General features: G+C 39.6%; 100 protein-coding genes, 1 tRNA gene, 2 rRNA genes and 1 pseudogene (1 of these 104 running past the window's edge). 43 read left to right on the top strand and 61 right to left on the bottom strand.

The annotated features are described in order from the left end of the window. Both WD048_05620 and rrf read left to right on the top strand, forming a co-directional pair. Positions 1–344: ribosomal RNA gene (locus WD048_05620) — 23S ribosomal RNA — on the top strand; the annotation flags it as partial. A 35-nt stretch (positions 345–379) separates the two neighbouring features. Further along, a 5S ribosomal RNA gene (rrf, locus tag WD048_05625) occupies positions 380–487 on the top strand. A gap of 69 nt (positions 488–556) precedes the next feature. On the opposite strand, the gene WD048_05630 is transcribed toward rrf, so the two are convergent. Together WD048_05630 and WD048_05635 are read right to left on the bottom strand one after the other, a co-directional pair. Continuing rightward, on the bottom strand, positions 557–3,406 hold the full coding sequence (locus tag WD048_05630) for a PKD domain-containing protein (GenBank protein ID MEX0811676.1): 2,850 nt from the start codon (positions 3,404–3,406) through the stop codon (positions 557–559). After that, positions 3,403–4,197: an alpha/beta hydrolase gene (locus WD048_05635; protein ID MEX0811677.1), complete on the bottom strand. Its 795-nt coding sequence runs from the start codon at positions 4,195–4,197 to the stop codon at positions 3,403–3,405. The genes WD048_05630 and WD048_05635 overlap by 4 nt, the downstream gene beginning before the upstream one ends. A 46-nt stretch (positions 4,198–4,243) precedes the next feature. Here WD048_05635 and WD048_05640 point away from each other — a divergent pair, with 46 nt between their 5' ends. From WD048_05640 to WD048_05665, 6 genes are all read left to right on the top strand, one after another. Then, the gene (locus WD048_05640) at positions 4,244–7,255 is read left to right on the top strand and encodes an amidohydrolase family protein (GenBank protein MEX0811678.1); all 3,012 of its coding nucleotides are present in this window, start codon (positions 4,244–4,246) and stop codon (positions 7,253–7,255) included. A 38-nt stretch (positions 7,256–7,293) separates the two neighbouring features. Beyond that, on the top strand, positions 7,294–8,586 hold the full coding sequence (locus WD048_05645; protein MEX0811679.1) for an amidohydrolase: 1,293 nt from the start codon (positions 7,294–7,296) through the stop codon (positions 8,584–8,586). A gap of 2 nt (positions 8,587–8,588) precedes the next feature. After that, a complete protein-coding gene (locus WD048_05650) occupies positions 8,589–9,140 on the top strand; it encodes a DinB family protein (protein MEX0811680.1) in 552 nt (183 codons plus the stop codon). 792 nt (positions 9,141–9,932) lie between these two features. Beyond that, a complete protein-coding gene (locus tag WD048_05655; GenBank protein ID MEX0811681.1) occupies positions 9,933–10,169 on the top strand; it encodes a hypothetical protein in 237 nt (78 codons plus the stop codon). A 406-nt stretch (positions 10,170–10,575) separates the two neighbouring features. After that, on the top strand, positions 10,576–11,187 hold the full coding sequence (locus WD048_05660) for a hypothetical protein (GenBank protein ID MEX0811682.1): 612 nt from the start codon (positions 10,576–10,578) through the stop codon (positions 11,185–11,187). Beyond that, on the top strand, positions 11,180–11,959 hold the full coding sequence (locus WD048_05665) for a nucleotidyl transferase AbiEii/AbiGii toxin family protein (protein MEX0811683.1): 780 nt from the start codon (positions 11,180–11,182) through the stop codon (positions 11,957–11,959). The genes WD048_05660 and WD048_05665 overlap by 8 nt, the downstream gene beginning before the upstream one ends. A 97-nt stretch (positions 11,960–12,056) precedes the next feature. On the opposite strand, the gene WD048_05670 is transcribed toward WD048_05665, so the two are convergent. Together WD048_05670 and WD048_05675 are read right to left on the bottom strand one after the other, a co-directional pair. Next, on the bottom strand, positions 12,057–13,790 hold the full coding sequence (locus WD048_05670; GenBank protein MEX0811684.1) for a M3 family oligoendopeptidase: 1,734 nt from the start codon (positions 13,788–13,790) through the stop codon (positions 12,057–12,059). A gap of 9 nt (positions 13,791–13,799) precedes the next feature. Further along, positions 13,800–14,468: a DUF5606 domain-containing protein gene (locus WD048_05675; GenBank protein ID MEX0811685.1), complete on the bottom strand. Its 669-nt coding sequence runs from the start codon at positions 14,466–14,468 to the stop codon at positions 13,800–13,802. A gap of 338 nt (positions 14,469–14,806) precedes the next feature. On the opposite strand from WD048_05675, the gene uvrB reads away from it, so the two are divergent. Genes uvrB through WD048_05695 form a run of 4 tightly spaced genes read left to right on the top strand, consistent with a single transcriptional unit; the run spans position 14,807 to position 20,742 of the window. Further along, positions 14,807–16,852 carry an excinuclease ABC subunit UvrB gene (uvrB, locus tag WD048_05680; GenBank protein MEX0811686.1) on the top strand — a complete coding sequence of 682 codons (2,046 nt, stop codon included), beginning with the start codon at positions 14,807–14,809 and terminating at the stop codon, positions 16,850–16,852. Further along, on the top strand, positions 16,842–18,761 hold the full coding sequence (locus tag WD048_05685; GenBank protein MEX0811687.1) for a T9SS type A sorting domain-containing protein: 1,920 nt from the start codon (positions 16,842–16,844) through the stop codon (positions 18,759–18,761). Before uvrB ends, WD048_05685 begins: the two co-directional genes overlap by 11 nt. Before the next feature lie 6 nt (positions 18,762–18,767). Next, on the top strand, positions 18,768–19,964 hold the full coding sequence (locus WD048_05690) for a hypothetical protein (protein ID MEX0811688.1): 1,197 nt from the start codon (positions 18,768–18,770) through the stop codon (positions 19,962–19,964). A gap of 16 nt (positions 19,965–19,980) precedes the next feature. Then, on the top strand, positions 19,981–20,742 hold the full coding sequence (locus WD048_05695; protein ID MEX0811689.1) for a 3-oxo-5-alpha-steroid 4-dehydrogenase: 762 nt from the start codon (positions 19,981–19,983) through the stop codon (positions 20,740–20,742). 86 nt (positions 20,743–20,828) lie between these two features. Here WD048_05695 and WD048_05700 read toward each other — a convergent pair whose 3' ends face one another. The 5 genes from WD048_05700 to gcvT form a co-directional block, all read right to left on the bottom strand. Further along, positions 20,829–21,062, bottom strand: a complete 234-nt coding sequence (locus tag WD048_05700; protein ID MEX0811690.1) for a hypothetical protein — start codon at positions 21,060–21,062, stop codon at positions 20,829–20,831. Next, entirely contained in the window at positions 21,063–21,200 is a 138-nt protein-coding gene (locus WD048_05705) for a hypothetical protein (protein MEX0811691.1), read from the bottom strand. Further along, positions 21,178–21,762 carry a hypothetical protein gene (locus WD048_05710; GenBank protein ID MEX0811692.1) on the bottom strand — a complete coding sequence of 195 codons (585 nt, stop codon included), beginning with the start codon at positions 21,760–21,762 and terminating at the stop codon, positions 21,178–21,180. The genes WD048_05705 and WD048_05710 overlap by 23 nt, the downstream gene beginning before the upstream one ends. Next, positions 21,756–22,382 carry a hypothetical protein gene (locus WD048_05715; protein ID MEX0811693.1) on the bottom strand — a complete coding sequence of 209 codons (627 nt, stop codon included), beginning with the start codon at positions 22,380–22,382 and terminating at the stop codon, positions 21,756–21,758. Before WD048_05715 ends, WD048_05710 begins: the two co-directional genes overlap by 7 nt. Positions 22,383–22,537: 155 nt before the next feature. Continuing rightward, positions 22,538–23,623 carry a glycine cleavage system aminomethyltransferase GcvT gene (gcvT, locus tag WD048_05720; GenBank protein ID MEX0811694.1) on the bottom strand — a complete coding sequence of 362 codons (1,086 nt, stop codon included), beginning with the start codon at positions 23,621–23,623 and terminating at the stop codon, positions 22,538–22,540. A 60-nt stretch (positions 23,624–23,683) separates the two neighbouring features. Between gcvT and WD048_05725 the strand changes: the two genes are divergently transcribed. The 3 genes from WD048_05725 (at position 23,684) to WD048_05735 (ending at position 26,047) form a co-directional block, all read left to right on the top strand. Next, a complete protein-coding gene (locus WD048_05725; protein ID MEX0811695.1) occupies positions 23,684–24,628 on the top strand; it encodes a UDP-3-O-(3-hydroxymyristoyl)glucosamine N-acyltransferase in 945 nt (314 codons plus the stop codon). 46 nt (positions 24,629–24,674) lie between these two features. Further along, positions 24,675–25,076, top strand: coding sequence for a MerC domain-containing protein (locus tag WD048_05730; GenBank protein MEX0811696.1), 402 nt, complete (start codon positions 24,675–24,677; stop codon positions 25,074–25,076). Between the two features lie 122 nt (positions 25,077–25,198). Then, entirely contained in the window at positions 25,199–26,047 is an 849-nt protein-coding gene (locus WD048_05735; protein MEX0811697.1) for a DUF2911 domain-containing protein, read from the top strand. Positions 26,048–26,134: 87 nt separating this feature from the next. Here the strand turns inward: WD048_05735 and WD048_05740 are convergent, their stop codons facing one another. Both WD048_05740 and WD048_05745 read right to left on the bottom strand, forming a co-directional pair. After that, positions 26,135–26,713, bottom strand: a complete 579-nt coding sequence (locus WD048_05740) for a hypothetical protein (protein MEX0811698.1) — start codon at positions 26,711–26,713, stop codon at positions 26,135–26,137. Between the two features lie 206 nt (positions 26,714–26,919). After that, a complete protein-coding gene (locus WD048_05745) occupies positions 26,920–28,368 on the bottom strand; it encodes an oligosaccharide flippase family protein (protein MEX0811699.1) in 1,449 nt (482 codons plus the stop codon). Positions 28,369–28,440: 72 nt separating this feature from the next. Between WD048_05745 and WD048_05750 the strand changes: the two genes are divergently transcribed. Further along, on the top strand, positions 28,441–29,550 hold the full coding sequence (locus WD048_05750) for a glycosyltransferase family 1 protein (GenBank protein MEX0811700.1): 1,110 nt from the start codon (positions 28,441–28,443) through the stop codon (positions 29,548–29,550). Here the strand turns inward: WD048_05750 and WD048_05755 are convergent. Next, positions 29,547–30,137, bottom strand: a complete 591-nt coding sequence (locus WD048_05755) for a hypothetical protein (GenBank protein MEX0811701.1) — start codon at positions 30,135–30,137, stop codon at positions 29,547–29,549. The two genes, WD048_05750 and WD048_05755, sit on opposite strands and share 4 nt — an antisense overlap. Before the next feature lie 62 nt (positions 30,138–30,199). Here WD048_05755 and WD048_05760 point away from each other — a divergent pair, with 62 nt between their 5' ends. Together WD048_05760 and WD048_05765 are read left to right on the top strand one after the other, a co-directional pair. Further along, positions 30,200–31,099, top strand: a complete 900-nt coding sequence (locus WD048_05760; protein ID MEX0811702.1) for an ATP-binding cassette domain-containing protein — start codon at positions 30,200–30,202, stop codon at positions 31,097–31,099. A gap of 7 nt (positions 31,100–31,106) precedes the next feature. Continuing rightward, positions 31,107–32,411 carry an ABC transporter permease gene (locus WD048_05765; protein MEX0811703.1) on the top strand — a complete coding sequence of 435 codons (1,305 nt, stop codon included), beginning with the start codon at positions 31,107–31,109 and terminating at the stop codon, positions 32,409–32,411. Positions 32,412–32,424: 13 nt separating this feature from the next. On the opposite strand, the gene WD048_05770 is transcribed toward WD048_05765, so the two are convergent. Further along, entirely contained in the window at positions 32,425–33,207 is a 783-nt protein-coding gene (locus WD048_05770; GenBank protein ID MEX0811704.1) for a cyclase family protein, read from the bottom strand. A gap of 55 nt (positions 33,208–33,262) precedes the next feature. Here WD048_05770 and WD048_05775 point away from each other — a divergent pair, with 55 nt between their 5' ends. The 3 genes from WD048_05775 to WD048_05785 all read left to right on the top strand — a co-directional run bounded on the left by WD048_05775 (position 33,263) and on the right by WD048_05785 (position 35,854). Next, positions 33,263–35,155: a S9 family peptidase gene (locus tag WD048_05775; GenBank protein ID MEX0811705.1), complete on the top strand. Its 1,893-nt coding sequence runs from the start codon at positions 33,263–33,265 to the stop codon at positions 35,153–35,155. A 103-nt stretch (positions 35,156–35,258) separates the two neighbouring features. Beyond that, positions 35,259–35,564 carry a DUF4160 domain-containing protein gene (locus tag WD048_05780; GenBank protein MEX0811706.1) on the top strand — a complete coding sequence of 102 codons (306 nt, stop codon included), beginning with the start codon at positions 35,259–35,261 and terminating at the stop codon, positions 35,562–35,564. Beyond that, positions 35,561–35,854, top strand: coding sequence for a DUF2442 domain-containing protein (locus WD048_05785; GenBank protein MEX0811707.1), 294 nt, complete (start codon positions 35,561–35,563; stop codon positions 35,852–35,854). The genes WD048_05780 and WD048_05785 overlap by 4 nt, the downstream gene beginning before the upstream one ends. Positions 35,855–35,910: 56 nt before the next feature. Here WD048_05785 and WD048_05790 read toward each other — a convergent pair whose 3' ends face one another. The 32 genes from WD048_05790 to WD048_05945 all read right to left on the bottom strand — a co-directional run bounded on the left by WD048_05790 (position 35,911) and on the right by WD048_05945 (position 72,630). After that, positions 35,911–36,951 (bottom strand): DUF4340 domain-containing protein, encoded by a 1,041-nt coding sequence (locus WD048_05790; protein ID MEX0811708.1) that lies wholly within the window; start codon positions 36,949–36,951, stop codon positions 35,911–35,913. A 39-nt stretch (positions 36,952–36,990) separates the two neighbouring features. Further along, positions 36,991–38,703, bottom strand: a complete 1,713-nt coding sequence (gene gldG, locus WD048_05795) for a gliding motility-associated ABC transporter substrate-binding protein GldG (protein ID MEX0811709.1) — start codon at positions 38,701–38,703, stop codon at positions 36,991–36,993. Then, the gene (gene gldF / locus WD048_05800; GenBank protein MEX0811710.1) at positions 38,697–39,428 is read right to left on the bottom strand and encodes a gliding motility-associated ABC transporter permease subunit GldF; all 732 of its coding nucleotides are present in this window, start codon (positions 39,426–39,428) and stop codon (positions 38,697–38,699) included. Before gldF ends, gldG begins: the two co-directional genes overlap by 7 nt. Positions 39,429–39,432: 4 nt before the next feature. Beyond that, on the bottom strand, positions 39,433–40,341 hold the full coding sequence (gene gldA / locus WD048_05805; protein ID MEX0811711.1) for a gliding motility-associated ABC transporter ATP-binding subunit GldA: 909 nt from the start codon (positions 40,339–40,341) through the stop codon (positions 39,433–39,435). Positions 40,342–40,448: 107 nt separating this feature from the next. Continuing rightward, positions 40,449–40,979, bottom strand: coding sequence for a hypothetical protein (locus WD048_05810; GenBank protein ID MEX0811712.1), 531 nt, complete (start codon positions 40,977–40,979; stop codon positions 40,449–40,451). Positions 40,980–41,055: 76 nt separating this feature from the next. Next, positions 41,056–41,562 (bottom strand): T9SS type A sorting domain-containing protein, encoded by a 507-nt coding sequence (locus WD048_05815; GenBank protein MEX0811713.1) that lies wholly within the window; start codon positions 41,560–41,562, stop codon positions 41,056–41,058. 2 nt (positions 41,563–41,564) lie between these two features. Then, the gene (locus WD048_05820; GenBank protein MEX0811714.1) at positions 41,565–42,569 is read right to left on the bottom strand and encodes a tail fiber domain-containing protein; all 1,005 of its coding nucleotides are present in this window, start codon (positions 42,567–42,569) and stop codon (positions 41,565–41,567) included. 209 nt (positions 42,570–42,778) lie between these two features. Then, positions 42,779–43,285 carry a T9SS type A sorting domain-containing protein gene (locus WD048_05825; GenBank protein ID MEX0811715.1) on the bottom strand — a complete coding sequence of 169 codons (507 nt, stop codon included), beginning with the start codon at positions 43,283–43,285 and terminating at the stop codon, positions 42,779–42,781. A 2-nt stretch (positions 43,286–43,287) separates the two neighbouring features. After that, entirely contained in the window at positions 43,288–44,637 is a 1,350-nt protein-coding gene (locus tag WD048_05830) for a tail fiber domain-containing protein (GenBank protein ID MEX0811716.1), read from the bottom strand. Between the two features lie 76 nt (positions 44,638–44,713). Further along, positions 44,714–46,897, bottom strand: a complete 2,184-nt coding sequence (locus WD048_05835; GenBank protein MEX0811717.1) for a tail fiber domain-containing protein — start codon at positions 46,895–46,897, stop codon at positions 44,714–44,716. Positions 46,898–47,230: 333 nt separating this feature from the next. Then, the gene (gene serA / locus WD048_05840; protein ID MEX0811718.1) at positions 47,231–48,466 is read right to left on the bottom strand and encodes a phosphoglycerate dehydrogenase; all 1,236 of its coding nucleotides are present in this window, start codon (positions 48,464–48,466) and stop codon (positions 47,231–47,233) included. A gap of 46 nt (positions 48,467–48,512) precedes the next feature. Continuing rightward, complete coding sequence (gene ruvX / locus WD048_05845; GenBank protein ID MEX0811719.1) at positions 48,513–48,926, bottom strand: Holliday junction resolvase RuvX; 414 nt, start codon at positions 48,924–48,926, stop codon at positions 48,513–48,515. A gap of 26 nt (positions 48,927–48,952) precedes the next feature. Further along, positions 48,953–49,567: a Uma2 family endonuclease gene (locus WD048_05850; GenBank protein ID MEX0811720.1), complete on the bottom strand. Its 615-nt coding sequence runs from the start codon at positions 49,565–49,567 to the stop codon at positions 48,953–48,955. Between the two features lie 2 nt (positions 49,568–49,569). After that, entirely contained in the window at positions 49,570–50,187 is a 618-nt protein-coding gene (locus WD048_05855; protein ID MEX0811721.1) for a Uma2 family endonuclease, read from the bottom strand. A gap of 6 nt (positions 50,188–50,193) precedes the next feature. Then, positions 50,194–50,817: a Uma2 family endonuclease gene (locus tag WD048_05860; protein MEX0811722.1), complete on the bottom strand. Its 624-nt coding sequence runs from the start codon at positions 50,815–50,817 to the stop codon at positions 50,194–50,196. 2 nt (positions 50,818–50,819) lie between these two features. After that, a complete protein-coding gene (locus WD048_05865) occupies positions 50,820–51,434 on the bottom strand; it encodes a Uma2 family endonuclease (protein MEX0811723.1) in 615 nt (204 codons plus the stop codon). Positions 51,435–51,519: 85 nt separating this feature from the next. Beyond that, entirely contained in the window at positions 51,520–53,319 is a 1,800-nt protein-coding gene (locus WD048_05870; protein MEX0811724.1) for an acyl-CoA dehydrogenase family protein, read from the bottom strand. Positions 53,320–53,484: 165 nt separating this feature from the next. Beyond that, complete coding sequence (locus tag WD048_05875; GenBank protein MEX0811725.1) at positions 53,485–55,281, bottom strand: acyl-CoA dehydrogenase family protein; 1,797 nt, start codon at positions 55,279–55,281, stop codon at positions 53,485–53,487. A 207-nt stretch (positions 55,282–55,488) separates the two neighbouring features. After that, on the bottom strand, positions 55,489–56,664 hold the full coding sequence (locus tag WD048_05880) for an acetyl-CoA C-acyltransferase (protein MEX0811726.1): 1,176 nt from the start codon (positions 56,662–56,664) through the stop codon (positions 55,489–55,491). A gap of 26 nt (positions 56,665–56,690) precedes the next feature. Then, complete coding sequence (locus WD048_05885) at positions 56,691–59,117, bottom strand: 3-hydroxyacyl-CoA dehydrogenase NAD-binding domain-containing protein (protein MEX0811727.1); 2,427 nt, start codon at positions 59,115–59,117, stop codon at positions 56,691–56,693. Between the two features lie 81 nt (positions 59,118–59,198). Further along, positions 59,199–59,756, bottom strand: a complete 558-nt coding sequence (locus tag WD048_05890) for a TetR/AcrR family transcriptional regulator (GenBank protein MEX0811728.1) — start codon at positions 59,754–59,756, stop codon at positions 59,199–59,201. Between the two features lie 125 nt (positions 59,757–59,881). After that, on the bottom strand, positions 59,882–60,844 hold the full coding sequence (locus WD048_05895; protein MEX0811729.1) for a YpdA family putative bacillithiol disulfide reductase: 963 nt from the start codon (positions 60,842–60,844) through the stop codon (positions 59,882–59,884). A gap of 115 nt (positions 60,845–60,959) precedes the next feature. Further along, a complete protein-coding gene (locus tag WD048_05900) occupies positions 60,960–62,729 on the bottom strand; it encodes a long-chain fatty acid--CoA ligase (GenBank protein MEX0811730.1) in 1,770 nt (589 codons plus the stop codon). 152 nt (positions 62,730–62,881) lie between these two features. Beyond that, the gene (locus tag WD048_05905; GenBank protein MEX0811731.1) at positions 62,882–64,813 is read right to left on the bottom strand and encodes a T9SS type A sorting domain-containing protein; all 1,932 of its coding nucleotides are present in this window, start codon (positions 64,811–64,813) and stop codon (positions 62,882–62,884) included. 96 nt (positions 64,814–64,909) lie between these two features. After that, positions 64,910–67,240: a PKD domain-containing protein gene (locus WD048_05910; GenBank protein ID MEX0811732.1), complete on the bottom strand. Its 2,331-nt coding sequence runs from the start codon at positions 67,238–67,240 to the stop codon at positions 64,910–64,912. Positions 67,241–67,438: 198 nt separating this feature from the next. Continuing rightward, positions 67,439–67,573 carry a T9SS type A sorting domain-containing protein gene (locus tag WD048_05915; GenBank protein MEX0811733.1) on the bottom strand — a complete coding sequence of 45 codons (135 nt, stop codon included), beginning with the start codon at positions 67,571–67,573 and terminating at the stop codon, positions 67,439–67,441. A 411-nt stretch (positions 67,574–67,984) separates the two neighbouring features. Beyond that, positions 67,985–69,277, bottom strand: coding sequence for a PKD domain-containing protein (locus tag WD048_05920; protein MEX0811734.1), 1,293 nt, complete (start codon positions 69,275–69,277; stop codon positions 67,985–67,987). Between the two features lie 65 nt (positions 69,278–69,342). Further along, positions 69,343–70,728 (bottom strand): class II fumarate hydratase, encoded by a 1,386-nt coding sequence (fumC, locus tag WD048_05925; protein MEX0811735.1) that lies wholly within the window; start codon positions 70,726–70,728, stop codon positions 69,343–69,345. Positions 70,729–70,895: 167 nt separating this feature from the next. Next, positions 70,896–71,039, bottom strand: coding sequence for a hypothetical protein (locus WD048_05930; GenBank protein MEX0811736.1), 144 nt, complete (start codon positions 71,037–71,039; stop codon positions 70,896–70,898). A gap of 59 nt (positions 71,040–71,098) precedes the next feature. Beyond that, the gene (locus tag WD048_05935; GenBank protein ID MEX0811737.1) at positions 71,099–71,275 is read right to left on the bottom strand and encodes a hypothetical protein; all 177 of its coding nucleotides are present in this window, start codon (positions 71,273–71,275) and stop codon (positions 71,099–71,101) included. Then, positions 71,262–71,726, bottom strand: coding sequence for a PIN domain-containing protein (locus WD048_05940; protein ID MEX0811738.1), 465 nt, complete (start codon positions 71,724–71,726; stop codon positions 71,262–71,264). Before WD048_05940 ends, WD048_05935 begins: the two co-directional genes overlap by 14 nt. Positions 71,727–71,850: 124 nt before the next feature. Further along, positions 71,851–72,630: an enoyl-CoA hydratase-related protein gene (locus WD048_05945; GenBank protein MEX0811739.1), complete on the bottom strand. Its 780-nt coding sequence runs from the start codon at positions 72,628–72,630 to the stop codon at positions 71,851–71,853. Between the two features lie 163 nt (positions 72,631–72,793). On the opposite strand from WD048_05945, the gene WD048_05950 reads away from it, so the two are divergent. From WD048_05950 to WD048_05960, 3 genes are read left to right on the top strand one after another with little or no spacing between them, the layout of a single operon-like run. Then, positions 72,794–74,911, top strand: a complete 2,118-nt coding sequence (locus WD048_05950) for a M43 family zinc metalloprotease (protein MEX0811740.1) — start codon at positions 72,794–72,796, stop codon at positions 74,909–74,911. A gap of 40 nt (positions 74,912–74,951) precedes the next feature. Continuing rightward, positions 74,952–75,728: a peroxide stress protein YaaA gene (gene yaaA / locus WD048_05955; GenBank protein ID MEX0811741.1), complete on the top strand. Its 777-nt coding sequence runs from the start codon at positions 74,952–74,954 to the stop codon at positions 75,726–75,728. A gap of 21 nt (positions 75,729–75,749) precedes the next feature. Further along, positions 75,750–76,322: a uracil-DNA glycosylase family protein gene (locus WD048_05960; GenBank protein ID MEX0811742.1), complete on the top strand. Its 573-nt coding sequence runs from the start codon at positions 75,750–75,752 to the stop codon at positions 76,320–76,322. An 819-nt stretch (positions 76,323–77,141) separates the two neighbouring features. Here the strand turns inward: WD048_05960 and WD048_05965 are convergent. Further along, on the bottom strand, positions 77,142–78,938 hold the full coding sequence (locus WD048_05965) for an alkaline phosphatase D family protein (protein ID MEX0811743.1): 1,797 nt from the start codon (positions 78,936–78,938) through the stop codon (positions 77,142–77,144). A gap of 200 nt (positions 78,939–79,138) precedes the next feature. Here WD048_05965 and WD048_05970 point away from each other — a divergent pair, with 200 nt between their 5' ends. Then, positions 79,139–80,326: an AAA family ATPase gene (locus tag WD048_05970; GenBank protein ID MEX0811744.1), complete on the top strand. Its 1,188-nt coding sequence runs from the start codon at positions 79,139–79,141 to the stop codon at positions 80,324–80,326. Positions 80,327–80,347: 21 nt separating this feature from the next. Here the strand turns inward: WD048_05970 and WD048_05975 are convergent, their stop codons facing one another. From WD048_05975 to WD048_05990, 4 genes are all read right to left on the bottom strand, one after another. Next, a complete protein-coding gene (locus WD048_05975; protein MEX0811745.1) occupies positions 80,348–83,560 on the bottom strand; it encodes an ATP-dependent DNA helicase in 3,213 nt (1,070 codons plus the stop codon). Positions 83,561–83,653: 93 nt separating this feature from the next. After that, positions 83,654–87,043: a transcription-repair coupling factor gene (gene mfd, locus WD048_05980; GenBank protein ID MEX0811746.1), complete on the bottom strand. Its 3,390-nt coding sequence runs from the start codon at positions 87,041–87,043 to the stop codon at positions 83,654–83,656. A gap of 173 nt (positions 87,044–87,216) precedes the next feature. Next, positions 87,217–88,443 carry a pyridoxal phosphate-dependent aminotransferase gene (locus tag WD048_05985; GenBank protein ID MEX0811747.1) on the bottom strand — a complete coding sequence of 409 codons (1,227 nt, stop codon included), beginning with the start codon at positions 88,441–88,443 and terminating at the stop codon, positions 87,217–87,219. Positions 88,444–88,608: 165 nt separating this feature from the next. Then, positions 88,609–89,043: a DUF1573 domain-containing protein gene (locus tag WD048_05990; GenBank protein ID MEX0811748.1), complete on the bottom strand. Its 435-nt coding sequence runs from the start codon at positions 89,041–89,043 to the stop codon at positions 88,609–88,611. Between the two features lie 208 nt (positions 89,044–89,251). Between WD048_05990 and WD048_05995 the strand changes: the two genes are divergently transcribed. Next, a complete protein-coding gene (locus WD048_05995) occupies positions 89,252–91,675 on the top strand; it encodes a thiamine pyrophosphate-dependent enzyme (GenBank protein MEX0811749.1) in 2,424 nt (807 codons plus the stop codon). A 43-nt stretch (positions 91,676–91,718) separates the two neighbouring features. Here WD048_05995 and WD048_06000 read toward each other — a convergent pair whose 3' ends face one another. Continuing rightward, the gene (locus WD048_06000; GenBank protein MEX0811750.1) at positions 91,719–92,798 is read right to left on the bottom strand and encodes an LptF/LptG family permease; all 1,080 of its coding nucleotides are present in this window, start codon (positions 92,796–92,798) and stop codon (positions 91,719–91,721) included. A gap of 1 nt (position 92,799) precedes the next feature. Then, a complete protein-coding gene (gene tgt / locus WD048_06005; GenBank protein MEX0811751.1) occupies positions 92,800–93,930 on the bottom strand; it encodes a tRNA guanosine(34) transglycosylase Tgt in 1,131 nt (376 codons plus the stop codon). Positions 93,931–93,966: 36 nt separating this feature from the next. Between tgt and WD048_06010 the strand changes: the two genes are divergently transcribed. From WD048_06010 to rsmG, 3 genes are read left to right on the top strand one after another with little or no spacing between them, the layout of a single operon-like run. Next, entirely contained in the window at positions 93,967–95,073 is a 1,107-nt protein-coding gene (locus WD048_06010) for a glycosyltransferase (protein ID MEX0811752.1), read from the top strand. Further along, positions 95,067–95,675: a sigma-70 family RNA polymerase sigma factor gene (locus WD048_06015; GenBank protein ID MEX0811753.1), complete on the top strand. Its 609-nt coding sequence runs from the start codon at positions 95,067–95,069 to the stop codon at positions 95,673–95,675. The genes WD048_06010 and WD048_06015 overlap by 7 nt, the downstream gene beginning before the upstream one ends. Then, a complete protein-coding gene (gene rsmG / locus WD048_06020; protein MEX0811754.1) occupies positions 95,676–96,302 on the top strand; it encodes a 16S rRNA (guanine(527)-N(7))-methyltransferase RsmG in 627 nt (208 codons plus the stop codon). Between the two features lie 152 nt (positions 96,303–96,454). Here the strand turns inward: rsmG and WD048_06025 are convergent. Beyond that, a tRNA-Leu gene (locus WD048_06025) sits at positions 96,455–96,538 on the bottom strand. A 123-nt stretch (positions 96,539–96,661) separates the two neighbouring features. Between WD048_06025 and WD048_06030 the strand changes: the two genes are divergently transcribed. After that, on the top strand, positions 96,662–96,787 hold the full coding sequence (locus WD048_06030) for a DUF3800 domain-containing protein (protein MEX0811755.1): 126 nt from the start codon (positions 96,662–96,664) through the stop codon (positions 96,785–96,787). A 110-nt stretch (positions 96,788–96,897) separates the two neighbouring features. Here the strand turns inward: WD048_06030 and WD048_06035 are convergent, their stop codons facing one another. The 3 genes from WD048_06035 to WD048_06045 all read right to left on the bottom strand — a co-directional run bounded on the left by WD048_06035 (position 96,898) and on the right by WD048_06045 (position 100,662). Beyond that, entirely contained in the window at positions 96,898–97,704 is an 807-nt protein-coding gene (locus WD048_06035; protein MEX0811756.1) for a hypothetical protein, read from the bottom strand. An 11-nt stretch (positions 97,705–97,715) separates the two neighbouring features. Beyond that, positions 97,716–99,032, bottom strand: a complete 1,317-nt coding sequence (rseP, locus tag WD048_06040; protein MEX0811757.1) for an RIP metalloprotease RseP — start codon at positions 99,030–99,032, stop codon at positions 97,716–97,718. 136 nt (positions 99,033–99,168) lie between these two features. Next, entirely contained in the window at positions 99,169–100,662 is a 1,494-nt protein-coding gene (locus WD048_06045; GenBank protein MEX0811758.1) for a GH3 auxin-responsive promoter family protein, read from the bottom strand. A gap of 167 nt (positions 100,663–100,829) precedes the next feature. Between WD048_06045 and rplU the strand changes: the two genes are divergently transcribed. The 5 genes and pseudogenes from rplU to WD048_06070 all read left to right on the top strand — a co-directional run bounded on the left by rplU (position 100,830) and on the right by WD048_06070 (position 106,184). Next, positions 100,830–101,138, top strand: a complete 309-nt coding sequence (gene rplU, locus WD048_06050; GenBank protein ID MEX0811759.1) for a 50S ribosomal protein L21 — start codon at positions 100,830–100,832, stop codon at positions 101,136–101,138. Positions 101,139–101,165: 27 nt separating this feature from the next. Further along, positions 101,166–101,411 (top strand): annotated as a pseudogene (rpmA, locus tag WD048_06055) (50S ribosomal protein L27). A 751-nt stretch (positions 101,412–102,162) separates the two neighbouring features. Next, positions 102,163–103,071, top strand: coding sequence for a WYL domain-containing protein (locus WD048_06060; protein ID MEX0811760.1), 909 nt, complete (start codon positions 102,163–102,165; stop codon positions 103,069–103,071). Positions 103,072–103,392: 321 nt separating this feature from the next. Then, positions 103,393–105,417 carry a hypothetical protein gene (locus WD048_06065; GenBank protein ID MEX0811761.1) on the top strand — a complete coding sequence of 675 codons (2,025 nt, stop codon included), beginning with the start codon at positions 103,393–103,395 and terminating at the stop codon, positions 105,415–105,417. A 41-nt stretch (positions 105,418–105,458) separates the two neighbouring features. Further along, the gene (locus WD048_06070; protein ID MEX0811762.1) at positions 105,459–106,184 is read left to right on the top strand and encodes a hypothetical protein; all 726 of its coding nucleotides are present in this window, start codon (positions 105,459–105,461) and stop codon (positions 106,182–106,184) included. 56 nt (positions 106,185–106,240) lie between these two features. Here the strand turns inward: WD048_06070 and WD048_06075 are convergent, their stop codons facing one another. Further along, entirely contained in the window at positions 106,241–106,717 is a 477-nt protein-coding gene (locus WD048_06075; GenBank protein MEX0811763.1) for a hypothetical protein, read from the bottom strand. Positions 106,718–106,823: 106 nt separating this feature from the next. Further along, positions 106,824–107,276, bottom strand: a complete 453-nt coding sequence (locus WD048_06080; GenBank protein ID MEX0811764.1) for a hypothetical protein — start codon at positions 107,274–107,276, stop codon at positions 106,824–106,826. Positions 107,277–107,514: 238 nt separating this feature from the next. On the opposite strand from WD048_06080, the gene WD048_06085 reads away from it, so the two are divergent. From WD048_06085 to WD048_06105, 5 genes are all read left to right on the top strand, one after another. Beyond that, positions 107,515–108,312, top strand: a complete 798-nt coding sequence (locus tag WD048_06085; protein MEX0811765.1) for a hypothetical protein — start codon at positions 107,515–107,517, stop codon at positions 108,310–108,312. A gap of 151 nt (positions 108,313–108,463) precedes the next feature. Beyond that, the gene (locus WD048_06090; GenBank protein MEX0811766.1) at positions 108,464–109,975 is read left to right on the top strand and encodes a DUF2779 domain-containing protein; all 1,512 of its coding nucleotides are present in this window, start codon (positions 108,464–108,466) and stop codon (positions 109,973–109,975) included. Between the two features lie 97 nt (positions 109,976–110,072). After that, a complete protein-coding gene (locus WD048_06095; GenBank protein ID MEX0811767.1) occupies positions 110,073–110,291 on the top strand; it encodes a hypothetical protein in 219 nt (72 codons plus the stop codon). Further along, on the top strand, positions 110,281–110,628 hold the full coding sequence (locus tag WD048_06100; protein MEX0811768.1) for an addiction module toxin RelE: 348 nt from the start codon (positions 110,281–110,283) through the stop codon (positions 110,626–110,628). The genes WD048_06095 and WD048_06100 overlap by 11 nt, the downstream gene beginning before the upstream one ends. A 45-nt stretch (positions 110,629–110,673) precedes the next feature. Further along, positions 110,674–111,363 (top strand): hypothetical protein, encoded by a 690-nt coding sequence (locus tag WD048_06105; protein MEX0811769.1) that lies wholly within the window; start codon positions 110,674–110,676, stop codon positions 111,361–111,363. Between the two features lie 107 nt (positions 111,364–111,470). Here WD048_06105 and WD048_06110 read toward each other — a convergent pair whose 3' ends face one another. Both WD048_06110 and WD048_06115 read right to left on the bottom strand, forming a co-directional pair. Further along, positions 111,471–111,902, bottom strand: coding sequence for a DUF429 domain-containing protein (locus WD048_06110; protein ID MEX0811770.1), 432 nt, complete (start codon positions 111,900–111,902; stop codon positions 111,471–111,473). Between the two features lie 80 nt (positions 111,903–111,982). Further along, complete coding sequence (locus WD048_06115) at positions 111,983–112,207, bottom strand: hypothetical protein (protein ID MEX0811771.1); 225 nt, start codon at positions 112,205–112,207, stop codon at positions 111,983–111,985. Between the two features lie 248 nt (positions 112,208–112,455). Between WD048_06115 and WD048_06120 the strand changes: the two genes are divergently transcribed. Together WD048_06120 and WD048_06125 are read left to right on the top strand one after the other, a co-directional pair. Then, the gene (locus tag WD048_06120) at positions 112,456–112,740 is read left to right on the top strand and encodes a hypothetical protein (protein MEX0811772.1); all 285 of its coding nucleotides are present in this window, start codon (positions 112,456–112,458) and stop codon (positions 112,738–112,740) included. A 66-nt stretch (positions 112,741–112,806) separates the two neighbouring features. Beyond that, on the top strand, positions 112,807–112,977 hold the full coding sequence (locus WD048_06125; protein MEX0811773.1) for a hypothetical protein: 171 nt from the start codon (positions 112,807–112,809) through the stop codon (positions 112,975–112,977). A 53-nt stretch (positions 112,978–113,030) separates the two neighbouring features. On the opposite strand, the gene WD048_06130 is transcribed toward WD048_06125, so the two are convergent. After that, positions 113,031–114,656 (bottom strand): hypothetical protein, encoded by a 1,626-nt coding sequence (locus WD048_06130; GenBank protein MEX0811774.1) that lies wholly within the window; start codon positions 114,654–114,656, stop codon positions 113,031–113,033. 350 nt (positions 114,657–115,006) lie between these two features. Here WD048_06130 and WD048_06135 point away from each other — a divergent pair, with 350 nt between their 5' ends. Next, on the top strand, positions 115,007–115,343 hold the 5' portion of the coding sequence (locus tag WD048_06135) for an NUDIX domain-containing protein (GenBank protein ID MEX0811775.1). The gene runs 134 nt beyond the window's last position; 337 of the gene's 471 nt are visible here — the first part of the coding sequence; its start codon is at positions 115,007–115,009; the stop codon falls past the right edge of the window.

Consider the following 115,343-nt stretch of genomic DNA (forward strand, 5'->3'; position numbering starts at 1 on the left):
AGGGTTGGGCTGTTCGCCCATTAAAGTGGCACGCGAGCTGGGTTCAGAACGTCGCAAGACAGTTCGGTCTCTATCTGTTGTGGGCGTTAGAAATTTGAGAGGAGCTGACTCTAGTACGAGAGGACCGAGTTGGACGAACCTCTAGTGTACCTGTTGTGGTGCCAACTGCATCGCAGGGTAGCTATGTTCGGAAGGGATAAGCGCTGAAAGCATCTAAGCACGAAGCCCCCCTCAAGATGAGATTTCTTTTAAGGGTCGTTAAAGACTATGACGTTGATAGGTCACAGGTGTATAGTCAGAGATGACAAAGCCGAGTGATACTAATTACCCGTAGCTTTCATTTTAAAACTTACAGTATGTCTAATATTATTTAAGATTTTGTGGTGACTATAGCAGGAAGGTCCACCTCTGCCCATTCCGAACAGAGAAGTTAAGCTTCCTAGCGCCAATGGTACTGGTTTTCCGGGAGAGTAGGTCGTTGCCACATTAATATTTTAAGGGTCAACTGAATTTAAATTCAGTTGACCTTTTTTATTTCGGTAGTATATATCTGATATTATCGTATTAAGGTTAGGTTTCCTTTTTCCACTATCTTATCTCCATCTTTAGTAGTTGCTGCTATCTTATATACATAAACACCTAAATCCTGTAATTCTCCTTTAAAGAATCCGTCCCAACCAACATTTTCAGTGTTAGAGAAAAATACTCTTTGCCCCCATCGATTAAATATTTCAAATGCATCTATAGACTGGATATTGAGTGTTCTTATTATTCTAAAAATATCATTCAGACCATCATTATTTGGGGTAAAAGCACTTGGGACAACAATAAGGTTTTTTACTTCAACAAATATGAAAGTGGAGTCTGATGCTTTGCAACCATTTTGATCGGTACCTTCCACTGTGTAGAGGGTGGAATTGAATGGGCTTACTTCTATACTTGAGTTATTATTGCTTGTAATACCGGCTTCAGGAGTCCAGGAATATTCGTATGCTCCCTCGGCTGTTATCGATGTAAATTCATCCCTGAAAATACTGTCTTTTGGTGGTCTTGTCACCACTTCAGGCAATGGATTAACTTGAATGTAAAACTCAAAACTATCGCGAAAACAATCGTTTGACATTTTGAGTAATACAGAAGTACTTTCTGTTCCGTTAAAAAAGGTATTGCTTGAATTAGGGTCGTTAAATGCTTCTTCTGACTCCCAGCTAATGTATTTTTCTTCAGGAATATTAAAAAACAAGGTGTCTCCCAGACAGATACTTTTATCGCCAATGTCTTGTGGTTTTTCAATTGGTTTTTGTACTTCAAGGTATATTTGATCTGTGTTTTTACAACCTTTGTCACTGAGCGATTCAAGATTGAGGTATTGGGAACTGTCCGGTGAAATTGTTGGATTGATTTCATTAGGGTCATTAAACAAAATAGCCGGTGACCATGTAAATGAAACGCCTCCACTTGCATGTAGGGTAATGGAATCCCCTAAGCAAACAAAAGTATCAACTCCTGCACTGGTATTTGGTTTGGGAAATACAGTGATAAATGTTGTTGCAGAGCTCGTGCATTCATTTATATCTGTAACAAGCACTGTGTATTCTGTGCTGATTAATGGCTGTGCAATTGGATTCTGAATCCCGGCATCTGAGAGCCCTGTAGCGGGAGACCAGGAATAATCAGTGCCTCCGCTTGCATTCAATACAACTTTATCATCTTCACAAATGGAAGTATCATTACTGATGGAAATGGTTGGAAGAGGGTGTACAGTGAAAGTTCTGAGTAGTGAATCTTTACAACCCGAGTTGCTTTCGGCAATTAGTAAAACAGACTGGTTACCGAGGGAATTATAAGTTTGTGTGGTATTGTTTTGTGTAGAATTTTGCCCATTGCTGAATATCCATTCGTAAGAGCTAATGGAGCCTGAACTTATAGTAGTTGTATTGTTAAAATTAATTGGCTCATCGATACATGTGGGGCTAATTTCAAAATCAGTATTGGGAGTATTTAATACAGTTAATTCTTGTTCTTTTTCATCTCTACAGCCTTTGCTATTTTCAGAGATTAATCTTACAGTATAAGTGCCGTCACTGGAGTATTGATGTGTTGGATTTGGAATATTTGATGTGTTGCCGTCACCAAAATCCCACTCCCAGTTGTTAATTGTTCCATAACTGGATTGGGTTAAATCTTCAAATTCGGCCGCTTCATTTCTACAGATATCCACAAAAGAAAAATCGGTAGTAAATATGGGATAAATTCTAACCACAACATCTGTAGTGTCTGCACAAGGAAATCCCTGATTTACTATTAGCCTGACTATATAAGCCCCTGTATCTGGATAAGTATAAGAGGGTTCGAAATCTGAAGATTGATCCTGAGTGGTTCCAGAAACACCAAAATCCCAGTCGTATGTGGTGCCGTTACTGCTGTTGTTGATGAAATTCACAGTAAAGTCCTGACATTCGTAGACAAAAACTCCCTCTGTACCTAGAGAAGCAACAGGATCATTATCAATAGTGGGAACAGAGGCTTCCACATTTGAAGTGCAATCGGTTACATTAAACTGAAAATCTCTTCTTGTTTCACCTATTAATGTGCCATTCCTATATTCTTTAGCACAAACTCCAACAACATATTGCCCAATGGAAGTTGGAGTACCGGTAAGAATTCCTGTATTAGGATCAATACTAAGTGGTGGTGCAGCTATAAGTGGTGCGGCAGCTGAAAATCCAGCGCTGTATTGAACATTGTTATAAGGAGGTCCCGGAGGACTGGGTCGTGGATCAACTTGGCTGCCCCCATCAATAGGCGCACAAAGTTCATAAACAATATTATCTCCATCCGGATCTGTAGCCGAATGGTCAAAAACCAGCGGATCATTAGCACAGATAGCTATTGGAGGAAATTCGTTGAATCTAGGGCTGCTATTGCAGGTAACTAAATTTGATGGTGGAATATCAATTGAAAATGTAGCCCCCTGATCGCTGGGCTGATTCAAGTTTACAATAGTTTGATTGCGACAACATCTTTGATAGACCAACTTATAGCCGGTATTACTGTTGGGTAGATTGATAATAAACTCGTAGGTACCTTCTTCAACACAAACATCGGGGGGGGCTTGCAGACAAGGATTATTAATTATAGCCGGTATTTTTGTCGTATCGTCCAGAAAAATATATTCGGTGGAAATGTGATTGCTGCCTTCATAAACTCCAATAAAAGCAGGATCGTCAAAATCTGCAACATTCGGCCCTAACGCATTACAATCTTTATAAACATTTAAAGTGAAGCGGTATTGATTGTTCCCCAGGCAATCGTAATAAAAATCCCCCCCCACCAAATGGCTTGCCTTTCCTACCTGAAAAAGGATTAAAACTTGAAATAAAAGCAGGTATATGAAATATTTCATAAATCAAGCATTGTGAAGCTCTGAATGTACTCAACTAATTTAGCGGAATTTTCTATCATAGATAAATGCCCGGTATTTGCAAGTATTTGAACATCAGAAATTGGAGCCAAGTAAGTTTGTGATATACTTTTTTCCAACTCAATTAAGCGGTCATCCTCACCAATAATGAATTGAAGCGGAATAGCACTGTTTGCAAGTGTAAGTCTGTGGTCTTTTCTCATAATCATAGCGAGATTTGATTGAACAATAGTTTCTGTTTTAAGGTCGGAAATGATTTCATTGAATTTGTGCTCATGATCAGATAATCGATTTGCTGGGGCAAAAAGTTTTTTATACAACTCTTTAACAAATAAATGATGCCCGTGTTTTTCAATTAGTCTATTTGCCTTTTTTCTTTCTGCTATTTTTTCAGAATCATCAGCATAGGGGTGAGCGTGAACAATAATCCCTTTTTTTATACTCCGATTTTTTCTTGATAGTAATTCACACAAAACGTATCCGCCCATAGAATGCCCTGCAATACATATATTGCTGTGTGCTTCATTCGAAATGATGGCTTCAATCGCATCGGCAAATAATTCAACTGTAAGGCTTTCATTTGGGAGCGGTGATTTGTCATACCCGGGTAAATCCGGAAGAACTAATGTAAAATTTTCGCTCAATTGAACAAGTGGTTCATTCCATATTCTACTATCTGCACAGAAGCCATGAATTAAATAAAGCAGAGGTCCTTTTCCCAAAATTTTATAAAAAACATCATCTCCATTGTTATAAGTTGTTTTATGTATCATTTGACCGCCTTATTATTCTTATTTTAGCCCGAATAAACTATATACAATGAGGCTTTTACTTTTTGGATTAATTATTTTTATATTTTCAATATTCAGCACAGCTCAAGTCACTACATTTCCTGAAAATGGTGCCCCTGACCAAAGACCTGAATATTATGCGGTGAAAGCATCTAATATACAAATTGCACCCGACAGAAAAGTTGAAGATGCCTGGCTCTTGTTCAGAAAGGGGAAAGTCGAAAAAATTGTAAGCGGTTCAGATTTACCTAAAGCTGCTGTGCAAATTGATCTTGGAGAATATTTTATTTACCCTTCATTTATTGATGCATATAGTAATTATGGTTTGCCAGAGCCTGAAAAGAAAAAAGGGGAATGGAAAGGGCCGCAATTTGTTTCTGAAAAAGACGGTGCTTTCGCCTGGAATGAAGCGCTTAAACCAGAAACAGCAGCAGATGATTTATTTAAATACAAAGGTAAGGAGGCTGAAAAATACAGGAAAGCGGGGTTTGGAACTGCCATCAGTCATGTGCATGATGGAATAGCCCGAGGCACAGGTTCAGCAGTTTTATTGTCAGAAGATCAGGAGCACAATTTAATTTTAAAAGAGAAAGCTGCCGCGTTTTATTCTTTTAGTAAAGGCACGTCTCCCCAAGATTATCCCGGTTCGTTAATGGGGAGTATTGCGCTTTTGCGCCAGACCTATCTCGATGGGCAATGGTATGCCGCGCGAAAGAATGATGAAGTTAATTTATCATTGCGGGCATGGAATGAAAATCTAAAATTGCCTGCTGTGTTTGAGGCAGGTGATGTATTAAATGTTTTGCGAGCAGATAAAGTTGGAGATGAATTTGGTGTTCAATATATCATAAAGGAAGATGGCACAGCCTATCAGAAATTAGACGAAATTAAAGCAAGTGGTGCTTCACTAATTGTTCCGCTTGATTTTCCAGAGCCTTATGATGTTTCAGACCCATTTGATGCAATAAATGTCAGTTTACAGGAAATGAAGCATTGGGAACTGGCTCCTTCAAACGCAAAATTTCTCGATGAAAAAGGAATCCCTTTTGTATTTACTGCTGAAGGATTGAAAGATAAAAATGAGTTTTTGCAAAGGGTTAAAAAGGCTGTAAAAGCAGGTTTGTCAGAAACTGCAGCATTAAAAGCAATGACTACATTGCCTGCCGAGTTGTTTGGAATAGATCAAAAGACAGGTACTTTAGAAACCGGAAAGCTTGCCAATTTTATTGTGACAGATAAGCCACTCTTCCATAAAGATTCCAGGATCATTCAAAATTGGGTAAATGGCAAGCAATACATCATTGAAGAAGCAAATGAAGCAATACAATTTGGCAAATATCAGCTCAATATTGATGAGGATATAGAATATACGCTTAAAATATCAGGCACTCCATTTAAGATAAAAGCAAAATTGCAGATAGATGACAGTACTAAAGCGGATGTAAAAGTAACACTGAGTAAATCGCTTATAAGTCTTGAATTTTCAGATGAGGAGCGCTATCAGTTGAGCGGCTCAATTTCCGGAGAAAAATGGAAGGGAAAAGGGCAATTTGCCAATGGGGAATGGTTTAATTGGGAAGCAGTGAAAACTGACTCACTCAGTAAAGAAGATAAAGAAGAAGAGAAACCGGAAAGCGAAATATTTACTACTGAAAAAATTTATTACCCATTTTTGGCCTATGGTTCCAATGAGCAACCTGAAACAGAAGAATTAATCGTAAAAAATGCTACTGTCTGGACCAATGAGTCCGATGGGATTCTTGAAAATGCTGATGTGTGGATCAAGAAAGGTAAAATCGAAAAAGTTGGAAGCAATTTAGCTGCGAATGGAATAAAAACCATTGATGCCAATGGAAAACATTTAACAAGTGGAATTATTGATGAACACTCGCATATCGCCATCAGTAAAGGTGTAAATGAATGGACACAAGCCAGCTCTGCAGAAGTTAGAATTGGCGATGTAGTCAATTCAGAAGATGTGAATATTTACAGGCAACTGTCTGGCGGGGTGACTGCTGCCCAATTGCTTCACGGATCGGCCAACCCGATTGGTGGGCAATCTGCTTTGATCAAAATGCGCTGGGGCAAAAATCCTGAAGCAATGAAAATAGAGGGAGCCGATGGATTTATAAAATTTGCACTGGGTGAAAATGTAAAACAATCGAACTGGGGCGAAAAAAATACAGTGCGTTTTCCGCAGACGAGGATGGGGGTTGAGCAGGTTTTTGTCGATTATTTTTCGCGGGCAAAAGCTTATGAGCAAAAACAAAAGGAGTATCAAAATTTATCAAATAAAGAAAGGCGAAATACCGAAGCCCCCAGAAAAGACCTCGATTTAGAAGCTGTGTTGGAGGTTGTTAATGGGGAGCGATTTGTGACCTGTCATTCCTATGTGCAATCAGAAATAAATATGCTGATGAAAGTAGCTGAAGATTTTGGTTTCAGGATCAACACATTTACCCATGTGCTGGAAGGCTATAAAATTGCCGATAAGCTGAAAGCCCATGGTGCAGCAGCTTCTACTTTTTCCGATTGGTGGGCCTATAAATATGAAGTAATAGATGCAATTCCGCAAAATGCCAGTATTTTAAATGAACAAGGAGTATTGACATCAATCAATTCTGATGATGCAGAAATGGGACGCAGGTTGAACCAGGAAGCTGCAAAATCAATAAAATACGGAGGAATGAGTAGAGAAGATACCTGGAAAATGATCACCTTGAATCCAGCGAAAATGCTGCATTTAGATCACAGAATGGGCAGCATAAAAGCTGGAAAAGATGCCGATTTGGTATTGTGGTCGGGCGATCCGCTTTCGATATACAGCAAGGTAGAAAAAACAATTATCGATGGCATTTGCTACTATGATTTTGAAACCGATAAAGAAAAACGCGAAGCTATAAAGCAGGAACGTGCCCGTCTTATTCAAAAAATGCTGGATGAAAAGTCCAATGGCAAAAAGACACAAAAGCCGGTTAAAAAAGAAGATAAAATTTATCATTGCCTCAGTATTGATGAGTTTGAAACACATGACCATTGAGCATTGTGAATGAAATTGAAACACTAAGACAAAAACATATGGATAGATTTACAATAATAATTTCAATACTTTTCTTATCATTTATTTGCCAGGCTCAAAGCGGCAGTGTAAATGCCATAGCTTTTAATGGAGGAACAGCGCATCTGGGTAATGGAGAAAAAATTGAAGATGCTCAAATCGTTATTCACAGGGGAAGTATATTGTTTGTAGGCAAAAATGGCAGTTTTGATGTAGAGCGGGAGAACAAACTGAACGATTCTTTTTTTGCAGAAACAATCAACACAGAAGGCAAGCACATTTACCCGGGATTTATAGGACTGAATACAATTGCCGGCTTGAATGAAATTGATGCGCTGCGACAAACCCGTGATTATAATGAGGTGGGTTCGCTCAACCCACATGTTCGATCTTGTATTGCTTATAATACCGATAGTGAAATTCTCCCCACACTTTCCGCTAATGGTATTTTGAGTGTTGAAGCAAGTCCCCGTGGTGGAAGAATTTCAGGCAAATCATCTTTAATGCGTACAAAGGCCTGGAATTGGGAAGATGCTTTGATAGCAGAAGATATAGGCATTCATATGAACTGGCCAAATCAGTTCAATCAAAAAGGTTGGTGGGCCAATCCTGGAGGAATTGAAGCCAATGAGAAGTATGATGAACAGGTAAATGAAATTTATAAATATTTTAAGGAAGCCCGGGCCTATGTCCAGTTAAAGCAACCTGAAACTGAAAACCTGAGATTTGAAGCTATGCGTCCGCTTTTCGAGGGTGAACATAAATTGTTTGTACATGTTAATTCGGCACGAACAATTCTTGAAGTATTAGAATTTAAAAAAGAATTTAAATTAAATTTGGTTTTAGTAGAAGCAAAAGAAGCCTGGCGCATCGCTGATCTGATAGCAGAAAGTGCGACCCCCGTTGTTTTGGGCAATCTTCACAGTTTGCCCGAATACAGGTCAGATGATGTGGACCAGGTTTATCGCAATGCAACAATTTTGCAGGATGCCGGAGTGTTTTTTGCACTTTCGCTTGCGGGGAGCTGGGAGGTGAGAAACCTACCATTTATTGCTGGCACTGCGGTGGCCTATGGTTTGGATTATGAATCGGCAATTGCAGCAATAAGTGGAAATGCAGCAAAAATATCTGGTGTGGATAATCTCGGTATTCTTGCACAGGGCAACAGGGCAACTTTGCTAATCAGTAATGGAGATGTACTGGAAATGAAGGAGAGTACTATTGAAATGGCATTTATTGATGGTGAAAAAATTGATTTGGAAAACAGGCATACCGCTTTATCAAAAAAATTCAGGACTAAGTATAAAAAATAACTATGATCATTAAATTAGAATCTGCATTCAAAAAAATAGAGCGGCAACGCAAAAGATTAATAGAAGAACTCAATCAATACAATAAATCACAATTGGATTTCCACCCTAAGGCAGGTTCCTGGAATATGAAGCAGGTTTGTCTGCACTTGATTGTAGCAGAAGAAAATTCATTGGCATATATGCGCAAAAAAATCAATGCGCTGGAGGAATTGGACAATGCCGGTTTATGGTCCAAGTTGCGTTTGGCATTTTTAAATTCTGTGGTTTCTACAAAAATCAAATTCAAGGCCCCAAAAATTGTTCAGCTAAAAGAAGGTGATGCCGATAATTTAGATTATGAGCAACTCAAAGAGCGTTGGGACAAGGTAAGGAGGGAACTGCATAATTTTGCGGATAAATTAGACCACAAGGCTTCTGAAAAGTTGTTGTTCAAACATCCATTTGCCGGCAGGTTTAATATTTATCAGCTTTTTTCATTTGTTGAGAAACATGTACAGCACCATTTTTACCAGATAGATAGAATCAAAAACAGCCCCGGTTTTCCTCAAAAATAGTTTTTGTTTTTTGTTGATATATTTATAAAAATCACTATTTTTAGCCAAACAAAATTTCAAAAAATATGAGAAAATTAGTCCTGTTAATTGGTGTAGTTATATTTTCAGTAGCCAGTATGTTTGCCCAAAAAGTAACGAAAAAGTAGAGGTAGATTACAATGGCAGTTGGTATGAAGCCACAATTTTAAAAGTAGATGAAGCCAAACAGCAATACTACATTACTTACGATGGCTGGGATGATTCCTGGGATGAGTGAGTTGGAATAGAACGCATTAAAGGCTTTGAGGAAAAAGCACCCTTAGGTAAATTCAAAGTAGGAGACCGGGTAGAAGCTGAATACGGCATGATTCCCGAGCCTGCTACAATAATTGAAGTGGGCGAAAACAAGTACCATGTTGAGTATGACAATAAATTGTTTAAAACAAAATGGGTGGTAGAATCAAAGATTAAGAAGTTGTAAAGCCACTGAAGTTTAGATTTAAAAGCCGGTTCATTGATTTGGGCCGGTTTTTTTGTGGGAAATCAAGTGTCATCTTATAGAAAAAAGGGGATTACTCAATAGACTGAGTAAATTTACTCAATCCATTGAGTAAAATTAAATAAGCAGATAGAAGCCAATTATACCAAAGCTTTCAAAAACAATAGTTAGGTAAATTCTCAAATCTGGCGTGTATTTGTAGCTGGGCGAATACGCATCTATATGGAACAAATCAACCCATCTTAGGTATTATCATTTTTGATCAATGGAATTAAAAAGGGAATTTCTTTATTTTAGTTCTAAAGTCTGCTAAAATGGATCTGCAATCAAGAAAAATAGAATTTGTACAGGAGTTTTTAAAGCTTGAAAATGAAGCACTGGTTTCACATTTTGAGCAATTGCTACGGAACATAAAAAAAGAAAGCACAACAGAGGAAGTAAAAGCCTTAAGCGTTGAAGAACTTAACAAAAGAATAAAGCAGTCTGAATTGGATTTTGAAGAAGGAAAATTTAAATCCAGCACCGAACTCTTATCGAAGTACAAACAATGAGCTGGAAAGTAATTTGGTCAAACTTTGATACCCGGCAGAATCCCACTAAAATTTCGAGAGAAAAGTGATTTGAAAATCAAAAATAAATTTACTCCGAAAACTTAAACTATGATGTATAGCGGTCAGACAGATTTTCTAATAGACTGTAAACCATGTCCAATAATATTCATAGCTTTAAAAAGTGAGCTGTCAGACCGCTGGGGTCAAAAACCAATCTTCAAAGCAAAACACTTCTAATTTCCCTGCACTTCCTCATAAGCATTTTGCAGAAAATCCACCAGCTCTTTTACATAATGTGATAAGAAATGGAAGCGGATGCGCCCAAAAGCGCACAATGATCTTTATTTCATTCCAGCTATTTATTTTGTCTTAATTAATTGTTATTTTTAACAACTTATTAAGATAAATGAAGTATCTCACTTTTGAAAAAGCGATGCAGACCTTTCCTGTATTTTCAATAAAGGATATTGAAAAACAATTTCCCGGTTTTGACCGCAGGCGCCTGGTAGAATGGCAGGAAAAAGGCTATTTGACTAAGATCAGAAGAGGTTTTTACTACCTGAGTGTTAAAAGGAAAGACCAGGATTTGCTCTACTTTGCCGCCAATAAAATCTATTCTCCTTCCTATATATCGCTGGAAAGCGGCTTGGCATTTTATGGGTTAATTCCGGAAGCTGTATTTAGTACTATTTCCGTATCTACAAGAAACACGGCAAGTTTTGATACTCCTGTTGGACATTTTAAATACAGGCATATTAAACCAACTTTATTCTTTGGATACAAGCTGATCAAAACGGAGGGTGTTGCCCCAAAAATTGCAGAAGCCGAAAAGGTAATCCTGGACTATTTATACCTGAACAAGGTCAATTCCTTTGATGAAATGGAGGCGCTTCGATGGAATAAAGCGCAAATTATTGAGATCATTGATTTTCAAAAGCTCAACCGGTATTTGAAAGTATTTGATTCACTTGTGCTGAACAAAAGAATAAATCTGTTCAAAAAAATAATGCATGCTTAGTTTAGAAGAAATAAAACCGTACTACCCTCAAAAACTGCAGCAATTCGATCGCTTTATTTTGCGGGAATACCTGCAATATAAAATTCTGGAGATCATATTTGATAGTCCTTTTGCGAGTAAATTGTCTTTTTTAGGCGGCACCTGCTTACGCATTGTGCATGGAAACAAGCGCTTTTCTGAAGACCTGGATTTCGACAATTTCAATCTTTCCATGAAAGATTTTAAAGAGATTACAGCTATCGTTCAAAAAGAATTGGAACAACTTGGCTATGGTGTAGAAATGCGCAATATAGAAAAAGGAGCTTATCATTGCTACATCCGTTTTCCGGGAATACTGTATGCCGAAGGCCTGAGCAATCACCGGGAAGAGAAAATATTGATTCAGCTTGATACAGAGCCGCATCATTACAAATACCAACCCGAACAACCAATGCTCAATAAGTTTGATGTATTTACCCAAATCAATGCAACACCTGTAAATATTTTGCTGGCTCAAAAGTTTTATGCCGTTATCAACCGAAAAAGAAACAAAGGAAGGGACTTCTTTGACATTGTCTTTTTACTGGGACTTGGTGCTACCTCTGATTACGAATACCTTTCAGCTAAATTAGAAATTGACAATGCAGATGCTTTGCGACAAAGAATTTTAGACAAATGTGCACAAATTGACATGAAAGCAATGGCTTCGGATGTTGAGCCCTTTTTATTTGAACCTAAAGATGAAAAGAAAGTGCTTTTGTTTCCTGAATATATGGAGCAGGTTAAGCTGTAAAAGATGCATACATCTCCATCCCAACTACTAAAGAATAAATAAAAAAAGCCCAGCTCATCACGAATTGGGCTTTGTTATTTAGAAAGGAAATGGAGTGTTAACCCTGCACCTCTTCATAAGCATTTTGCAGAAAATCCACCAGCTCTTCTACATAATTGGAAGAAAAATCGAAGCGGATGCCCGCTCTTTCATAAATCTCTCCAATGCTTTTGGTGTAGCCAAGTTTTAGCGCTTCGTTGTAATTGTCCAGTGCTTGTTGCTCGTTTTCTTCAAACTGTCGCCACATGGCTACTGCACCCAATTGCGCCATGCCGTATTCAATGTAATAGAAAGGCACTTCAAAAATATGCAACTGCTTTTTCCAGTTGTGTCTCTTTTCGTATTCCAACCCAGAGTAATCCAGGGTGCCGGGCGTAAACTCATCAAAAATTTCCACCCAGGCATTGTTGCGTTCCTCGGCAGTGTGCCCTTTGTGGGTGTATATCCAATGCTGGAATTTATCAATAGTAGCCACCCAGGGTAGGATTTTAATAATGCCTTTTAGTTGGTTGAGTTTTGAAAGTTTCAGCGCTTCTTCATCGTCATAGAAAGCATCCCAGTGTTTCATGCTGAAAAGTTCCATCGACATGGAAGCCAGCTCGGCCACTTCAGAAGGAAATGATTTAAAACCGTTAAGCTCCAGCGGATGGCTCAAAAAACTGTGCACTGCATGACCTGCTTCATGCACCATTGTTTTTACATCGCGATCTGTTCCGGCAGCATTCATAAAAATAAAAGGCACGCCAATTTCGGGCATTCCCATATTGTAGCCACCGGGTGCTTTGCCTTTTCGCGAATCAAGGTCGAGATGTCCCATCTTGTTCATGATCACCAGCTTTTCCCCATAAAAAGGAGCAATTTGGTTTAGGCAACTTATACTTTTACCGATCAATTCATCGGAGTCCTCAAATGGTTCTAATTGTGGTTTTCCGGGTGCATTGGCTTCCAAATCCCAGGGACGAAGTTTCTCCAGTCCGAGTTCGCTGCTTTGCTCTTCCAAAAGCTTTTTATATAGCGGCACTACATGCTCACGAATGGCCTTGTGAAAAGCATAACAATCTTCCGGGGTATAATCAAAGCGTCCCATAGAACGAAACTTATAGTCTCTGAAATTGTCAAAACCTGCATTTTCGGCAATTTTTTGACGCAACTCCAATTGTTCATCAAACAGTTTGTCAAGCTTTTCTACATCCTGGTTTCTTCTTTCCTGAATCAGTTTGTAGGCTTTTTCCCTAACAGCACGGTCTTCATTCTTTAGCAATTTGGCGGCTTGTTGCATGGTGAGTTCCTTGCCTCCCCATTCAATGGACATTGCACCCGTTATTCGGGAATATTCATTGCCCTTCAATGTCAATTCCTTCATCAGCGGAATATTTTCATCGCGGTGGAGTTCTGTCTGGTTTTTTATCTCACGCAGGAATATTCTATATTTTTCCTCGTCTAATTCTTTGGTAAAAGGATTGTTGAGCAATTTTTTGTTCAGTCGGAAATTGGCTTTTTTCAATTCCGGTTCAACTTCTTTCTGAAAATATTCCAGGGATTCCCTGGCTTCTGTATCATCGGTATTGCAGGTCATCTTCACGTAGCGCCAGCGCATGTCTTCGCCAATCACGCTTTCAAGTTCGCTGAAGTCTTTGAGCCATTGTTCCAATTCAGAAACTGAATTTATTTCACGGTTCTCCAACTTTTCAAACCAATTGCTCAATTGTTCCCATGATTGTACTTTGAAATCCTGGGGGAGGAAATTTCTTTTGGGTTTTTTGGGGATTTGCACGATTGCTGTTTCTGACATAGCTTATTTCTATTTTTTCACTTTTGATTTAGTAGCTGGTTTTTTTGCTGCTGTGGATTTTGGCTTAGCAGTTTCTTTTTTGCTACCAGCTTTTTTTGGGGGTGTTTTTTTCGCCTCTTTCTTTGGAGCTTCTTTTTCTTCTTTAGGGGTATCAGTTTTAACTACCAGGCCTTCTTTGTCCAAAATTTCAAACCATTTCACCAGCTTTTTGATATCGCTGACATATACCCGATCTTCATCATAATCCGGTACTATTGATCTAAAATAGCTTTTCAGTTCTTCCGGCTTGGATTTTTTTGCATCGGGAATGGGATTGCTTTCTTTTAATTCTTTCATTTTCAGAAAAATATCTGCCAGTTCTTCATTGTCGGTTTGGGTATAAACCGTAATTCCTTCCAACGGAGTGAATACGTGTTTTCTGCTCGAAAGGAATTTTGATTTGTCTTCATCAAATCCCTGTACAATTAATCCATCGGATCTGTTGGCCTGGATTTTAAACAGTCCGCCCAAACCACTTACAGCTACTATTTCTTTTAAATTCATATTCTTGATTTGAAGCACAAAAGTACGAATAATTGATGGATTCTCATTTATTGATGGAAAATCTGTGATGTTGTATGTTTGCTTGAAATTTGCAGGAAAAACCATACAATCAAAACGCGCGAGACACGCACTCAAACATAGTGGATTTGCCATCACTATATACGTGGGAATTAATTAAATTCCAACTAACAAACAGTGCTTAGAAGAATTGGTTTATTTGCATTAATGTGTTTTTTCTTTGAGGGATTAGTTTTCCGATATACGTAAGAAAACCTTAAAAATAACGTGAATTTTGTGGGTCAATCAGCAAAATTAGCGTGAATTTTGCGGGTTAGTCAGTAAAATTTCGGTTTTATCGCATTAAAGCATCAACACAAATCACCTCAAAATCAAAACTAATGCCTTAAGCTCTTTATTAACTCAACAACTCTTTTATTCGTTTAAACCCTTCTGCTTTGCTAATTTTATAGTTTATGGATTTTAAGTTAGTTTCTTCATATAAACCCACAGGCGATCAGCCCAATGCAATCAGTCAACTGGTAGAGGCGATGAGCTCAGGCGATAAGGCGCAAACCCTGCTTGGTGTTACTGGTTCCGGTAAAACTTTCACCGTAGCGAATGTAATACAGGAAGTACAAAAACCCACGCTGGTACTGAGTCATAACAAGACTCTTGTTGCGCAGCTTTACGGAGAACTGAAACAATTTTTTCCCGACAATGCTGTTGAATATTTTGTTTCCTATTATGATTATTACCAGCCTGAGGCCTATATTGCCAGCAGAGACACATATATTGAAAAGGACCTTTCTATCAATGCTGAGGTAGAAAAATTGCGCCTGAAAACCACTTCCAGTTTACTATCCGGTCGAAGAGACATTATTGTTGTGGCTTCGGTTTCCTGCATTTACGGCATGGGCAATCCTGTAGAATATAAAGACCGAGTAATAAGGCTTTCCAGGGGCGATACAATCAGCAGAAATGCATTGCTCTATCAATTGGTGGATGGGCTGTACTCAAGAAGTGAGGGAGAGTTTAATCGGGGCAATTTCAGGGTAAAAGGTGATATTGTAGATATCTTTTTGCCTTATGCAGATTATGCTTATCGGCTGATATTTTTTGGTGATGAAATTGAAGAAATAGAACAATTTGATCCGGAGACCGGAGATACCATGCAGGAAATGGATGATATCGCTATTTTTCCAGCCAATCTTTATATCGGGCCAAAGGACAGAATGGGGCAGGTTTTGGATGAGATTATGCTGGAAAAGCAGGCACAAGTGGATTATTTCAGGGATATAGGAAAACCGCTGGAGGCCAAACGACTGGAAGAAAGGGTGAATTTTGATGTGGAAATGATCAAAGAGCTGGGCTATTGTTCAGGCATTGAAAATTATTCACGTTTTTTAGATCAAAGACATAGAGGCGATCGTCCCTTTTGTTTGCTGGATTATTTCCCGGATGATTATTTGATGGTTGTAGATGAAAGCCATGTAACGATTCCACAGATTGGTGCTATGTACGGGGGAGACCGGGCCAGAAAGATGAACCTGGTAGAATACGGTTTCAGATTGCCTTCTGCGCTGGACAACCGACCCTTGAATTTTGAGGAATTTGAGACGATGATCAATCAGGTGATTTATGTGAGTGCAACACCTGCCGACTATGAATTGAATGACTCCGGAGGTGTAATTGTTGAACAGGTGGTTCGTCCCACAGGTTTGCTTGATCCTCCAATTGAAGTTCGTCCGAGTTTGAATCAAATTGATGACCTGCTGGATGAAATTGATGAAACCATTAAAAAAGGTTTTCGCGTATTGACTACTACTTTGACCAAACGCATGGCAGAAGAGCTGACAAAATACCTCAGCAATATTAGGGTCAAAACACGATACATCCACTCAGAGGTAGATACCATGGAGCGTGTGGAAATATTGCGCGATTTGCGTTTGGGTGTTTTTGATGTATTGGTTGGCGTGAATTTACTCAGGGAAGGATTGGATTTACCTGAAGTGGCCCTGGTTGCAATTCTCGATGCCGATAAGGAAGGATTTTTGAGATCTGAACGTTCATTAACCCAGATTGCCGGACGTGCTGCAAGAAACTCTGAAGGGAAGGTAATTATGTATGCCGACAGAATTACAAAATCAATGCAACGCACTATCGATGAGACAAACAGGCGCAGGGAAAAACAATTGAAATACAATGAAGAACACAATATTACTCCAATAACAGTGAGTAAAACCCGAGAGGAGATTTACAAACAATCGGCTATTTTAGATATTAGAAAACAAAAAGATGAGGGCTATGCGGTTCCTGAAACAGATCACCCCAATATAGCAGCAGATCCTGTGGTTCAGTATATGAATGAGGAAAAGTTGAAAAAACTAATTGAAAATACACGTAAAAAAATGCTCAAGGCCTCTAAAAAAATGGAATTTCTCGAAGCAGCCCAGTTGCGGGATGAGATGTATCAGTTGCAATTACTTTACAAAGAAAAATTCGAAACAAATGAAGCATAAATTTCTAATGACTGTTGCCATAGTTATGGCACTGTTTAGCTTTACGCCATTGGCTGCACAGGATTTTGAATACAAAACCCAAAGAGTTACCATTCCCAAAGGAACGGCAGTTCAGCCCAAATTGATCAAAAAGGATTTTCAGCCCAAGCTGGAAGAAGTCGCTCCTCCTCCGGGGGGAAAAGCTCTGCAGCAATGGCTGATTGAGCAGAAAAAATTGATCCCACAGCAAGAGCGGAAAAAGAACAATAATTCAAAGAAAAACAGTGAAGGACGCAGCAGTGGAAATGTGGCACAACCTATTTTGCATTTTTCAGCAGAAGGAAATTTTGAAAATTTTGGAATCCCTTGCGACAATGACATTGCCATTTCCAATAATGGGATTTTACTTTCTGTGATCAATTCCAATATTATGGCCTATGATTCGGAAGATGATACTTTGCTTTTTTCGGTTTCATTGGAAGCATTTGCCGATACGCTTGGGCTTACCGCAAATATGTACGACCCCAAAGCCATTTACGATCCCCTTGAAGATCGTTTTATTATGGTTTGGCTTAGCGGCACCACCGACAGCACCAGCAATATTGTGGTGGCCTTTTCTACAGATGCTGATCCGCGCGAGCCCTGGCATTTATATGCATTGCCAGGTGATCCGGTTCAGGATGGCACCTGGTCTGATTTTCCTTCCGTAGCCATTACTGAAAATGAGTTGTTTATCAGTATCAATGCACTAATTAATGATACATTTTCCACTAGTCAAATTGACAGATGGAAATTTCTTTTTAAAGAAACCGGGCTTTGGCAAATCAACAAAGCAAGTGGCTACACAGGTCAAAATTTAGACTCTCGCTACTGGAATGATTTTTATTTCGACAACAAGGCCATCAGAAATCTTTACCCGGTAAAAGGCGGTGTTGAAATCAAAGGACCTGATATTTTCTTTTTGTCCAATCGCAGTTTTGAGTTGGAGAATGACACGATTTACCTGGCTTATCTCAATGCGGAATTGGACAACCCCGGAGTTTCACTAAGTTTGGAAGTGCTCAAAGCCAATCCGGCTTATGGTTTGCCACCCGATGCAGTGCAGTACAACGGCCGATTTTTACAAACTAATGATGCACGGGTTTTAGGGGGATTTATGGAAAATGGGAAAATCCATTATGTGCAAAACACAGTGCATCCTGATTCCGGAACCGCAACAGTTTATCACGGAATCGTTCATGACATTTACAGCAATAACCCCACCATTGAAGGGCATATTTTCAAGGAAGGCAGCATGGAATTTGGCTATCCCAATATCAGTTTTACGGGTTTGAATACATATGATGAACAGGCAATAATCAGTTTCAATCATGTTTCAAGGGACACTTTTGCCGGATTCTCTGCTTTGTTTTACAAAGCCGGTGTTGGCTATTCTGATCGCCTGAGTATAAAAACGGGTAGCGGAAGTATTGGTGCTCTTTCTGATACCTATTCTCGTTGGGGAGACTATACCGGTTCTCAGCGAAAATTCGATGAACCCGGGAAAGTATGGCTTGCAGGCTATTATGCACTGAGTGGTGCTTTGGGAGGGAGAAATCGCGCCTGGATTGCCGGTGTACAAAGTCCCGATTCCTCATTCAATGTTGGGGTAAATGAAGCGATTGAAAACAAACCCTTTGTAAAGGTATTTCCCAATCCTGTAAGTGAGCGATTCAATGTTGAGTTTGAACTCAATAAATCACAAAAAATACAAATTGCGCTGTTTGATATTCAGGGAAAATTGATGCACATTTTCTGGGAAGATGGGGTGAAACAGGGCAAACACAATTTTTCTTTTTCCTTAAGAGACCTGTCATCAGGTCAATACATTATTCAGGCAAAGGGCTCAGATGGGCGACAAATATTTTCCGAAAAGATCATTCATTACTAAGTGCTGATGGATTTCAGCTGGTCAATATGGCTTATTCCTTTTATCGCTGCTCTGGTAGGATGGGGAACCAATTGGCTGGCATTGAAAATGACTTTTTATCCCTTGGAATTCAAAGGTTGGTGGATTTTTGGCTGGCAGGGTGTCATTCCTTCACAGGCGCCTAAACTGGCGCATAATGTGATGCAGTTGATTACCGAAAAACTCATGGATCTCGAAGCCATTTTTTCTCAATTGGATCCGAAACAGATTGCCCGGGAAATGGAACCACAGCTTGATGAACTGGCACGGAATACAGTTGACCAGGCTATGGACAAGCAGATGCCGATCATATGGACAATGATTTCGCAGAAGAAAAAAGAAGAAATTTACGCGAATGCCCGCAGGCAATTTCCCGGAATGATTGAGTCGCTTTTTGCCCAACTCAGAAAAAACATTCACCAGATACTGGACATTGAAAAAATGCTGAAAGAGGAATTATTAAGAGATAAGACCTTGCTCAACAGGGTATTTCTAACTTGTGGAGCAAAGGAGTTGAAATTCATAGAACGCTCCGGTATTTATTTTGGCTTTTTGTTTGGCTGCATTCAAATGTTGATCTGGAATCAATTTGATCATTGGTGGATATTGCCATTGGGTGGCTTGATTGTTGGTTTTGCGACCAACTGGCTGGCTTTAAAACTGATTTTTCGCCCGCTGAAACCCTACAAGTTCGGGCCATTTGTTTTGCAGGGCATGTTTATCAAAAGACAGCCCGAGGTTTCTGAAGTTTATTCTGAGATTTTTGCAAAGGAAATATTAACTCCTGGAAATATTTTCGATCACGTCTTAAAAAACCAGGGAGCAGATCGCTTGATTGCAATTACACAGCAACATTTAAAGGAAGGCTTTGACGAAATAGCCGGTACTACCGATCGCATAGTTTTAAAGCTTGTTGCCGGTACCGAAAAATATGCCAGTGTGCGAAATATGGTGGTTTCAGAATTTATTGAGGTATTGCCCTTGTCGGTAAAAGATATGTTGGAAAGGGATCTGATCAGTATTGATATCCAAAGTAATCTGGAGCTAAACATGAAAGCATTGACAGCTGTGGAATTTGAAGGTGCCCTGCATCCTATTTTCCAGGAAGAGGAGTGGCTGTTGATTTTAATTGGGGCAATGCTAGGGCTTGGCGCTGGTTTTTTGCAGTTGGTTTTTTTGGTGTAAATAATCATTTAAAAATATGCTCAACTTTTTATACCAACATTTCCACACCATTGTTTACATCTGGATTGGCCTGGCTATAATCGTATTTCCTATAGCCCTAAAAGTAACCGCTCCCTATGGACGGCACACAAAGAAGATCAGTCTGATGTTGCCCGCCAAATGGGGCTGGGTTTTGATGGAGCTGCCTTCCCCTTTGATCTTTAGTTATTTTGTGTTTACGGGAGAAAACTCCCTTTTTTCAGTAGTGGGCGTTTTCTTTTTGTTGTTCAATTTACATTATGTCCACCGCACCTTCATTTGGCCATTTATGATGCGCGGCAAGGGAAAGGAAATGCCATTGTTGATAGCCATATCTGCATTGGGATTCAATATTATGAATGGAACTGTAAACGGATATTTTCTGGGCTATTTGGCAGAATATTCCCAGGCCTGGATTACAGATCCGAGATTTCTGATCGGGTTGGGCTTGTTTCTTTTGGGCGCATTTATCAATATTTGGCACGATTACCATCTGATCTCACTTCGCAAGGATGGCAGCACCGGGTATAAAATCCCAAATGGCGGACTTTTTCGCTATGTTTCTTCTCCCAATTTATTTGGCGAAATAATAGAATGGACAGGCTGGGCATTGATGACCTGGAGCATGCCCACGCTTTCCTTTGCCATTTGGACTTGGGCAAACCTTTTGCCCCGAGCACTCGACCATCACCGCTGGTATAATTCCTATTTTAAGGAATATCCAAAAGAACGGAAGGCAGTGATTCCTTTTGTACTATAATACCACTTTAACCCAAAAGGTCAGACGGCATTATGCAGCTATTTATAGCCGTCAGACCTTTATTCGCTGGTTGACTTGACACAAGCTTAGCTTTTAGAAGGCTTGGAATTATTGGAATACGGAGCTTTAGGTTCTTTCAAAACAGCTTGTTTTTCCCTATTGTAAAATTCTTTTCCTACCTGATCAATATGTTTCAAAAGATCGGGATTGTCAATTTGGTGTAAAGTTGACAGATCGATTTTCCAGGGCAAAAGCAGATATTCAAGTTTGGTTTCAAGCCAAAGCAATTCTGAAGACGAAAGATTGCCTTTGATTAGCAATTACGAAGCAGCTCTTTCTGATTTCGATTCCAAAAGTAATTTCATGGATTTGTAATCCATTTCAAAAACCGTAGTATGAAAACTCAATGGAAATTTGTCCCACACCCACAGGTTCTTACCTTCTATTTCTTCTGCCAAAATTAAAGCCCAGTCCAAAAGAACCATTGATCTCGCTCATGGAAACTGCTTCAGGCGCATCGGACATGTGCCGGCCATACATATAGCGCACTACCGCAAAGAAATGGATCACTTTTCCCACATAAAGGTTTACACCCGCTATTGGGCTGATCAACGGACTTATGGCCATGTCGGAAGTGGTATTATTTCCTTCGGGAGAGGTGTAATTCACACTGGAAATTGCTATTCCCGGCTGAATGCCCACAAATGGATCGATGCGTTTATGGGGGAAATGGTACATCGCCCCGAAAAAACTCATAATTTTTTGGTCAAAGATTGCCGGCTTCTGCTGGCTGCCAAGAAAAATATAAGAATCGGCACGAATGGATATCTTATCTTCTACATAGTATTCCAAATCCCCGTGCAAGTAAAAGTTGGTCACTTTCAAGCCCGGCTGGTAAGCGGGAGCCAAAGTTCCCTGCATACGCAAGAGTCCTTTTCCTGCATAAGGTTCCTGTGCAAAAGCAATTCCTGCACAAAGCAATATTACAATTCCTGTCAATAAACTTTTTCGAACTACCATAACTCTGCGATTTTATAATTCAAACTCAATGTAAATAGAAAATGTCCTTCCAAACTATTGCCACCGTGCTGATCTACTTCAAATTCACCCTCGTGAATATGCACATGCAAATCATCCCCCAGGTGAAACATATATTGCCCCACTACACTCAGGTCAAAGCGCTCTGTAAGATTGATGTGTGTTCCCACGCCAGTTTGAATGGCCGCGCTCCAACGGTCGTGTTTTGGTGCACCGGCTTTTAATTCCTTGTAGCTAGTATAATCAAAGCAATGGCCCGTTACCAGGTAAGGCTTAAAAAGCGGTGTGAAATCAGGTTGATCCAAAAAGTAGAACATTACCGACCAACCCACATGCGCATCATTTCGCTGCGCTATATCTCCCACCGATGAAGTGAGGTAATCTGCATACCACTCTGTATTGATCCTGGGATGAAAGAACAATCTGAACTGCGCACCATAACCCAGTCCGGGTGATTCTATATCCATATGATTAAATGCACTGATGGTGCTGCGCATGCCCAGGGAAAACATACCGTTTTGGGGTGTTTTTTTAACGCGCTGTGCTTCGGTTTCAGAAATGAGACCAAAGCAAATAATAAGTAAAAAGAGTGAACGGATCATAGCTTTAATTTTTGGTGTTGCTTCTCTAACGGTCGTTATTTCTCAAATATTACCGATGTAATAATATATTTTTAAGTGCGTTCAAGTAGCTGCTCCCTTCATTGAAGAAATGCTTGATATTTTATAAATAAGGTTTTTAGAAACTTACTTTCAGGTCATTTTACAAAAGGAAGTTTCACAATCTTAGCTGCGATTTGTCTGTTGCGAATAGCAATTTTAATTTCCGTATCCAGTTCGGAAAATTCAGTTTTCACATAACCCAGACCAATTGCTTTGCCCAGAGTAGGAGATTGTGTGCCACTGGTAACTTTTCCTATTTCATTTCCTTCGCTATCCAATATCGGGTAGTCTTTTCGGGGAATACCTCTTTCGGTCATTTCAAAGGCAACAAGCTTACGATTTATCCCTTCGGCCTTTTGCTTTTTCAAGAAATCCTTATCGATAAAATCAGCTTCCTTTTTCAGTTTGGTTATCCAGCCCAGGCCGGCTTCAAGTGGACTGGTAGTATCATCAATATCATTGCCATAAAGACAAAATCCTTTTTCCAGCCGCAGTGTATCTCTGGCTCCAAGACCAATGGGTTTTATGCCAAATTCTTTGCCTGCTTCAAAAACTGCATCCCAAACTTTTTCGGCAGCAGCATTGGGAATATACAATTCAAAACCTCCGGCACCTGTATAGCCCGTTGCTGAGATAATTACATCATCTACTCCGGTAAATTTGCCTACCGTGAAATTATAATAAGGAATGTCGCCCAAATTGATATCGGTTAATTTTTGGAGTGTTTCGGTCGCTTTTGGCCCCTGAACAGCCAGCAAAGTGGTTTCATCCGAGAGGTTTTTCATTTCAACCCCCATATCATTTTGTGAGCTGATCCAGTTCCAGTCTTTTTCAATATTGGAAGCATTTACAACGAGGTAATATTTGTTTTCATCGATCATATAAGTGAGAAAATCATCCACTATTCCACCTTTTCCGTTGGGCAAACAGGAGTATTGTGCTTTTCCAGGTGTCATTTTAGAAGCATCATTGCTGCTGATTTTTTGCAGCAAATCGAGTGCTTTTTCTCCAGTGATTAAAAATTCACCCATGTGGCTGACATCAAAAACACCCACAGCATTGCGTACTGTATTGTGTTCTTCATTAATGCTGCTGTAGATTACGGGCATGGAGTAGCCTGCAAATTCTACCATCTTAGCTCCGAGATCGATGTGTTTTTGGGTGAGTGCTGTCTTTTTCATGGATATTTTTTCTGCTCCCGCAAAACTATCAAATAAAGGACAAAGTTCTACATTTGTAGGATGCAGATAAAAAAGCCCATTTCATTAAAAGCACTGGCCGAAATACTTGATCTCAAATATATAGGTTCGGAAAAACATATGATCACCGGTATCAATGAAATTCACAAAGTAGAGCGAGGTGACCTTACTTTTGTAGATGTAGAAAAATATTACAGCAAGGCGCTCAATTCGGCTGCCACTACGATTTTAATCAATAAAGAAGTAGAATGTCCTGAAGGAAAGGCACTGCTTATTTCCCCCAATCCTTTTAGTGATTACAATCGCCTGGTGCAACATTTCAGTCCTTTTGAGCCTGCATCGCAAATGATAGCTGAAAGTGCTACAATTGGAATGAATACGATTGTCCAGCCCGGTGTTTTTATTGGCAATCATGTGAAAATCGGCAAGAACTGTCTGATTCATGCCAATGTCACGATCAACGACTATTCAGAAATTGGCGACAATGTGATTATTCAGCCCAATACGGTAATCGGTGGTGATGCTTTTTATTACAAAACCCGGAAAGCTGAAAACGGGTATTTTGAAAAGCTGGAATCTTGTGGAAAAGTTGTCATTGAAGATAATGTGGAAATTGGTTCGGGCTGCACCATTGACAGAGGCGTAAGTGGAATAACACGAATCGGAACAGGCTCTAAATTGGACAACATGGTACATATTGCACATGGAGTAGTGCTTGGAAAAAATTGCCTGCTCGCTGCACAGGTGGGTATTGCAGGAAAGACCATAATTGGCGATGAAGCAATAATCTGGGGGCAGGTAGGTATTTCCAAAGATCTGAAAATAGGCAACAAAGTTACTATATTGGCAACCTCTGCGGTGTCAAAAAACCTGGAAGGAGGCAAAACTTATTTTGGTGCTCCTGCGGAAGAGGCAAGAAATGTATGGCGCAGAATGGCTGCACTCAGAAAATTGCCCGATTTGATAGATGAATGGCGCAAACAATAGTTTTTCTCAATAATTCCTTTTATTTTTGCAACACTATTGCATTAATATGGAAAAAGGAAATCGCAAAAACATACTTGATATACTTGGCATATCCACTTCTGTGATTTGCGCTGTGCATTGTATATTACCTCCTGTAATGCTCAGTTACACTGCGTTAGGCACTTTCCCTTTTATAGACAACATCGGATTTGAAATTTTGATTTTAGCTTCAGCAGCAATATTTGCTGCTTGGTCATTGATTCCATCAGTGAAATTGCATCATCAAAAAGGACCTCTGCTGCTTGCTTTTTTCGGCTTTTCACTTATTGCTCTTGCACACCTGAGCCACGGAAATCTAATCGAAATATTCATGTTATTGCTTGGTGGCATAATGCTTTCAGGCGCTCACCTTTGGAACTGGAAACTTAAGAACAGTTTTCAAGCTTGCAGTGTTTCCTCTGCATCTTAACATAGCTTAATACAAGTTATTTATTAATCATTGATTCAATTGACTATTTTTAGGCTATTGATCAATTAATTTTTACATTTCGGCTTTGACCGATAAACATTTTAAACCAAAACAAACAGATTATGAAACGATTAAACATCTTTATGTCAATTGTATTTATTTCAATGACATTTTTTGCTACCGCACAAATCAGTACCCCAAAACCCAGTCCACTTGCTAAAACCTCACAGGCATTCGGATTGAATGAAGTTACGGTAGAGTACTCTCGTCCCGGTGTTAAGGAACGTGTGATTTTCGGTGAATTGGTACCTTATAACGAATTGTGGCGTACAGGAGCAAATGCTGCAACAAAAATTACTTTTGAAGATGATGTAAAGATAAACGGAAATGACCTTGCTGCAGGTGAATATTCCTTGTTTACTGTACCTGCTGAAAATGTATGGAAAGTTTATTTCAACAGAGATGCCAATGCGAGTACAGGCACATTTAATGCTGCTGATAATGCACTTGAAATTGATGTGAAACCTTCAAGTACTTGCGAAAAAGTTGAAAGATTTGCTATTTCATTTAATGACATTACAGATGAAAGCCTTGTAACTCGACTTTCATGGGATAAAACAAAGGTTGAATTTAAAGTTGAGACCGAAGTAGAAGCACTGGTAATGGATGCTATCAAAACAGCAATGGCAGGAGTGAGTTCAAGAACTTATTACGATGCAGCTATGTACTATTACAACAATGACAAAGATTTAAAACAAGCTTTAGAATGGGTAAATAAAGCTGTAGCAATGGAAGAAGAACCCAAGTTCTGGATGCTGCACAATAAAGCTAAAATTCAGGCTGCAATTGGTGATTATAAAGGGGCTATAAAAACTGCAAATCAATCACTTGATCTTGCAAAAGCAGCAGAGTATGGACATTATATCCATTTAAACGAGCAAGCCATAAAAGAGTGGAGTGCTAAAAAATAATGCCCTTAAGCAATTAACTAACACAAATAAAAAAGGCCGCATATCAATTAAGCTATGCGGCTTTTTAATTGTTATAATGTTACTTTTCTAATTCTTTCTTCCCAATCTAAAGGCAACTCCTAAATTGATGAATGACAATACATTTCGACCAACCTCGGCATATACTCCAAATACGGAAGTAGGATAGTATCTAATGCCAACCATACCGCCACCAAAAAAGCGGCCTCTGGAATTGACCTCATGGGAATAAAGGTTTTGTTCATAGCCCATAAGTACGCCTACATAAATATCCAATTTGTCAGTAAAGAGGTCAGCTCCGGTCAAATCCTCGATCATATTGTAGAAGTGGAAAGTACCTCTGGCACCCGTGCTTAGGGTAGTTGCCCTGCGCGTTCTGCTATTGTACCTTCTGGTAGCAACTCCGAAATATCCGCCCACGCCTACATAATCGTGCACACCGCCTTCTATTCCGAAAACTACGGGAATGGTAAAGCCTCTTCTTACTGCCACTCCGGGATAATATCCGTAGCCACCAAGTCCGATACCTAATTGGGGCACTACTTTTCCTTTATTAAACCCTCTGATTTCATCTTGGGCATTTACATTTTCTGTTGTGAAAATGATGCATAAACTTAAAACTGCTGAAATTAATATTCCCTTCTTCATAACGTGTAATTTTTAATGATTGAATAAATAGTATAGTAAGCATTAAAACAAACTCACAATAGTTCTGTCCTGATTAAAGTTGTAAAGTTATTCCGGTATATCAAAAACTTAGAATCATTATTGTGATAAATTACGTTAAAAATCCATTAAGACAAGATTTAACAAGGCTTAACAATAATCATTTTCGGACAATTAAAATTAAAAACTCAGTATTTATTGCGTTCACTCCAAAGCAATTTTAATTTGCCAATACTGGGGAAGAAAGTCGTGAAAAATGCCAGTGGCAAAGATGCAGCCAACCATATCAGCAGACTTATTATCCAGTGCATATCAAATGTTTGCAAAAGCATAGCAAGTAAAACCAAAGCTGTTGTAAATGTGAAAATCTGAACTAAGTAGTTTAATCTAAAAGGAATAGAAAAATTTATCCATACACTAATAATTTGCGCTGCACCTACCAATACCTGGGTCATTAATGTTGCAGCCGCAGCACCATATGCCCCGTATTCGGGAATTAATAAGTAATTGAGCAAAATATTCAGGAATGCCCCTGTGAGTGCAATGCTGTTGAGCAATTTTAGTTTCTTGCCGGCTAAAAGCAAGGTGCCGAAAACATATACCATAGCTGTTCCAAAAAAGGAACTGATCAGCAAAACAAAAACTTCAGAATAATACAAATCAGCTGCGGGATATAGCAAAAACATCAATTCCTTCCCATAGAAATAGCTCCCCAGGCAAAGCAACAAAGCTGCCCCGCCCAGCAAGCGCGCACCCAACCCGAGCAGTGCCACTATAGATTCTCCTTTGGACAACATTCTGGAAAACATTGGCAGCAATAAAGACGCAAACAAATAAGCAAACATATTTACTGCATCGAGCAAGCGAAATGAAGCAGCATATATACCCGCTTCCTCAGCTCCCTGATCACCCAGCATACGCTCAATCATCACCCCATCTATGCGGCTGTAAATTGACATTAACAACCCTACAAAAGCAAAAGGGGCAGTAGCGCTGAGCAGTGGAAGAATGGATTTACTTTCCCAATTCCAGCTGACTTCACCGGCTTTGCGCAAAAGCCAAGCAAAGGCAAAAATAGCTGTAAGGCCCCAGGAGAGTGTTTGCAGGTATATAAAATATTGAATTTCAAAGGCATCTGAAAGTGAAATTAATAGGCTGCCGACCAGGAGAATCATCAGTACTCTGTCGCTGACCGAAAGCCAGGCATCTTCTCGAAAAGCCTGAAGGCCAGCCATCCCCGATCTGAAAAACAGCAGGAAAGAAAGAAAGACTTGCCCCATACACAGAATTAAAAGCCAGTACAATTGTTGTCCTTCAAAACCCACCAGGTATGCTGCTAAAAGTGTAAGTGCCAGATAAAAAAAACTCAGGAACATTTTAAGTAAAAACAAAGTGCCGAGGTTTTCCATCAGGCTGCCTTCATTAGAAGATACTTCCCTGTTGTTGAAGTTGCTAATGCCAAAATCGAGCAATACATACAACAATACAGAAAAGTTATACAGCGAAAAATAGTTGCCATACTCGGCTGCACCTACCTGGTTTTGCACCACCCTGTCAATTCCAAAAATCCAGAATGGTTTGACAAGCAAATTGACAAACAGCAGAAACCCAAGATGAGAGACAAATTTTCGTGTCATTTCTCTAATTAAGCCTTAAAAATAAATATTATTGCAGTGAGCAACCGTAAATTGAAATTTTAATCCCGCTATATGAAAATTGCTGTGAACACCCGTTTTTTACTTTCAGGACAATTGGAGGGCATCGGGTGGTTCACTCATGAGACTTTGAAACGCATTACACGCAATCATCCCGAGCACGAATTCATCTTCTTTTTTGACCGTCCCTACTCACAGGAGTTTATTTTTTCCGATAATATAACACCAATAGTCCTTTATCCACCGGCACGCCATCCCTTGCTATTTTATGTTTGGTTCGAGTGGTCAGTGAAAAATGCATTAAAAAAACACAAAGCTGATGCTTTTATTTCCAGTGATGGGTTTATGAGCCTCTCTACAGATGTTCCTACATTATTGGTGATTCACGACCTGGCTTTTGAGCATTTCCCCGAACATATCAATTGGTGGGATAGAAAATACTACCGCTACTTTATGCCCAAATTTGCAAAAGCTGCAAAGCGCATAGCCACTGTTTCTAATTATTCAAAACAAGATATCGTAAAACATTACGGAGTTTCTGAAAATAAAATTGATGTGGTTTACAATGGTGTAAATGACAAATTCAAAACAGATAATGCTTCAAATCATTCTACAAAAATTGAGCAGTCTTATTTTCTTTTTGCAGGAGCCATTCAACCGCGCAAGAATCTGGGAAATATTCTCAGGGCATTTGACAGCTTTAAAGCAAAAACCAATACCCCTGTTCAACTAATAGTAGCCGGAAGAAAAGCCTGGAGATATGAGCAAGATCTGTTGGTCTGGGAAAATATGCAGTTCAAAGATGATGTGCAGTTTATTGACCATCAGACTCCTCAGCAATTGTCCGTATTGATGCAAAATGCACTAGCACTGGTTTATGTTTCTTTATTCGAAGGTTTTGGCATTCCAATTATTGAAGCCATGCGCTGTAAAACTCCGGTAATTACTTCCAAAACAAGTTCTATGCCCGAAGTAGCAGGAGATGCGGGCTTGCTATGCAACCCTAACAAACCTGCTGAAATTGCAGATGCTATGACCCGGATATATGAAAATCCAGAACTGCGAAAAGCACTGATTGAAAAATCTGAAGAACAACAAATGAAATTCTCATGGGACAAAACAGCTGATAAACTATGGGCTGCTTTTGAGAAGATGATGAGTTAAAACTTAACAAGGCTCCTTTTCATCAACTCATCCTGCTTTTTATTCCTGGAAGCATAAATGCCATACATCACGGCATCATACGTGAGCAAATAAATGCCTTGCAACATTACAGAATAACCAAATCCCTTGATCATCTCTGCTCTTTCTGGCTTAGCAATGCGTTTTGAGCGTTCATACATCCACAAACCGGAAAGCGTATAACCAACATCCAGTCCGGCATTGAGCAAATAAACCGTTTTGCTGCTTCTGAAACTTTTAGAAATTTGAAGCGGATCAGTTTCCACTTCTTTCTTTTTCATATAAGAAATTAAACTAGGCAAGGCAATTGCAAAATTCACTGCTCCCCAGCTCAGGTTCATCAAGTGAAAATTTCGCTGTGCACCTTCAGTAATCGGTGCAGCAATACTACCCGACACCATATTTGCCAAGCCCCAGCTTCCCAGGCTGATCATTCCTCTTTTGCTGATTTGTTTGTTTCTTTGTTCAAAAGCCTTCCAGTCTTCTGCCAAGTTGCTTTCCTGAGCCAAAGCAGGCATTAAAATCAAGTGAATCATTCCCACAACAAATATCAATCGAATGCTTTTCATAAGCGGTTTTTTATCATTTTCAAAACAGTATCTTTGCGCCATCATTTAGATACATAATACAAATGAAAGAAATTTTAGTTTTAGAATCTGTCAATAAAACTTATGGAGATTATAAAGCAAATGATGCCATAAGCTTTTCAGTTCCTGCCAATACAATATTTGGGCTACTGGGACCAAATGGTGCAGGAAAAACAACATTGATCCGCATCATCACCAATATTTTAAAAGCCGATTCGGGAAAGATATACATTGATGGCGAACTATTAAAGCTCAAACACAGAGAAGTGATTGGGTATATGCCTGAAGAACGCGGACTTTACCGACAAATGAGAGTTGGCGAACACCTGATGTACCTGGCACAGCTCAAAGGTCTTTCAAAAAAAGTAGCCCGGCAAAAAATAGATGAATGGCTGGAAAAATTTGGCGTAGTAGATTGGTGGAATAAAAAAATAGAAGAGCTTTCGAAAGGCATGCAGCAAAAAATCCAGTTTATCGCTACTGTTATCCACGAACCCAAATTGTTGATTTTAGACGAGCCATTTTCCGGTCTGGATCCAGTAAATGCCAACCTGATCAAAAAAGAGATTTACGAATTAAAGAGCAAAGGCACAAGCATTATATTTTCAACCCACAATATGGAATCGGTTGAGGAAATTTGCGAGGAGATTGTGCTGATAAATCAGGGGAAAAATATATTAAGTGGAAAAGTAGCGGAAATCAAACAGCGCTATAAGCAAAATCGATTTGAAATTGAATACTATGGTGCTTTACCTGACACAATTACAAAAAATTACAATATTGTAGAACAGCAAGAACAATCGCTTATTCTGCAAGCTGAAGAAAATATTTCTTCTACGAATGCTTTGCTTAAAGATTTGCTGGCAAGTGGCATAGAAATTAAAAGCTTTAATGAAGTGCTGCCTCGAATCAATGAAATTTTCATTAGAGAGGTTTCAAAATAATTGAACAATGAAAAAAACCTGGCTCATCATACAGCGCGAATACATTACCAGAGTGCGCAAAAAATCATTTATCATTATCACATTGCTGGCACCTTTTGGCTTTGCTTTGTTTTTTCTGGCGGCCATTTTGATTTCGGGCTACAGCGATTCCAAAAAGCGAGTGGCAGTTATTGACAATAGTGGTTTGTTTGAAAAGGGTTTTAAAGACAGTCAAACGCTCTATTTCTTCAAGGAAAACAAAGAACTGGAAGCGTATCGAGACAATTTTCAGGAGGACAACTACGATGGTATTCTCTTTATTCCGCCTATTAAGAATATGGACAATCCACGAGGTATAATGTATATCTCCAACAAACAACTCGGACTGCGTTCCCTCAGCTATATTGAAGCCCAGATCAAGGAAAACCTGAAAAATATTAAAATTGAACAGGCCAATCTGGACAAGGATTTTCTAAGGCAACTGGAAAATATTGATGTGCGGATTGAATCGAAAGTTTTTGGGGCAGAAGGCGAAGAAAAATCAGGAAGCACTGCACTTGCTACGGTAATGGGGTATGTGATGGGCTTTATTATTTACATAGCCCTTTTTATTTATGGCTCAATGGTGATGAAAGGGGTGATGGAAGAAAAAACCAACCGTGTGGTAGAGGTAATGTCCTCTTCCGTGAAACCCATTCAGTTGATGCTTGGGAAAATCATTGGTGTAGGTGGAGTTGGGCTCACACAATTTTTGCTATGGGGTGTTTTGATCATAATCACTCAATTTGGATTAACGCTTATGTTTAGCGATAAACTGATGGAAATGTCAAAAACACAGGCAGATACCGCAGCTATGGGCGGCATGGATCCCGAGGAAGTAGCTCGCATTCTCGAAAGCCTACAGGGTGTAGATTTTGGAGCCATGTTTCTTTATTTTATTTTCTTTTTTGTTTTTGGCTATCTGATCTATGGGGCTTTGTTTGCAGCTATTGGCGCAGCTTCCAACGATGATGGTGATATGCAGTCCCTGAATTTTATTGTGTCCATTCCGATTATCGCATCCATTTTTATTATGACATCGGTAATTCAGGAGCCCGAAAGCGGATTGGCATTTTGGGGCTCTATTATTCCATTCACTTCTCCCATTGTAATGATGGCGCGCCTGCCTTTTGGCCCTGCTACCTGGGAGATACTGCTCTCCATGCTTTGCTTGGTGCTTGGTTTCCTCGGTACGGTATGGATCGCAGGGAGAATATACCGAACGGGAATTTTGCTCTACGGAAAAAAAGTCAGCCTGCTCGAATTGGGCAAATGGATATTTTCTAATGAATGATCTGTTAATAATCTCATACCCCATCCCCAATAATCTTATACAAAACCGGCTTGCTTGGAGAAGCGTCCAATTCCAGCGGGCAGATTTGCAGGTTGAGCAAATAATTACCGTCAGAAATGGAATCGGGTACATAAATCAGTTCGGTAATTGTAGCTGATTTCCGGGTGTAAAAGGGATATTGCCAAAAAGCCTTGTGTGCGGCCAGTGCTCCACCATCCTCTTCTTTATCCACCGAGGGCAGATCCACCAGTAGATGCTGAATATTTTCCTCTGCAAGATATGCCAGTGCCTCAGGCTCAAAATAAGGCGGGTTTTTACCGGAATATTTGGCCACCAATTTCAAACGGTCATTGGGTAGTGTTCTAACTATCAGTGCTTCAGCATCTGAGTCTTTTAATGCTTTTGTCAATTGCGAAGTGGTAATCATTAAATCACCATTGCTCATTTCTACCGGCTTAATACTAATCAATTTGGCAAGGGCGAAAAACTTCTTCAAATTTTCATTAATAGAGTAAAATTCCTTTGCGATGTGTCCCACACATTCTGTATGTGTACCATTGCCATGTGGGTTGATGTGTACATTGTAAAAATTTACTGGACCTCCTTCTTGAGTACTGCCCACAAAATCTCCTGCGCGAACCGGCTCTGCTTCAGGCATAGGTGCAAAAAAAGCATTTACACAGTTTTTGTTCGGATGCAACGGAATGGAAATATCCAGCGGCTTGTCCAAATTCACTTTGAACATTTGGTCATTATGTGAGATTTTCGCCAGCATTGCTTCAGAGAATTTAGTCATTGAAATGAATAAGCTTAAATTTATGCAATTAAGCGTTTTGATAAAAACTAAAATTATGAATGACACTCCCACAGCAGCAGAACTTATTGATGAAAGATTGATAGAACAGTTGATAGAAGCAGACAAAGGCGGAAGACCGGTCGAAGATTTCTTTCAAAACCCGGAAAAGGCTCAATTCAGGATTTCTCCCGATGGCAAATGGATTGCCTGGCTCGCACCCTGGGAAAAGCGCATGAATATTTTTGTGAAAGAATACAGCTCAGATAAAATCAAACGCATCACATCACAGAAAGAACGCGATATCCCGGGCTATACCTGGGTCAATAACAATCAGCTGGTTTATATGATGGACGATGGTGGCGATGAAAACCACCACCTTTTTGTAACAGACAAAGCAGGGAAAAGCGAAAAAGACCTCACTCCTTTTGAAGGGGTAAAAGTAGAATTGATCGATGATCTGGAAGATAGAGATGAAGAACTGATCATTGGCATGAACAAAAACAACCCGCAATTATTTGAGCCCTACTTGATCAATATCAGCACCGGTAAACTGAAACAACTGGCAGAGAACAACAATCCCGAATTGCCTATAATGGGCTGGCTGCCCGATCACAATGGAGAAATAAGGGTAGCGCTGAGTATGAGTGATGGCGTCAACAGCAATATTCTTTACAGAGCAAATACTGCCGATGATTTTCATACAATTATTACTACCAATTTTAAAGAAACAGTGCAACCGCTGTTTTTCACATTTGACAATAAAGCGCTTTATGCTTTGTCAAACCTGGGCAGAGACAAAACTGCCGTAATCAAACTGAATCCTGATGATGGAAAAGAAATGGAAGTACTGGGCGAAAATCCCGATTACGATTTAGACGGACTGCACTATTCCGAAAAGCGAAAAGTACTCACCGCTATTTCTTATACAGGAGAAAAACGTGAACGTATATTCTTAGACAATGAGACTAAAGCTATTTTTAGTTTTCTAAGAAAAGAACTGGGCAATTATGAAATTGTAATTGCAGATTCAGACAAGGCAGAGGAAAAATTTATCGTTCGCACATACAGCGACCGTTCACTTGGAGATTATTATCTACTTGACTGGCCGGAAAAAAAGCTCATACATCTTTCAGAAGTCAATCCGCTTTTGAAAGAAGAGGAAATGGCTGAAATGAAGCCAATAACTTATAAAAGCCGCGATGGTTTGAGCATTCACGGCTATCTTACTTTGCCCAAAAACACTAAAGCTGAAAACCTTCCTGTTGTGATCAATCCGCATGGCGGCCCCTGGCACAGAGATGTTTGGGGATTTAACCCGGAAGTGCAACTTTTGGCCGACCGAGGCTATGCAGTATTGCAGATGAATTTTAGAGGCTCAATCGGATATGGGCGAAAATTCTGGGAAAGCAGCTTTAAACAATGGGGCATGAAAATGCAGGATGATATCAGTGATGGTGTGCAGTGGCTGATTGATGAAGGCATTGCAGATCCCGAAAGAATTGCCATTTACGGAGGCAGTTATGGCGGTTATGCTACGCTGGCAGGAATTGCCTTTACGCCTCAACTTTATACCTGTGCCATTGATTATGTGGGCGTTTCAAATCTGTTCACATTTATGGAAACCTTTCCGCCCTACTGGAAACCCTACAAGGAAATGATGTATGAAATGGTGGGCAATCCCAATGACGAAACAGATAAGGAAATGATGCATGCTGCTTCGCCTGTTTTTCACATCGATAAAATACAATGTCCACTATTTGTGGTGCAAGGTGCAAAAGACCCGAGGGTAAATATTGAGGAATCCAATCAAATTGTAAAATCCCTAAAGGAAAAAAACATTGAAGTGCCTTACCTGGTGAAAGAAAATGAGGGGCATGGTTTTAGAAATGAAGAAAACCGCTTTGAATTCTACCGTGCACTTTGTGGATTTTTGAAATTGTATTTGTAGGGATATAGCTGTCTTTCCAAATTGCTGATTAAGGCTGCTGACTCTTTCCGCGGTATAATTGAAACTTTAATAGGTCTTATTATATTTGGATAAAAGTAAGCACATGCCTAAAATTTTTGAGTATTTAGGGGTTTTGATATTTTTTTATTCAAATGAACACGACCCTATTCATGTTCATGCTAGAAAAGGGGAGTTTGAAAGCAAAGCAGAGTTTTATATAGTGGATGGTAAAATTCATGAAATAAAAATTAAAAATGTAAAAGGAGCAAAACCATTATCAGGAAAAGACTTAAAGAATTTTCAAATCTTCTTGTCAAAATTTGCAGATGAGGTAGTAAAAAAGTGGGTAGATTATTTTGTTTACCATAAAAATGTAGATTTTGAAAAAATATCAAAAAAACTAAAATGAAAATATCAGTTGATTACACAAAACAAGATGAATTGGTGCTGAAGATTGTATCGGCTAAGTATTTGGCTGATTATGTGATCCGCATTCAGTTCAATGATGGTACGGAAAAAATAATTGATTTCAAGCCTTTCTTAAAAAATGCAGTGCATCCTTCCATTAAGAAATACTTGGATGAATCGGTTTTTGCAAAATTTGATATAGTTGATGGAAATTTAAACTGGAATGATTATGATTTGATTTTTCCCATTTGGGATTTGTACAACAATAATATTCTGAAGGATTTAGATTAGCTTTCAGAAGTCATACTGCCATTACATAAATAGGGCTGCTAAATCATCATTTTCTGTTACTGAACTGGCCTAACAAAAAACTGCTCATACCTTTTAAAGGTCTTTCCAAAAACAAAATCCTGTATGGTGAAAAAAGCTTCTCCATTGTAAAGTGCATAATAATTCTCCAGGTCTCTGTTTATATCTTTTCCTGAAGGAGTGTATTGCATAGAGGAGCGTTTGTTTAGCGGCATATAGAAAACCTTTAGTTTATCACTGCGGCCACCTTTTCCCTTAGCTTCAAGAATTGCTATGGGTTCATTGGAAAGAATGGAATCTTTCTTTTCGTAATTTTCTGCAAAACCCTCGGCATTTAATTTTTTGAAAAAGCTGAGATATTCAGTTATCAATGCAGCATTGACTTCCCCTTTTATTTCAGGCAAGGTATCGTTGTAGGGCATTAGCACGACCTGTTCTTCATTTTGTCTAATGCGAAATGAGGCCGCTGGATCTTTGGGATAATAGAGGCTTACTTCTTTGATGTCGCCCAGTTGATAACGAAAAATATTCAAGTCACGCCAGTCCAGCTCATCAGTAAAATAGCGACTTTTCAACTCGGCAACGTAGCCGGGAATATGACAAACATAAGGCCTCTTAGCAGTTCTGCCATCTACCTGCATAATCATAAAAGCACCATGACTATTTGCGGGTGCACGTCCTACAAAATAGGTTTTGAAAGGGTGGCTCTTTTCTTTGTACAATTCTACTTTTACTGCATTTGTAGCAAGATCCTTCACTACCATATCCCACTGCGAGTCAGGCACAGGATAATTGACCTGAACATTTTTGAGTGTGCTTATCAACACATCAATCTTTTCAGGCATTGCGCGGTATTTTTTATTCAATAGCCATGAGCTATTTTCTTGTTTTTCAAGTAAAATTGTATTTCCGCTACTTTTATCTGCCAGAAAAATCTTTACGAGCTCATCCGGGTTTTCAACAGCAAAGTCTTTTTCATCAGGTACTTGATTTTTCTGTTTTTGTTCCCACAGAATATAGATACTCAAAGCTGCAATGAGTATAAAAACCAGTATAAAGAATATGTTTTTTACTTTCAAGTTTTCAAATTTCAAGTTCAAATGAAGACAACTGCTGAATCAGGCTGCATATTTCCTTTTTCGCCTGAAAAAATAAATCACTGCAAAGATGAGCATAATAATAATGGGTAAAACCAAATTCAGTACCTGCCAGTATGCTTTTTCAGATTTAACCTTTTGTGGATCGAGCAGGCGCAGACGTACTTCTTTATTGCGGGTATCAATCAATTGATTTTCATCCAAAAGATATTCAATGCAATTGAGTAAAAAATCTTTATTGGCAAATGTCCTTTCGGTATAAACATCAAATCCGAGTGGATACACATTGCCCCTACTACCAATCTGGCTTTGAATGATATCACCATCCCCTATCACAATCATTTTGTTGAAATCCGATTTTTCTTTGAATTCAACACCCTCAATACTGTCGATCAATGTCTGGGTTTTCTCAGTAAGCCTGTTCTTAAAAACCGATTCAAATTCTCCTTCGAGCAATACAGCCAGGGGTAAATGCGATTGAGGAAATGCCCTGGGCTCAGGTTGTAATTTTACTTGGGAAAAATGCACACGTACTGGAGCCATCAGTGCTTTGCTGTACTTTGAGCTATTGAGTAATATTTTCTTGCGAATGTTTTCATTTTTCAAAGTATCAATAGTGCTGGCAAATTCAAAAAGCACGGCATCCAAATTACGGGAAATAGGATGAAGGTTTTCACCCGTTACCAGTGTTTTATAATACCAGGGAAACATTTGTGTTTGAGGGGCATCTCCTACAGAACCAACTACTAAAGGTATTTTTCCGCAGCGCATATCCTGTAGCAAATCATTGTTCAGGCGTACTCCATAACGAAACAATTGATCCTCAAGATTTAAATTTCTCGGTTTTGCAAAATAGGCATTTTTATTTCTCAGGCTATCCATGTGGGCAACCATAGGATCAATCAACCATAGCACGCTCCCTCCGTGCATTATAAACTGGTCGATCTTGTATTTTTCAATCTCATCAAAACGCTCTTTTGGCTGCGCTATAATCAATACATTGAATTTTTCAACAAGCGAAAGCTGTTGGGTAACATCTACCATTTCTACCTGGTAGCGCTGTTCCTGCAAGGTTTTAATCATATCGGACAGGCGTGTTTCCCCTGCTTCTCCATGTCCAGCAGTAAAACCAATTTTAGGACTCCTTCTCTGTATTAGTTTTTTGATCTGATTGGCAAATTTGTACTCCAATAATTCTATGCTGTTGTTGAGTACCTGTTCGGGGCCATAACCTATCTGGTTTTCCAATAGCTGAACAGCTGCTGCTTTTCCCCGGTAGCTGATCAATGCGCCCGGAAAAATAACTTTTTGGGAAAATTGCTCATCGCCCTTTACCTGGAGATTGGTGGGCTTTATACCGGATTCCACCAGAAAGTCATAAGCTTTTTTGCGTTCTTCCATATCCTCAATGGCAGTGGGGTCAATAAACTGGTATTCTATTCGCGCACCTGATACTGCTTTGAATTCATCCAAAAGTTCACGAGTAGCTCTTTGCAGACGTTTAAAGCCAGCAGGAAACTCACCTTCAAGATAAATTTTGACATAAACATGGTCTTCTAATCCACCCAAAAGAGATTTTGTAGAAGAGGATAAGGTATATCTTTTTTCAGAAGTAAGGTCAAATCTTTTGTAGAAATGTTGTGCTACAAAATTGAGCATAAAAAGGAATAGCAGGACAACTATCAGTCTTGCAAAAGCTTTGTTTCTATTATTTGAAATAATGCGCTTTACCATTTTCTGCTCTCAAAGGATATTTTAGTCAAATAGAGAAATAAAGCAATTAGGCTTAGGAAATAAACAATATCTCGGGAGTCTATTACACCTCGTGAAATACTGTTGTAGTGATAATTAATCCCCATCCATTGCAGTGCACTGTCGATTCCCCCATAGAACAAATCAAGTTCACTAATAAAGTCGAAAGCCATATAAAAAACAAAACAAAGGAACACGGCAAGCACAAATGCTACAATTTGATTTTTGCTTAAAGTAGAGGCAAAAAGACCGATGGCCACAAAAACTGCTGCAAGAAAAAACAGACCGATATAGGCACCTGTAATGCCTCCACTGTCGAGGTTTCCAGGAGGAAAGCCCAATTGGTGCACAGCGTAATAATACACCAATGTAGGCAGCAGACTGAATAAAACAAGCGTCAATGCAGCTAAGTATTTTCCAAAAATAATCTTGTTTTCGCTCAGGGGCTTGGTTACCAGCATTTCTATTGTACCGGTGCTGAATTCTTCAGAAAAACTGCGCATGGTAACAGCCGGTATTAAAAACATAAATACCCAGGGTGCAATCAAAAACAAAGGATCAAGTGTGGCGTAACCATATTCCAGGATTGCAGTATCTGGAAAAACCCAAACAAAGAGCCCGGTAGCAACAAGAAACACTGTAATTGAAATATAGGCTATCAGTGAGCTGAAAAAGGCATTGATCTCTTTGAAGTAGATGCTCCACATAATTTTAGCCTTTTGACTTTGTCATATCCTGAAATACATCTTCCATATTCACCTGCTTTTGGTCCAGTGTCAGAAGTGTGTAGCCTTTGTCGGTGGCAAATTTAAAAAGTGCTTCGCGGATGTCTTTTCCTGCAATAATGTTGAAATTTTCTCCATCAACGCTTACACTTTTAACATCGGGCAGTGCTTCAAGCTCTGAAGCCGATACTTTGTCTTTGAATACCAGGCGAATTTCAAAAGCACCCTTGTCTCTTTTTTGCAGGTTTTCTGTGGTGTCATCGGCTACAATCTTTCCATTGTTTATAATCAGTACCCTGTCGCAGAGTGCTTGCACTTCTTGCATGATATGGGTGGAAAGAATCACGGTTTTTTCTTTGCCAAAATCACGGATCAGGGCGCGAATTTCAGTAAGCTGATTGGGATCGAGGCCTGAGGTCGGCTCGTCCAGAATTAATACTTCAGGATTGTGCAGCATGGCCTGTGCCAACCCTACACGTTGCTTGTAGCCTTTTGACAATTGCCCTATTTTCTTTTTGCGCTCGGGCACAAGTCCTGTCAGCTCTATCATTTCCTCGATCCTGTTTTTTGAATTGCTTCCCAATTGATAAAGTCCGGCAATAAATTCAAGATATTCGCGCACATACATGTCGAAATAGAGCGGGTTGCTTTCTGGTAGATAGCCGATTTTTTTGCGCACTTCCATGGGTTCTTCCGCAGTATCAAAACCACAGACTTTGGCAGTGCCGCTGCTTTGGGGCAAATAGCAGCTCAGTATTTTCATGGTAGTGGATTTTCCCGCACCATTTGGACCTAAAAAACCGAGTATTTCCCCTTTGGAAATCTCAAAACTTACATTGTCAACAGCATGCTGCTGAGCATAAATTTTACTGAGATTAGAAACTGAAACTGACATGGGGAAATAAATTAGCCGTGCAAATTTAAAGAATGCATTGATCAGAGGCTTTAGGGCTGCTGTTATATTCTGTTAACCCCCTACCCTGATAAAAATTCTGAATGTGGTCAAAAATCCCGCAGCATTCTTTCCATTTCAATTTCCTTACAAATTTCATCGGTACTGCTCACGGGGATCAGTAAATCTGTTTTTCTACTATCGAGTACAATTCCGGCCGTGGCTTCTGCCCAACCAGGTGCCTGATCGTAGCAGAGCACTTTTTTACCAAATTGCCATGCAATTGCCAGTTCAGAAAGTGTGCCTGCACCTCCACCTGCTGCTACAATAATGTCCCCTGAATTTATTAAAATGGCATTTCTTGTATGCCCCATTCCGGTGGGAATAACAATATCGCAATAAGGATTGGCTTTGTCTTTATTGAAATAGGGTGAAATTCCAGTGCAAACAGTTTTTCTGTCTTTTACTGAGGAAAAGCCTTTAAAGACAGCTTCCATAAACCCATTCAGAGCCCCGGAAAAAAGATGTACTTCTATTTTAGCAAGCTTTTCACCCAATTCTTCTCCAAAATTATAGAGCTTATCATTACAAAGCGTTCCACTTGAACCTATAATTGTTACCTGAAAAGATGGTTTGGACATTTTTCCAATATACAAAAAAAAGACCCAAAACAAAATATGTGTTTTAGGCCTTTTAAAAATTTAAATATTAGTATTACTAATCTATTTTTTGAACTTTAATAGATTCTTTATGAGTACCTCTTCTATCACTCAGGTGAATGATGTACTGCCCTGATGAATAAGTGCTAAGATCAATTTCATGTAAGCTTCTGCCCAACACTGTTAGCTGGTCTGCACTTCCGGTATTAAGTTTTCGGCCACTGATATCGAACAATTCTATTAAAATCTCCAACTCTTTATCAGAACTCAATTCCAATATTACTTTTTGGGAAGTAGGGTTTGGGTAGGCAGTGATATTCATATTCTGCACAACGCGCTCAATACCCACATTGAGTTCTTCCGGTGCGGGCTGTTGAAAGCCCTGGGTTAAAATGATATCGGCTCCTGTAAGCGTTGATGTTGCCACTTCGCCCACTGTTGAGGAAAGTGAGAGACCGCCCGTTTCAGCATATGCACCATAGCTTGAAACTACTTGTCTTTCAATGCTTTGCCCATAGGCTAAAGTGATTCCAAGACATAGAATTGTTGTGAATATCCGTTTCATGACTATTTGTTTTTAAGGTTTTCAAATTCTGCTTTCAATGCATCAAGTTCATCCTGTAGCAAATCAATTGCTTTTTGTTGCTGGCCAATCACTTCCTGCTGCTCCTGAATGGCTTTAATGGCCAATACACCAAATCCGGAATAGTTCATGTGATAAATAAATTCACTTTGATTTTCATCGGTATAATCTTTTGAAACAATTTCGGGAAAATAGCGCTCCACATCCTGAGCGATAAAACCGATATGTAGCTTTTGATTTTCATCTTCTTTGTAGTTATATGTTTTGGGGTTGAGGTGTAGTACTTTGTTCAAAACAGAAGATATAGGCTGGATATTAGCTTTTAGATTTCTGTCTGATGTAGCACTGTATGCCCCAGTAGTTGCATTAAAATTACCGCGTTCTACCCCGCCATTTATTAAAGCCAGCCTGCTATTTCCAACATCACTAAAACCGTATATCTGCCAGTCAGAAGTTGAAAACTCATGGTCGATGGTCAGTCCGCCACCGGCAGCAAAACCTTCACTGTATTTGAGGTGCAATTTGGTTTGAGGTGTATCAGTGCCGACTCCCACTCTTCCTTCTGTATAAAACACATTGGCTGTGTCAGATTTCCAGGGACCGGAGGCATACATGGCGTAAGGTACACTGAGCAATTCATTGCTGCCCAAATTTTCAAATCCATTCCCAGCATCTACTTCTACCTGCAATTCTTTGCTACCTCTGCTCCAGTCTATAGCTGAAAAACCGAGTGTGTCTATAGTACCGATTTTTAGATTGATTAAGCCGAACGCATTGCTTATTACGCCCGAATGTGTTTCTTCAAACTCAATATTGCCATTACTTAAAATTGTAAAATGCAAATCCACAGTATCGTTGGCCAGAATTTCAACACTGTCGCTTCGCAATACAGCCTGGTAATTGAATGCCTGAGGTGCTTGAGCCATAGCTGATTGCACTATTAGGCAAGTCATTACTAATAGAATAAAAATGCTGTTTTGAATATTCATGCTTAATAGGGTTTATAGATAAGAATACGAATAGTAATGATTTTTTGAAGAATTATACAAATTAAGCCATAAAAAACATTTTTCAAAACACAAAAAACCCCGAAACACAAAAAAGTATTCCGGGGTTAAACTTGTTTTATGCAATATTTTTCTTATTTCATAGAAATCATTGCATACTGCAGATTAAAGAATTCTGGGCTCAGCTCATACTATTCTATCTTTTGCACCTTGATAGATTCCGCAGTGCCTTTTTCTTTCTCGCTCAAATGGATAATGTAATGTCCAGAAGCATAGGCACTTAAATCAATTTCATGAACACTATGGCCAAGAACGGTTACCTGATCGGCATTTCCATGTCTCAACTGTTTTCCATTGATATCGAACAAGCGCACAAATATTTCCATTTCCTTGTTTGAGTTCAATTCCAGAATGACTTTCTGTGTAGTAGGATTTGGAAATGCACTTATGTTCAAATCATTGATTACGCGTTCAATTCCAACGGTGTCATCTATATCGCTGGGCTGTTGGAAGCCCTGGGTCAGAATAATATCGGCTTGCTCTAATGTAGCGGTAGCAACTTCTCCCACAGTGGAAGAAAGAGCCAAAGCACCGCTTTCTTCATAAGAGCCGTATGGCGATACCACTTGCCTTTCGATGCTTTGACCGAAAAGCAGTGTTACGCTAAAACTTAGAATAATACTGTATATCGATTTCATAATTACTTGTTTTTGAGGTTTTGAATTTCCGCTTTCATAGCGTTTAGTTCACTTTCTAAATCCTGTATAGTTGCTTGTTGTTCTTGCATACCTTTAATCAATAAAGGAACAAATTCACCATAGCTGATACCCAGTACTTCTACATCCTGTTTTTCAACTTTACCGGTTTCTTGATTGTAATCCCAGTCATACTGGTTCACAGCTTCAGGATATACTTTCAGTACTTCCTGAGCAATGAGGCCATTTTTGACTTCATCTCCTGGTGAATCCTTGTAAATGTAACTTACAGGGTTTAATTGCATGATATCATTCAATCCGTAGTTCAATGCATTGATATTCTTTTTAACATTTTTGTCGGAAAAGGTTACAAAATCGGTTGCTACAACTTCATCCCATCTATCATCCATATTGTTATTTCCAATGTCAAAATTGTTGACACCGGATTCTTCAACAATATCAGCACCAACTGCTAAACTATAGGAACCTGTTCCTTTTCTAAATAGTGTTGGTCCGTCAGCGAATTCTACAGAATCTAAAATGGCCCATCCATTTACGTCTAATCTGCCAGCTGGTGAAGATGTCCCGATACCAACATTGCCAGTTCCATTTTCAATGGTAAACACATCGGTACCATCATCCCGAATGGTCAAGTTTTCAGATGAAGACATATATAAATACCAGTCTTCATTGGTTCCTTGAGATGAGGTCATTCGAATTCCATCATTTAAGCCAGTTCCAGTTGCCAGAATATGGAGAGGAGCATTAGGAGCGCTGGTACCAATACCAACATTTCCACTGTCGTAATAAATATCAGAACCACTTGTGCTCCAATTGCTTCCGCCACCAGCACCGGCCGCAGGCACCCAATCTGTCCCATCAAATTGTAAGAAATCTCCATTGCTTGCTCCTGATGCATCTACATCATCAAGGTCGTTAAGCTCCATGCTCATTGCAGGGGCTGTTCCGGCTCGCAATGCATAAGGCACACTTAAGAGTTCGCTGGTGCCCAGATTTTTAAAGCCATCACCATCTAGGGCATCTACTTCTACCTGCAATTCTTTACTGCCAGTACTCCAATCGATGGCGGAAAAGTCACCGGGGTTTTGCGTACCAATTTGTAGATTGATCATGCCAAAAGCATTGGTAGTGACACCCGAATGGGTTTCGTCAAATTCTGCTGTACCGCTGCTTAATACGGTAAAGCGTACATCCACTGTTTCATTGGCTTGGATATCTCCGTTGCCATCCCGCAGCACACCTTGATAGTTCATGGCATCGGGAACTTGTGCCATAGCCATGGGCAGGCTTAAAATAATAATTAAAAAATTCAGAATAATCTTTTGAGTTTTCATAGTTGTATTGTTTGTTTTTAGGTTAAAAAATTCTATTAACAAATCTTAATTTAAAAAAATATTGCAGACTTCAAAATTATCTGCGCTTTTTTAATTGATTTACTTCGTCAATTAAGCTGTTTACCTGTGCTTTTAACTCATTTATAGACTCATCTTGTTTTTGAATAATTTCTTGTTGTTCTTGGATACCTGAAACCAGAACTGGAATGAATTCTGAATAGGAAACAGTAAGCAGATTTTCAGTTTCACCCCCATCATTGCCGTTAACTGTCACCACCTCTGGTAGTACATCCATGAGTTCTTGAGCGATAAAACCATAATATTTTTTTCCTGGCTCACTTTTATACTCATAGGTTTTTGCTTCTATACGAGTAAGCTTTTCTAAGCTGTTCTTATTTTCAAGTGCAGCGATATTCATTTTCAACCTCTCATCAGAACTTGCACTGTAATTCCCTGAAGTATTGTCAAAATTCCCTCTTAAACCACCATTGAAGTACAAACTTAGGTCACTTGTGCTCTGGGAAGAGTATAAAACCCATTGTGCATTATTGGATTCATTTTCTATTGCCAAACCTCCTCCACTTGCACCTGTAAATTGATTATGAGTTAAATGAAGGTTATAATCAATGTCGCTTGTTCCTATACCAACACGTCCATCCTCATCAATGCGCATGCGTTCATGTAAGCTATTTGAGCCCGAGAAGTTTACTCCTCTTGTAAGAAAGACTAGGTTGCCACTTGTACTTCCAGAGGTGTGGTTCATCTGTTGGCCGACAATCTTACCTGTAGAAGATACAGCGTTATTGCTTATTTTAGTTGCAAATGTTAAGCTTGTATAGGTTCCATCTGTTGTATTATTGTTCTGTATTACTAGGTTAACATCTGGATTATCAAAAGGACTTCCTGCTATATTCGTGCTAGATTCATTGCCTCTAAGGTGAAGTTTGGTGCTTGCAATATTACCAATTCCCACGTAACCACCATCATAATAAATATCAGAACCACTTTCTTCCCATTGTAAAATGTTACTGGGGGCAGTCCATTCTATACTGGAACCATTGCTGGTCAAGATATCATCACTACTGCCACTGACTCCACCAGTCAATAAATTTCCAGTGATATCAATGTCATCAGTTTCAAGACCGTCTTCAATTAATACGCCATCACCTCCGTGAAAATATCCACTGCGACCACTTCCACTATAGACCCAACCTTCAATGGCATCGCCTCCATTATCCGTTTGTGCTAAAACAGCAGTTTCATCTTCACTACTTGCAAATATTCCCTGATTACCAAGAGCTGCATCTATATATAGACCTGTTGGTGTTGTAGGCGTAGCAAACGAACTTTGACCTACGCCAATTCCAATTGCAGAACCATTTGTATTGGTTACCTCTACTGTCATTTCACTTGAAGAGGAGGCCGATTGAACAGATATAGCTGTTTGGCTTCCTCCATCTACTTCAAGAACATAGTTGGGAGAGGTAGTGCCAATGCCGACATTACCAGTGTTGTAATAAATATCAGAACCACTTTCTTGCCAATTACTAAAACCAGATGCACCGATAGTGGTCCAGTTGCTGCCGTCCCACTGCAAAACATCTCCATTGGTGGCGCCCATTTGATCCAATTTATTGGCTGTAATGGCCGCATCAGCTATGTTTGAAGTTTCAATTGCGTTGTTTCCGATATCGGGATCGGGATAAGTACCTGTTAAATCCCCACCGGCTGGCCCTGAAGGCGTTCCGCCACCTGCTCCGGAAGCTGGTGCCCAATTAGAACCATTCCATTGTAAATAATCTCCGCTTGTAGCTACTGAACTGCTAACATTGTTTAATTCCTCTAATGAAATATCAGCAGAAGCTGCTGTGCCAGCTCTTAATGCATAAGGTACACTCACTAAATTTCTGCTGCCTAAGTTTTCAAAGCCATTTCCGGCATCTACTTCTACCTGCAATTCCTTGTTGCCGATACTCCAGTCGATGGTAGAAAAATCACTTGTGTTTTGTGTACCAATTTGCAAATTGATCAATCCAAAAGCATTGGTGCTTACGCCTGAATGTGTTTCGGTAAATTCAGTAGTTCCGCTGCTTAAAATGCTAAAGCGCACATCTACCGTTTCATTGGCTTGAATGTCGCCATTGTCATCCCGCAGCACGCCCTGATAGTTCATGGCTTCGGGAACTTGTGCAAAAGAAGGGTTGAAAAATAAAAATAAGCAAGCAGTAATAACTGCATAAATAATATCACGCGTTTTCATAATGCTGTTTTTTGGTTTCAAAAGCAGCTTTATAATCACAAAAATTTCGCAGGGCACAAAATTAGAGCTTTAAAATATGTTAAGATTTGGATGGTTTAACCCGTAATATGCATTAGGAAATCCCTGCTTGCAACAGGCAAGTATTGCAGCATGAAATCACTTCAAAATCAGCATCTATTTTCAATTTCACCATCCCGATTGTTCGAGATGCTAAAATTTCCAAACAGCCTAATTTTACCTGACTGCCGACCGAGGCAGTTTGTGCTTTCAAGCTTCCTGCCCGACTAAAGTCATTCAGTCGGGCATGACAAAGTCCCAATGCATAAAACGGGTTTAATACAAAAACCTGGCGCGAATAGTGTGTTCAATATTGCGCAGTTCCTGTAGTAATTCAGATGATTGATCTCCCTGAAAATCGATTACCACATAGCCAATGGATTCGTTGGTTTTTAAATACTGACCTGCAATATTCACTTTATATTTGCTGAATACTTTGTTGATGGCAGAAAGTACGCCTGTTCTGTTTTTGTGTATGTGAAGAAGACGGGTTGTGTCTTTCTGAACGGGCAGGTTCAATTCAGGCACAGAATGGGAACCAACTGTAGAACCATTGTCCAGCAGATTGATCAGTTTATTGGAAACATCAAAACCGATATTGATCTGCGCCTCAATGGTAGAGCCACCAATATGCGGGGTGAGAATTACATTGGGCAGTTTTTGCAGTGGAGATACAAATGGATCGTAATTCGAACGGGGTTCCTCCGGAAACACATCAATTGCCGCACCTTTAATATGACCGGATTCCAGCAGCTCTTTCAGTGCATCAAGATCAACTACATTGCCGCGGCTCAGGTTTATAAATACTGCGTCTTTTTTGATTTTTTGCAGCAGTGGGGCGGTAACCATATCTTTTGTTTCCTCGGTTTGAGGTACATGTAAGGTCACAATATCTGATTGTTCAAAAAGGGTTTCAATTTCTTTAACCGGATCGGCATTGCCAAGTGGCAGCTTTGGCTCAATATCATAGTAAATCACATTCAAACCAAGCGATTCGGCCAGCACAGAAACTTGAGAGCCAATATGGCCGTAGCCAACAATACCAATGGTTTTTCCACGAAGTTCATAGCTTCTTTGGTTGTCTTTCATCCATTTACCGAGATGTGCGGCATGGTTGCGCTCAGGAATTCTCCTGATGAGCATAATGGACTCTGCAATAACCAACTCTGCAACGGAACGGGTATTGGAATAAGGACTATTGAAAACAGTAATTCCCAGTTCAGCAGCGGTGTCCAGATCAACCTGGTTGGTGCCAATGCAAAAACATCCTACGGCCAGCAGTTTATCCGCTTTTTCAAGTACTTCTTTAGTCACTTGGGTTTTAGAGCGAATTCCGAGAATATGAACGCCCTGAAGTTTGTCTATCAACTCCTCATCCTGTAGTGCTTTTTTGAGCAGTTCCACATTTTCATAGCTGGCAGCATTGAATTGTTCAACAGCTTTTGGATTAATGTTTTCCAGTAAAAGGATATTGATTTTTTCTTTAGGGTAAGAGAGTTGTTGTTCGGACATGTTGTATTGAATTAAGGCGGCAAATTTAACCTTAATTCAGCAAAGTTTACCCATCTCTGTTCAGAAAACGGTTTAGAATAATGACTGCACTCATCATGTCCAATCTACCTTTGTCCTGTCTTTTTTTTCTTTTTACCCCGGCTCTCAATAATTCCCGGGCTGCTTCTTTTGAGGAATAACTTTCATCTTGCAAATGCACCGGAATTTCTGGAAATACTTTTTTCAGGCGATTGACAAATGCTTCTACAAGTGGAGTGGCATCAGTTGCTGTTTCATCTAATGAGAGTGGATATCCAATTACAAATGCTTCTATCTCTTCATTTTTCAAATATTTCTGTAAATAAGCTTCAACATCTTTGGAATGTAGGGCGCACAGAGGGGTGACAATTATTTTTAAAGGGTCGGTAGTTGCTATACCAACCCTTTTGCTACCGTAATCAAATGCTACTATTCTTCCCATTTTTCTTTGTGTAGATAGAAATGAATTTAAGATTTCACATCCTTAAAGACCTCTTTCAGCTCAACTTTCAAATCAGGGAATATCACAGATTGAAGTGTTTCTGATTCTATTCGAGGTCGGTAGATTTTGTATTTTCCGTCTTCCAGTACATTGAGGATTACTGAGCGGTTTTCTGGCGAAACGATCCAATATTCACGCACGCCATATTCCTCATACAACTCAAACTTATCTTTTTGATCCCTGCCCTGTGTAGAAGGTGAAAGAATTTCCACTACTAGATCAGGAGCACCTACACAGCCGAAATCTTTTAATTTACTTTCATCGCATACCACGCAAAGGTCTGGCTCTACAATATTCTTTGTTTTCTTGTAATGTTGCCCGGGCTTTACCAGGTAAACATCAACAGGTGCAAAGAATAGTTCGCAAGGAGTATTTGTAAAAAAAACTTCTAAGTTCATCAAAAATTTCTTTGCTATTCTTTGATGATTAATTGTAGGTGCAGGACTCATCTTGAAAATCTTGCCGCGAATTAATTCTGCAAATTCCTCCATTTTCCATTGCAAATAATCTGCAGCGGTATAGGTGCCACTCAGGTCGGGTTCGTTGACGGTGTCGGGTGTGTGTTCTTTATATTCTTTCATGCCTATTCAAACATTACATTTTTGAAAACCTCTTTCAATTCAACTTTCAATTCAGGAAAAATAACGGATTGAAGTGTTTCGGGCTCTGTGCAGGGGCGTAAGGGTCTGTATTTTCCATTATCTAGCACGCTCAGGATTACCGAGCGGTTTTCTGGCGAAACGATCCAATACTCCCTTACGCCATACTCCTCGTAGAGTTCAAATTTATCCTTTTGATCCCTGTTACGGGTCGAGGGAGAAAGGATTTCCACTATAAGATCGGGCGCCCCCACGCAGCCAATCTTTCTGATTTTTTGTTCATTGCATATTACACAGAAATCAGGTTCAACAATGTTTTTGGACTTTTTGTAATCTTGATTGGGTTTTACCAAATAGACATCAAAGGGGGCAGAAAAAAACCTACAATCTTTTTTTTCAAAATAATTACCCATTCGTAAAGTCAGTTTTGAAGAAACTTCCTGATGATCACTGGAAGGTGCAGGGCTCATCTTAAAAATATTACCTCGGATCAGCTCCGCAAATTCCTCCATTTTCCATTGCAGGTAATCCGCAGCAGTGTAAGTACCGCTCAGGTCGGGTTCGTTGACGGTGTCGGGCGTATGTTCTTTATATTCTTTCATACTGAGTTACTTATATTTCACATCCTTAAAAACCTCTTTCAGCTCAACTTTCAAATCAGGGAATATCACAGATTGAAGTGTTTCTGATTCTATTCGCGGCCGTAAGGTTTTGTATTTTCCATCTTCCAATACATTGAGGATCACCGAACGGTTTTCTGGCGAAACGATCCAGTATTCACGCACGCCATATTCCTCATACAACTCAAATTTATCTTTTTGGTCCCTGCCCTGTGTAGAAGGGGAAAGAATTTCAACTACCAGATCGGGAGCGCCTACACAACCGAAATCTTTCAGTTTGCTATCATCACATACCACGCAAAGATCTGGCTCAACTATGTTCTTTGTTTTCTTGTAATGTTGCTCTGTTTTCACAAGATACACATCGAAAGGAGGATGAAACAATTCACACTTTTTAGAAAAATAGGGCAAGAATACTCTCAAAATCTCCCTTGAAATATTTTGGTGATACCTTGAAGGAGCAGGACTCATCTTAAAAATCTTACCGCGGATCAGCTCTGCAAATTCCTCCATTTTCCATTGCAGGTAATCAGCAGCGGTATAGGTGCCACTCAGGTCGGGTTCGTTTACCGTATCGGGTCTGTTGTCTTTATGTGCTTTATAATTTTTCATACCTATTCAAACATTACATTTTTGAAAACCTCTTTCAATTCAACTTTCAATTCAGGAAAAATAACGGATTGAAGTGTTTCGGATTCTACTCGGGGTCGTAAGGTTTTGTACTTTCCATTTTCCAAAACATTTAAAATTACAGAACGTGCTGTGATTGATACAATCCAATATTCTCTAACTCCATATTCCTCATAGAGTTCAAACTTGTCCTTTTGATCCTTAATATTAGTGTGAGGGGATAAAATTTCAATTATCAAATCGGGACTGCCAACGCAACCGAAGTTTTTTATTTTATCAGGATTGCACGTTATTGTAAGATCTGGTTCAACTATGTTTTGGGTTTCTTTGTAATCCTGTCCAGCTTTCACAAGATATATGTCTAAAGGACCGTGAAAGAATTCATATTTATTAATTTTAGCAAAATCATACAGATTAAGCAACAACTGGCCTAATACAGCTTGATGGTCGGTTGAAGGATTAGGCTTCATTTTATATACCTTTCCACGGATTAACTCGACCATATACCCCAAATCCCATTGCAGGTAATCCGCAGCGGTATAGGGGCCGCTCAGGTCGGGTTCGTTTACAGTATCGGGGCTGTGTTCTTTATCGGACATACACTAAATATAATAAAAATAGCATTATCAAAAAAGCCCGCTCTCAATCGAAAGCGGGCTTTTGAAAAAATTATAGAATCAAATCTTACAAACTGTAAGCATTGTCGTCAATCAATTTTGCGGCAATTTCCCTGCGCAAGGCTTTGGTATTTACAAATTCATATTTGGTGAATCTTTTGATACCCATCAACATCATCCGCAATTCATCGCCTTCTGCAAATGCTGTCAAAGCGTGTTTACCTGAAAGATTAATGCGCTCCAGTGCATCGCTGAAATAAACTTTAACAGCAGCAATCTGAGCAGAAACGGCTTCTTCTCCTTTGAGATTTGCCAATTTCTCAGTGCGCAACATGGCAGATTCGCAAGCATACAATTCTGTCAGCATATCGGCAATGTTCATCACTACTTCCTGCTCGTGCTTCATTTTTTGTTGCAGTTTCTGGAATGCAGCTCCGGCTGTCATCAAAATTGCTTTTCGAACATTCTCCAAAGCTTTTTTCTCAGCAGCAAAAAGTCCACTGTCATCATCTCCACCGAAATCTGGCACTGACATCAATTCTTTTTGCACAGCCATAGCAGGTGTCATAATATCCAGTTTTCCGTTCATGGCCCTACGAACGAGCATGTCAACGGTCAACATTCTGTTGATTTCGTTGGTACCTTCAAAAATACGATTGATACGCGCATCGCGGTAAGCCCTTGCTACAGGAGCTTCTTCTGAAAAGCCCATTCCGCCATAAATCTGAAGTGCTTCATCCACTACATAATCCAAAGTCTCAGAGCCGTAGAATTTAAGCATGGCACATTCAATAGCATATTCCTCGGCAGCTCCAAGAATTGAGTCTTCGTAGCTTTTTCCTTTTGCCAACAATTGTTCTTCTTTCTGCTGAATCAAATCACTGGTTCTATAGGTAATGGAATCCGTAACGTAAATTTTAATGGCCATTTCTGCCAATTTGTGCTTAATGGCGCCAAAATTGGAAATGGATTTGCCAAATTGCTCGCGCTCATTGCTGTAGTTAACAGCTACATCGAAAGCTTTTTTAGAACCACCCAATACACCGGCACACAATTTAAAGCGGCCAATATTCAGGATGTTAAAGGCAATTTTATGTCCTTTTCCAATTTCTCCCAAAACATTTTCCTTGGGCACTTTTACATTGTTGAAGAAAATCTGTCGGGTTGAAGATCCTTTGATCCCCATTTTATCCTCTTCTGCTCCTCTTGAAACACCTTCATAATCAGCATGAACAATAAAACCGGTGAACTTCTCGCCATCAATTTTGGCAAAAACCACAAATACATCTGCAAATCCACCATTGGTGATCCACATTTTTTGTCCGTTCATTACATAATGCTTGCCATCTTCTGACAATACAGCTTTGGTTTTGGCTGCCAATGCATCCGATCCTGAACCTGGCTCGGTCAAGCAATAAGCCGCTTTCAATTCGCCAGTGGCCAATTTTGGAAGATATTTTTCTTTTTGCTCTTTGTTTCCAAAATACAAAATGGGTAGAGTACCGATTCCAATATGTGCCCCCAATGAAACCGAGAACGAATGGGCTTTACCAAATTCCTCAATCAACACGGAATTGGAATTGAAATCGATGCCCATACCACCGTATTCTTCAGGTAGGGCAGTGCTCAATAAGCCCAATTCTGCTGCTTTATCCAGCAATGAAATCGTAAGGCCTTCTTCTTGTTTGTCAATTCTATCGAGATTGGGTAGGATTTCGCTGTTTACAAAATCTTTCACGGTTTGCCCGATCATTTGTTGCTCTTCGTTGAGGTCTTCCCTTATAAAGACATCCTCTGCCTTGGAAGGACGAATCAAGAATTCCCCTCCTTTAAGCAATTGGCTTTTTTCTGTAGCTACTTCGCTCATGTTTTATTTTTTCTTTTTGGTTAAAAAATCTCTCATTATGTCCCGATGCGCGATCGGTATTTTTTCAACTAGTGTGGATTCAAACCTGTTTTGACAGTTAAACCCAAACGGTCAGACGGCCTTTTGCAGCTATTTAGTAGCCGTCAGACCGTTATTTGTAACTAACTAAAATGCGTATTTGTTTGCGTCAATCAATTTTGCCGCGACTCTTCTTCTGGCAGCAATGGTATTGAAAGGCTCAATTTTGGTAAATCTTTTCAATCCCATCAACATCATGCGTAGTTCATCGCCTTCGGCAAATCCAACAATGGCATGTTTTCCAGATATATTCATTTGCTCCAATGCATCTGATACATAGGTTTTGGTCATGTCCACATAAATGGCACAATCCTCTACACCTCTTGAAGCAATCAATTTTTCAGTCCTAAGAATGGCAGATTCAGCCGTGAAGATTTGCATCAAAACATCCGAAGTGTTCATCAGGATTTCCTGTTGCTTATCCAGCTTGTTCATGAATTTTTGTACAGCAGCACCGGCCACCATCAAAAATGCTTTTTTGGCATTTTTCAATGCTTTGCGCTCATTGGCAAATACACTGTCATCATCCTCTCCGCCAAAATCTGGCACTGACATCAATTCTTTTTGTACGGCCATTGCGGGAGACATCAAGTCTAATTCGCCTTTCATGGCTTTTTTCACCAACATGCCAACGGACAAAAGTCGGTTGATTTCGTTGGTTCCCTCAAATATTCTGTTGATCCTGGAATCACGGTAGGCACGAGCAGCAGGTGCTTCTTCTGAAAAGCCCATTCCGCCATATACCTGAACTGTTTCATCCACAACATAATCCAATGCTTCAGAGCCGAGCACTTTCAACATCGCACATTCAATACTGTATTCTTCGGCAGCTATCAACTTGGCCTCAACAGGATCTTTCCCATCTTCTACCAAATTTTCGATCATATCATTGATCAAACCTGAAGTGCGGTAAGTAGCAGATTCCACTGCATAAATTTTAATGGCCATTTCTGCCAATTTGTGCTGAATGGCACCAAAACTTGAAATAGCTGTGCCAAACTGCTCTCTTTCATTGGAATAGTTAATGGCCTTGGTAGCAGCAGCTTTTGCACCGCCCAATACCATTGCACACAATTTATAACGGCCAATATTCAATACGTTAAACGCAATTTTATGTCCTTTGCCAATTTCTCCCAATACATTATCAGCAGGAACTTCCACGCCTTCAAAAAACACCTGGCGGGTAGAAGAACCCTTGATACCCATTTTGTCTTCCTCGGCACCGAGCTTGATATTTTCAGCATCGGCATCTACAATAAAACCTGTGAATTTTTCTCCATCAATTTTTGCAAATACTATAAAAACATCTGCAAAGCCACTATTGGTGATCCACATTTTATTTCCCGTGATGGTATAATGTTTTCCATCGTCAGAAAGTATAGCTTTGGTTTTGGCAGCCAATGCATCAGACCCTGAACCTGGCTCGGTCAAACAGTAAGCAGCTTTTTTTACACCTGAAGCCAAATCCGGCAAATATTTTTGCTTTTGCTCTTCTGTTCCAAAATATAAAATGGGCAAGGTGCCAATTCCAGTATGGGCAGCCACGGCTACACCAAAAGAATGACTTTTTCCAATTTCCTCGGCCAATACGGAATCGGTATTGAAATCTACTCCAAGACCACCGTATTCTTCTGGAATTCCTGCTCCGAGCAATCCGAGTTCCCCGGCTTCATTCAAAAGACTAACGACTTTATCGTGATCGCCTTTGTCAATTTCAGGAACGAAAGGCCAAACTTTTTTCTCTACAAAATCGCTGGCCGTTTGTCCAAACATTTGTTGTTCTTCCGTAAGGTCCTCGCGAATGAAAATTGAGTTTGCTTCTGTTTCGGCAATGACAAATTCACCGCCTTTTAGTACTTTTTTCTTTTCTGCTACAGCACTCATTTTTATTTGTTTATTGGGTTATTTAGATATTTGTTTGTTGAATTAAGGTTTTACTAATCTTGAGCCTTCTTTGAAAAGCGGTCAGACGACCTGCTTATTGAGTTTCCAAAGTGTGAATAATTTGACAGATACCTATTTGAAAATTCGTCAGACCGCTGTGGTTCATAAAAGGGCAGGTTCCGATAGAACCTGCCCTTTTTATTATAATTAACTCAATCGCTCGTAAATTCCAGCAATTCCCTGGCCACCACCAATACAGGCTGTAACCATTCCGTATTTCTGGTTTCTTCTTCTCATTTCATTAATCAACTGAACTGTGAGTTTTGTTCCTGAACATCCCAGTGGGTGTCCAAGAGCAATGGCTCCTCCATTTACATTGATGATATCGGGATTCAATCCAGCTTCACGAATTACAGCCAAAGACTGTGCAGCAAAAGCTTCATTTAGCTCAATTTGCTCAATGTCGTTCAATTTCATTCCAGCTTGTTTCAAAGCTTTTGGAATGGCTTTTACCGGGCCCATTCCCATAATGCTTGGATCTAATCCAGCAGTAGCGGTAGTTACCATTCTTGCAACTGGCTCTAGGTTCAATTCTTTCACCATTTTTTCTGACATCACCAATACAAAAGAGGCTCCATCAGAAGTTTGGGAAGAGTTACCGGCAGTTACCGATCCGCCCAAAGAGAATGCAGGGCGCAATTTACCCAATACCTCTTTTGAAGTATCCGCTCTTGGCCCTTCATCGGTATCCACTGTATATTTTCTTGTTTTGCGCTTGTTGCCTTCCAAATAAGTTTCCTCAACTTCTACCGGAACGATTTCGTCTTTGAATTTCCCTTCCTTAATAGCAGCAATTGCTTTTTGATGAGAATTGTAGGCGAAATCATCCTGATCTTCTCTTGAAACTTTATATTCCTGGGAAATTTTCTCAGCCGTATGGCCCATTCCCAAATAATATTCGGGGTAATCTTTGGCTATTTCATAATTGGGTACGGTTTTGTATCCTACGGTTGGCACCAAAGACATGGATTCTGTTCCCCCGGCAATGATACATTCCGCCATTCCAGATTGGATTTTAGCAGTTGCCATAGCAATGGTTTCTACGCCCGAACCACAGTAGCGATTCACGGTAACACCTCCTACGCCAAGCGGAAGTGCTCTTACAGCAACCCAACGGGCCATCTGCAAACCTTGCTCCGCTTCGGGAACGGCATTTCCAACAATTAAATCATCAATTCTTTCAGGATCCAACTCTGGAACTTGAGCAGTAAGATGCTTGATAACATCTACGGCCAAATCAACCGGAGTAACAAATCTGAAGCCGCCTTTTTTGGCTTTGCCAACGGCTGTTCTGTATCCTTTTACTATATATGCATGTGACATGATTCTATCTTTTTTAAGTTTTTAAATTAGTTTCTCAATGGTTTGCCTGTTTTCAAAATACTTTGAACACGCTCCAAAGTCTTTTTCTCACCCAGCAATGACAAGAAAGCTTCCCTTTCCAAATCAAGCAAGTAAGTTTCTGAAACTTTGGTAGCTGCTGACAAATCTCCACCACTCATTACAAAAGCAATTTTATTTGCAATCTTCATATCGTGGGCAGATGCGTATTTTCCAAAATGGAAACCATAAGAGCCGGAGTAAAGTGGGCCTAAAGCCGTTTTACCATGAACTTTAATATCCGTTCTTTCAATCGGACGGGTATAGCCCAATTCAAATAGGCGGATCACCTCATTTTTGGCTTCTTTGATCACTCGGTCGCTGTTCACAACAATCAAATCCTCTTTTCTAAGGATGTCCATGTTTTTGGCCTCATAAGCTGAAGTTGCCACTTTGGCCGTAGCGATATTGATGAATTTTTCTTGCAAGCGATTCAACTCTACATCGCCACTTCTATATGTATCAGAAGCGCGCAAAGTAAATTCTTTGGTACCACCTCCGGCAGGAATTAGTCCCACACCAACTTCTACCAAACCAATATAGGTTTCAGCAGAAGCAACCACTTTATCTGAATGCATGGTCAGCTCGCAACCGCCACCCAAAGTCATTCCATGAGGACAAGCCACTACCGGTATATCTGAGTAACGTACACGCATAATGGTATTCTGGAACCTGCGAATGGCGAATTCCAATTCATCGAATTCCTGCTCAATGGCAAACATGAAAATCATGGCCAAATTCGCTCCAGCAGAAAAGTTAGAGCCATCATTACCCAATACAAGGCCTTTCCAACCTTCATTTTCTGCAATATCTATGGTTTTGTTGATGCCTTCCAAAACTTCACCTCCCAGTGAATTCATTTTGGTATGGAATTCCAGGTTCAGCACGCCATCGCCCAAATCGTGCAATGTAGCTCCCGAGTTGCTCCAAACTGGTTTTTGACCTCTGAGGTTGTCCAATTTGATAAATGCCTCTTGGCCGGGAATGGCTTTGTAAGATTTAGATTCCTGATCGTAATATTTTTTCACACCATCCACTACTTTATAGAAAGAAGTGTTTCCGCTTTCCAGCATTTCCTCTACCCATTTGGCAGGTGCTTTACCGGCTTCTTTCATGGCTTTTACGGTGCGTTCAACGCCCAATACATCCCAGATTTCGTAAGGGCCTAATTCCCATCCAAAACCAGCACGCAATGCATCATCTACTTTGTAAAGCTCATCTGCAATTTCAGGCACACGGTTAGATGCGTAAGCGAAAAGCATTTGCGAAAGCTTGTTCATAAATTCTGCCGCTTTGTCTTTTCCGGCATGTAGCGCTTTCAATCTTTCTTTCAATCCGTCCAAAGCCTTTGCTGTTTCTAGCGTTGCAAATTTTGCTCTTTGTTTGGGACGGTATTCCAATGTATTTAAATCAAGCGTAAGAATTTCTTTCTTGCCATCTGCATCTTTGGTTTTCTTGTAAAATCCTTGTCCGGATTTGTCGCCCAACCATTTGTTCTCAACCAATTTGTCAACGAAATCAGGAATTTTAAACAAATCCCTTGATTCATCTTCCGTGCAATCGTTGTAGGCATTGTTGGCCACTTTTACCAAAGTATCGATACCAACTACATCGGCAGTTCTGAAAGTAGCCGATTTCGGACGACCTGAAACTGGACCGGTCAATGCATCCACTTCCTCAATGGTCATGTCCATTTCTTTCATTACATGGAAAATGGCCATAATGGAGAAAACACCAATTCTGTTGGCAATAAAAGCGGGAGTGTCTTTACAAAGCACTGTGGTTTTGCCCAAATGCTTGCTTCCGTATTCCATAGAGAAATCCACAACTTCGGGAGCCGTTTCTGGCGTAGGAATGATTTCCAATAATTTCAAATAGCGTGGCGGATTGAAGAAGTGCCAGCCCAAAAAGTGTGTTTTGAAATCATCGCTTCTGTCTTCCAACATAGAATTGATTGGAATTCCAGAAGTATTGGAAGCTACGATAGAGCCTTTTTTTCTGTATTGATCAACCTGTGTAAAAACCTTCTTTTTAATATCCAGATTTTCAACCACTGCTTCCAGGATCAAATCTGCTTCTCCGATTTTCTCGAAATCATCCTCAAAGTTTCCAGTTTCTATTCTGCTGGCGAATGCCTTGTCATAAATAGCAGAGGGATTAGATTTTAAGGTAGAAGCCAATGCTCCATCCACAATGCTGTTTCTTGCTTTTTTGTCCGATTTTTTATCCTCTGGCAAATCTCTTGGCACGATATCCAAAAGCAGTGCTTCCACACCGATGTTTGCAAAATGACAGGCAATTCTTGAGCCCATCACGCCCGAACCAAGCACTGCAACTTTTCTAAGTTTGCGCGCTGAGGCTTTTAGGACTTTTGTTTTTTCTGTTACTGTTTCCATATTTTGAATCGATTTTTAATTTTTAAAGGGTCTCTAATTTACACATAATAATGCTTTATACCAAACGATTGTTTTATAACGCTATCTTATCCTTCTCAGTACGCGATGAAATGTATCGTACAAAAACCGGGGTTCATTGTAAATCCGCATCATCATCACTGCGCCTTCAATTTCTGAAACGCATTGCTCGGCTACCTCTCTGGCTCTTTCTTCTGAATATTTATGTAAAAATGCCTGGGTCAGCGCAGCGATCCAATCGTCAAAAAACAATTTGATCAGTTGTGAAAATTCCGGAATCAAGCGGGCTGTCTCTACGCCAATATTGCCCATAACCTGTCCTCTTTCATTGTCGATCAGCCATCTTTGGGTGGCTTTTCCCATATTGTAGAGCTTGTCTTCGCCCGACAAACCCTCCTCGTAAGCATAGAAAAACACTTCTTTGTTGAAATAGTGGTGTACTTGTTTCAGTACGGCTTTCATCAAGTCTTCTTTGCTGGGATAATAGTGGTACATGCTGCCTTTCAATATGCCGCAGGCTTCTGCAATGTCTGCCATAGTAGCATTGTAGTAGCTTTTTTCACTGAATATTTTCAATGCCTGGTTTAAAATAAATTCCCTACTGATTTTCTTTTTGGGCATATATTCTTTCTGCTTTAAAGGCTAATTTACTAAAATTCTCGTTATCAAACGATTGTTTGGTAAAAGTGTTTTGTTTGGCTTAAGGAAATAATGGAAGTGGGATTTGTTTTGAGAGGCTTAGATATCTATTTCAACCCCGTAATTTCCTGTGCAATTTGAACTGCATGATCCCTGCCATTTTCTATAAAAACGGATTCTGTTTTCTTCCCCGCTATAATGGTGCCGCATAGGTAGAGCTTAGGCACATTGGTTTCAAAAGTATTTTTATCAAATTTCGGGACTAGGGTTTCTGGATTTACTTCAACACCTGCATTGGTCAAAGGTGCTGTTTCTGGCAAATAGCCAATTAAGCTAAATACAAAATCAGCAGGAATAGAAGAACCTGTATTGGATTTTGTGTTTTTGACCATCACTTTATTGGGCTCAATTTTTTCTACCACCGTATTGAAGTGGACTTTGATTTTTCCTTCCTTGATCCTGTTCTTAATATCTGGGACCAACCAATACTTAGCCGTGGGCTTAAATTCCGGTTTTCTGACAATCATGTGTACTTCCACATTGTGCCGATACAGTTCCAAAGCTGCTTCTATGGCTGAATTGGCACCACCAATGATGGCAACTTTAGAAAAGGAATATTTATAGGGTTCATCGTAATAAGAGCTTACGTGGGGCAAAATTTCACCCTCAATATTGAGTTTTCTAGCTTGCTGAAAATAACCAGTGGCAATGATCAAATGTCTTGATTTATATGTTGCATGGCTTGTTTTCACTATGAATTCTTGTCCTTCCTTTTTATAGGAAATCACTTCCGTAAACAACTTAAAGCGCAAATTAAAATACGCTGCCGCTTTGCGGTAATATTGCAAGGCTTCGGTTCTGTCGGCTTTCACGTTTGAGGTTGGGAAAGGAAGTCCACCAATTTCAATATTATCGGCAGTGGAGAAAAAGCGCATACGCCTGGGGTAATTTCTTATTGAATTCGTTAAGCTGCCTTTCTCCAAAATCAAGGCATCTATGCCCCTTTTTTTCAGTTCAATAGCTACGGCCAAACCGCATGGTCCTGCTCCAATTATTATTACTTGTTCCATAGGGAAAATTATTCGCAGATAATAAGCCTTTGTTTGTGATTTTGTTTAGCGCTGACTAAAATAAAAAAGCGCAAAACCGGATATCAGTTTTGCGCTTAAAAAATTCGCTAATGAATTAAACATTATACAGGTCTTCTATTTCCTTGGCGTAGCGTTCATGAATTACTCTTCGCTTAAGCTTCATGGTAGGAGTCAATTCACCGCTATCTACCGACCATTCCTTGGGCAATAGTTTGAATCTTTTCACTTGCTCCCATTTGCCAAATTCATCATTGTATTTGTTAATTTCTTCTTCATAGGCCTGAAGCACTTTTTCATTTTTTACAACTTCTTCAAGCGAAGTAAAATCAACTCCATTGTTCTTGCACCAGTCCTTTAGTCCTTCAATAGCGGGAACCACTAGTGCAGAAACAAATTTTTGGTTTTCTCCGATTACAGCCATTTGCTCGATGAGCATACTTTCTTTCATTTTGTTTTCAATCACTTGTGGGGCTACATATTTTCCGCCAGAGGTTTTAAACAATTCTTTTACACGGTCAGTGATTTTCAGAAATTTGCCTTCTACAAATTCACCACAATCACCTGTATGCAGCCAACCATCTTTATCAATGGTTTCTGCTGTTTTATCGGGAAGGTTGTAATAACCCATCATTACATTCGGGCCTTTACAGAGGATTTCATTGGTTTCAGGATCAATTTTTACTTCTACACCTGCTATGGGAGTTCCAACCGAACCGAGCATATATTCACCTTCCTCAAATCGATTAATTGTTATCACAGGAGATGTTTCCGTTTGTCCATAACCCTGACGAACGGCAATTCCACCGGCAGAAAAAACTCTTTCCAAACGCAATTGCAATGCAGCAGCTCCGGTTACTATTCCTTCAATTTCCCCGCCCAGGGCTTCTTTCCATTTGCTGAATATCAATTTTCGGGCTATACCTAATTTAAAATTATAAAGAGCAGAATTTTCTCCTTTCAAATCGAATTGCATGCCCAGGTCTAAGGCCCAGAAGAATAATTTTCTTTTAAGCCCGGTCAGTTCCAATCCTTTATTGACAATCTTATCATACACTTTTTCTAGCAAGCGTGGAACAGTAGTAAAGAAATGTGGTTTCACTTCTTTCAGGTTTTCGCCCAAAGTTTCTAAACTCTCCGCATAATATACTGAAGCACCGATATAGAAATAAGAATAAATAACTACCCGCTCAAATATATGACAGAGCGGTAAAAAACTAAGTGTTCTTACATCCTGTCTGAGCGGCAATACATCAACTGCTGCCTTAACATTACTGACAAGGTTGTTATGTGAAAGCATTACTCCTTTCGGACTACCTGTTGTTCCTGAAGTATAAATAATAGTTGCTAAATCTTCAGGTTTTAAAGCAGCTTTTCTTTTTTTCACTTCTTCTTCTAATCCTGAATCTTCTCCAAGACTTAAGAATTCAGACCAGTTTTTACATCCATCAACTTTTTCAATGGAATAAATATCCTTAAGGCCTTCTACATGCGAAGGTAAATCTTTGACTTTTTCGTAGAGCTCTGCATCTTCTACAAATACCAATTTTACTGAAGCATCATTGAAGATGTATTTATAATCTTTTGAACTAATAGTGGGATAAACAGGGACATTTACTACACCTGCCTGCAACATACCAACATCAATGAAATTCCATTCAGGTCGATTGGTACTGACTATTGCAACTTTATCATCGGGTTGCAAGCCATATTTCACAAATGCTCTGCTTACTTTATTTACAATTTCATACACTTCTTTTGTGCTGTAGCTTTTCCATTGCCCTTCAACTTTGTAGCTAAGGCATTTTTCCTGTGGATTGCTTTCTAATTGATAAGGTAAAAGGTCTACCAGTCTACTTACTTCCATATCTTTTTTTTTGTTTGCTGTAAATATAAAATTATTAGTTAAAACATTAGAATAAATCTAAAACAATAAAAGGCTTATAATTCATTACATAATAGTGCAAATAAATAGAAAAACCGGAATTGACTGTTTGTTCCGGTTTTTCTTTATTATAATTATTGTTTGATCAATTTTTTCTGAACAGTACCCTTAGCCCCGGTCAGTTCAATAAAGTACACCCCTGCTGCCCATGATGCGGCAGAAATTGTTTTTTGTTCTACATTGGATTTCAGTTGTTCTTCATGCATTATTTTTCCCTGCATATTGTAAATGCGGAGTACATCAATTCGGTCAGTGCTTTCCCAGCTTATTACAAATTCTGACATTGTAGGATTAGGAAAAATGTCCAGGTACTGAAAATCGAGTTCATCAATACCTACAGGGTCTTCTGCTACATTCACCTGAACACTAACGCTTTGGTTACAACTGCCATCATTTGCAGTGACTGTATATTGACCTGTTTCGCTAACAGTAATTTCAGGGCCGGATTCTCCATTTGACCATGTATGATTACTCAAACCATTAGTGGATGCAGTGAGTGTAACACTTTCGCCAAAATCTAAATTTACGGTGCCTGAAGGTGTCACTGTCAAGGGATTGTCATAAACCACTTCCATAGTAAGGGAAACAGGGAGTTCTAATTCACCATTATTAAACCCAGGTATCAGTATATTAATTATTCCCTGCAGGCTTGCGGGTATTCCTTCCAATCCCAATACGGTGTTCATCTCAAGGCTATAAGTTCCGGCAGGTACACATGCTAACTGACCGCAAATACTAATACAGCCTCGGCCGGTAACCCCATCTACCAGGCCTGGATAATAAATATCTCCGGCTGCGGATTGGTCGCTTTCCCAGGAAAGTCCAGAAGGCAATTGATTGATATCATCAATACTCACATATTCAATAGTGATATTGTCAAATGCTCCTGGTATTGGAATAGGAATAGGTAATATTGATGTTATATCAAATTCATATGGAAAATTGAAGCTGAAATCGGTTTCGTATGACTGATTTGCTGTAGCAGTTGGCAATACACCTGGGCAAACAGCTTGTGTGGTAATAATATTGGGACAAGATTCATTTATTTCACAATCCTGGCAAACCTGAGGGCAATTGTTGTCAACTGTAACTGTAATTTGTTCAGTTGAAGAAGAACAACTGTCATTATAACCTGTAAGCGTAAATGTTGTTGTTGTATCAAGATAGAGCACTACAGGATTTGCCGCTGTAGAATCGCTGAGATTTGCTCCGGGACTCCAAGAATAAAAATCTGCTCCACTCGCTGAAATTTGTGTAATCTCATTTTCGCAAATAGTAATGTCAGCTCCTGCATCCGGTGCAAAATCCTGTATCTCTATACTATCGGTTTGCACACAAACATTTCCATTGATGGTATCTCTAACTTCTAATCCATAAACACCGACTGAATTCACCTGGATATTAATATTGCTGCCTCCATTGCTCCAGTTATATACTGAATGAGTATCATTGGCTACTAAATCGATTGTACCACCTGGACACAAATAATTCGCTGTACTTAGAATTTCGAGTGGTTGATACGGTGCATTAACAGTGAGTGCTACTTCAAAAGGCACTTCAAGAGAAATCGGGAATCCTACTACAGAAGCTGTATAATTTAACAGCAATTGAATAGTATATGTGCCATCACCGGCACATGGCACACCACAAACCTTAAAACAGCCGTATTGCGAAGCAGGGTCGTTTTCTTCCGGGTCAAATTGAGTTGCTGAAAGTGTATAATCCAAACCCTGCGGAAGTCCTGCAACGCCAATTACTTCTACATTAGTTACTTCAAGGCTAATTCCTATGCCTGGAATCACGAGACCTGTTACCATATTAAAAGTGACATCCTGATCGTAAGCAAATCCGGCATCTGCATCTGGAAGTATATCAGGGCAAACTGCTCCTGTAGGACCTGAACAATTGGTAGTATCTGTGACACATCCTACACATTGAGCATTGACTTTTATGCTAAAAATACAGAGCATAAAAAATGCAACTATTGAGATAAATTTAATTTTCATGATCTAAGACTTGTTGTTTGTTTATTAAAAAAAGGCGCAAGTGGTATTGCTTGCGCCTTAAAATTAAGCTATTGTTTAGAGATTAAAAAAGCCCGATTATTTAATAACGAGTTTTTCTATTACTCTACTTGATTCAGTTCTTAACTCAAGTATATATACTCCCTGGGAAACGCCATTCAAATCGATCGCTTTCCTGACATTTATGATATCGAGATTTTCCCTGTAAACCACTTTTCCACTCATGTCATAGGCACTTAATACACCATTTTCTCTTTTCTCTGTTTTAATATTCAGGTAGAAAAGTCCATCATTTGGATTAGGTATTACGCTGATACTGAAATCTGCATTGAAATCATTTATACCTACAGGAACAACTTCAACTTCTTTTTCTACTGTGTGTGTTCCACAATCATTTGTTACCGTAAGTTCTACCGTGTAAGTACCTTCTGCCGCATATTGATGTTGTGGATTTGCTTCCGTTGAAGTATTTCCATCCCCAAAATCCCAGGAATAAGATGTTATTGCTTCTGCAGAAGCATCATCAAAAGTGACAGTCAATTCTTCTCCAAGCGAAGATTCAAAATCTGCAACAGGATCTGTTAAAGGCATTAATTGTGCCTCAGAACAAACTGTATTGCCTAAAGAATCCACTACTCTTAATAGCACTACTGAATCAGGACCAACAACAATACTTGAATCCATTGCGCCATTGTCCCAATCAAAAGTATAAGGTGGATATCCGCCTGCACCAAATCCTGTAAGTGTTCCATTGGCACCATCACAGCTTGAACCTGTAAAGGCAGCTTCAAGTACATCACAAGATGCAGTTAGGTCATTGTTTCCACTTCTGTCAACAGCAGGGCAAGTTGTTGTTCCCGCATTTTTAACACGAAGCCAATACTCAAAATCAATTCCAAGTGAAGACCCCAACTGATCTTCTATTTGTTGTAGGAGCTCATCGGCTCTTCCACTAAATTCTTCTCCCTGTATTCCAAAAGCAGGAACAGAAATACTAATTGTGATGTAAAGCAATAGTTTATATTGTCCAACAGGATCTATAGTTGTTCCATACAATTCCAGGCAGCCAGTTGTGCCGCCATTGTATAATTGTGACGGATCGTCAAAGCGATAGGCAATTCCGCAAGGCAGGTTTTCGATATTGTCGATACGTAAAAAGTCAATCTCTGCAGTTATACCTAAATTTTGAATAGTAATTTGGGCAGGAACTTCCAGGTAAAGGTATTGCTGATAGAAATCGCCTCTGTTTACACAATTGATATTATCGGTATCAGGACTCAATCCCAAATTTCCGGTAGGCGATTGTGCTGAACAGGTAGCTGAAAGGGTGCAGAAAGCCTGTGAAACAATAGTTACAGATTGTGTATCTGCATCAGATCCACAATTGTTGGTAGCCGTTAAAATCACATCATAAGTACCGGCATTAATATAAGTTTTTACAGGGTCTGAAGCAGCACCGCTTGTATTGTCGCCATAGTCCCAGGAGTAAGATGTGGCATTTGTTGAGTTATTTGTAAAAGTTACCTGATTGCTATCTACCACAAATGAGAAACCTGCTGTGGGTTCAGGTATGATGGTAATTTCAACATCGCTGGTAGCTGTAGTGCTGCCATCATCTGCCGTTACGGTGTAATTCGTAGTAACAGTTGGTACTGCAATAGGAGCTTGTGTATTTGCATCGATAAGGGATGAGTCGGGATCCCAGCTATAAGTGTATGGCAATGTGCCTCCTGCTGCTGTTGCATAAAGCTCGACTGAATCACCGCCACAAATTTCACTTGTTCTTGACAATGCCTGAACTACAAAATCAGATGGATTTGGGCAGGGGTCGCTTGCTGTTAAATTCCATGCAGTAGCATCCAAAGTGTCAATAGCAGGACAGGGGGCTGCGGTTTCTCTAACTCTTAACCAGTAATTAAAATCTAATCCCAAGGATTGGCCGGCAGTAGCTTCAATTTGATCAATCAAATCAGTAGCTTCTCCCTGGAATTGTTGAGGGAAACCAGAAACGACTACTTCAACAGTTATATAAAGTAAAATCCTGTATTGTCCTGGAAAATCATGAGATGTGCCGTAAATAGAAATACAGGCCGAGTCCCCTCCTGCAATAGTATTGCTATTGGTACTTTGAGAGGTGTTTACCTGATAATCAAGACCGCAAGGCAAATTGATTATACTGTCAATGCGCAAAAAGTTTACAGTAGCTGTAAAGCCTGAAAGTGTAACCTCATCAAAGTTCTGAATATAAACGGTTTCAGAATAAGGCTGGCCTCTTTCTACACAATCCAGGTCTTCAGTAGGTGGTTGAATTGTAGGTTGACCAAAACTAACAGGGGTGCAATTTTGAGCATAAAGCCCGGTAGCCATAAAGGCAAATGTGAGTAATAAAAGGGTTAGTTTCTTTTTCATGATTATGGGTTTCATTTTGGTTTAGGGTAAAGAAAAATCAGGCGTAATTTACAAAAAATAATCTTCCGAATATAATAATAGTACAAGCTTAGAGTTGCGCCAATATTAAGAAGATAGTTTTTGTCCGAAAAAGGTTGCCTGAAAAATAAAAGGCTCCATAAAATTTTATGGAGCCTTTTCAATAAAATTATTCATAGATTACTTCTGAATCACCAACCTTTCAACATAGCTCAGCCCATCGGAACTGATGTGCAGGAAGTACATTCCGGCATTCAGGTGGTTGAAGTTCATACTTCTTTTGAATTCAACATTTTGGTTGGAAACACTTAGGATTTCCCAGTCATCCGATGACTATGACCCATTGGCTGCACATGTAGCTTGGGTTTGCACAAACTCTTTAGGCAGCAGTCATCGGATGACTTGTGATTCAATTGCTTTCCGGCCTGGTCTTTAGAAATTCCCACTGATGTGGCTGCAAGCCCAGAAATATCCCGCGTTTTCAGCCAGCCAACTGTCTCTGACAGTTCCGCATAGTTTAGATATAGTGCTTTAATCTCGCTTTCAGCGTATTTTTTAATGCATGTTTTTTTAAGAAAAACTGTCTGACAGTTTTTTCGCCAATTATCTTCATGCTTTTGCCTTCTTAAGCGAATGGGACAATTAAAAAAACATTATGCCGCAGTGCAAAAAAAAGCGGAAACCTTTCGATTTCCGCCTTTAGAATTGAATTTAAATTTGGACGACTTACTTTTGGATCACCAACCTTTCAACATAAGTCAGGCCATCGGAACTGATGTGCAGGAAGTACATTCCGGCATTCAGGTGGTTGAAGTTCATGCTTCTTTTGAATTCAACATTTTGGTTGGAAACACTTTCGGCATAAATCTCCTTGCCCTGCAAATCCATTAGCCTGAGACTGTAATTGCTTTTGATATCAGCAGATTTGATGCGTACTTCAAAAGTACCATTGTTGGGGTTTGGATAAACTTTTACATAATCCACCGCCTGGGAAAGATCGTTTACGGAAGTAATAATTACATCGACAGGTTCAGTATGATCATCAGAAGCGCCACAATCATCCGTAACAGTTAATACTACATCGTAAGTGCCTTCAGCAGTATAGGTATGCGTGGTTAATTCTCCACTTCCTGCTGCACTTCCATCACCAAAATCCCAGTCATAAATTAAGGTGGGAACACCAGTTGATGCAGAAGCATCAAAAGAAAACGCTCCGTTGCCATTATCGCTTACACCGAAACTTGCTGCTGGTCCGGTAATAACATTTACGTCAACAGAAGAAATTGTAGTATTACCGCAGGTATCGCTGACAGTAACATTATATGTTTCGGATGTTGCCGGGCTAGCAACAGGGTTTGCGACAGTATTACTATCTAAGCTATTTGAAGGATCAGACCATTCATAAGTATATGGCCCTCTGTTTCCAGAATCTGTAATATCTACACTTAGTGTAGTACTACCGCCAACGCATATATCGGGGTTATTGGCTAAAGCATCAGCTGTAAATTCTCCTCCTGTATTCGGGCAGTTGTCGCACTCACTAATAACAGTTAAATAATATTCCAGGCCAGCCTGACTGATGTCAAATCCTGAAAATGTTTGGGGAGAGCCAGCCACTTTTACCCAGGCAGTAGCATAAATTTCCAACACATAATCCATTGCTGGATCGGTTGTGCTGCCAGAGAATGTAACACAACCTGCACTTCCACCTTCAAACACACAATCTGACGGGGTGCAAGAGTAAGCAATTCCAGTAGGTCTGTTGTTGATAGAATCGATTCTAATACTATCGATGGTAACAGTAGTTGGACCGATTAAGGGAAGTGTAGTGTCAAAAGAAGCTGGCACATTTACCTGAACGGTTTCACTGTATGCTGTTCCATTATTAATTATACAGGGCAAATCTTCAGGTTGCGGATGAAAGCCATCGGCTGTAATACTTGGATCAGGGCATTGTGCAAATCCCCGCAGTGCAAAAAACAGGGTTAGACTGAAAAAAGTCAAAATAAAGCGTTTCATAATGTTGTTTGTTTGGGTTTGTAGAAAATGAAAGCGTTAAATTAATAAAAATCTATTTGTTCATACTATATTTTACCCACCATGTTTTCAGGCACTACCCATTTGTCAAATTCTTCTGCCGTGAGCAAACCGAATTCTAGCGCAGCTTCTTTTAATGTAGTGCCATCGGCATGTGCTTTTTTGGCGATTTTTGCCGCATTGTCGTAACCAATATGGGTGTTGAGTGCGGTAACCAACATCAATGAGTTTTGCAGGTTGCGCTTAATAAAAGTATGATTGGGTTCAATGCCTTTGGCGCAATTTTCATTAAAGGAAACACAGGCATCGCCTATCAATCTGGCAGAATGCAGAAAATTGGCAGCCATCATGGGCTTGAACACGTTCAGCTCAAAATGTCCGTTCATGCCACCGGCACTGATGGCCACATCGTTTCCAATCACCTGAGCGGCAACCATAGTAATGGCCTCGGCCTGTGTGGGGTTTACCTTGCCGGGCATAATGGAGGAACCGGGTTCATTGGCAGGGATGGTGATTTCCCCAATACCACTTCTGGGGCCTGAAGCCAACATGCGAATATCATTTCCGATTTTCATCAGGCTCACGGCCACTGTTTTCAATGCACCATGCGCCTCTACAATGGCATCATGGGCTGCCAATGCTTCAAATTTATTTTCGGCAGATTTAAATGGAATACCGCTCAACTCTGCAATTTTAGCAGCTACTTTTTCCGCATAGCCTTCAGGTGTGTTGATGCCCGTGCCAACAGCCGTTCCGCCCAGTGCCAATTCCGACAAATGCGCCAATGTGTTTTTTATAGCTCTTAGCCCATGATCCAATTGGGAAGCATATCCGCTGAACTCCTGTCCCAAAGTCAAAGGCGTGGCATCCATAAAATGTGTGCGACCAATTTTCACCACTTTCATAAATTCCTTTGACTTGGCTTCCAATGTAGCTTTCAATGCCTCAATGCCGGGAATGGTGGTTTCCAGCAGCATTTTGTAGGCAGCAATGTGCATCGCAGTTGGGAAAGTGTCATTGGAAGATTGTGATTTGTTGACATCGTCATTTGGGTGAATGGATTTTTGTTCATCACTTAAATCACCGCCATTCAAAACATGGGCGCGATTGGCCACCACTTCGTTTACATTCATATTGGATTGGGTGCCGGAGCCCGTTTGCCAAACTACAAGCGGAAATTGGTCATCGTGTTTGCCGGCTATGATTTCATCGCATACCTTGGCAATCAATTCCGCTTTTTTCGCATCCAATACGCCACATTCCTGATTGGTCAATGCAGCCGATTTTTTCAAAATGGCAAAAGCCTTGATGATCTCAAGCGGCATTTGCTGCCCTCCGATTTTAAAATTCTGGATACTTCTTTGTGTTTGTGCTGCCCAATATTTATCGGCAGGCACTTCAATCACTCCAATACTGTCTTTTTCTTTTCTCATAAGTATATTAAAATTTACAAAATATATTGTTCGGCTAAATATTTTGCTGGAAATAAATGCTGAAATGATATGTTTCTAATCGTGAATTTAGAGCTGAAGCAAATAGCAGATCTGACTTTTGTGGCTGAAAATCATCGAAAGGAAATGGAACCAAAACTATTGAGTGCCTAATCATTTAATGGTTCTCCATCATTTATTGAGTAAATACCCTCTTCGCTTTCCTTCAAAAAATCAAATGCTGGATTGTTCAATATGGATTTAAGCCATAACTTTTCCTCATCCGATTCAGAATTGTCATCAATAGAAATCATAGCCTTTGCTCTTTTATGATTTAATCAGCACAATTTGCAAATCACTTTCTTAAATGAAACTATTTTGATTTTGTAAAAGCTTCTGCCTTTTTTTTGAAGTATTCTTTTTCCTTCTCAAAATCCATATCTATTAAATCCCGATCCATTTTATCCCGGATTTTCCTCATTAATTTGACAGCATCAATGTTTTTTGATGAATCCTGTCTTTTTTTTTGTTTTCTGTCATCTGTTTTCATAATTCAATATTTCTCTTGGAGTTCTTATTTCTATGCTTTTATAGCCTTGCTGAATATTAACACCATTGTACAAATGAATTTTATTAAGATTGACAATATGTTTGAAATTCCAACTGGCCAGTACTTCAACTTGGTTAACTGTGGCTGTAGCTATGTGCCTGCAATCGGTTATGCTTTTGTGGCCTACAACATTAGAATTTAAATATTCATCAGCTAACTTGCGCGCATCACTATTGTACTCTACATAAATTTTGTTGTTTTCCTGAATTTTTTGAAGTATTTCCCTAATTCTTAGCGGAGCATTGCTTAATTCAGCATATAGTATTTCAGAAATTGCCAACTTAAATTCACCTCTTTCAACAGAGTTGAAAAACAATTTTGTCCAGTATTTAAACTCTTTGTCATAATAAGCTCCTACAACAGAAGTATCAATGTACACTTTTTTCATCATTTCTTTAGGGCTTCAATGTTAGCCAGGAATTTGTCATCTATCCAGCTTCTTATTCAAAGATAATTACAAATAATTCTTTCTTTCAGTTCTGTTTTGAACACGCAGTAAATAAATCAAACAAAAATCACTCCCCTTTAAAATTTGCTCTTCTTTTTTCCAGAAATGCACTGGCACCTTCCTGAAAATCCTGAGAACTGGCACAATTGGCAAATTCATCAATTTCGGTCTGGTATCCGTTTACACCATCTGTGTAGGCCGCATTTATAGCATTGATTACTCCGGCAATGGCAAGTGGTGCTTTGGCCGCAATTTTCTGGATGATCTCAATGGCCGAATCCACCAGTGAATCGTTGTGGCCCAATTTATTGACCAATCCCATTGCTTTGGCTTCTTGCCCGTTGATCATATCGGCAGTCATCAGCAATTCAAAAGCCTTTCCTTTTCCCAGCAGATGAGCCATGCGTTGCGTACCTCCATATCCGGGGACAATGCCCAGGTTGACTTCCGGTTGACCAAAACGGGCTGTTTCACCCGCAATGCGCATATGACAGGCCATGGCCAATTCACAACCACCGCCCAACGCAAAACCATTCACAGCTGCAATTACGGGCTTGGGGCAATTTTCTATTTTATTAAAAACACGGTGTCCTGCTTCTGAGAGCGATCTTGCATCAACAGAAGTCAAGCCGGTAAATTCGGCAATATCCGCACCGGCAGCAAAGGCCTTATTGCCCACTCCGCTGATCACAGCACCATTCAATTCCTTATTATCGTAAACTTCTTGAATGGCCTCGCCCAATTCCCTGATCAATTCCCGGTTCAAAGCGTTCATCTTATCAGGCCGGTTGATCAAAATCACCTGTACATTTTCCTTTTGCTCTACTTTCAGATATTCGTAACTCATGTTATTTTGATTTTTTGCAAATATAGGGAGAGCAATTGTTTTTTATAATTGCTCTTCAAAACAAAAACCTTCCTCTTAGGGTTATGGAAATTGTATTTTTGCTGTCAGGAATTTAAAATTACTCCAACTATTAATATAGAATTAAAAAAACAAAAACCTGTTTATGCTATTTGTTTCCAATAATAAATATTTTGTTTTATCATTTCTTTTAACCTGCTTTTTAAGCATCGGGGTAATCGCCCAAAGCCACAGAACCTGTGGTACTGATGATTTACTACAGGAATTAATCGATAAAAACCCACAGGTTGCCATTGATTTTGAAAAGATGCGAATGGATGCCCGCAGTTTTTCCCAAAATAATGTTTCGGCCAAATCACAGGCAGCTATTGTCATTCCCGTAGTAGTTCATGTTTATCACGATGATTCGGACAATACGGTGGGGCAGGGCACCAATATTTCGGATGCACAAATTCTATCACAAATAGAGGTTTTGAATAAGGATTTCAATGCGCAAAATGCTGATATAAGTGATGTCCCCGCAGTTTTTGAAGATGCTATTGGCAGCCTTGATCTTGAGTTTCGCATGGCAGAATTTGATGAACAGGGAAATGCCACTAATGGAATAACAAGAAATTCATTAAATGGGAATAACTGGACTGACACCTTCAAATCTGCCAGTATTTGGGATCCATCACAATACCTCAATATCTGGGTGACATCTATTTCAGGAAATATTTTGGGATATGCCACTTTCCCGGGCACTTCACCCGATGGTGATGGAGTAGTGATTGGTTACAGGTATTATGGCAAAACTCCCGATAATCCATTCAATACAAATTTTAACCTTGGAAGAACCGCTACACATGAAATAGGTCACTGGCTTGGTTTGGAACACACATTTGCTGGAAGTGCCTGTGCCGGAAATGACCCAGTAACCTGTACTTTTTCCGGAGACCGTATTTGCGACACCCCACCAATTGACGAGGCCAATTACGGTTGCAATTTCAGTCCCAGTCAAAACACCTGTACCGAAACACCCGTTGACTTACCTGATATGTGGATGAACTATATGGATTATTCCGATGATGCCTGTTTGTTTATGTTCACCGAAGGACAAGCTGATGTCATGCTGGGAGTATTGAATACGAGTAGGGCAAGTATAAAAACAAGCGATGGAGTTACGCCCGGCCCTTCCTATAATTTTACCGGTACAGTAAGGAATGCTTTAAACGGAGCGGGCGTGCCTTTTGCCAAAGTTGTTTTGAACAGCATTGGTGCGCGCTATGAAATCACCTGTGATGCCGATGGGCAATTCACTACTGGAAACACCTACAAATCAGGTACTTATGAGGTGTATGCCGGCAAATGGGGCTATATGACCAAATTGCACAACCCTTCATTTGATTTGCAGAGCAATACCAGCGGAATTGAAATTGAGATTGTCCCGGGAGTTTACTACGATGACTTTATCATGAATTTTGACTGGACAGTTTCAGGCAACGCAAGTACCGGTATTTGGGAGCGTGGAATTCCGATTGGAACTTCTTTTAATAACCAGCCCTCAAACCCTGGGGCAGATGTTGAAGAGGATTTTGGAAGTTTTTGTTTTGCTACTGGCAACGGTGGAGGACAAGCTGGTAATGATGATGTGGACGATGGAAATACAATTTTGACTTCACCTGTTTTTGACCCGAGCAATTATCAAAGGCCATATCTGAATTACTATCGTTGGTTTTTCAATGATGGGGGACAGGCAGGGAGCACTCCCGATGATGAGCTGATTATAAAGCTCTCCAATGGCAGTCAGACTGTAACACTTGAAACACTGGATTTCAATACTCAGGACGGCAACGAATGGGGATTTAATTCGGTGAATTTAAATTCTGTGATACAGGTCACTTCTACTATGCAATTGATTGTGGAAACTGCTGATCAGGTTGGTTCCGGTCATATTGTGGAAGCTGGTTTCGATATGTTTGTGGCCATTGATTCATCGAATTTGCCTACATCAATAAATACACCCGCAGCAGTTCAAAACAGCTCATCCATTTACCCCAACCCCAACAGTGGACAGTTTGTAATTGAATGGAAAGACCATGCTCCTAAATTGGCAGCCATCAAAATTTACAGCCTGGGCGGGCAATTGCTGATGCAAAAATATTATGGAAAGCTACAGAACAATAGGCTGGAAATAGATGCAGGTAAATTGAGCAGCGGCATGTATATTATAGAAGTATTTGATGGCGAAAATGCAGAACAACATAAACTGAGTATTTATTAAATTCGCATTTCCAATGTAACACATTAAATTATAGACACACATGATTTACGTAGTTTCCCCTGCCAAAAGTCTTGATTTTGAAAGTGACCCGAAAACAAATGAATACTCGGAAATACTTTTTCCTGATGCTTTTGAAAAGCTGAATGCTGTTCTGAAAAAGAAAAGCAGGAAACAGTTGTCGGAATTGATGAACATCAGCGAATCGCTGGCCAACCTGAATTACAATCGCAATCAAAACCGTTCATTGCCTTTTGATTCCAATAATGCCAAACAAGCTTTACGGGCATTCCAGGGCGATGTGTACCAGGGTATTGATGCAGATAACTTATCCGCTGCTGATTTAAAATATGCACAAAACCATCTGCGTATTTTATCTGGATTATACGGGCTGTTGCGTCCGCTGGATTTGATGCAGCCTTATCGCCTGGAAATGGGCACCAAATTGAAAGTGGGACAAAAGAAAAACCTTTACGAGTTTTGGGGCGACCAAATCACCCTGGCACTCAATGACGCTTTAAAAGGTCAAAAAGAAAAAGTGCTGGTCAACCTGGCGAGCAATGAATACTGGAAATCCGTTCAGCCCAAAAAGATTGAGGCAGAAATCATCACACCCCAATTCAAAGACTGGAAAGGGGACAAGTACAAAATCATTGCATTTTTTGCCAAAAAAGCCCGCGGCCTGATGTGTCGCTATATTATCCAAAACCGAATTGAGAAAGCGGAAGATATCAAAAGTTTTAATTTGGATGGCTACAGTTACAATGATCGCCTGAGCAAAGGCAAGGAATGGGTTTTTACCCGTGAGGGAAAACAATAATTTTTGTAGCTTCCATTTTGTATGGATGCTTTACTTGGTAAAATCAGGAATTGCAAAGAATGTGAACCGCACTTGCCTTTAGGGGCCAATCCAGTTTTAACTGCAAGTCCGAAAAGCAAACTGGTAATTATTGGACAGGCGCCAGGCAGAATTGTGCATCAATCCGGCATTCCCTGGGACGATAAAAGCGGGGATAACCTGAGAGCCTGGCTGGGCATTGATAAGGAGGTGTTTTACAATCCTGAAATAGTAGCACTTATACCTATGGGGTTTTGCTATCCTGGTACCGGCAAAAGTGGTGACCTACCTCCACGACCTGAATGTGCACCACTTTGGCACAAGGCTTTGCTCCAAAAAATGAATCCTGAATTAATCCTGCTGATTGGCAATTATGCGCAGAAATATTACTTAGGAAAGCGGGCTGAAAAAACGCTAACGGCTACAGTGAAAAACTTCAGAAATTACCTGCCCAAATATTTCCCTTTGCCACATCCATCGCCAAGAAACAACATCTGGCAGGCAAAGAACCCGTGGTTTAGGGAGGAGGTTTTGTCTGCGCTGGAAAAGAAAGTGAATGCAGTGCTGGAAATCTGATTTACCCAGACTTAAAATAGAATGTCCTTTAATTTATCGTCCTGATAACCTCTGTAGTCTTCATGAAATTGAATAAAAGCTTCTATCCCTGAAAACCATTCCAACACTTCATTTTTCTGTACCATAGTTGGCTTATCACTGATGATAGCATTGTAGGAGCTAAATTTCCAATCTTCAAATCTATAACATAAACCTGCTTTAATTGGATTGTAATGAATATAAGCGATAATAGCAGAATAATAATCTTGATCAGCGATTTCTTTTCTTCTAAACTTTTTTTTGAAATAAACTACCAGTTCTGTTTTGTTGCTTGTTAATGGCTTTAGAATATGTCATGAAAAACACCCTAAAGGCTTCTCTTAAAATTTCTGAGTCAACTTCATTTATCCTGACAAAAAAATGGAAGTGGTTTGGCATCAAACAATACGAAAACATGTCTAAATAATCATTTAAATACTTTTTGAAAAGATGCAGGAAATAAAAGTAATTTTCTTCATTGAAGAATATTTGCTCTTTATTATTGCCTCTATTGTACAGATGATATAAGGTACCCTCTCTCAATTTTTTTAGATGTAAAATACAAAACCTTCAATTAACACAAGCTATCAGATAAACCCCAGACTTCCCAAGTCTTTGAGACTTTGGAAGTCTTCGCTTCGATTTTAGGTTCTCTTCTAGTAAAATACCCTCCAATACTACACCCTTCTCCAAGAAACAATATCTGGCAGGCAAAGAACCCGTGGTTTAGGGAGGAGGTTTTGACAGAATTGAAAAGGATTATAAAGGAAAATTCCTTTGTTTACTTTGCGTGATTTTCAATCACAGCTTCACAAATGATTTATAAGCAAATCTTCCATCCTTGTTTTTCAGCACTACATAATAAATGCCGCTCGAAAGATTGGGCACATATAGTTCGAATGAATGGCCATTAATGGGAGCAATCCTATTGTTGTAAATTTTACCGTCCATGGAAATCACCGATAAATCCTGGATTTCCTCAAATGGCAGTGTTTCATTCAGTTCAATGCGCATTTTGCCATTATTGGGATTGGGGTAAATATTGCCAATCCAATTTTCTTCCAAGAAGCGGGCATCTGGATTCAACTCTTCTATGCTAACCACTTTTCCATCAGGGTAAATGGTCATGCAGGAAAGGGTTACATCATCTTCATCTATAATGCACATCTGAACGGAATCGCGTCCAAAGACTTCTATTTTTCCAAAGGCATTTTTGAAATTCTCATTGTACAAGCCATTACCTCCCGCATTCCAAAGCGAATCGGTAATTGGAGGTTGCCCAAGGAGAGAAGCATACTGGGCAATCTGATAAGCCAATTCAGTAGTAGCCACACTCAATCCACTGGCGTTGATTTCGGGCAATCCAGAATTTTCTCCCGTATCCATCACATTGTGGTGCGTGTCGCCACTGATAAACATCACGCCATTTATGCCATTTCCCTTTACATGGTTGAGTAATTTATTGATGTCATCGGGGAAACCGCCCCACCAATCGGACATACTTGCTGCCAAACGGAAGCCGGTCCCCGTTTCACCTGCTACTTCAAATTCAAAACTCTGCAAAGACAAACCCACATCAATGATGGTTTTAATTTTCTTATTAAAAGGAACACCACAAACCACAAACTTCCAGTCAGCAGTAGAATTGCTCAAGCCATCCAGCAGCCAATTCATCTGATCTTGCCCTACAATGCTCTGTCCGGGCTTTGGGTCAAAAACCCATAAGCTGTCATTGGTATCAAATCGAAATGTTTCGCTGTAGGGCGTGGAAAGTGAACGCGTATCGAGCATAAAAAACTCGATATTTCCCATGGTAAATTTGCGGTAATATGCCTTTGTGGAATCAACCAGCTTGTAGCCCGGGAAAAAATCTTGATAGGCCTTTAGGCAATTGTCTTTTCCTTGCTGCGTAGCCGAGTCAATTTCAATATAATTGACCAATTTACCATTCACGCTTTTGTTTTTTGGCCTGAGATTGCCAATACTGGAATTCCCCCAATTGTCGTGATTATCGGGGGTGTAGGCAATTGGCACATCCCAGAGCATTTCCACCATTTCTGGTTCTTCGTATCTTTTTCTGTAGCCTTCTTCCACTCTTGCGTAATCATTTGGATAGCCATTGGCAATTTGATAATCGGGGTAGGAAAAATCTCCCGTGTGGATCATCAAATGAGGTTCGTAAGTGGGCATCAACTCATAGGTTTTCATATTGGGTGTTTCCTGACAAGAACCCGTTACAAAAACATAATGCCCTGCTTCTCCATCCTGCGGGAAAGTCCTAAAACTGCCCTTGCGCTGATCTGCCATTCCATCAAACATTACTCTGTAGTAGTATCTGGTATTCGATTGCAATCCCGTCAAATCCGTAATCACACTATTGTCCAAATTGGCATTTGTGGTATTGGCAAATGAAATGGGCGCAGAAAAATTGCTGTCCGTATCCATTTCTATGGTAAAAGCTTGAACAGAATCCGCGCGGATATACATTCTGGCTTTTTCTGGAGTTACGCCCCCTATAACAGGGCCATGGGTGATGTTTTGGGCAAATAATGAATAAACTATTAAGACAAAAAAAGCGGTGAAAAAGGACTTTTGCATGAAATTTAGATTGTGATTTGAATAATATTTACAATTTAGCAAAAAGCATTTATAGCTAGGTGAAAACATTATTAAGCAATGAATAATTTTCATTCCAAAATCAAAACTGCTATTAGCAAATAGCAAATTAAAACTAAAATTGCAATGTGTGGATTGCAATTTTGGATTAAAAGTGATATCTTTGGATAACAAGTTAAGAAATGGAAAAGCTAATAGAATTACATACCACCTATACTGAACAGCTAGAAATTCGCTATCGGAAAACGATAGACATAGACTGGAATGATAGGTTGATAGGACTTACAGGAGCCAGGGGAGTGGGTAAAACCACTTTTTTATTGACCTATATTAAAGGGGAAATCAAAAAACCACAGAAGGCCATCTATGTAAGTACGGATGATATTCAATTTAGCAGCAACACCTTGGTTGAACTGGCCGATGAGTGGGTGAAAAGAGGTGGGACGCACCTTTTTTTGGATGAAATACATAAGTATCCCAATTGGTCGCAGGAGTTGAAGAATATTTACGATCGCTACAAAAAACTCAAGGTGGTTTTTACCGGATCTTCCGTGCTGCACATTCAAGATGGCAATGCAGACCTCAGCCGAAGGGCCGTAATGTACAATATGGAAGGCTTGTCTTTCAGGGAATTCCTGAATATTGAGACAGGGCAAAATTTTGAAAGGATTTCTTTGGCAGAAATGATTAAATCGCATGAGCAAATCAGCAAGGAAATTGTGAAAAAAGTGAAGCCTCTGGCCTATTTTGATGAATATTTGAAATACGGGCATTATCCCTATTATTTGGAAAATAAAAATACTTATCACCGGAAATTGATGAATACCGTGAGTCTGATGATGGAAATTGACCTGCCTTATTTGAGGCATGTGGAAGTGCGCTATTTGCACAAATTGAAAAAGCTGCTTTCCATCCTGGCGCATTCGGTACCTTATCAGCCCAATATTTCCAAATTGGCTGGAGACATGGAGGTTTCCAGAAATACGGTCATGCTGTATTTGAAATATCTGGAAGAGTCGAAATTGATCAAATTACTGCACAGTAAAAAGAGCAGCGATGCCCAAATGGCAAAGCCCGAAAAGGTGTATTTACACAACTCCAATTTGCTACACGCCATTTGCCAAAGCAATATCAATAAAGGCGCTGAGCGAGAAATATTTTTCTACAACCAAGTGGACACAAGGTATGCCGTGTCTTATACAAAGCAGGGCGATTTTCTGGTGGAAGAAAAATACACTTTTGAAATTGGCGGAAAGTCAAAGGGTAAAAAGCAGATTAAAAACTTGAAAAATGCTTACTTGGCTGCCGATATGATTGAATATGGATTTGAAAACAAAATACCGCTGTGGCTTTTTGGTTTTTTGAATTGAGAGCTGAAAAACTGATTTTTTTCACTCCCCACCCTCAGGCAAACGCTCTTCCAATTCCTCTTCCGGTGCTTCTGCGGTTTTCAGTTCAGTAAAATGCGATTTGGTGAAATTGCACCACTCGCAGTATTCCTCTTCGCAACCATGCTGAAAGTCAAGGGCTACAATGCGCTCATAAGCGGATTTTATTTGTGACTTTACAATTTTAACAGCCTCATCTGTAATAGGGATTTTTTCCTTGTGGAAGTCTCCGGTTTTTGAATCGGGCTCAACAAAATCAAATTCTGAAGAAAGAACTTTCCAGTTTTTATCCAGATCGTTTTTCACAAATTCATCTACCAATATTTTATAAAAAACAGCTTGCCGCCAATAATCCCCGCCATATTTTTCCTCATGCGTAGGATTTTCTGGATCTTTCCATTCTTCTTTGGGCGAGTCAAAACGCTTCTTTTTCCTGGATTTATCATACTGCCCGGTTTTATAATCTACCACATTCACCATTTCACCCGAAAACTCGAGTTTATCCAATTTACCATTCAGTGGTACCCCCTCTGATTCCACACCTTTTATGGAGCGCTCCACGCTTACTACTTTATTCCACTCATCAATATAGTGATCGTAGTATTCGGGCAAGAGTTTGTGTCCATAGTTTTTCTTGTCTTCATATTGCTCATCCGTAAAAGAGTCGCGATGCTTTTGCATGTACCAGTCAAAGTATTTGAGCATATCTGCTTTAGCGGGAAATTGATCAGCTTTACTGTCCTGCATATCTTTAAAAAGACGTTCCAGAGCATAGTGCACAGCCGAGCCAAATGCCATATGCTGATTTTTTGCAGCCGGTACTTTGAGCATATATTTGTAATAAAAGCTACGCGGACATTTCAAAAAGGTATTCAAGTGGGTAATGCTGAGTGTATATTTCTCCAGGATTTTTTGTAGCCTGTCCTTTTCTATCAATTTTATATCCGGTAAAGGGTTTTCTTCCAACACTTTCATTTTAAACTCAAGCAGTGCATCTGGACTGAGCGATGGCCGCTCTTCTTTAAGGCAATCCCCCTGCTGCAGTTCGGCTATAAAGCGACTTTGCTCCAGCTCCTTATCATTGAGATCGTATTCCGGGTAACTGATGTACAAATGCTCCTTGGCGCGTGTCATAGCTACATAGAACAAACGTCTTAAATCCTGCTCATCGCGGTCGCTGTCTTTTTGCCCCGCAGCTAAATTATCGGGAAAGGAAAAGTTCTGATTGCCCCCCCTTTTTTTCTCCCAGTTGCTGCTGTGCACACCGATCATATAAACATATTTAAACTCCAGGCCTTTGGATGCATGGCAGGTCAGTAGGTTAATTCCTGATTCTGATTGCTGGATTTTTTGCACAGAAAGCGCAATTTTATTGTCCTGCAATTTGCGAATGGTATCAAAAAGCTCGGGCAAATGTGCTTTAGAATCCCTAAGGGTTAATTCCTTGATAAATTCAAACAAAGTGCTGAGTTCCTGCATCAGGTCAAATTTATAGGGGGATTGCACCACATATTTTAGAATACCGCCTTTGCTAATGATCTTTTCAAACAAACTTTGCAGTGTGAGATTTTGACTGTCGCGGATAAACCCTTCGAGCATTGCGGCAGTTTGTTTCAATCGTTCTTCCGATCGGATGGGTGCTGAAAATAAATCAGGGGCTTTTGAAGCTGGCAAATCGGCCAATACTTTGCGCAGGCTTTTTTTGTAATTGGTTCTGTTTTCAGCTACTTGTTCGGCAATTTCCAATGGATTGAGTCCAAAGAAATCAAAATGCAGGATTTTAAAAAGCATATCCCCGCGGCTAAAAGGCACGCGAATTTCTTCTGAAATATATTCCAGGATATCGAGCACCTTTTTTATAAATACAGAATCGAGGATGTTTTCCCTGCGCTTGACATTGAGCGGCACTTCCAGGTGATTCATATATTTTATAAGTTCCTCTGCCTGACTGTGTTTGGCGTAGATTACGGCCACTTCATTCAGGTTTACCCCCTGTTCTTTCAGTGTTTTTATCTCAAGGCAAATATGCGCTATCTCCTGGGCCATATTGGGATAGGTGCGCAATACAGGGCGTACTTCAGAATTTGAAAATTCGATTGCACGCGCTTTTAGGTCTTTTGACAAATTGGGCACTTCATTGATCAGTCGTTCACTGTTATTGGCGATTAAGTGGCCGGCAGCGTCCAGGATTTTCTGAGAGGAACGGTAATTTTCAGTCATCATGATCAATTTCAGGCTTGCTTCATAATCCGCTCTGAAATGCATAATATTTTCTACACTGGCACCCTGAAAGCGAAAAATTGACTGATCATCATCGCCTACCACAAATACATTGGGATTGTCCCAGTAATCGATCAATTGATTGAGCAATTCATTCTGCGCACCGTTGCAATCCTGAAATTCATCTACCAGCACATATTGATAGCGCTCCTGGTATTCGGCCAGCAATGTGGCATTCTCTTTAAAAGCGTTGATTACCCAAAGCAACATATCATTGAAATCGTAGCGGCCTTTTTCTGCTTTTAGCTTTTCATAATTTTCCAGCTCGGCAGCTCCGGCCAGCAGCTTTTCCATTTTTTCTTGCTCTTTGTCAATCTTGTCTTGCTTCAGGTCTCCTTTTTCGGCTGTTTTGGTTTTTCTTTTGTAAATATATTCTTCCCGGTTGGGTAAATCCTCAAGGTATGTTTCTGCTTTTTGCTTTAAAAAATCATACGTCCAATCTTCTTTTTTCATGGTTTGAAAAAGTGCCTGCAAGCGCTTTCTTTCATAATAAACATCTCCTGTCCAGCGCTTTAGGGGATGGTCATTGTCGAAATTTTTGATCAATTCCATCAGCAGTTCTACTTCCTCCAGTTCGGATAGTGCCTCCAATTCCCTGTAGCCAAAAACATCGGGGTGATCCTGTATCACCTGATTGCAAAAAGCATGGAAAGTGCCAATATTCACCCTATAAGCATCGGGGCCTATGAATTTATTCAAACGCTTGCGCATAGCCACAGCCCCTGCATCGGTATAGGTGAGGCACAAGATATTTTCGGGATAAACATCTGTTTCCATCAGGATATTACCAATGCGAGCAGCCAGGATTTGGGTTTTACCCGTACCGGGGCCAGCTATCACCATTACCGGCCCTTCAATGCTTTCTACAGCGTTTTTTTGTGCCGGATTCAGCATTTTTAACTCTTCCAGAAATGTTTGGTTGGCTTTGAAATTCATAGAGTGATTTTGAGAATTCTAAAGATAAGAAAGGAAATGATGAGTGTGTAAAATGTGCTGAAGAATGGAAAGGCGAAGTTGCGAAGACCTATGCTAGACCACTTCCTTTTTCATAAACTCCTCAATGCTATTGAGCTGTTCTTTTGCTTCGCGCATGCTTTTGATATTTTCGATATTCAGCATAAGGAATTTTTTGCTCTGCTTTAAATTCAGGTTTTTGGGATGCTCGCGCACATAGCGCAAAACGGAAGAAAAGATCTCCGTTTGGTAATAGTAGCTGTCCTGGTTTTGCAGAAAATAGCATTTCAATTTTCTTCCCTTAAAAACAATACGTTCAAACCCGAGCCTTTTAGCTGTCCAGCGCAGACGCAGGCCGTTCATCAATTCAGCAACTTCTTTTGGCAAGGGGCCAAAGCGATCAATCAGCTGATCTCTGAATTTTAAAAGTGCTTCTTCATTTTCGATATTGTCCAGGTCGGTGTAGATTTTCAGTCGCTCATCTACTTTATTGATATAATCACTCGGAATCAGCATTTCCAGATCTGTATCAATCTGGCAATCGCGCACAAACTGATGTTCATTTTCAAGCTCTTCTTTAAACAATTCCTTGAATTCATTTTGCTTGAGTTCAACTACAGCTTCATCCAGAATTTTATGGTACATATCGTAACCAATCTCAGAGATAAAACCACTTTGCTCACCGCCCAGCAAATTTCCTGCACCGCGAATATCCAAATCGCGCATGGCAATATTAAACCCACTGCCCAGGTCCGAAAACTCTTCTATAGTGCGCAAACGCCTTCTCGATTCAGAACTTAGGCTGCTCAATGGCGGACAGAACAAATGACAAAATGCTTTTTTGTTGGAGCGACCAACACGGCCTCGCAATTGATGTAAATCGCTCAAGCCAAACCAGTGTGCATTATTGATGATTATGGTATTCACATTGGGGATATCTACACCGGACTCTATTATATTGGTGCAAACCAGCACATCGAATTCCCGCTGTTCAAAACGCAACATGGTACTTTCCAGAGATTTGCCGTCCATTTGTCCGTGTGCAATACCAAAATCTATATTTGGGCACAAGCGTTTGAGCATGGCTGTAATATCTTTTATATCCTTCACCCTATTGTGAATGAAAAAAGCCTGTCCTCCTCTGTAAATCTCATACTCAATGGCCTCTTTTACAATGTGATCGTTGTACACATGCAATTCAGTTTGAATGGGCTGCCGATTGAGCGGAGGAGTCCGAATTACTGAAAGATCCCGGGCATTCATGATAGAAAACTGCATGGTGCGGGGAATTGGCGTAGCAGTGAGTGTCAATGTATCTACATTGGCCTTTACTGTTTTCAACTTTTCCTTTACAGCTACTCCAAATTTTTGCTCTTCATCAATTATCAGTAAACCCAGGTCTTTAAAATCAACCTGCTTGCCCACAATGGCATGTGTTCCAATAAGAATATCCACCTTTCCACCTTTCAATTCATTTAGGGTTTCTTTTTTTTGTCCGGCTGATTTAAAGCGATTGAGCAAAGCAACTTTGGCAGGAAAATTTTCCAGCCGGTCTCTAAATGTTTTATAATGCTGCAAAGTCAAAATAGTGGTTGGAGCCAATACTGCCACTTGCTTCCCGTCAGCTACTGCCTTTGCCGCTGCGCGAATGGCTATTTCTGTTTTTCCAAAGCCCACATCACCGCAAACCAAGCGATCCATGGGATATTCCTTTTCCATATCGGCTTTTACATCTGCTGTGGCTTTTTCCTGGTCGGGAGTGTCTTCATAAATAAAAGATGCTTCTAATTCCGATTGCAGATAGGTGTCGGGGTTAAAAGCAAAGCCCTTACTTGCCTTTCTTTTAGCATATAGTTTGATTAAGTCTTCTGCAATGTCCTTAATCTTTCTTTTTGTTTTTCTTTTGACTTGTTCCCAGGCATCGCTACCGAGCTTATTTATTTTTGGTTTAGTGCCTTCCTTACCGACATACTTACTGATTTTATGCAGGGAATTGATATTGACATACAGCAAGTCATTATCGCGATAAACGAGCCTGACAGCCTCCTGCATTTGCCCGTTTACTTCTATTTTTTCCAATCCTGAATAGGTGCCCACTCCGTGATCAATATGAGTGACAAAATCTCCGGGCTGTAGCGATTTCAATTGTCGAAGCAACAAGGCCTGATCTTTGGAAAAGCCTTCTTTCACTTTGTATTTGTGATAGCGATCAAATATCTGATGATCTGTATAACATGCTACTTTGAGATCGAAATCTATAAATCCATTGTGAATGGCAACCGGAATAGGATAAAACTCAACCTCAGCTTTCAGGTCTTCAAAAATGCTGTAGAAACGCTCAATCTGTTTTGGGTTTTCTGCAAATATGAAATTGCGAATATCGGCCTTGTTGTTCTTATTCAAATCTTCAATCAGCAGGTCAAAATTTTTATTGAATGCCGGTTGAGGCTGCGTATTCCAAACAAAAGTTTTTTGCGCATTTAAATGGCTTTGATTCCCGAATTCTACGAGGGGGAATTTTTTCAAATTACTGAGAAAATCCACGGCTCTTTCAAAGGTTTCAGCAGGTTCTTTTTCAAAGAAATTGCTCAGGTCTTCCTCTTCTTCAGTTTCATAATCCTCTTCAGAAATTTCCCTGAATTTTTCCACTGCATTTTCAAAGCAATTGTCTAAAACCTCTTTAGTGAAATTGGCATCTTTTATCCAAAGCACAGTATCTTTCGGTAATGCGTCAAAAAGGCTGCTTTTTTCCTCGTTTTCAAAGCGGGTCTGAATATTGGGGACAATACTAACCGAACTGATCTTCCTGGTAGAAAGCTGATTGTTTGGTTCAAACAGGCGGATAGATTCAATTTCCTCTCCAAACAGCTCTATGCGATAAGGATACTCATTACCAAAGGAAAAAATATCTACGATATCGCCCCGCACTGAAAACTGTCCTGGTTCAAAAACAAAATCTACGCGTTCAAAACCATATTCAATAAACACATCTATTAGAAAATCTACATCGAGTTGCTCACCCAGCTTAATTTTCACAATATTTTTTTGCAGGGTTTCCTTGCGCACTACTTTTTCAAAAAGTGCTTCGGAGTATGTCACCATCACTTCCCCTTTGTTTTCAGAATGGCTGATCTTGTTTACCATCTCTGTTCTCAGCAGAATATTATTGCTGTTGATGGCGTGGAATTTTCCGGGTTTTTTGAAAGAGTCGGGGAAAAAGAATACGTCCTTTCGCTGCAATAGACTTTGCAAAGCATTCTGAAAATAAGCTGCTTCTTCTTTATCGGGCAATATAAAAAGATGCTGACGGGGAGTCATTTGATAAACTGCCGAGGCAATTACAGCATCTGCCGAGCCGGTCAGGCCTTTGATATGGACATTGGAATTCCCCTCACTGGTCGTTTCTACCAGTGTTTTCAGTCGTTGATCCGACTTGTATTGTTCCAGGAGTTCCTGTAGGTTCATTCAGTGGCGCAAATCTAAACAAAAGGGCTAAAAAGCCGGCTTCTGTTTTGATAAAAGAAACTGCGTTCGGAAATTATTTAACATTCAGGTTTAAGGATATGTTTTTCAGCTATCTATATTATTGACAGCTTTGATTTATTTAAACCATGATTCTGGGTGAATTTGAAGTCCCTTCAAGCCTGATTATAATACTGCGTATCCTGCTCAACTTCTGTACAATATCGCTCCAGGCCTTTTTCCAAGCAATCCAAAGCTTTTGATAAATCCGTTTTGTTGAGCACATAGGCTATACGTACTTCATTCATACCCATTCCGGGTGTGCTGTAAAAACCGGAGCCGGGTGCCATCATCACCGTAGCTCCTTCGTAACTATAGGATTCCAACATCCATTTACAAAAATCCTCTGTATTGGACACGGGCAATTTTACCATCGCATAAAAAGCTCCTTTTGGTATGGGGCAAATCACCCCGTCAATTTTATTTAATCTTTCTGCCAGCAAATCCCTGCGGGCAATATATTCTTTGTTTACAGACTCAAAATAGGACTGTGGCACATCCGTAGCTGCTTCAGCTGCAATTTGAGCAAATGTTGGAGGGCTCAATCGTGCCTGCGCAAACTTCAAAGCTGTTTGCATCACATTTTTGTTTCGACTTATTAAAGCGCCAATTCTCGCACCACAGGCACTGTAGCGTTTTGAAATAGAATCTACCACCACTACATTTTGCTCCACATCATCCAATTCTAAAACGGAAAAATGCGATTCATCACCATAAATGAATTCCCGATAAACCTCATCTGCAAAAAGGAATAAATCATGTTTTAAGACCAATTCGCGCAATGCCATCAATTCATCCTTAGAATACAAATAGCCGGTCGGGTTATTCGGATTACAAATGATGATGCCCTTGGTTTTTTCTCCAATAATACTTTCAAAAGCAGAAATGGGCGGCAGTGCAAACCCATTGGAAATACTCGATACAATCGGATTGATCTTCACCCCTGCGGCAGTTGCAAAAGCATTGTAATTGGCATAAAAAGGCTCGGGAATAATAATTTCATCCCCTTCATCAAAGCAGGACATCAGTGCAAACAAAATAGCCTCAGAGCCACCTGTAGTCACTATCAAATCTTCTAAATTTAAATCAACTCCTATGATATTATAATAGGCCAGTAGTTTTTTTCTATAACTTTCAAATCCCGCAGAATGGCTGTATTCCAGGGTTTTAAAATCAATATTTCGCACAGCGTCCATCATTTGCTTGGGCGTCTCTATATCCGGCTGACCAATATTGAGGTGGTAAATATGTACCCCTCTTTTTTTTGCAGCTTCTGCATAAGGCACCAATTTCCTGATGGGCGATGCCGGCATGTTTTTTCCTTTATTTGATATACTTGGCATAATTGTAAACTTAAAGTGAAATAGGTATTGTGAGAAAATTAAAACAGTCAATTATAAAATTGAAACATGTTCTAATCAAACTTAATTTTTAGCTTTTCACTTAAAAAAAAACTCCACAGCTCAGTACCGCCATGGAGTTTAATAGAAATTCAAATTCGTTAATGCTTAGTCTTCCTGCTTAACGATTGATTGTTTTTTCTCAGGAACACCATCTGATTGACTCGCAGGTGTAACATTTCCTTTTATGAAAATACGAGTAGTACTTGGCTCAGCATTGGAAGTAATAGTTATGGGTTTATTAAAACCACCATTTTTTCCTACTGTATTGTACTTTGCTTTAATAGTCCCTTCTTCTCCCGGAGCTACAGGCTCTTTGCTCCAATATGGGGTTGTACAACCACAAGAAGCTTTCACATTGGTAATGATCAAAGGTTTAGTACCATTGTTGGTAAAAGTAAATTCTACAGAGGCATCATCTCCTGCTGCCAACTCACCAAAATCATAAGTACTGAATTCAAAATCCATTGTAGGCCCTTCAGATTGTGCAAAAAGAAGGCCGGTAAAAAGGCTTAAACTAATAAGTAATAATAAATTTTTCATGTCGTGTTATTTTTATAGTTCAAAGATAAGAAACTAATTCAAGTTAAAAGAGTTTCGTAAAGGCTTTAAAAGTGCAGTAAATTTATACCCAAATTTAACACCAAACTGTTAAGCCTTGTTAATCAAAGTTTAGCGTAAGAAAATAGAAATCAAAAACTCCCCCCGTCCTAAATTATTATCTTTGTAGGGCAAATTTAAAGCAGATTGTATGAGCACTTCTATGGGAAAAGAACAATCAAAAGAAGATCAATTGTCTTATAAAGCATTTAAAGCCCAAGTATTGGAAGATTATAAATTGTCCTGCGAAAGTAGAGAAGCCAGCTTGATGGGCAGAAAAGAAGTGCTTACCGGAAAGGCCAAATTCGGTATTTTTGGCGATGGAAAAGAAGTGGCGCAAATTGCATTGGCAAAAAACTTCAAACCCGGAGATTTCCGCTCGGGCTACTACCGCGACCAAACCATTATGTTTGCGGCCGGAATTACCAATACCCAAGAATTTTTCGCCCAGCTTTATGCCAATACCAATTTAGAGGAAGAGCCCGCTTCTGCCGGACGACAAATGAATGCGCACTTTGCTACGCGCAGTTTGGATGAAAATGGGAATTGGAAGGATTTGGTAAATATGAAAAACAGTTCTGCCGATTGTTCCCCCACTGCCAGCCAAATGGCCCGAGCCGTTGGTTTGGCTATGGCCTCCAAAAAATACAGAGAAAACCCGAAAATTAAGGAAGCGGAAAAATTCTCGAGAAATGGCGATGAAGTCTGCTTTTGCACCATTGGCGATGCCAGCACTTCCGAAGGATTGTTTTGGGAAGCCATCAATGCAGCGGGCGTAACCAAAATCCCCATGGTAGTTTCCATTTGGGACGATGGTTATGGCATATCCGTTTCAAACGAATACCAAACCACCAAAGGCGATATTGGCGAAGTGCTCAAAGGTTTCGCCAGCGACAAAAAAAACGAAGGCATTGACATATACACGGTCAATGGCTGGGACTATGCTTCGCTTTGTGAGGCCTATGAGAAAGGCGTGGAAAAAGTCAGGGAAAGTCACCGACCAGCTATATTCCACATTAAAGAAATGACCCAGCCACAGGGGCATTCTACCAGTGGATCGCACGAACGCTACAAAAGCAAGGAGCGCCTGGAGTGGGAAGCAGAACATGATTGCATCCAAAAAATGCGCGAATGGATTGTTGATTCAGCCCTGGCAAAAGCAGATGCTTTGGATGAAATCGAAAAAAAGGCAAAAGCCGATGCTCTGGACGCAAAAAAGGCAGCATGGAAATCTTTTCAGAATGCCATTAAAAAAGATGTGAATGAAGCAGGACAATTACTGAAAGAAGCCGCAGAAAGTACCGGAAACAAACAAATAGCCCAGGTTGCCCTTACACTTAAAAACCAAATGGATCCCATTCGAAAAGATGCTTTGCTTTCGATAAAACATGCCATTTGGGCATTGCGACATGAAGATCATCCGGTTAAGGAAAAATTACTGCTCAAAAAAGAGCAATGGGAACAGGGAAACAGCGAACGCTACAATTCACACCTGTACAGCCAAAGCGATGAAAATGCACTGGATGTGCCCGTTGTGCCGGCAGAATATGCCGATGACACACCGGAAATAAATGGCTATGAAATATTGAACAAAGCTTTTGATGCCATGCTGGAAAATGATTCCCGAGTTTTTGCCTTTGGTGAGGATTTGGGAAAAATTGGCGGAGTTAACCAGGCTTTTGCCGGATTGCAGGAAAAATATGGCGAAGAGCGGGTTTCTGATACCGGCATTCGCGAGGCGACCATTATCGGGCAGGGCATAGGAATGGCCATGCGTGGTCTGCGCCCTATTGCGGAGATTCAATATTTGGATTATGTAATTTACGGTCTGCAACCACTTACCGATGATTTGGCCTGTTTGCAATACCGCAGCAAAGGCGGGCAAAAAGCACCTTTGATTGTTCGGACGCGCGGTCATCGGTTTGAGGGGATTTGGCATACCGGATCGCCCATTGGAATGATATTGAATGCTATTCGTGGAATGCGCTTTTGTGTGCCGCGAAATATGACACAGGCTGCTGGCATGTACAATACCCTTTTGCAATCTGATGAACCGGGATTGCTCATTGAATGCCTGAATGGTTATCGCCTGAAAGAAAAACTGCCTTCCAACCTGGGGGAAATGACCGTTCCACTGGGTGTGCCGGAAGTTTTGCACGAGGGCAATGACATTAGCTTGGTGACTTATGGCTCATGTGTAAGAGTAGCAGAAGAGGCAATACTACTTTTAGATCAGGCCGGAATAAGTGTGGAATTGATTGATGTGCAGACTTTACTGCCTTTTGATCGACACGAATTGATTTTGGAATCCATCAAAAAAACCAACCGGGTGGTTTTCCTGGATGAAGATGTACCGGGCGGAGCTTCTGCTTATATGATGCAGCAGGTTTTGGACAAACAAAAAGCCTATTTATACCTCGACAGTGCCCCAAAGGCCATCAGTGCCAAAGATCACCGCTCGGCTTATGCCTCAGATGGAAATTACTTTTGCAAACCCAATGCAGAGGATATTTTTGAAACAGCTTACAGTTTAATGCATGAATTTGATCCCGGGGCTTATCCTAAACTGTATTGAGCTTAGTCTATATTTTTTCAAATTCCAGTCTTAAAAAAGTATATTATTTAGGCGCCTTTCTTAGTAGTATCATAGCCAAAATCCCAAAAATGATATTGGGAATCCACACGCCCCAGAACGGATCGAGATTGCCATTGGTAGAAAAAGTAGTGGAAAAGCGCGAGAAAAGAATATAACCAGAGCTCAGCGCAAAACCCAATACAATATGCAGCCCAAGTCCTCCGCGCATTTTCCTGGATGCCAGGGAAAAGCCGATCAATGTGAGGATAATAGCCGTAAAAGCATCGGCAGTTCTGCGATAAAATTCTATTTGATAGAATTCGGTATTGTCGGAACCTTTCTGTTTCAGCTCTGCAATATGCTCATTGAGTTCAATTGAATTCATTTCCTCCATCAAGCTGGTACGCGCATCAAAATCTTTGGGATAAAAACCAATCAAAGTGTCTAAATCCCTGCCCTGGCGAATTTCTTCATCCATTTGATCTATTTTACGGGCAAAATAATTCCGCATTTCCCATTGCTGCTTTTCAGTTGACCACTGAATTTTATCTGCTCTCAGCTTATATATTAATTTCCCGTTTTTAATTTTTTCATAAGTAAACTTATAACCTACAGAGTCTTTTGGTGTGTAATTTTCTATATATATGTAGGTGTCTTTTTGAATCTGCATGTGTATATTATGCCCCACATGTTTCAGCTTATGGCTACTAATATGAGTGTATTCAAAACTCAAGCGCCCTTTATTAGCCTCAGGCACAATAAAATGATTGGTGAAAAATAATAAAGTAGCCAGTAAGGTAGCGGAGAAAATATAAGGAGCCAGCAACCTGTAAAAACTCACTCCACTACCCAGAATAGCTACTATCTCAGAATTGGAAGCCATTTTTGATGTGAAGAAAATGACTGAAATAAATATAAAAAGCGGAGCCAGCAAGGCGTCTATATAAGGAATGAAATTGAGGTAATAATCAAATACAATTTCATCGAGGGGAATATATTTATCAAAGAAATTATCAATTTTTTCCGTGAGGTCAATAATGATGGCAACCAGGGTAAAGAGCAGGATACTGAAGAAAAAAGTACCCAGGAATTTCTTGATGATAAAAAGGTCTAATTTCTTCATTTTACAGTCGCTGTGAAATAATCGGTAAAACTTCAGCTTTCCATTTACTGAAATTCCCTTCTAATATCTGGGCTCTTGCTGTTTTAACCAAATGCAGGTAAAAACTCAGATTGTTCAGGCTTGCAATTTGCATGCCCAACAATTCCCGCGCATGGAACAAATGGCGCAAATAAGCTTTGGTATGCAATCTGCTCGTGGTACACTCTCCTTCAGGATCAATAGGCGAAAAATCAGCTTCCCATTTTTTATTCTTGATATTGATAATCCCCTGCGAAGTAAACAACATACCATTTCTGCCATTCCGGGTAGGCATCACACAATCAAACATATCAATTCCCAAAGCGATACATTCCAAAATATTTTCAGGAGTACCCACGCCCATTAAGTAACGTGGCTTTTCTTCAGGCAAAACAGAACAAACCACTTCGGTCATTCCATACATATCCTCATGTGGTTCTCCCACAGAAAGCCCACCAATGGCATTTCCAAAACAATCCTGTGCCGCAATATATTCGGCAGATTGCAAACGCAAATCTTTATAGGTACTGCCCTGCACAATAGGAAACAATTCCTGCTCATAGTTATATTTGGGTTGCGTTTCATTCATCCTGTCAATACATCTTTTCAACCAGCGATGCGTCATGTGCATTGATTTTTTGGCGTAATTGTATTCACAGGGATAGGGTGTGCATTCGTCAAAAGCCATAATAATATCTGCACCAATAACGCGCTGAATATCTATTGCATATTCCGGGGTAAAAAAATGCTTGGAACCATCAATATGCGATCGAAAATTCACGCCCTCTTCTTTGATTTTTCTCGTCCCAGAAAGGGAGTACACCTGGTATCCTCCCGAATCGGTCAAAATGGGTTTTTTCCAGGAATTGAACTCATGCAAACCACCGGCTTTTTGTATGATATCCAACCCGGGACGCAAATAAAGATGATAGGTATTGCCCAAAATAATTTGTGCTTCTATTTCTTTTTCCAATTCCTCAAAATGCACGCCTTTTACAGTTCCCGCAGTTCCAACCGGCATAAACATAGGTGTTTCGATTTCCCCGTGTTCCGTATAAATTTTCCCCGCCCGGGCTTTGCTTTGCGTATCCTTTCCCGCTAATTCAAATTTCAATGGCTTGTTTCTTTCCGGTTCTGAAATGCTTTACTTTTGGCAAAGTACGGACAATCCATATTGAAATTGATCATACTGAGCTATATTTTCATTGTCAGCACTGCATTATTTCTATTATGCAGAATACTCATTGGTTTTGTCTTTTTCACATACAAAAATAAAGAAAATGATACTGCCCCGCCTGTCAGCTGGGTTATTTGTGCCAAAAATGAAATTGCATGCTTAGAAAAAAACACGGCAAAATGGCTCGAGCAAAAATACCATCAATGGGAATTGATCATAGTGTTGGACCGCTGTACTGATGGGAGTGCTGAGTTTCTAAAAAACTTCTCAGATCATCCAAATTTAAAAATCGCAAAAAACCTGAGCGCAGATTTTCCGGGGAAAAGAAATGCGCTGATTGCAGGAGCCAAAGCTTCAACTTATGAAAATATATTGCTTTGCGATGCCGACTGCCTTCCTGAATCCGATCAATGGATTAAAAAAATGGCAGCTCAATTTGATGATAAAACAGATTTTGTAATTGGCTTATCGCCCTATGAAAAGGAAAGCGGGCCGCTCAATGCTTTTATTAGATTTGAAACCTTTCATACGGCAATGCTTTACGGGGCTGCGGCTATTTTCGGAAAACCCTATATGGCAGTTGGCAGAAACCTAGGGGTTAAAAAGAAATACCTTTCAGAGGTTTATTTCAAAACTGCCAAAAGCATATCCGGTGATGATGATTTGCTGGTCAATCAACTGGCAAACAAAAACAACAGCAGCATTTGTCTTGAGAAGGGCAGTCTGGTTTATTCCAAAGCAAAAAATAACTGGAAATCTTTTTTCAGACAAAAACAAAGACATGCCGGAGCCGGATCTTTTTATACATTTGGCAGCCGCACTTTACTGGGTTTATATTATTTAACATGCATAATGTTTTATGCCAGTGCTGTTTTGGTCATTTTACTTTATGAGCTAAATAATCAGTTGTTTTATATCTTTGGTGCAGCAATTTTGCTCAATGCAATTTTGTTGTTTTACATTAATCATAAGCTGAAATTCGGAATCAGCCCGCAAGTACTGCTGGCAGGTGATTTTTGCTTATCGTTTTTTTTAATTAGCTTGGGAATCCTTTCAGGGAAGCAAGTAAGGAGATGGTGAAAAAAGATACTTCGACAAATCGTTCTAAAGAAGATTTAGAACTGGTAAAACTGGCCGTAAAAAATCGCGATCAGGGAGCATTTAAGAAATTAATGGCCCGTTATAAAGACTCTATTTTCTTTATGGTGCTTAAAATCGTGCACAACAGGGATGATGCAGAAGACATTACCATAGAATCGTTCGGCAAGGCTTTTAACAATATTCATAAATACGACCAGCGCTACGCATTCAGCACCTGGCTGTATAAAATTGCCACCAACAACAGCATAGACTTTATCCGAAAAAAGCGATTGGAAACAACTTCCCTTGACAAAACTTTCACTTCGGGTGACGGTGATGAAATGAGTATAGATGTTAAATCTGAAGCGCTGAATCCCGAAGAAAAAATGGAGCGCAAGCAAAGGGCTTTTACGGTACGCGGTAATATTGAAAAGCTCGGAGACAAATACAAACAGCTGATCAAATTGCGCTATTATGAAGAATATTCCTATGATGAAATAGCAAAAGAACTTGACCTCCCGCTTGGTACTGTAAAAGCACAATTGTACCGCGCCAAAGAATTACTCTTTAAACAAATCAACACCGATAAGGACAATTTCTAAATGGAAGCGTCTCTTATTTTCAAATACTTTCCCAATCTAAGTGATTTGCAGAAAAAGCAAATTGAGCAATTGCTGCCACTCTACAAAGACTGGAACAGCAAGATCAATGTAGTTTCCAGAAAAGATATCGACCAGCTTTATTTACACCATGTGTTGCACTCCCTTAGTATTGCTAAATTTATTTCGTTTAAACCCGGCACCAAAATATTAGACCTCGGTTGTGGCGGAGGTTTTCCCGGCATTCCCCTGGCCATACTTTTTCCTGAAGTGGAATTTCATCTTGTAGATTCTGTTCGAAAAAAAATAGCTGTAGTAGAAAATATAGCAGAAGCACTTGAGCTGAAAAATGCAAAAGCTGAACAAGCCAGGGCTGAGGAATTAAAAAGCAGCTACGATTTTGTAGTTACACGGGCAGTAGCACCCTTAGATAAGCTGCTGAGTTGGACCCGTGGCAAGTATGCCTGCCTTACTCCAAATGCATTGCCACAAGGTTTGATCGCACTGAAAGGCGGAGACCTTTACCATGAAATAAAAGCCGCTCACCGAAAAGCCGACAAAATTCCCATAACAGATTATTTCAAAGAAGATTATTTCAAAGGGAAGAAATTGGTTTATGTGGCGATGTAATTAAACCACTACCAATGTGAAGTTTGGTTGAAAGAGCAGCATATAGAACTTAGGATGAAAGCATTTTAGAAACCTACTCTAATTCCTTGTGAAACAAGTGTGAGAAAAGAAAATCAGAGTGAGCATGAGCAAAGTGCTCACTCTGATTATAGTACCCAGGGTGGGAATCGAACCCACACGATGTTGCCACCACTGGATTTTGAATCCAGCGCGTCTACCAGTTCCGCCACCTGGGCATTTTCACTATTTAAAGAACAATTGCTTTTCAGCAAAGGAATGCAAAATTATTCATTCTTTACCATTATACAAGTAATCTCTTTATTATTTTCACCCTAAATAAAATCAAATATCTTCCAGAAATGAGGTATTATTTATTCTTGGATGAAAGTGGCGATCACGGTTTGAAAAATATTGACTCTGGGTTTCCTGTATTCGTATTATGTGGCTTATTGATTTCTGAGGATAAACATTATGAAATCAATTAAAAAAACAAAGAAGCTTTTGAAGCTTCTTTGCCGACCGGGGACACCCCAATCCAATATCATTTATTAACTATTACTTCAAAAGTATAGATATAGTTTCAAACCCCCAAAATTTATTTCACCTCCATATAATCTTTGGCCATCACTCCATCATCTTTTTGAGGCAGATTGGCTGCCAAAAAATCAGAAATGGGCGGGAAATTATTGCGCATAATATCCATCAGGTCATTGCTGTTGGAAGGGAAATAAACTGTTGCTACATCACCTGCCAGCTGATTGCCTTCCTTGTCAAAAATTGAGAAATGCACCAATACTTCCCGTTCAAAAGTATTTGTTGCACGATCCAGACAGTGCTCGTAATTGGTCTTTAAATTAAACTGGTTGATAAACACAAAAACATCAGTACCGTATTTATCGCTCAGATAGGGCAGAAGGTCAGGATTTTTAATTTTTACATTAATAAACTTTTTATAATCATCTCCTATGTTATTGTCTTGTTTGGACTCTTGAGATTCTTGTTCCCCTTTTTTTCTTGAAAATAGTCCTTTGGTTTTTTCTACAAGCCCTTTTTCATTGCTTTCCATTTCCTCTTTTACCTGCACCGATTTTGCTTTGTCTTCAAAATAGCCGATGCTGTTGTAGATACCGGCAAGGTCTTTTTGGGCATCTTTGGCCGAGTCACTGATCATTGAGCGCGAACTGTATTCCTGCATAATCCGTGCATTCATATTGATGCTTAACCCATAGCGGAACATTTTTCGCACCTCGGGAATGGATTTGCTATTGTATTTTGCCAACTCCTGGTCAGAATCGGAAAAATACATATCCGGGTTAAAAGGAATAATCATTACTGAAGGATCTTTTGCTGTTAAAAGCATTGCTGAAAAGATCAAAAAGCCGAAAATTAAAGATCGTAGCATAGTTGATTAATTTATTTAAACCATCCTTTGTAAATATCATTACCAAAAGCAAAAACCATAAGCGTAAGCAAAATGACCATGCCCACCATCTGGGCTTTTTCCATTACGGCTTCGCTCACTGGTTTTCCCTGTATCATTTCAATAAGAATAAAAACCACATGCCCGCCATCCAAAGCCGGAATGGGTAAAAAATTCATAAAAGCAAGTATAAAGGAGATCAGTCCGGTAAGTTTCCAAAACCTTGCCCAATCCCATTTGGAGCCATAGATTTTAGCAATGCCAATGGGGCTTTGTACTGATTCGCTGGCACTCACCTGTCCGGTAAATATTTTGCCAATACCCACAGCATTAAAATAAATGGCTTCCCAACCGTCTTTTGTGCCAAAGTATAGTGCTTCAGCCAGATTGTATTTGGTAGGCTGATGTTCTACATTTTCACCGATAAATACTCCGAGCTTTCCATCCTCAGAGACAGGAACCATGGCCTGTATGGTATCATTGTCCCTGACATAGGTTATTTCCGCTTCTTTTCCTGCTGCATTTCTCAGGATTTCTTTCAAATCGCCATATACGCGTATGGGTTGATCATTGAAACTGATGATATCATCTCCTGGTTTGATTCCTGCTTCTTTGGCTCCGCCTTCAGGAATTATACTGTCAATATAAAAGGGGTGGTTGTGAAAACCAATAAAGCAGGTTTTACAGGCATTAAAACGCTGAAAGAAATTCTCGGGAATTTGAATTTCAACTTCTTTTCCATTCCTTAGAACAGACATCTTTTCTCCGAAAAACACTTTGAGAGAAAGCAGATCATCAGCGCGCTGCACAGGTTCATCATCTATACTTAAAATTTGGTCGCCTGTTTGCAGGCCGATGTCGCGCCCAATTTCATAGGCATAAATGCCTTCTTCTATTTTGGAAGGCTCCATATATCCACCTTTGAATTGCATGAGCCAAAAAGCGAAAATTACAATACCGAGCAAAACATTCATTACGATTCCAGCCATCATTACAATTAATCGTTGCCATGCAGGTTTTGTGCGGAATTCCCAGGGCTCGGGTTCTTTGTCCATCTGGTCTTTGTCCATGGATTCGTCTATCATTCCGGCTATTTTCACATAGCCTCCAAGTGGAAACCAGCCAATACCGTACTCTGTGTCACCGATTTTTTTGGAAAAGAGCTTAAGGCCGCCAAAATCAAAAAAGATGTAGAACTTTTCCACCTTTATTCCAAAGGCCCTCGCTGCAAGGTAATGTCCAAGTTCGTGGATAAATACCAGCAGTCCCAGGCCCAGCAGCAGCTGTCCTATCATTGTTAATTGCTCCATGTATTGTTGGTTTCTCTTGTCAAATCTAAAATATTAAAGCCATAGTAAAAGCCCCTTTAAAAACACCAATAACTCAAGGTGTACAGGATTTGGGGCACAGGGATAATTGATTGGCGAATTTACTCAATTGTATGCCTTATTGTGCATTTTTAATCAGTAAATCGACAAATGACCTGTCGTTCATTAGCCGGGGGGCTTTGTTTTGGCCTCCGAGTTTTCCCATCTTTTTCATGGCATTGTGAAAAGTTTTGGCTTTCACCCAACGTACTTTAAGTGGCTGGATTACTTTTCCCTTAACCAAATCCTGGTAGTAAATGTTTTGCCGGTACATTTGTTCATCTAAATAAGCTGCAAACGCTTTTTCATTCTTTGGTTTTTCTGATACGGCTATCACCCATTCATGACAGGGTAGATTTTGCGCATCGCCCATAGCTGGGGCTACAGTGAACTCTTCCATCAACACATCAAATTCGCTACAAGCGAGTTTTATGGCAGTTTCTACTTCTTCGGCAATTACGTGTTCGCCAAAAGCCGAAAGCTGATGTTTGATCCTGCCCGTAACTTTTATCCTGTGTGGATTGAGCGAAACAAAGCGAATGGTGTCCCCCAATAGATAAGCCCATAAACCTGCATTTGTACTAATGACAATTGCATATTGCCGGTTTATGTCCACTTCTGCTAAAGACAGGCGTTTTGGGTTTTTTTCAAAAACCTGTTCCAGGGGAATAAATTCATAAAAAATTCCGGCATCCGTGTTTAGCAGCATTCCCTCAGAAAGATAATCTTCCTGGAAAGCAATGAAAGCTTCTGAAGCAGGGTAGGTTTCAATCATATTGATTTTCCTGCCCAGGCTTTGCTCCAGTCTTTTCTGGTATGGTTTGAAATTGACGCCTCCATGCACCAGTAATTTTAAATTGGGAAAAAGTTCGGCAATTGATTTTTTGCTTTTCTTTTGCAGCAGGTCAAAATACATTTGTATCCAGGGGGGGATACCGCCAATCAGGCTTAAATCAAGCGGAATACTTTCATTTGCAATGGCTTCTAATTTTTCTTCCCAATCATCAATGCGATTAACAGCAGGGGAGGGGAGGCGGTTTCTGCTCAGGTAACCAGGGATATGATGATTGATAATGCCTGACAAACGCCCTGTTTTTATGCCATAGTGCATCTCCAGCTCAGGACTGCCGGATAAAAAAATCATTTTTCCATCCATGATATTGTAGTTTCCGCTTTGTGCCATAAAACACAATGAAGCAGACTGTGCGCTTAAAAAATGATGATTGATGGAATCCCTGCTGATAGGGATATATTTTGCACCCGAAGTTGTGCCCGAGCTTTTGGCAAAATACAAAGGTTGTCCTGGCCACAACACATCTTTTTCCCCTTTGAATATCTTGTCCAGCCAGTTTTGAAAGTCTTCATAATTCCGAAGTGGAATGTTCTTTTTGAAATCAGTGTGGTTTTTGATTTTATTAAAATGATGTGTTTTTCCAAAATCAGTTTTCTGCGCCTGATGGAGCAGAGCGCACATCCACTTTTGCTGATCTGCCACTGCGCTTGCTGACCAGCGTTTCACATTACGGGCAACATAATTGGCATAAGGTCTTATAAGAAGAGATTTCCAGGCCATTGGAATTGTTTTTCACAAACAAAGGAAAATATTTTTTCTGTAAAGTATTTTGAAAGTTGCCATCGGGTCATCCCTGATTCTTGTTCTATCTTTTTTAGTTGTAAACAGTTGTTTAAAACATTACTTAGTATTAACTTTGCCCCTCAATTTGTAAAATTAGGTCTATCATGTATGCAATTGTAGAAATAGCAGGTCAGCAGTTTAAAGTAGAAAAAGATCAGGAAATCTTTGTGCATCGCCTCGAAGGAAGCGAAGGTGATAAGATTGAGTTTGATTCTGTTTTACTGACAAGCGATGGCGGAAAAGTTACCTTAGGTACACCTGTTGTGAAGAATTCAAAAGTCACTGCAAAAATCCTTGAGCATCTGAAAGGAGACAAAGTAATTGTTTTCAAAAAGAAAAGAAGAAAAGGATACAAAAGAAAAAATGGCCATCGTCAGTATTTGACGAAAATTGCTATTGAAGCAATTGCCTGATTGAAATAATTTAAAAGCTAAGAAAAAATGGCACATAAGAAAGGAATGGGTAGCTCCCGAAACGGGAGAGATTCAGAAAGTAAACGACTTGGAGTAAAATTGTTTGGTGGGCAAAGCGCTATATCCGGAAATATCATCGTACGCCAAAGGGGTACCAAATTCCACCCCGGTAAAAATGTAGGTCTGGGAAAAGACCACACACTTTTTGCCACCTCTGATGGAGTGGTTTATTTTTCTCGCAAAAGATCCAATAAAAAATATGTAGATATTCTGGATCGCGAAGTTTACAATAAAGTAATGGAAGCCAAAAAAGGCGATGGTACTGTTTCTATTGAAGCACTGGCACTTGAAGTAGAAGGAAAAGAAACAGAAACAAAGCCTAAGGCCAAAGCTTCTGAGGCTCAGGAAGAAAGCAAAAAAGCTGCTCCTAAAAAAGAGGAGAAGGCCGAAGTTGAAAAGAAGGCTGCTCCTAAGAAAGAAGCTGCTGATAAAACTGAAAAGAAGGAAGCTGCCGAAAAGCCCGAAAGCAAAAAAGCTGCACCCAAAGCAAAAGCTAAAAAGGCTGCGCCTAAAGCCGAAGAAAAGAAAGCCGCTCCTAAAAAAGAGACCAAAGCCAAAGATGAAAAACCTAAGGCTAAAGCTAAAAAGGAAGACAAAAAAGAGGACAAGGAAGAAGACGATAAATAGTTGCTAAACTATTACAATAAAAAAACCCGCTTTCATTGAGATTGCGGGTTTTTTGTTTTTGGCACTGATCCAAACCCAAATATCTAAACCCGGATTATGCATTGGGACTTTGTCATGAAGCTTGAAAGCACAATAAAATCAGGCTGTTTGGAAATTTTAGCATAGCATCGCTATGGTGAAATTGAAAACAACAACGAAGTGTCTGATTTTGTAGTGATTTCATGCTGCAATAGATTTCCTAATGTATATTCCGGGTTAAACAAGGGGATTTTGTTTTGAATATGTTTAGTAGTTTTAAATTGCAATTCTAATCCAATCACTTTAAACCCGATTCCAAATGTCCACGCAAGGCACCATCAAAAAATACACATTGATTTTAGAGAAATTGAAACACCGACATTATCCCACTAAAAGGGAAATACAGGAATATTTCAATGGGCTAGGTTTTAATTTAACGGACAGGACTTTTGAGCGGCATTTGGAAGCACTTCGGATTGAGTTTGGCATTCAAATCATTTATGACACATGGAAAAAAGGATATTATTTGGATGAAGAAGCATCCTTAAATCTAAAGTCCTTTCACAAATTCATAAACCTTTCAAACGTAGCCAGCCTTCTGACCGAAAGCCTAAAGGATGGTAAAGAACTGCTGCAATATGTTTCTTTTGACGATTCTAGTTTGCTCACAGGAATAGAAAATCTGGAAAAACTACTGCGTGCCACCAAAGAGCAGCGTAAAATCAAATTTGAGCATTTCAATTTTTACACTCAAAAAACAAAACAGTATAGCTTGAAACCCTATCTGCTGAAAGAATACAAAAGCAGATGGTATGTCATCGGGACTATATTCGACACCTCTGATTTGCGCAGCTTTGGTATTGAGCGCATCAATGGACTTGAAGTCACTGATGAATTGTTTGAAAGGGATGAAGCCTTGAATCCAAAGGAAAAATTCGAGGAGATTATCGGTTTGATCTATTCCGATAGAAAAATTCAAACAGTAAAACTTTCCTTTTCCATGTTTCAGGCAGAATACATCAAATCCTTAAAACTGCACCATTCCCAGAAAGTAGTAAGCGAAGACAAGGCAAAAGATGAATGCCTGATTGAATTGTTTCTAAAGCCCAATTTTGAGTTGGAGCAGCAAATTTTAATGCACGGAGAAAACGTGAAAGTGCTTGAGCCGCAGTGGTTGGTAGACAGAATCCGGGATCGATTGAAAGAAGCTTTGGGATATTATTCTTAACCTGAGTTCGATAATTATTTAAAAGCTCAGAAATTCATTAAAACGTAATAGGCAAGGCGCATTTGTGAAGGTCTATCGGGATAAACCAAGCAAATGCAACGCTGCAAATTGCGTTTTATGGATTTCAAATGCCAGAAAACAGCAATCTTCTTCCCGGAAATATCTTGAAATAGCCCGCTATTCCATCAATATGTCCAGTCGAATCTCACTATTTTTTGGCATTCTGAGCAATAAAGAATTTCCGAACTTAGGTCTCTCCGACACATTTTGGCGAACCCCTGCTTTAGCTTTGTTCCAAAACATAAAATTATGGGACAAAACATGCTTGACTTACAAAAGAATTTCTTTGAGAAAAACAAAATACTGGAAAATGCCAGCCAAACACTCAAACGGGAATTCGTGGGCCTGGACCAAATTATTGACGAGGTAATTGACAATATCAGCAGTTGGTTTACATTGCACCAAATGCAGGAAAGGCCGCTTGTCATTAATCTTTGGGGATTGACGGGCACTGGGAAAACCTCCCTGATCAACCGACTGGCCGAGCTGCTGGATTATGATGATTATTATTATCGATTTGACCTTGGGGTAAAAGACTATGCCTTGTCTTTTAGACATGCACTCGCAGATTTATGTGAAAACAAGGAGGATATGCCACTGATCATTGCATTGGATGAGTTCCAGCATACGCGCACTTTGGAAGGGGAAACGCGAAAAGAAGTCCAGGAGGATAAAAACAGAATGGTTTGGGAGTTGATCGATTCGGGCAAAGTCCGCTATATTGATTGGAATAGTGGTCTCTGGTCTTTTGAAAGAATGATTAAAAAACTAACGCACCTTGAAAGACATGGTGTGGAAGCAGAGAACGCTATGGTTACAAGGGGCAAGAAAGAATATTGCCATGAAATGGATTTTGATTACAGCCCGAATAAAAAATTCCATTTTTTTCCAGAAAACTATTACAGTGACATAATTGAATATGCAGGGGATGAATTAAACCTGCATTTGAGAAGTGAAGTAGAAGCGCATTTCAAACAACTCAATGCTGCCGAGACCATTGCTTATTTACAGAAAGTATGGCGCATAGCCCAAAAACCATCGGTCAAGAGTTTTTCCAAATCCGTGATTTTTGTGCTGGGAAATATTGATGAGGCATACACCATGAGCGGGAATTATTCAGCCGATATTGATGCGGATGAATTTCATGAATTGTCCCTGAAAATAAATGTACCAAAGATCAAACAAGCCTTAAGGAACAGATTTCGTGATGAACAAATTGCCCGTTTGGGAAATATCCACATCATTTATCCGGCACTGAACAGTGCTGCTTACAATCAGATCATACTGCTCCAACTCAAGCAAACCGCAGAAAAACTGGGCAATTATTTGAGTACGGAAATTGAATTTGATAAAAGCCTGATCAAAACGATTTATGACGAAGGCGTGTATCCCACTCAAGGCGTACGCCCGCTGTTCACGACCATCAACCACATCCTGAAAAGCAAGCTGAATAAATTTATCATGGAGCTATTGCAATTGGATAAAGACATAGAAAAATTGCAATTCTTTGTAAATGAAGGCAGTTTGTACTGCAATTATTTCTCAAACAATGAAATAATTAAAACCAAGGGAGATAAGATCATTTTCAATTTGACCAAATTGAGAAAAAACAGGAAAGATGAGGTTCAGGCCATTACTGCGGTGCATGAAAGCGGCCATGCCATACTTTCTGCCATTTTGTTGAAAAAACTGCCTGAAATCGTTTGTTCCGTCACTACGGATGCAAACAATGATGGATTTGTATATTCCCGACATAAAAATGAATACCTGGCTAAAAACGAGGTGCAGAACCGTGTTGCCATCAGCTTGGGGGGATTGCTTGCAGAAGAGCTGATCTTTGGAGCAGAATATATTACAGCGGGTGCAAAAAGTGATATTCTAAATATCACCAACTTGTTGATAGCACTTTACAAACAAGAGGGGTTTGGTCAATTTCCAATTGCCTATGCCGTAAATGAACTCGACTCATCGGTATATCACAACATTGCTTCTGTGGAAGAAGAGGTAAAGGAGATGGTCAATCAGGGAAGAAAACTGGCAATGGAATTGCTGCAAAAAGAGAAAAAGCTCTTACTGGTCCTATCAGATTATCTGGCCAATCACACCTGCATTAAAAAAGAAGATTTAAAGAAAATGCTGCACACCCATGCCCTTTCAAATTTGGACGGACTGGAGCAGGAAAATGAATTTTATCGCAACAAACTCAATGCCCAAGTACGCGAATCACTCTTTGAAAATGGGGCGGGCGTGTATAAGGGCGTTTGTTTGAATAAGGATAAAGGTTAACTTTATCTAAAATATTTTTTGTAAAATAAAAAGAGCATAAAATGGATTTAAAAGATTTTAAAATAAAATTAGAAGACATTCATAGTAGGATAAAATCTGAATTAACGGATGAAATCAATAACAGAAAACCAATTTTAGATGGTGTAGTATATGCAGAGAAATACTTGAAAGCACCGATTAAAATTTTATGGCTGCTCAAAGAAGCATATGATGGCGATAATGGTACAGGTGGAGGCTGGGATTTTGAGTGGTTACTTGGTGAAGGGGTTAAAGAATTTATATTAAGCCACGGTAGTAAAGCCACCTGGCATCCCATTGTATATGTTTCATATAGTTTGCAAAATGGCTTTCCTTTATGGGACGATATGAACTATATAAGAGACATGCCTGAAATGACTTATTCAGTACAAAGTGTAGCTTTTATAAATGCGCTCAAGCTTCCTGCTATGCACGGTACAAAAAGTTATAATAGTGAAATAGAAAAGGAGTTTTTAAAAACAAAGAACTTTAATGAAGAACAGATCAAACTACTGGAACCGCAAGTTATCATTGCTGGTAGTACGCTTCATTTATACAAAGACATTTTGGGATTAAATGATTTAGAATATACAGTTTACAGAAGTGTTCATTATTATATTAAGGGTGACAAATTAATCATTGATGCATATCATCCAGGACAAAGAGGGGTCAAAAGACAAAACTATGTAGATGATATTATTACAGTAGTTAAAAATTGGAAAGAAAAAATAAGCAAAACCCATTCATAGCCAAATCAAAATTTGTATCTGGCATCCAGTGCCAGAAAAAGTTGCGCTTTGATATATTATGACTTTAGCTGTTGTGAGTGGTTTTGCATCATTTGGTTCACCCGTTCACTGGAAGTTTCATTCTCAATAGCCTCAGAGAATTTTCTCCTGCGCCAGAGATAAAGCCAAGTTGATAAAATGGCTACTACAAGATCATCAATGGGGCCGGGTATAGGGCCAAAGATGAACCACAACAATACCAGTGCTAACGGCCAATGCTTGGATAGATTTTTATAAATTTCAGGATCACGAATACTGAAGTAAAAAGCCATCATGAGTACAAAGACGAAACCCACGAGCCCAAAAAGAAGATAAGCTACCGATGATGAGATCAGTATTAGCCAGTCCTTGAATAAATTTAGTTCACTTGTATTTGGCAACAGCAGCCAGGCTACTGCAAAATATGCCCAGACGTAAGCAAACATGACAATGAAGCCCCAAAGAACTCCATAGGGTATGCCGGATTTGTTTTGTTGTGGTTTCATAGTTTTCATTAAATAGGGTTTTATTATGTTAAGAGGATTAAACTATCTTTAGCATTGCAATAAGAGCTCGCATTTATGAAAATGGCAGTTCCCGCTCTTTATAATTTAAATTCAACTATCCAATCATCCAGTTTCCAGTAAGCATATCTTTTACCCGAAGATTAGCTTTGCTGTATCTTTCCCATCCTTCTATATCATCTCGTAAACAATTATGTTCTTCTCTGGAAACGATGCAGGCAACTGCTTTTTCCTCTAAAATCCTTCTCATCTGATCCGGGTTGCTAAGGATTTCAGATGTTATAGACTTCACCGGCCAAACATGTTCGTGATTTATGGGTACTTCATTTTCACCAAGCACTGCTGCTGAGCGGTATCTTGTCTTATATGTGCCATCAACAGCAGTTATCTCCCAAATAACGTGACGAAAAAACTTCTTCTTCAGTCGAATGCTAACATTGGATTTTAATAAAGTTTCAGCTAAAAGATATAAGTCATTGAGCTTTTCCTCACGGTTTTTGTGTGGCTTATAAGGCTGATGTAAGTTGGTGGTTCTATTTGTAATTGGCATGATTTAAGTTTTGATGAGGGACAAAGGTAATCTTTTTATCTCAATATTCTAATAAAATACATAATACTCATAAAATCAAAAAATGAATATCCTGATGGCTACATTGTTTTTCATGGATTAATTATTGATTTGAGTTATTGACTATCGGTAATAATGCTGTTTGAGTAAGACAAAAATTATAAAATTTGAGTTTTTTAAGAATAGAACTCATAATTTTATCCTAAACAAATAAAAAACGATGTCCAAGAAAAATATTTTATCGAAATGTACAGATGTAATTGAGAACAAAGAAGTTATTCTGCTCATTAGAATATTGGAGAATGAGAAGAAAGAAAACCATATTTTTCATCCTTATGCTACGTTTTTTATACAAGGAGAGTATATTTTAGTTGGGTATTCTGATAAAACAGAAGATATGGAGGCAATTCCCTTATCAAGTATTCATCAAATTACGCAACTGAGTGATGTGGAATTTCGGGATTTGAAATCTGATGAACTTGGGATGTTGACCAGAGGGGTGGTCAATAGAGAGAATAAAGCAAAGGTGTCACATCGAAATCCAAGTGTGGCCGGTATGAAAGCTTATTGGAGAGCGTTCGATAACTATGGAAAATATAAAACCGGCTCAAGGAATCAATGGTACAATGAAGTAACCAATATAAAGTTCAAGGATGCTGTTAAATCAGAGTTCCGTGTTTACTTTGAATTGTGTTGTCAATATGGCCATCAGGAGCAATTAATAATTAATATAGTTATAGAAAGCCGCTTAGAAAATGATAACCGGATAAATGCCGTTCATGCTAAGTTTAGAAAGCTGGACAAGCAACTTAAGGAAGCCAGATTTGATGTAGCCTGGGACAAGAGAAAAGGAAAAAAAAGAAGGACTATTCAGCTTTGTTTAGAAAGTCTTTATAAGCTCGACTCTGATCCGCAAGACCCAAGAGAACATTCTAAACAATCCCAACATTTTCAGTGGTTCACGGAAAAACTTGATGGGCTGTGTGAGGTTTTTGATAAGCATATTGAGTTATTGTGAGATTTATTTCCTAGGATCACACTGGACGACTTAAAGTCATTCACTTCATCAAGAAAAAGTTTTTGATTTCCCAGCTAAGCACCGACACATTTTGACGGTCTTGCCCCGTACATTTGTTTAAGATTTATTTATTGCTAAAATTAAAAAAACCATGCCCATTCTCTCCAAATCCAAATTCATATCCGGTATTCAGTGCCAAAAAAAGCTGTATTTTGATTTTTACAGAAAAGACCTAAAACCACCGCTCACGGAAGCACAGAAGGCGCTATTTGCTTCGGGGCATAATGTAGGCGAGTTGGCACAAAAGGTTTTTCCCGGGGGAAAGGATGCCACTCCTGATTCTTACAGTAATTTGTCACAATCCATAAAACTAACTGCTGATTGGATAGCCGTTGGTATACAAACAGTCTATGAAGCTACTTTCTCTGCTAATGGAGCTTTCTGCATGTTGGATATTCTACATTATCAAAATGGAGAATGCTGGGCAATTGAAGTTAAAAACAGCACTAGTGTAAAGGATTATCACATTACAGATGGGGCTTTTCAATACTGGGTGATGGATAATTGCAATTACAAACCAGATAAGTTCTTCCTGATGCACATCAACAATCAATATGTGAAAGATGGTGCAATTGAACCTAAGAAATTGTTTCACTTAGAAGATATCACCAATCAAGTGATATCTCTTCAAGAAATGGTGGGTGAAAAAAAATCTGAGCTTCAAAAAATACTTATCCAAAGAGACGCAACAAGTGGAATACCAGTAAGAAAAGAACCAGAAAAAGAGATTGGGCCTCATTGCGGTAATCCTTTTGAATGTGATTACAAGGCTCATTGTTGGCAGCATGTTCCTGACAAATCAGTTTTCGAACTATACAGGGGCAGTGGCTGGGAATGGTATGAAAAAGGAATATTGAAAATGGAAGACATTCCGGAAGGAGTAAATCTAAACACCCGTCAGCAATTACAGGTCAATGGAGTGAAAGATGCTGCGGTTCACATAGAAACAGAGCAAATTAAGGAATTCCTAAACACCTGGGAATATCCACTCTATTTTTTCGATTTTGAAACCATCAACCCGGCTCTTCCTTATTTGGATGGAACCAGTCCCTATCAGCAAGTCCCTTTTCAGTATTCGCTGCACTTTATTGCTGCACCCGGAGCCAAACCCGAGCACAAGGCATTTTTGGCGCAGCCTGAAGATTACAGGGAAACAGCTGTCAATGACCCGACCCGGGCATTGATGGATCAGATAAAACAGGACATTGGAACAGAAGGCAGCATCGTGGCCTATAATGCCAGTTTCGAAAAGCGCATTCTCAATTTTTTGGGCGATCGTTTTCCCGAAGAGGCAGCCTATATTGAAAACCTAAACAGCCGTTTTGTGGATTTGCTCGTGCCGTTTAGAAGTGGCTGGTATTATCGTCCTGAAATGAACGGCTCAGCTTCCATCAAAGCGGTATTGCCCGCCTTGGTTCCAGAGATGAGCTACAGCAATTTGGAAATCAATAATGGCGATATGGCGAGTAGTACCTTTGAACAAATGATCTACCAAGATCATGAGGATGCAGGGAAAATCCGTCAAAACCTACTGAAATACTGCGAACAAGATACACTTGCGATGGTGAAAATTTGGGAGCGATTGCTGGAGGAAGTCGAGTGATTTTTGAAACTGAATTACAAAGCTTAGAATTTGTAAAGTGAATTATATGGAACAGCTTTGAGTTGAAATATTTAAATTTGATACAAATCTATTTAGGATGTCAATCTCGATAAAATACATTATAGATCAGAAAGGGAGGAAAACCGCAGTTCAAATTCCCATTGGGGATTGGGAAAATCTTCTGAAAGGGTACAAGGAGTTTCAAGATTACAAAGCCTTGAAAAATGAACTTTCTGAAGCCATAAATGAAATAAACAACTATGAAAGCGGTAAAAAAGAACCTAAAACCTTAAAGCAATTCCTGGATGAATTGTGAAATTCGAACTATCCTAAAGTTTGAAAAGGAAGCTAAGAAGCTTATTAAAAAGTACCCTTCCTTAAAATCTGAATTAAAAGCCCTTGATGATTTGCTTTCAAAAAATCCTTTACAGGGCACACCTCTTGGTAATAACTTTTATAAAATTCGCTTAGCGATTAAAAGTAAGGGCAGGGGAAAAAGTGGTGGCGCTCGAGTGATTACAAACATTATTTTTAAATGTACTGAACCAAAGCGGCTGTATTTAACATCCATCTACGATAAGGCAGACCGAGAATCTATTAGCAATACAGTTTTGAAAGAGATTTTAAAGGATATACACAATAAAGAAATTTAATTATTGCTGAAATTTCAATACAAACAATCCCCACAGTATTTAAACATGAAAAAACAAACTCCCTCCTATCAAATCACCAACACAAGAGAAGAACGGCATTTTTGCTCCTACTTGTTCGCTTGGTTTTTAAAGGACAAACAGAAAAATTTAAAATTGTTTTTCGAAAATCATACCCATTCTTCTGGATGTAAAATGCCCGATGATATTGATTACAAAAACTGCAAGCTCTTTTACGAATTCACCGCTATTCGAGAATTGATTCACTTTCAATCAAAAATCGAGAAAGACCAATCAAAAGCTTTGAAAACAAAAGAGCGGGCTGAAGATTATATTTTCGAAACTGAAAAAGGAGATGCACAAAAAAAGAAGCCCGATTTGGCATTTTATTTTAAAGACAAAAAAACACTGGTTTTAATAGAAGCGAAATTTGAGGAAGGATTTAAGCTTGGGCAGATTGAAGAATCCGACAAGTATGGTGAGTTTTTAAAAGAAGCACTTCCCAATGAAATTGAAACAGTTGTCACCTGTATTTTGGGGACAGAATATTACATAGATTCAATTCATGAAGCAATTCATAAAAAAGAAGACCAATTGCCTTGTATTCCTTCAATTTCCTGGGAAAAATTAACGGAAATTATTGAAGCTGGAGAAATCAAAGATGAAATTGTAAATGGGCTGAATTATCAAAAAGGATTCCATCCAAAAGCTATGAAAAATTGGAGTGGCAATGTGTGAAAATTATTAGCTAAACCCATGCTAAATAAAGGAGACTCAAAATTGAAATCAAAACAAAACTGTAAGAAATAATACCCACTTTTTCTTACAAAAAACAAAGGGATTCCTTACAATTGTAATTGAAGCATCTTTTCAGTTTCAGAAATCAATTTCGAATTTAGAGGCAACAACATCGACCCTTTTTCTTCATCGCCCACTAATTTTACCATATCCTTTTTATGAATCCATAAATAGCCCAGTAGATAAGCTATAAAAGCATCGAGCTGGTCATCATCTTCTATTGTAGGGAAACTAAAATCACTCCGTTTTTCCAATAAATCTATTATTCCCTTGAAATTTTGTTGTACACAGGCCTCTCGCTCCAGCTTATTGAGTCCACTTCCTTTATATTTTTGAAACCTTTTTCCTAACCAAATGTACATTGCCACTGCAGGATGGACTTCAGCAAGTAGCAAACCTGTTTTATCTGAGGAATTTGCTTTTTTAAAGAGCAGTTCTTTTTCTGTTTTATCGTATTCTCCCAAAATAGGGTAACCCAAAGCCGCTCTACTGATTGTCCAGTGCGGACAACCCGAATAGGGCAATACAGAAACTCCCTCGATTTTTCCAATTTTCTTTCTCAGTGCTTTCTCAGTGCTTTCTCAATGGGTCGATCTGAATAACTGCCATTGAATTTGAGGCCAGGTCCCGTAAGTGGTGCATCCCAACAAATGAGTACATTTTTATCTTGTTTCAATTTCTTGATATAGGATATTAAATCAGAGCCTTCTTTGCTCAAAAAATCTTTACCGTCATATATGGTAGAGTCTTTTCCCGGAGCCGGGTCAATGCCAACAATTTCCATATCTGCTAAAATTTAAGTTGTGATTTCAATACGTAAAAAAATCTTTCAGTTAAAACTATATACTACTATTGAATAGCAATTCATTTGTCAAATTTACGAAGCTACACCGTCAAAACATGACGGATTAATTTTTAGACGCAACATAACTTATTCAAAAATAACAACCCATCCTCTTCTATAATATCATGTTCAATAACTTCAAGCAAATATTGAGTATAATTACTGCATAATTTGATCGTCATATTTAAATGCAAACGCCAAGTAAAAAGCTATTCACCCCCTACCAAGTCGGCCCGCTCAAGTTGCGCAACCGTTCTATTCGTGCAGCGGCATTTGAGGGCATGTGTCCCGGCAATGCGCCTTCAGAGGATTTGCTCAATTATCACCGTGCCGTGGCAGCAGGTGGCGTGGGCATGACCACTGTGGCCTATGCAGCTGTTGATCGTTCAGGACTTTCCTTTCTGCATCAGTTGTGGATGAAAAGCGAAAATGTAGCTCAATTGAAAAAACTCACCGATGCCGTTCACAGCTAGGATGCGGCTACTGCGCTATATAATACACATCAGGTAAATGTGCAACTTGCGATGAAGTTGGGCATTATGAAAAAACCGGAATCGGTGGCCAGGACAGGTGTGAAAGCACTGTTTAGCGGCAAAGCTGAATCTATTCCGGGTTTTGTGAATAAACTGACGGTTTGGTTTTTGCCACTTGTTCCTCATTGGGTGATTGGCCTGATATACAAACGAGTGATGCGCAAGGATAAAAAATAAAAAGCCCGCTCTCGGTCTGGGAGCAGGCTTTTATGCATTTGAAATTTTAGAAACTAATTCATCAACTCCATTTTGAAAATCTTTTGATCGCCTTTTCCTACAATATAAGGACGGGCAATCAGGGTATTGTTAGATATTTGATCAATACGCGATGGGTATAGATTGATTTTATGTTTTTTCAAATCAAAAAAGTGGTCTTTTTCCAGTTCACCTGTTTCGCCATCAATTTTAACCAAGGTTAAATATCCACCTGCTCCATCCATATGGGTGGCAGGTGTTTTATCGGGCTGAAGTCTTAGGTTTTTGGCATTGTCAATATAGAAATAGTAATAATCATCATTGATAGGAAAGCATTCAAATGACATGGACTGCCATTGAACATTACCTCTTTGTCTTTTTGGAATTTTATTGACCCATGCCATTTTGTTATTTGCATCAATTTTCATGGCGATAATGTCTTCGTAGTAATAGGTATAGGTAACTCTTCGGGAAGTTCCTGTTCCAGTGACATGGGTTTTAAAATAATAATCCTCTCCATTTATTACCAAACTGCCATCAGAAGACCATATAATATCTCTTATTGTAAGTGTAGAGGAACCGGAGTCACCTTTTTTATCTTTCCGGTCAACTTTTCTTTGCTCTCTTGCACTTTCAAAATCCTTCAAAATATCTACGGGGAACTCACTTACTGAGATAGTAAGATTTAGATTTTCATCCATTTTTGCAATCATCACTCCGCTGGCGCCACTTGACCTTTTAAATGATCCGCCTACACTTTTATAATAGTATCCTGCACAAAGCAATTTGCCGGGAGAATATTCCATCAGGGATAAATTGTAAACAAAAATTCCATCCATTTTTATAGGGTATTGCTTAAACGAGCTGCTTCCCTCAGAGAGTTTCATCAACTCAAATTGGTAATTGGGCTCTCCATCAACTTCTTCCTTTCTGTTGCCATCATATACTTTTGCCAGTAAATAGGCATTGCCTTCTGAATCAACCTGATAGTCTTCATTGTCCATAATCTTCTCGGTATAGGGCATCTTAATTTCAGTACCCCAAACTTTTTTGAGATTCTTATCAAACACATTAAAACCGATCACATCTTTGTTCACCGCATCATTTTTGCTTTCAGGGTATTTGCGATAGGTCACCAGCATTTTTGAACTGTCGGCTGAAAAATAGAATTTGAATTTATTGGCGGTGGTAAATGAATACATCCCTGTATTAATAAGATCACCGGTAACTTTATCGCACTCTATTAATACTTTTTTACTGCCCACAAATCCATTTGTTTTGATATCTACTTCCTGCACAAAAAGGATTTCTTTACCTCTTCCGCGGTCCCAGTCGGTGAAAAATAGGTAGTGTTTGTTATTGAAAACCTGCATGCGGTCCAGCACGATTTTATTTCCCAGGTCTTTGATTTCAATTTCCTTTTCGTCCTCTATACGCAGCCGTTCGAGGTCAAAGCGCTGGAAAGTAAGACTTTTCATTTTTTTATTGCTTACCAGCACATATCCTTCATTCGGATTATAAAGGAATCCCTCGGGGGTGAATTTTTTGGGTTGTTTGTATTCCGGCCCCCAGGTAATATCGAATTTTTTAGCAATACCCCTCTGGGCAAAAATGGATTGTGAGAGCAAAAGCAATACAATCACAAATGATAAGTTTTTCATTGAGTTAAATTTTTGTTGAAATAATAAAAAGGTATTGTCTGATGATGATTGCAGCGTAAACTTATTTAAAAAATGTTAAAAACAGACAAAAATCAAATAGAATTTTTCACAAAATCTCCTATCGTTGTATTAGATGTTTTGCTTATGTTTCTTACCTGATCTACCTTCCGGCCTAAGCTTGACAGGATTTAAAGCCCTGTCAGGCTTGCCTAAGGTGCCGTTTTATTTCCCTTCCGATAATTTGTGATATTTTTATCAATCCTGGAAATAAAGAATTGTAGTCATCCATTTAGAAAATATTTGTGTAGTTAAGTGTGATGGAATGGAGTATATCAAACAGATGTGAAACAATGAGGTATAGAGTAAGTGCACGAGGAATTTTAGAGGAAGATGATAAAATTCTTTTTGTGGAGTACAAGCACAAGAATATGAATACTTATTATTCGCTACCTGGAGGTGGACAAGAGAAGGGTGTTAATTTGAAGCAGACCGTACAAATTGAATTCAGGGAAGAAGTTGCTATTGAAGTGGAAGTGGGTGATGTGCTACTTGTAAGAGAGTTTATTATAGATGAGCCAGATATTGAAGTTTGGTTAGGTGGAATTCATCAGGTTGAAATAATTTTTGAATGTAAGCGAAACAACAGTGTTAAGGTTGGCAAGAATCAGCTAAAACCGGATTTTGATA

It is taken from the genome of Chitinophagales bacterium (assembly GCA_040877935.1).
Taxonomy (GTDB): Bacteria; Bacteroidota; Bacteroidia; order Chitinophagales; family CAIOSU01; genus JBBDNB01.

Excerpts from the sequence above, each read along its gene's own strand:
- WD048_05830 (MEX0811716.1), bottom strand. The coding sequence starts at position 44,637 with ATGAAAACTCAAAAGATTATTCTGAATTTTTTAATTATTATTTTAAGC.
- WD048_05945 (MEX0811739.1), bottom strand. The coding sequence starts at position 72,630 with ATGAGTTACGAATATCTGAAAGTAGAGCAAAAGGAAAATGTACAGGTG.
- WD048_05875 (MEX0811725.1), bottom strand. The coding sequence starts at position 55,281 with ATGAGTGCTGTAGCAGAAAAGAAAAAAGTACTAAAAGGCGGTGAATTT.
- WD048_05755 (MEX0811701.1), bottom strand. The coding sequence starts at position 30,137 with ATGAAAAGCATTCGATTGATATTTGTTGTGGGAATGATTCACTTGATT.
- WD048_05905 (MEX0811731.1), bottom strand. The coding sequence starts at position 64,813 with ATGAAAATTAAATTTATCTCAATAGTTGCATTTTTTATGCTCTGTATT.
- mfd (MEX0811746.1), bottom strand. The coding sequence starts at position 87,043 with ATGAACCTACAGGAACTCCTGGAACAATACAAGTCGGATCAACGACTG.
- WD048_05630 (MEX0811676.1), bottom strand. The coding sequence starts at position 3,406 with ATGAAATATTTCATATACCTGCTTTTATTTCAAGTTTTAATCCTTTTT.
- WD048_05695 (MEX0811689.1), top strand. The coding sequence starts at position 19,981 with ATGCTCAACTTTTTATACCAACATTTCCACACCATTGTTTACATCTGG.
- WD048_06065 (MEX0811761.1), top strand. The coding sequence starts at position 103,393 with ATGCTTGACTTACAAAAGAATTTCTTTGAGAAAAACAAAATACTGGAA.
- WD048_06045 (MEX0811758.1), bottom strand. The coding sequence starts at position 100,662 with ATGGCCTGGAAATCTCTTCTTATAAGACCTTATGCCAATTATGTTGCC.
- WD048_05850 (MEX0811720.1), bottom strand. The coding sequence starts at position 49,567 with ATGAAAGAATATAAAGAACACACACCCGACACCGTCAACGAACCCGAC.
- WD048_05750 (MEX0811700.1), top strand. The coding sequence starts at position 28,441 with ATGAAAATTGCTGTGAACACCCGTTTTTTACTTTCAGGACAATTGGAG.
- WD048_05740 (MEX0811698.1), bottom strand. The coding sequence starts at position 26,713 with ATGAAGAAGGGAATATTAATTTCAGCAGTTTTAAGTTTATGCATCATT.
- WD048_05660 (MEX0811682.1), top strand. The coding sequence starts at position 10,576 with ATGAAGTATCTCACTTTTGAAAAAGCGATGCAGACCTTTCCTGTATTT.
- WD048_05735 (MEX0811697.1), top strand. The coding sequence starts at position 25,199 with ATGAAACGATTAAACATCTTTATGTCAATTGTATTTATTTCAATGACA.
- WD048_06100 (MEX0811768.1), top strand. The coding sequence starts at position 110,281 with ATGAATTGTGAAATTCGAACTATCCTAAAGTTTGAAAAGGAAGCTAAG.
- WD048_05780 (MEX0811706.1), top strand. The coding sequence starts at position 35,259 with ATGCCTAAAATTTTTGAGTATTTAGGGGTTTTGATATTTTTTTATTCA.
- uvrB (MEX0811686.1), top strand. The coding sequence starts at position 14,807 with ATGGATTTTAAGTTAGTTTCTTCATATAAACCCACAGGCGATCAGCCC.
- WD048_06085 (MEX0811765.1), top strand. The coding sequence starts at position 107,515 with ATGTCCAAGAAAAATATTTTATCGAAATGTACAGATGTAATTGAGAAC.
- rseP (MEX0811757.1), bottom strand. The coding sequence starts at position 99,032 with ATGGAGCAATTAACAATGATAGGACAGCTGCTGCTGGGCCTGGGACTG.
- WD048_05765 (MEX0811703.1), top strand. The coding sequence starts at position 31,107 with ATGAAAAAAACCTGGCTCATCATACAGCGCGAATACATTACCAGAGTG.
- WD048_06105 (MEX0811769.1), top strand. The coding sequence starts at position 110,674 with ATGAAAAAACAAACTCCCTCCTATCAAATCACCAACACAAGAGAAGAA.
- WD048_06015 (MEX0811753.1), top strand. The coding sequence starts at position 95,067 with ATGGTGAAAAAAGATACTTCGACAAATCGTTCTAAAGAAGATTTAGAA.
- WD048_05725 (MEX0811695.1), top strand. The coding sequence starts at position 23,684 with ATGCAGATAAAAAAGCCCATTTCATTAAAAGCACTGGCCGAAATACTT.
- rsmG (MEX0811754.1), top strand. The coding sequence starts at position 95,676 with ATGGAAGCGTCTCTTATTTTCAAATACTTTCCCAATCTAAGTGATTTG.
- WD048_05900 (MEX0811730.1), bottom strand. The coding sequence starts at position 62,729 with ATGGAAGTAAGTAGACTGGTAGACCTTTTACCTTATCAATTAGAAAGC.
- WD048_05985 (MEX0811747.1), bottom strand. The coding sequence starts at position 88,443 with ATGCCAAGTATATCAAATAAAGGAAAAAACATGCCGGCATCGCCCATC.
- WD048_05745 (MEX0811699.1), bottom strand. The coding sequence starts at position 28,368 with ATGACACGAAAATTTGTCTCTCATCTTGGGTTTCTGCTGTTTGTCAAT.
- WD048_06095 (MEX0811767.1), top strand. The coding sequence starts at position 110,073 with ATGTCAATCTCGATAAAATACATTATAGATCAGAAAGGGAGGAAAACC.
- WD048_05835 (MEX0811717.1), bottom strand. The coding sequence starts at position 46,897 with ATGAAAACGCGTGATATTATTTATGCAGTTATTACTGCTTGCTTATTT.
- WD048_05685 (MEX0811687.1), top strand. The coding sequence starts at position 16,842 with ATGAAGCATAAATTTCTAATGACTGTTGCCATAGTTATGGCACTGTTT.
- serA (MEX0811718.1), bottom strand. The coding sequence starts at position 48,466 with ATGTCCGAACAACAACTCTCTTACCCTAAAGAAAAAATCAATATCCTT.
- WD048_06080 (MEX0811764.1), bottom strand. The coding sequence starts at position 107,276 with ATGCCAATTACAAATAGAACCACCAACTTACATCAGCCTTATAAGCCA.
- WD048_05760 (MEX0811702.1), top strand. The coding sequence starts at position 30,200 with ATGAAAGAAATTTTAGTTTTAGAATCTGTCAATAAAACTTATGGAGAT.
- WD048_05690 (MEX0811688.1), top strand. The coding sequence starts at position 18,768 with ATGGATTTCAGCTGGTCAATATGGCTTATTCCTTTTATCGCTGCTCTG.
- WD048_05950 (MEX0811740.1), top strand. The coding sequence starts at position 72,794 with ATGCTATTTGTTTCCAATAATAAATATTTTGTTTTATCATTTCTTTTA.
- ruvX (MEX0811719.1), bottom strand. The coding sequence starts at position 48,926 with ATGGGAAGAATAGTAGCATTTGATTACGGTAGCAAAAGGGTTGGTATA.
- WD048_05965 (MEX0811743.1), bottom strand. The coding sequence starts at position 78,938 with ATGCAAAAGTCCTTTTTCACCGCTTTTTTTGTCTTAATAGTTTATTCA.
- WD048_05870 (MEX0811724.1), bottom strand. The coding sequence starts at position 53,319 with ATGAGCGAAGTAGCTACAGAAAAAAGCCAATTGCTTAAAGGAGGGGAA.
- rplU (MEX0811759.1), top strand. The coding sequence starts at position 100,830 with ATGTATGCAATTGTAGAAATAGCAGGTCAGCAGTTTAAAGTAGAAAAA.
- WD048_05860 (MEX0811722.1), bottom strand. The coding sequence starts at position 50,817 with ATGAAAAATTATAAAGCACATAAAGACAACAGACCCGATACGGTAAAC.
- WD048_05970 (MEX0811744.1), top strand. The coding sequence starts at position 79,139 with ATGGAAAAGCTAATAGAATTACATACCACCTATACTGAACAGCTAGAA.
- WD048_05785 (MEX0811707.1), top strand. The coding sequence starts at position 35,561 with ATGAAAATATCAGTTGATTACACAAAACAAGATGAATTGGTGCTGAAG.
- WD048_05990 (MEX0811748.1), bottom strand. The coding sequence starts at position 89,043 with ATGAAAAATTTATTATTACTTATTAGTTTAAGCCTTTTTACCGGCCTT.
- WD048_06125 (MEX0811773.1), top strand. The coding sequence starts at position 112,807 with ATGAAAAAACCGGAATCGGTGGCCAGGACAGGTGTGAAAGCACTGTTT.
- gcvT (MEX0811694.1), bottom strand. The coding sequence starts at position 23,623 with ATGAAAAAGACAGCACTCACCCAAAAACACATCGATCTCGGAGCTAAG.
- WD048_05920 (MEX0811734.1), bottom strand. The coding sequence starts at position 69,277 with ATGAAACGCTTTATTTTGACTTTTTTCAGTCTAACCCTGTTTTTTGCA.
- WD048_05640 (MEX0811678.1), top strand. The coding sequence starts at position 4,244 with ATGAGGCTTTTACTTTTTGGATTAATTATTTTTATATTTTCAATATTC.
- WD048_05810 (MEX0811712.1), bottom strand. The coding sequence starts at position 40,979 with ATGTCCAAACCATCTTTTCAGGTAACAATTATAGGTTCAAGTGGAACG.
- WD048_06070 (MEX0811762.1), top strand. The coding sequence starts at position 105,459 with ATGGATTTAAAAGATTTTAAAATAAAATTAGAAGACATTCATAGTAGG.
- WD048_05975 (MEX0811745.1), bottom strand. The coding sequence starts at position 83,560 with ATGAATTTCAAAGCCAACCAAACATTTCTGGAAGAGTTAAAAATGCTG.
- WD048_05890 (MEX0811728.1), bottom strand. The coding sequence starts at position 59,756 with ATGCCCAAAAAGAAAATCAGTAGGGAATTTATTTTAAACCAGGCATTG.
- fumC (MEX0811735.1), bottom strand. The coding sequence starts at position 70,728 with ATGAGAAAAGAAAAAGACAGTATTGGAGTGATTGAAGTGCCTGCCGAT.
- WD048_06030 (MEX0811755.1), top strand. The coding sequence starts at position 96,662 with ATGAGGTATTATTTATTCTTGGATGAAAGTGGCGATCACGGTTTGAAA.
- WD048_05645 (MEX0811679.1), top strand. The coding sequence starts at position 7,294 with ATGGATAGATTTACAATAATAATTTCAATACTTTTCTTATCATTTATT.
- WD048_05895 (MEX0811729.1), bottom strand. The coding sequence starts at position 60,844 with ATGGAACAAGTAATAATAATTGGAGCAGGACCATGCGGTTTGGCCGTA.
- WD048_05655 (MEX0811681.1), top strand. The coding sequence starts at position 9,933 with ATGGATCTGCAATCAAGAAAAATAGAATTTGTACAGGAGTTTTTAAAG.
- WD048_05815 (MEX0811713.1), bottom strand. The coding sequence starts at position 41,562 with ATGAAACGGATATTCACAACAATTCTATGTCTTGGAATCACTTTAGCC.
- WD048_05940 (MEX0811738.1), bottom strand. The coding sequence starts at position 71,726 with ATGATGAAAAAAGTGTACATTGATACTTCTGTTGTAGGAGCTTATTAT.
- WD048_05820 (MEX0811714.1), bottom strand. The coding sequence starts at position 42,569 with ATGAATATTCAAAACAGCATTTTTATTCTATTAGTAATGACTTGCCTA.
- WD048_05960 (MEX0811742.1), top strand. The coding sequence starts at position 75,750 with ATGGATGCTTTACTTGGTAAAATCAGGAATTGCAAAGAATGTGAACCG.
- WD048_05825 (MEX0811715.1), bottom strand. The coding sequence starts at position 43,285 with ATGAAATCGATATACAGTATTATTCTAAGTTTTAGCGTAACACTGCTT.
- WD048_05935 (MEX0811737.1), bottom strand. The coding sequence starts at position 71,275 with ATGAAAACAGATGACAGAAAACAAAAAAAAAGACAGGATTCATCAAAA.
- WD048_05885 (MEX0811727.1), bottom strand. The coding sequence starts at position 59,117 with ATGGAAACAGTAACAGAAAAAACAAAAGTCCTAAAAGCCTCAGCGCGC.
- WD048_06130 (MEX0811774.1), bottom strand. The coding sequence starts at position 114,656 with ATGAAAAACTTATCATTTGTGATTGTATTGCTTTTGCTCTCACAATCC.
- WD048_06075 (MEX0811763.1), bottom strand. The coding sequence starts at position 106,717 with ATGAAAACTATGAAACCACAACAAAACAAATCCGGCATACCCTATGGA.
- WD048_05770 (MEX0811704.1), bottom strand. The coding sequence starts at position 33,207 with ATGACTAAATTCTCTGAAGCAATGCTGGCGAAAATCTCACATAATGAC.
- WD048_05880 (MEX0811726.1), bottom strand. The coding sequence starts at position 56,664 with ATGTCACATGCATATATAGTAAAAGGATACAGAACAGCCGTTGGCAAA.
- WD048_06115 (MEX0811771.1), bottom strand. The coding sequence starts at position 112,207 with ATGGAAATTGTTGGCATTGACCCGGCTCCGGGAAAAGACTCTACCATA.
- WD048_05775 (MEX0811705.1), top strand. The coding sequence starts at position 33,263 with ATGAATGACACTCCCACAGCAGCAGAACTTATTGATGAAAGATTGATA.
- WD048_05635 (MEX0811677.1), bottom strand. The coding sequence starts at position 4,197 with ATGATACATAAAACAACTTATAACAATGGAGATGATGTTTTTTATAAA.
- WD048_05670 (MEX0811684.1), bottom strand. The coding sequence starts at position 13,790 with ATGTCAGAAACAGCAATCGTGCAAATCCCCAAAAAACCCAAAAGAAAT.
- WD048_06090 (MEX0811766.1), top strand. The coding sequence starts at position 108,464 with ATGCCCATTCTCTCCAAATCCAAATTCATATCCGGTATTCAGTGCCAA.
- WD048_05665 (MEX0811683.1), top strand. The coding sequence starts at position 11,180 with ATGCTTAGTTTAGAAGAAATAAAACCGTACTACCCTCAAAAACTGCAG.
- WD048_05650 (MEX0811680.1), top strand. The coding sequence starts at position 8,589 with ATGATCATTAAATTAGAATCTGCATTCAAAAAAATAGAGCGGCAACGC.
- WD048_05995 (MEX0811749.1), top strand. The coding sequence starts at position 89,252 with ATGAGCACTTCTATGGGAAAAGAACAATCAAAAGAAGATCAATTGTCT.
- WD048_05730 (MEX0811696.1), top strand. The coding sequence starts at position 24,675 with ATGGAAAAAGGAAATCGCAAAAACATACTTGATATACTTGGCATATCC.
- WD048_06000 (MEX0811750.1), bottom strand. The coding sequence starts at position 92,798 with ATGAAGAAATTAGACCTTTTTATCATCAAGAAATTCCTGGGTACTTTT.
- WD048_06120 (MEX0811772.1), top strand. The coding sequence starts at position 112,456 with ATGCAAACGCCAAGTAAAAAGCTATTCACCCCCTACCAAGTCGGCCCG.
- WD048_06035 (MEX0811756.1), bottom strand. The coding sequence starts at position 97,704 with ATGCTACGATCTTTAATTTTCGGCTTTTTGATCTTTTCAGCAATGCTT.
- WD048_05865 (MEX0811723.1), bottom strand. The coding sequence starts at position 51,434 with ATGTCCGATAAAGAACACAGCCCCGATACTGTAAACGAACCCGACCTG.
- gldF (MEX0811710.1), bottom strand. The coding sequence starts at position 39,428 with ATGTGGAGCATCTACTTCAAAGAGATCAATGCCTTTTTCAGCTCACTG.
- yaaA (MEX0811741.1), top strand. The coding sequence starts at position 74,952 with ATGATTTACGTAGTTTCCCCTGCCAAAAGTCTTGATTTTGAAAGTGAC.
- WD048_05930 (MEX0811736.1), bottom strand. The coding sequence starts at position 71,039 with ATGATTTCTATTGATGACAATTCTGAATCGGATGAGGAAAAGTTATGG.
- WD048_05855 (MEX0811721.1), bottom strand. The coding sequence starts at position 50,187 with ATGAAAGAATATAAAGAACATACGCCCGACACCGTCAACGAACCCGAC.
- gldA (MEX0811711.1), bottom strand. The coding sequence starts at position 40,341 with ATGTCAGTTTCAGTTTCTAATCTCAGTAAAATTTATGCTCAGCAGCAT.
- WD048_05715 (MEX0811693.1), bottom strand. The coding sequence starts at position 22,382 with ATGATCCGTTCACTCTTTTTACTTATTATTTGCTTTGGTCTCATTTCT.
- gldG (MEX0811709.1), bottom strand. The coding sequence starts at position 38,703 with ATGGTAAAGCGCATTATTTCAAATAATAGAAACAAAGCTTTTGCAAGA.
- WD048_06060 (MEX0811760.1), top strand. The coding sequence starts at position 102,163 with ATGTCCACGCAAGGCACCATCAAAAAATACACATTGATTTTAGAGAAA.
- WD048_05910 (MEX0811732.1), bottom strand. The coding sequence starts at position 67,240 with ATGAAAAAGAAACTAACCCTTTTATTACTCACATTTGCCTTTATGGCT.
- WD048_05710 (MEX0811692.1), bottom strand. The coding sequence starts at position 21,762 with ATGGTAGTTCGAAAAAGTTTATTGACAGGAATTGTAATATTGCTTTGT.